General features: G+C 64.4%; 80 protein-coding genes, 1 tRNA gene and 4 pseudogenes (1 of these 85 only partly in view). 45 read left to right on the top strand and 40 right to left on the bottom strand.

Going from position 1 to position 115,343, the window contains the following annotated elements; all coding sequences use genetic code 11:
* The first annotated feature begins 282 nt into the window (after positions 1-282).
* Genes XARJCFBP2528_RS03290 through pgaD form a run of 4 tightly spaced genes read left to right on the top strand, consistent with a single transcriptional unit; the run spans position 283 to position 5,821 of the window.
* Positions 283-2,241, top strand: a complete 1,959-nt coding sequence (locus tag XARJCFBP2528_RS03290) for a tetratricopeptide repeat protein (protein ID WP_047124467.1) — start codon at positions 283-285, stop codon at positions 2,239-2,241.
* Positions 2,223-4,121, top strand: a complete 1,899-nt coding sequence (pgaB, locus tag XARJCFBP2528_RS03285) for a poly-beta-1,6-N-acetyl-D-glucosamine N-deacetylase PgaB (protein WP_026064845.1) — start codon at positions 2,223-2,225, stop codon at positions 4,119-4,121. Before XARJCFBP2528_RS03290 ends, pgaB begins: the two co-directional genes overlap by 19 nt.
* 3 nt (positions 4,122-4,124) lie before the next feature.
* Positions 4,125-5,378, top strand: a complete 1,254-nt coding sequence (gene pgaC, locus XARJCFBP2528_RS03280; RefSeq protein ID WP_016904643.1) for a poly-beta-1,6-N-acetyl-D-glucosamine synthase — start codon at positions 4,125-4,127, stop codon at positions 5,376-5,378.
* Positions 5,375-5,821: a poly-beta-1,6-N-acetyl-D-glucosamine biosynthesis protein PgaD gene (gene pgaD, locus XARJCFBP2528_RS03275; protein ID WP_016904642.1), complete on the top strand. Its 447-nt coding sequence runs from the start codon at positions 5,375-5,377 to the stop codon at positions 5,819-5,821. Before pgaC ends, pgaD begins: the two co-directional genes overlap by 4 nt.
* Positions 5,822-5,897: 76 nt before the next feature.
* Here the strand turns inward: pgaD and XARJCFBP2528_RS23180 are convergent, their stop codons facing one another.
* Together XARJCFBP2528_RS23180 and XARJCFBP2528_RS03265 are read right to left on the bottom strand one after the other, a co-directional pair.
* Positions 5,898-6,122 carry a hypothetical protein gene (locus XARJCFBP2528_RS23180; protein ID WP_126750540.1) on the bottom strand — a complete coding sequence of 75 codons (225 nt, stop codon included), beginning with the start codon at positions 6,120-6,122 and terminating at the stop codon, positions 5,898-5,900.
* Positions 6,123-6,736: 614 nt separating this feature from the next.
* A tRNA-Arg gene (locus XARJCFBP2528_RS03265) sits at positions 6,737-6,813 on the bottom strand.
* 29 nt (positions 6,814-6,842) lie between these two features.
* Here XARJCFBP2528_RS03265 and XARJCFBP2528_RS03260 point away from each other — a divergent pair.
* Complete coding sequence (locus XARJCFBP2528_RS03260; RefSeq protein ID WP_047124309.1) at positions 6,843-8,252, top strand: site-specific integrase; 1,410 nt, start codon at positions 6,843-6,845, stop codon at positions 8,250-8,252.
* A 19-nt stretch (positions 8,253-8,271) separates the two neighbouring features.
* On the opposite strand, the gene XARJCFBP2528_RS03255 is transcribed toward XARJCFBP2528_RS03260, so the two are convergent.
* Complete coding sequence (locus XARJCFBP2528_RS03255) at positions 8,272-13,878, bottom strand: DUF3320 domain-containing protein (protein WP_047124308.1); 5,607 nt, start codon at positions 13,876-13,878, stop codon at positions 8,272-8,274.
* 113 nt (positions 13,879-13,991) lie between these two features.
* Here XARJCFBP2528_RS03255 and XARJCFBP2528_RS03250 point away from each other — a divergent pair, with 113 nt between their 5' ends.
* Positions 13,992-14,762 carry an abortive infection family protein gene (locus XARJCFBP2528_RS03250; RefSeq protein WP_047124307.1) on the top strand — a complete coding sequence of 257 codons (771 nt, stop codon included), beginning with the start codon at positions 13,992-13,994 and terminating at the stop codon, positions 14,760-14,762.
* A gap of 279 nt (positions 14,763-15,041) precedes the next feature.
* Here the strand turns inward: XARJCFBP2528_RS03250 and XARJCFBP2528_RS21980 are convergent, their stop codons facing one another.
* Positions 15,042-16,685: a MobA/MobL family protein gene (locus XARJCFBP2528_RS21980; RefSeq protein ID WP_080959813.1), complete on the bottom strand. Its 1,644-nt coding sequence runs from the start codon at positions 16,683-16,685 to the stop codon at positions 15,042-15,044.
* A gap of 430 nt (positions 16,686-17,115) precedes the next feature.
* Positions 17,116-18,260, bottom strand: a protein-coding gene (locus tag XARJCFBP2528_RS03230; protein ID WP_102596353.1) for an IS3 family transposase whose coding sequence is annotated in 2 segments (ribosomal slippage) — positions 17,116-18,023 and positions 18,023-18,260 — 1,146 coding nt in all. Because the reading frame shifts where the segments join, the coding sequence is not laid out codon by codon here.
* 37 nt (positions 18,261-18,297) lie between these two features.
* Here XARJCFBP2528_RS03230 and XARJCFBP2528_RS03220 point away from each other — a divergent pair.
* The 3 genes from XARJCFBP2528_RS03220 (at position 18,298) to XARJCFBP2528_RS03215 (ending at position 20,737) form a co-directional block, all read left to right on the top strand.
* The gene (locus XARJCFBP2528_RS03220; protein WP_047124304.1) at positions 18,298-19,122 is read left to right on the top strand and encodes an ImmA/IrrE family metallo-endopeptidase; all 825 of its coding nucleotides are present in this window, start codon (positions 18,298-18,300) and stop codon (positions 19,120-19,122) included.
* 6 nt (positions 19,123-19,128) lie between these two features.
* The gene (locus XARJCFBP2528_RS23175) at positions 19,129-19,683 is read left to right on the top strand and encodes a hypothetical protein (protein ID WP_155410687.1); all 555 of its coding nucleotides are present in this window, start codon (positions 19,129-19,131) and stop codon (positions 19,681-19,683) included.
* A 67-nt stretch (positions 19,684-19,750) separates the two neighbouring features.
* Complete coding sequence (locus XARJCFBP2528_RS03215; RefSeq protein ID WP_016903077.1) at positions 19,751-20,737, top strand: hypothetical protein; 987 nt, start codon at positions 19,751-19,753, stop codon at positions 20,735-20,737.
* A gap of 137 nt (positions 20,738-20,874) precedes the next feature.
* Here the strand turns inward: XARJCFBP2528_RS03215 and XARJCFBP2528_RS03210 are convergent.
* The 7 genes and pseudogenes from XARJCFBP2528_RS03210 to XARJCFBP2528_RS03175 all read right to left on the bottom strand — a co-directional run bounded on the left by XARJCFBP2528_RS03210 (position 20,875) and on the right by XARJCFBP2528_RS03175 (position 29,889).
* Positions 20,875-21,977, bottom strand: a protein-coding gene (locus XARJCFBP2528_RS03210; RefSeq protein WP_102596355.1) for an IS3-like element IS1403 family transposase whose coding sequence is annotated in 2 segments (ribosomal slippage) — positions 20,875-21,719 and positions 21,719-21,977 — 1,104 coding nt in all. Because the reading frame shifts where the segments join, the coding sequence is not laid out codon by codon here.
* Between the two features lie 57 nt (positions 21,978-22,034).
* Positions 22,035-22,361: pseudogene (locus XARJCFBP2528_RS24045) on the bottom strand (hypothetical protein); the annotation flags it as partial.
* A gap of 357 nt (positions 22,362-22,718) precedes the next feature.
* The gene (locus tag XARJCFBP2528_RS03195) at positions 22,719-23,981 is read right to left on the bottom strand and encodes a hypothetical protein (RefSeq protein ID WP_047124303.1); all 1,263 of its coding nucleotides are present in this window, start codon (positions 23,979-23,981) and stop codon (positions 22,719-22,721) included.
* A gap of 120 nt (positions 23,982-24,101) precedes the next feature.
* Positions 24,102-24,535: pseudogene (locus XARJCFBP2528_RS03190) on the bottom strand (integrase core domain-containing protein); the annotation flags it as partial.
* Positions 24,536-24,610: 75 nt separating this feature from the next.
* A pseudogene (locus XARJCFBP2528_RS03185) lies at positions 24,611-25,102 on the bottom strand (TonB-dependent receptor domain-containing protein); the annotation flags it as partial.
* Positions 25,103-25,376: 274 nt separating this feature from the next.
* On the bottom strand, positions 25,377-26,288 hold the full coding sequence (locus XARJCFBP2528_RS03180) for a CPBP family intramembrane glutamic endopeptidase (protein WP_016905110.1): 912 nt from the start codon (positions 26,286-26,288) through the stop codon (positions 25,377-25,379).
* A 445-nt stretch (positions 26,289-26,733) separates the two neighbouring features.
* Complete coding sequence (locus tag XARJCFBP2528_RS03175; RefSeq protein ID WP_211257623.1) at positions 26,734-29,889, bottom strand: TonB-dependent receptor; 3,156 nt, start codon at positions 29,887-29,889, stop codon at positions 26,734-26,736.
* Between the two features lie 640 nt (positions 29,890-30,529).
* On the opposite strand from XARJCFBP2528_RS03175, the gene XARJCFBP2528_RS03170 reads away from it, so the two are divergent.
* The 11 genes from XARJCFBP2528_RS03170 to XARJCFBP2528_RS03120 all read left to right on the top strand — a co-directional run bounded on the left by XARJCFBP2528_RS03170 (position 30,530) and on the right by XARJCFBP2528_RS03120 (position 45,915).
* Entirely contained in the window at positions 30,530-31,270 is a 741-nt protein-coding gene (locus XARJCFBP2528_RS03170) for a flagellar motor protein (protein ID WP_024937680.1), read from the top strand.
* 7 nt (positions 31,271-31,277) lie between these two features.
* Entirely contained in the window at positions 31,278-32,252 is a 975-nt protein-coding gene (gene motD / locus XARJCFBP2528_RS03165; RefSeq protein WP_039515497.1) for a flagellar motor protein MotD, read from the top strand.
* A 1-nt stretch (position 32,253) separates the two neighbouring features.
* Positions 32,254-33,036, top strand: a complete 783-nt coding sequence (locus XARJCFBP2528_RS03160; RefSeq protein WP_024937682.1) for a ParA family protein — start codon at positions 32,254-32,256, stop codon at positions 33,034-33,036.
* Positions 33,033-34,298, top strand: coding sequence for a chemotaxis protein CheW (locus XARJCFBP2528_RS03155; RefSeq protein WP_047124301.1), 1,266 nt, complete (start codon positions 33,033-33,035; stop codon positions 34,296-34,298). Before XARJCFBP2528_RS03160 ends, XARJCFBP2528_RS03155 begins: the two co-directional genes overlap by 4 nt.
* 103 nt (positions 34,299-34,401) lie before the next feature.
* Entirely contained in the window at positions 34,402-34,710 is a 309-nt protein-coding gene (locus XARJCFBP2528_RS03150) for an STAS domain-containing protein (protein ID WP_026064926.1), read from the top strand.
* Positions 34,707-35,072: a response regulator gene (locus XARJCFBP2528_RS03145; RefSeq protein WP_002806565.1), complete on the top strand. Its 366-nt coding sequence runs from the start codon at positions 34,707-34,709 to the stop codon at positions 35,070-35,072. The genes XARJCFBP2528_RS03150 and XARJCFBP2528_RS03145 overlap by 4 nt, the downstream gene beginning before the upstream one ends.
* A 32-nt stretch (positions 35,073-35,104) precedes the next feature.
* Positions 35,105-37,108 carry a chemotaxis protein CheA gene (locus XARJCFBP2528_RS03140; RefSeq protein WP_016904976.1) on the top strand — a complete coding sequence of 668 codons (2,004 nt, stop codon included), beginning with the start codon at positions 35,105-35,107 and terminating at the stop codon, positions 37,106-37,108.
* Between the two features lie 453 nt (positions 37,109-37,561).
* A complete protein-coding gene (locus XARJCFBP2528_RS03135; protein ID WP_047124300.1) occupies positions 37,562-38,095 on the top strand; it encodes a hypothetical protein in 534 nt (177 codons plus the stop codon).
* Between the two features lie 337 nt (positions 38,096-38,432).
* Entirely contained in the window at positions 38,433-40,610 is a 2,178-nt protein-coding gene (locus tag XARJCFBP2528_RS03130) for a methyl-accepting chemotaxis protein (RefSeq protein ID WP_047124299.1), read from the top strand.
* Between the two features lie 51 nt (positions 40,611-40,661).
* Positions 40,662-43,448: a methyl-accepting chemotaxis protein gene (locus tag XARJCFBP2528_RS03125; protein WP_047124298.1), complete on the top strand. Its 2,787-nt coding sequence runs from the start codon at positions 40,662-40,664 to the stop codon at positions 43,446-43,448.
* A 211-nt stretch (positions 43,449-43,659) separates the two neighbouring features.
* Entirely contained in the window at positions 43,660-45,915 is a 2,256-nt protein-coding gene (locus XARJCFBP2528_RS03120; protein ID WP_016904873.1) for a methyl-accepting chemotaxis protein, read from the top strand.
* A gap of 210 nt (positions 45,916-46,125) precedes the next feature.
* Here XARJCFBP2528_RS03120 and XARJCFBP2528_RS23165 read toward each other — a convergent pair whose 3' ends face one another.
* Positions 46,126-46,311, bottom strand: coding sequence for a hypothetical protein (locus XARJCFBP2528_RS23165; RefSeq protein ID WP_144422078.1), 186 nt, complete (start codon positions 46,309-46,311; stop codon positions 46,126-46,128).
* On the opposite strand from XARJCFBP2528_RS23165, the gene XARJCFBP2528_RS03115 reads away from it, so the two are divergent.
* The 9 genes and pseudogenes from XARJCFBP2528_RS03115 to XARJCFBP2528_RS03075 all read left to right on the top strand — a co-directional run bounded on the left by XARJCFBP2528_RS03115 (position 46,310) and on the right by XARJCFBP2528_RS03075 (position 63,366).
* Positions 46,310-48,562 (top strand): methyl-accepting chemotaxis protein, encoded by a 2,253-nt coding sequence (locus XARJCFBP2528_RS03115; RefSeq protein WP_047124462.1) that lies wholly within the window; start codon positions 46,310-46,312, stop codon positions 48,560-48,562. The genes XARJCFBP2528_RS23165 and XARJCFBP2528_RS03115 overlap by 2 nt on opposite strands.
* Positions 48,563-48,669: 107 nt before the next feature.
* Complete coding sequence (locus XARJCFBP2528_RS03110) at positions 48,670-51,144, top strand: methyl-accepting chemotaxis protein (RefSeq protein WP_016904919.1); 2,475 nt, start codon at positions 48,670-48,672, stop codon at positions 51,142-51,144.
* A 715-nt stretch (positions 51,145-51,859) separates the two neighbouring features.
* Positions 51,860-54,118, top strand: coding sequence for a methyl-accepting chemotaxis protein (locus tag XARJCFBP2528_RS03105; RefSeq protein ID WP_047124297.1), 2,259 nt, complete (start codon positions 51,860-51,862; stop codon positions 54,116-54,118).
* 507 nt (positions 54,119-54,625) lie between these two features.
* Complete coding sequence (locus tag XARJCFBP2528_RS03100; protein WP_047124296.1) at positions 54,626-56,890, top strand: methyl-accepting chemotaxis protein; 2,265 nt, start codon at positions 54,626-54,628, stop codon at positions 56,888-56,890.
* A 177-nt stretch (positions 56,891-57,067) separates the two neighbouring features.
* A pseudogene (locus tag XARJCFBP2528_RS03095) lies at positions 57,068-57,748 on the top strand (methyl-accepting chemotaxis protein); the annotation flags it as partial.
* Between the two features lie 1,194 nt (positions 57,749-58,942).
* On the top strand, positions 58,943-59,728 hold the full coding sequence (locus XARJCFBP2528_RS03090; RefSeq protein WP_016904901.1) for a flagellar brake protein: 786 nt from the start codon (positions 58,943-58,945) through the stop codon (positions 59,726-59,728).
* A gap of 131 nt (positions 59,729-59,859) precedes the next feature.
* On the top strand, positions 59,860-60,345 hold the full coding sequence (locus tag XARJCFBP2528_RS03085) for a chemotaxis protein CheW (RefSeq protein ID WP_016904902.1): 486 nt from the start codon (positions 59,860-59,862) through the stop codon (positions 60,343-60,345).
* A gap of 171 nt (positions 60,346-60,516) precedes the next feature.
* Positions 60,517-60,900 carry a hypothetical protein gene (locus tag XARJCFBP2528_RS03080; protein WP_003486337.1) on the top strand — a complete coding sequence of 128 codons (384 nt, stop codon included), beginning with the start codon at positions 60,517-60,519 and terminating at the stop codon, positions 60,898-60,900.
* 84 nt (positions 60,901-60,984) lie between these two features.
* A complete protein-coding gene (locus XARJCFBP2528_RS03075; RefSeq protein WP_016904904.1) occupies positions 60,985-63,366 on the top strand; it encodes a methyl-accepting chemotaxis protein in 2,382 nt (793 codons plus the stop codon).
* Positions 63,367-63,411: 45 nt separating this feature from the next.
* Here XARJCFBP2528_RS03075 and XARJCFBP2528_RS03070 read toward each other — a convergent pair whose 3' ends face one another.
* Complete coding sequence (locus XARJCFBP2528_RS03070) at positions 63,412-64,743, bottom strand: IS4 family transposase (RefSeq protein ID WP_016905121.1); 1,332 nt, start codon at positions 64,741-64,743, stop codon at positions 63,412-63,414.
* 250 nt (positions 64,744-64,993) lie between these two features.
* Here XARJCFBP2528_RS03070 and XARJCFBP2528_RS03065 point away from each other — a divergent pair, with 250 nt between their 5' ends.
* Genes XARJCFBP2528_RS03065 through XARJCFBP2528_RS03050 form a run of 4 tightly spaced genes read left to right on the top strand, consistent with a single transcriptional unit; the run spans position 64,994 to position 69,863 of the window.
* On the top strand, positions 64,994-65,863 hold the full coding sequence (locus XARJCFBP2528_RS03065; protein ID WP_043088288.1) for a CheR family methyltransferase: 870 nt from the start codon (positions 64,994-64,996) through the stop codon (positions 65,861-65,863).
* Complete coding sequence (cheD, locus tag XARJCFBP2528_RS03060) at positions 65,860-66,456, top strand: chemoreceptor glutamine deamidase CheD (protein WP_024937701.1); 597 nt, start codon at positions 65,860-65,862, stop codon at positions 66,454-66,456. The genes XARJCFBP2528_RS03065 and cheD overlap by 4 nt, the downstream gene beginning before the upstream one ends.
* A complete protein-coding gene (locus XARJCFBP2528_RS03055; protein ID WP_039510453.1) occupies positions 66,453-67,529 on the top strand; it encodes a protein-glutamate methylesterase/protein-glutamine glutaminase in 1,077 nt (358 codons plus the stop codon). The genes cheD and XARJCFBP2528_RS03055 overlap by 4 nt, the downstream gene beginning before the upstream one ends.
* Before the next feature lie 6 nt (positions 67,530-67,535).
* Positions 67,536-69,863 (top strand): sensor domain-containing protein, encoded by a 2,328-nt coding sequence (locus XARJCFBP2528_RS03050; RefSeq protein WP_016904730.1) that lies wholly within the window; start codon positions 67,536-67,538, stop codon positions 69,861-69,863.
* 905 nt (positions 69,864-70,768) lie between these two features.
* On the opposite strand, the gene XARJCFBP2528_RS03045 is transcribed toward XARJCFBP2528_RS03050, so the two are convergent.
* The 4 genes from XARJCFBP2528_RS03045 to XARJCFBP2528_RS03030 form a co-directional block, all read right to left on the bottom strand.
* Positions 70,769-71,650, bottom strand: coding sequence for an alpha/beta fold hydrolase (locus XARJCFBP2528_RS03045; protein WP_230724079.1), 882 nt, complete (start codon positions 71,648-71,650; stop codon positions 70,769-70,771).
* Positions 71,651-71,846: 196 nt separating this feature from the next.
* Positions 71,847-74,438: a bifunctional aconitate hydratase 2/2-methylisocitrate dehydratase gene (gene acnB / locus XARJCFBP2528_RS03040; protein WP_047124295.1), complete on the bottom strand. Its 2,592-nt coding sequence runs from the start codon at positions 74,436-74,438 to the stop codon at positions 71,847-71,849.
* A 48-nt stretch (positions 74,439-74,486) separates the two neighbouring features.
* The gene (locus XARJCFBP2528_RS03035; protein ID WP_016903181.1) at positions 74,487-74,897 is read right to left on the bottom strand and encodes a type II toxin-antitoxin system VapC family toxin; all 411 of its coding nucleotides are present in this window, start codon (positions 74,895-74,897) and stop codon (positions 74,487-74,489) included.
* On the bottom strand, positions 74,894-75,142 hold the full coding sequence (locus XARJCFBP2528_RS03030) for an AbrB/MazE/SpoVT family DNA-binding domain-containing protein (RefSeq protein ID WP_016903180.1): 249 nt from the start codon (positions 75,140-75,142) through the stop codon (positions 74,894-74,896). Before XARJCFBP2528_RS03030 ends, XARJCFBP2528_RS03035 begins: the two co-directional genes overlap by 4 nt.
* Positions 75,143-75,293: 151 nt before the next feature.
* Here XARJCFBP2528_RS03030 and acnA point away from each other — a divergent pair, with 151 nt between their 5' ends.
* Positions 75,294-78,062 (top strand): aconitate hydratase AcnA, encoded by a 2,769-nt coding sequence (gene acnA, locus XARJCFBP2528_RS03025; RefSeq protein WP_016903179.1) that lies wholly within the window; start codon positions 75,294-75,296, stop codon positions 78,060-78,062.
* A gap of 207 nt (positions 78,063-78,269) precedes the next feature.
* Here the strand turns inward: acnA and XARJCFBP2528_RS03020 are convergent, their stop codons facing one another.
* Positions 78,270-78,719 carry a Cif family virulence factor gene (locus XARJCFBP2528_RS03020; protein WP_016903178.1) on the bottom strand — a complete coding sequence of 150 codons (450 nt, stop codon included), beginning with the start codon at positions 78,717-78,719 and terminating at the stop codon, positions 78,270-78,272.
* Positions 78,720-78,816: 97 nt separating this feature from the next.
* On the opposite strand from XARJCFBP2528_RS03020, the gene rpfB reads away from it, so the two are divergent.
* Together rpfB and XARJCFBP2528_RS03010 are read left to right on the top strand one after the other, a co-directional pair.
* On the top strand, positions 78,817-80,499 hold the full coding sequence (rpfB, locus tag XARJCFBP2528_RS03015; protein WP_026064479.1) for a fatty acyl-CoA ligase RpfB: 1,683 nt from the start codon (positions 78,817-78,819) through the stop codon (positions 80,497-80,499).
* A gap of 474 nt (positions 80,500-80,973) precedes the next feature.
* A complete protein-coding gene (locus tag XARJCFBP2528_RS03010; protein ID WP_016903176.1) occupies positions 80,974-81,843 on the top strand; it encodes a crotonase/enoyl-CoA hydratase family protein in 870 nt (289 codons plus the stop codon).
* Between the two features lie 53 nt (positions 81,844-81,896).
* Here the strand turns inward: XARJCFBP2528_RS03010 and XARJCFBP2528_RS03005 are convergent, their stop codons facing one another.
* The 5 genes from XARJCFBP2528_RS03005 to XARJCFBP2528_RS02985 form a co-directional block, all read right to left on the bottom strand.
* The gene (locus XARJCFBP2528_RS03005; RefSeq protein ID WP_047124294.1) at positions 81,897-84,074 is read right to left on the bottom strand and encodes a response regulator; all 2,178 of its coding nucleotides are present in this window, start codon (positions 84,072-84,074) and stop codon (positions 81,897-81,899) included.
* A 4-nt stretch (positions 84,075-84,078) separates the two neighbouring features.
* The gene (gene rpfG / locus XARJCFBP2528_RS03000; protein WP_026064477.1) at positions 84,079-85,215 is read right to left on the bottom strand and encodes a cyclic di-GMP phosphodiesterase response regulator RpfG; all 1,137 of its coding nucleotides are present in this window, start codon (positions 85,213-85,215) and stop codon (positions 84,079-84,081) included.
* A gap of 140 nt (positions 85,216-85,355) precedes the next feature.
* A complete protein-coding gene (gene lysS, locus XARJCFBP2528_RS02995) occupies positions 85,356-86,873 on the bottom strand; it encodes a lysine--tRNA ligase (protein WP_016903173.1) in 1,518 nt (505 codons plus the stop codon).
* 208 nt (positions 86,874-87,081) lie between these two features.
* A protein-coding gene (gene prfB, locus XARJCFBP2528_RS02990; RefSeq protein ID WP_100224782.1) for a peptide chain release factor 2 occupies positions 87,082-88,207 on the bottom strand; the annotation gives its coding sequence in 2 pieces (ribosomal slippage) (positions 87,082-88,131 and positions 88,133-88,207; 1,125 coding nt in all).
* Between the two features lie 234 nt (positions 88,208-88,441).
* On the bottom strand, positions 88,442-89,362 hold the full coding sequence (locus XARJCFBP2528_RS02985) for a LytTR family DNA-binding domain-containing protein (RefSeq protein ID WP_080591358.1): 921 nt from the start codon (positions 89,360-89,362) through the stop codon (positions 88,442-88,444).
* A gap of 152 nt (positions 89,363-89,514) precedes the next feature.
* Between XARJCFBP2528_RS02985 and XARJCFBP2528_RS02980 the strand changes: the two genes are divergently transcribed.
* Positions 89,515-90,729, top strand: coding sequence for an acyltransferase family protein (locus XARJCFBP2528_RS02980; protein ID WP_016903170.1), 1,215 nt, complete (start codon positions 89,515-89,517; stop codon positions 90,727-90,729).
* A 100-nt stretch (positions 90,730-90,829) separates the two neighbouring features.
* Positions 90,830-91,867: a DUF1176 domain-containing protein gene (locus XARJCFBP2528_RS02975; RefSeq protein ID WP_016903169.1), complete on the top strand. Its 1,038-nt coding sequence runs from the start codon at positions 90,830-90,832 to the stop codon at positions 91,865-91,867.
* An 811-nt stretch (positions 91,868-92,678) separates the two neighbouring features.
* Here XARJCFBP2528_RS02975 and recJ read toward each other — a convergent pair.
* From recJ to dapB, 7 genes are all read right to left on the bottom strand, one after another.
* Positions 92,679-94,418, bottom strand: coding sequence for a single-stranded-DNA-specific exonuclease RecJ (gene recJ / locus XARJCFBP2528_RS02970; RefSeq protein WP_026064475.1), 1,740 nt, complete (start codon positions 94,416-94,418; stop codon positions 92,679-92,681).
* Positions 94,415-95,335, bottom strand: coding sequence for a hypothetical protein (locus XARJCFBP2528_RS02965; RefSeq protein WP_016903167.1), 921 nt, complete (start codon positions 95,333-95,335; stop codon positions 94,415-94,417). Before XARJCFBP2528_RS02965 ends, recJ begins: the two co-directional genes overlap by 4 nt.
* Before the next feature lie 30 nt (positions 95,336-95,365).
* Positions 95,366-95,830, bottom strand: a complete 465-nt coding sequence (gene greA / locus XARJCFBP2528_RS02960; protein ID WP_016903166.1) for a transcription elongation factor GreA — start codon at positions 95,828-95,830, stop codon at positions 95,366-95,368.
* Positions 95,831-95,838: 8 nt separating this feature from the next.
* A complete protein-coding gene (carB, locus tag XARJCFBP2528_RS02955) occupies positions 95,839-99,081 on the bottom strand; it encodes a carbamoyl-phosphate synthase large subunit (RefSeq protein ID WP_016903165.1) in 3,243 nt (1,080 codons plus the stop codon).
* Between the two features lie 114 nt (positions 99,082-99,195).
* Complete coding sequence (locus XARJCFBP2528_RS02950; RefSeq protein WP_232087973.1) at positions 99,196-99,537, bottom strand: hypothetical protein; 342 nt, start codon at positions 99,535-99,537, stop codon at positions 99,196-99,198.
* Between the two features lie 11 nt (positions 99,538-99,548).
* The gene (gene carA, locus XARJCFBP2528_RS02945; protein ID WP_016905104.1) at positions 99,549-100,682 is read right to left on the bottom strand and encodes a glutamine-hydrolyzing carbamoyl-phosphate synthase small subunit; all 1,134 of its coding nucleotides are present in this window, start codon (positions 100,680-100,682) and stop codon (positions 99,549-99,551) included.
* 239 nt (positions 100,683-100,921) lie between these two features.
* On the bottom strand, positions 100,922-101,638 hold the full coding sequence (gene dapB, locus XARJCFBP2528_RS02940; RefSeq protein ID WP_047124292.1) for a 4-hydroxy-tetrahydrodipicolinate reductase: 717 nt from the start codon (positions 101,636-101,638) through the stop codon (positions 100,922-100,924).
* A 300-nt stretch (positions 101,639-101,938) separates the two neighbouring features.
* Here dapB and XARJCFBP2528_RS24400 point away from each other — a divergent pair, with 300 nt between their 5' ends.
* Positions 101,939-102,046, top strand: coding sequence for a flagellar motor protein MotB (locus tag XARJCFBP2528_RS24400; protein WP_115655336.1), 108 nt, complete (start codon positions 101,939-101,941; stop codon positions 102,044-102,046).
* A gap of 42 nt (positions 102,047-102,088) precedes the next feature.
* Here XARJCFBP2528_RS24400 and XARJCFBP2528_RS02935 read toward each other — a convergent pair whose 3' ends face one another.
* The 6 genes from XARJCFBP2528_RS02935 to XARJCFBP2528_RS02910 all read right to left on the bottom strand — a co-directional run bounded on the left by XARJCFBP2528_RS02935 (position 102,089) and on the right by XARJCFBP2528_RS02910 (position 107,277).
* Positions 102,089-102,760, bottom strand: a complete 672-nt coding sequence (locus tag XARJCFBP2528_RS02935) for an MOSC domain-containing protein (RefSeq protein ID WP_016904921.1) — start codon at positions 102,758-102,760, stop codon at positions 102,089-102,091.
* Positions 102,757-103,959, bottom strand: a complete 1,203-nt coding sequence (locus XARJCFBP2528_RS02930) for an aminotransferase-like domain-containing protein (protein WP_047124291.1) — start codon at positions 103,957-103,959, stop codon at positions 102,757-102,759. The genes XARJCFBP2528_RS02935 and XARJCFBP2528_RS02930 overlap by 4 nt, the downstream gene beginning before the upstream one ends.
* Before the next feature lie 399 nt (positions 103,960-104,358).
* Positions 104,359-104,859 (bottom strand): hypothetical protein, encoded by a 501-nt coding sequence (locus XARJCFBP2528_RS02925; protein WP_026064918.1) that lies wholly within the window; start codon positions 104,857-104,859, stop codon positions 104,359-104,361.
* A 57-nt stretch (positions 104,860-104,916) separates the two neighbouring features.
* Positions 104,917-105,171 carry a DUF6587 family protein gene (locus tag XARJCFBP2528_RS02920; protein ID WP_016904924.1) on the bottom strand — a complete coding sequence of 85 codons (255 nt, stop codon included), beginning with the start codon at positions 105,169-105,171 and terminating at the stop codon, positions 104,917-104,919.
* A gap of 1 nt (position 105,172) precedes the next feature.
* Positions 105,173-107,032 (bottom strand): ferrous iron transporter B, encoded by a 1,860-nt coding sequence (gene feoB, locus XARJCFBP2528_RS02915; protein ID WP_047124290.1) that lies wholly within the window; start codon positions 107,030-107,032, stop codon positions 105,173-105,175.
* Positions 107,029-107,277, bottom strand: a complete 249-nt coding sequence (locus XARJCFBP2528_RS02910; protein ID WP_016904358.1) for a FeoA family protein — start codon at positions 107,275-107,277, stop codon at positions 107,029-107,031. Before XARJCFBP2528_RS02910 ends, feoB begins: the two co-directional genes overlap by 4 nt.
* A 116-nt stretch (positions 107,278-107,393) precedes the next feature.
* Between XARJCFBP2528_RS02910 and XARJCFBP2528_RS02905 the strand changes: the two genes are divergently transcribed.
* The 5 genes from XARJCFBP2528_RS02905 (at position 107,394) to XARJCFBP2528_RS02885 (ending at position 111,061) form a co-directional block, all read left to right on the top strand.
* Positions 107,394-108,191, top strand: a complete 798-nt coding sequence (locus XARJCFBP2528_RS02905; RefSeq protein ID WP_047124289.1) for an enoyl-CoA hydratase-related protein — start codon at positions 107,394-107,396, stop codon at positions 108,189-108,191.
* Positions 108,188-109,084 (top strand): hydroxymethylglutaryl-CoA lyase, encoded by an 897-nt coding sequence (locus XARJCFBP2528_RS02900; protein ID WP_016904356.1) that lies wholly within the window; start codon positions 108,188-108,190, stop codon positions 109,082-109,084. The genes XARJCFBP2528_RS02905 and XARJCFBP2528_RS02900 overlap by 4 nt, the downstream gene beginning before the upstream one ends.
* Positions 109,085-109,229: 145 nt before the next feature.
* Positions 109,230-110,000 (top strand): SDR family NAD(P)-dependent oxidoreductase, encoded by a 771-nt coding sequence (locus tag XARJCFBP2528_RS02895; RefSeq protein ID WP_016904355.1) that lies wholly within the window; start codon positions 109,230-109,232, stop codon positions 109,998-110,000.
* Between the two features lie 108 nt (positions 110,001-110,108).
* Positions 110,109-110,675 (top strand): elongation factor P-like protein YeiP, encoded by a 567-nt coding sequence (gene yeiP / locus XARJCFBP2528_RS02890; RefSeq protein WP_016904354.1) that lies wholly within the window; start codon positions 110,109-110,111, stop codon positions 110,673-110,675.
* Complete coding sequence (locus tag XARJCFBP2528_RS02885; protein ID WP_016904353.1) at positions 110,675-111,061, top strand: hypothetical protein; 387 nt, start codon at positions 110,675-110,677, stop codon at positions 111,059-111,061. The genes yeiP and XARJCFBP2528_RS02885 overlap by 1 nt, the downstream gene beginning before the upstream one ends.
* A 298-nt stretch (positions 111,062-111,359) precedes the next feature.
* Here the strand turns inward: XARJCFBP2528_RS02885 and XARJCFBP2528_RS02880 are convergent, their stop codons facing one another.
* From XARJCFBP2528_RS02880 to XARJCFBP2528_RS02870, 3 genes are read right to left on the bottom strand one after another with little or no spacing between them, the layout of a single operon-like run.
* Positions 111,360-113,219, bottom strand: coding sequence for a DUF7844 domain-containing protein (locus XARJCFBP2528_RS02880; RefSeq protein WP_047124288.1), 1,860 nt, complete (start codon positions 113,217-113,219; stop codon positions 111,360-111,362).
* Positions 113,216-113,515: a DUF2388 domain-containing protein gene (locus tag XARJCFBP2528_RS02875; RefSeq protein ID WP_016904351.1), complete on the bottom strand. Its 300-nt coding sequence runs from the start codon at positions 113,513-113,515 to the stop codon at positions 113,216-113,218. Before XARJCFBP2528_RS02875 ends, XARJCFBP2528_RS02880 begins: the two co-directional genes overlap by 4 nt.
* A gap of 34 nt (positions 113,516-113,549) precedes the next feature.
* The gene (locus XARJCFBP2528_RS02870; protein ID WP_016904350.1) at positions 113,550-114,968 is read right to left on the bottom strand and encodes an FAD-binding oxidoreductase; all 1,419 of its coding nucleotides are present in this window, start codon (positions 114,966-114,968) and stop codon (positions 113,550-113,552) included.
* A 208-nt stretch (positions 114,969-115,176) separates the two neighbouring features.
* Between XARJCFBP2528_RS02870 and serA the strand changes: the two genes are divergently transcribed.
* On the top strand, positions 115,177-115,343 hold the beginning of the coding sequence (serA, locus tag XARJCFBP2528_RS02865; RefSeq protein ID WP_016904349.1) for a phosphoglycerate dehydrogenase. The gene runs 1,075 nt beyond the window's last position; only the first 167 of its 1,242 coding nucleotides appear in the window; its start codon is at positions 115,177-115,179; its stop codon lies off the right edge, out of view.

The following is a 115,343-nucleotide window of genomic DNA, read 5'->3' as shown; positions in this document are numbered from 1 at the left end:
CACATTTACAGCGGGCTGATCCGATGAAGGTCGCGTTAAATTTGTGATGACGTGAGCTTTACGTGGGCATACGCAGTATCGCCTGTCGTCATACGCCTGGATCGCCAATGCACCGCCTCCTCCCCCAATTGCCGCAATCACGTGCGTCGCGGCTGTCCTGACCGCAGGGGCGCGGTCACTCCTCTGCTCAGCCTCGCATTGATTGCTGCATGTGTGCCCCAGGCGCATGGCGGCGAAGTGCGGCCGAGCAAGGTGACTGACGCCTCCATCGCCCGCACGCCCATGCAGCAGGCTGAGCAATTGCGCGGTCAGCAACGCTATGCAGATGCCTTGGCCATTTACGAACGCGTACTGCGTGCGAACCCACGTGATCGCGGCGCCTATGCCATGCGTGCGGTCACGCTGAGCGATCTCGGCAGCGCACAGCTTGCGGCAGAGGCCGTATGGCGGCACCCGGACTGGTTCTCGCAGCAGGAGCGCGAGCGCATCGAGAACGATCGCGTCGCCCGCATGATCGGGTGGGCCAGCGCCGAGCCCATCGATGCGGCGCACCGCTATGCGGAGACCGATCAGGCCCTGGTCAATGTCGCCCGCATCGAACGCGACTCACCGCCGACGCTGACATGGGAAGCCACGCGGCTGCGCGTGGACAGCCTGGTCGCACTCAACCAGCGTCAGCGCCATCGCGATGTCGTGGCCAACTATCAGGCGTTGAAGGCGGAAGGTATCGAGGTTCCCGCCTATGTGCTGCCGACGGTCGGCGATTCGCTGATGGGCCTGCGTCGCCCGGCCGAGGCCGAAGCCGTGCTCCGGCAGGCCCTGCAGCACAATCCCGACGACTTCAATACGCAGCTGTTGCTGGGCTATGCCTTGCTCGAGCAGGAACGCTTCGACCTGGCGATGCCGCTGTTCGAAAAACTCGCGGCCACGCAGGCGCCGTGGCCGCGCCGCAACGGCGCCAGCAGCGGCTACGAAAACTGGGATCGCTTCAGCGCAGACATCGCCCTGGCCACCGCACGCTCGGCGGCTAACCACAATCGCGACGCAGACGCCCTGTTGCGCGAACGTGTGGCCATCGGCCCCGACAATGCAGAGCTGCAGGCGGCACTGGCCTCGATCGAATTCCGTCGCGGGCACCCCAGCGCAGCGCTGCAACGCAATGCACTGGCATTGACGCTGGATCCGCATCAGAAACAGGCGCGCAGTGGCGTGGTCGAAGCGCAGCGCGATCTGGATCGCCTGGATCTGGCCGAGGCGACCTTTGCGCCGCTGCACAAGGAATATCCGGATGATGCCGGCCTGCAGCGGCTTGGTGCCTCGCTGGAACGTCAACGCGGCTGGCAGGTACATCTCAGCCATGCGCGCGGCCGCAGCGACAGCGACACCCTGACCAACAGCACCTCGCCGCTCGGCAACGACTTCGGCAGCACGCTGCTGGAAGCCGAATCGCCACTGCTCGGCGAGCGCTGGCGCGTGGGATTGCGTGCACGCGACGACTGGGCCGATTTCCAGGACACGCGCGTGCGTTACCGCAGCTTCTGGCTGGGCACCCACTACCGCTACGACCGCCTGGATGTCAGTGCGTACGGCGGACGGGCGCTCGACGACTTCGATCGCGATGGCACCGCCTGGGCACTGGATGCCGGCTGGCGGTTTTCCGATGCCTGGTACGGCAGCGTCGCCTGGCGCACGCGCGATCCGGAAGCCTCATTGCAGGCACGCCGCTTCGGCATCACCGGCGACAGTATCGGTGCCGCCCTGCGCTGGACACCCAACGACGAAAGCCGTTGGGAACTGCAGGCACGTCAATTGCGTTACAGCGACGGCAATCGGCGCGATCAACTCGATCTTTCGGGCAGCCAACGCCTGTGGGCCAGCCCGCATGTGCTGCTGGATGGCCTGCTCGCCGCTTCGGCCGGACGCGCCGAAGACGAGCGCGCCGTCAATTACTTCAATCCGCGCCGCAGCTCTGCGGTGGCGGCCGGCGTGCGCATCGATCAGATCGGCTGGCGTCGCTACGACTACGCGTTCCGGCAGCGGCTGGAGGTCACGGTCGGGCCGACCTATCAGTCCGGCTTCGGCAGTCAGTGGGTGCCCGGCGCGGCCTACCGGCACCTGTGGTCACTGGGCGACGGCAGTGCGCTCAGCTACGGCGTGAGCTGGTCGCGCCCGGTCTACGACGGCCAGCGCGAACAACAACTTGGATTCGACCTGGATTTCCGATGGGGAGGTACGCCTTGATCCGCCTGCCGCTGCTGCTGGTCGCCTTGCTGCTGATGACGTTCGCGTCGTCGGCGCAGGCGGGCCTGCTGGTGCTCAGCTACCACGATGTTCGCGACGATGTCGCCGCCAAGGGCGATCCCGATCGTTATGCGGTGTCCACCAACAACTTCGCCGCGCATCTGGACTGGCTGCGCTCGCACGCTTATCACCCGGTGAGCGTGCAGCAGGTGCTGGATGCACGTGCCGGCAAGCATGCCCTGCCCTCCAGGCCGGTGTTGCTGACCTTCGACGACGGCTTGCGCAGCGTCTACACGCGCGTGTTCCCGTTATTGCAGGCCTACGGCTATCCCGCGCTGGTTGCGCCGGTGACTAGTTGGGTCGAATTGCCGGCCGGCCAGGTGGTGCCCTATGGCCATCGCGATTTCACCCACGATGATTTCGTCACCTGGGCACAACTGCGCGAGATGCAGGACAGCGGCCTGATCGAAGTCGGCTCGCACAGCGACGATCTGCACAAAGGTATCCCCGGCAATCCATTTGGCAATCAGACCCCGGCAGCGGTCACCCGTCGTTGGGAGGTGGGCAATGGTTACGAGAGCGAAGCGGATTATCGCCAGCGCATCCAGACCGATCTGCGCCATAGCCGCGACGCCATCGTGGCGCATCTGGGCAAACCGCCGCGCGCCATGGTGTGGCCGTATGCCGCCTACAACCGCGCCAGCAACGCCATTGCCGCGCAACTGGGCATGACGCTCAGCTTCGACCTGGAAGGCCGTTCGCACGAAGCCGATATCGGCCAGCAGGGCCGCAACCGCGTGGACGGGCAATCGCTGGCCAGCCTCGGCCGCCTGTTGCTGTTCAACAATCCCGATGTGCGCGACCTGGCCGGCGAACTGCGACGCGATCTGTCGCGCGACGGCCTGCGTGCGATCCAGATCGATCTGGATTACGTCTACGACCCGGACCCGGCGCAGCTGGCACGCAACCTCGACATCCTGGTCCAGCGCATCAAGGACATCGGCCCCAGCCATGTGTTCCTGCAGGCCTTCGCCGACCCGGATGGCGATGGCGCAGCCGATGCGCTGTACTTCCCTAACCGGCATCTGCCGATGCGTGCGGATCTGTTCGGGCGTGTGGCCTGGCAGCTGCGCACCCGTGCCGGCGTGCGCGTGTTTGCTTGGTTGCCGGTGCTGGGCTTCCATCTGCCCGATGCACAGCAACAGGCGGCGCTGCAGATTCGCGGCAAGGACCCGAAGGATGTGCCGCGCCTGGACCCGGGCAATCCGCGCACGCATCAGCTGGTCGCCGACATCTACGAAGACCTGGCCGCCAACACCTACTTCGAAGGCCTGTTGTTTCACGACGATGCCTATCTGCGCGACGACGAGGTGCCTGCCTACGGCAATGGCGATCCTGCCACGCGCACGCAGCAGCTGATCGGCTTCACCCAGGAGCTGAAAGCAGCCGCCGAACGCTGGCGCCCCAAGCTGGTGACCGTGCGCAACCTGTTTGCGCAGCCAGTGCTGCAGCCGCATAGCGAAGCCTGGTTCGCGCAGCGCCTGGACGCGTTTGCTTCGGCCTACGACTACACCGCGCTGATGGCGATGCCGTACATGGAGCAAGCCGACGACCCGCAGCGGTGGCTGCAGCAGCTGGCGCAGCGTGTCGGCCAGAAGCCGCATGGTTTCGAGAACGCCATTTTCGAACTACAGACCGTGGATTGGCGCACCGGCAAGCCCTTGCCGGAGGGCGTGCTGCTCGAACACAGCAAGTTGCTTCTGGCTGCGGGCGTGCGCCACCTGGCGTACTACCCCGACGATTTCATCGGCGGCCACCCGTCTCTTCCCGAAGCGCGCGAGGCCATGTCGGCTCGGCAATTCCCATATATCGAGCGGTAGCCGATGACGACCAGCCTCCTGTTGGGCGCCCTGTTCAACTTCGCGTTTTTCTATCCCATCATCATGGCGTTCTTCTGGATGATCGGAGGCACGTACTACTACCTGCGACGCGAACGCGGCACGCCAGGTCCCTCCTCGCCGCCACCGTTGGCCAGCGAGCCGTTCGTGTCGTTGCTGGTGCCCTGCTACAACGAGGCCAAGCATGTCGGCGAAACCATCGCCGCGATGAGTGCGCAGAACTACCCGGACTTCGAGATCATCGCCATCAACGATGGCAGCAGCGACGACACCGCCCAAGCGCTCGACGACCTCACCCACCAGCATCCGCGCCTGCGCGTGGTGCACCTGGAGCAGAATCACGGCAAGGCCAACGCGCTGCGTGTCGGCACGCTGGCGTCGCGCTCGGACTATCTGGTGTGCGTGGATGCCGACGCCATCCTGGACCCGAATGCCACCCGCTGGATGGTCGGCCACCTGATCTCCGGCCCGCGCGTCGGCGGTGTCACCGGCAACCCCCGGGTGCGTAACCGCACCACGCTGATGGGCCGCATGCAGGTGGGCGAATTCTCCGCCATCGTCGGTTTGATCAAGCGTGCGCAGCGTGTCTACGGGCGGCTGTTCACCGTGTCGGGCGTGATCTGCGCGTTCCGGCGGTCGGCGCTGCATCACGTCGGCTTCTGGTCCGACAACATGGTCACCGAAGACATCGACATTTCCTGGCGCCTGCAGCTCGACGACTGGGATATCCGCTACGAACCCAACGCACTGTGCTGGATCCTGATGCCGGAGACCTTCCGCGGCCTGTGGATGCAGCGCCTGCGCTGGGCGCGCGGCGGTGTGGAAGTGTTGCTGAGCCATGGCCGCCGCGTGCTGTCCTGGCGCAGCCGACGCATGTGGGGCGTGCTGCTGGAATACGCGCTCAGCCTGGCCTGGGCCTACACGATGCTCTTCATCATCGTGCTGTGGCTGCTCGGCAAAGTCATCACGCTGCCGCCTGCGCTGTACGTCGACACCATCCTGCCGCGCTGGCATGGCCTGGTGCTGGCGGTGGTGTGCCTGATGCAGTTCGCCACCAGCCTGGTGATCGAACGCCGCTACGAAAAAGGCCTGGCGCGCCAGTTCTTCTGGGTGATCTGGTATCCGGTCGCCTTCTGGATGATCGGCATGCTCACTGCCGTCATCGCCTTCCCCCGTGCCCTGCTCGCGCGCCGCAGCAAACGCGCCCGCTGGAAAAGCCCCGACCGAGGAATCCAATGACACCGCCCATCATCAACCTGCCGCAACGCCTCGGCCGCTCGCGCCGGCTCGCCTACGGCGCCGCCACCGCCGGCGCCTGGATGGTTTACTTCTATCTGTGGGCACCACTGGCAACGCTCATCGCCTGGTTCTTCGGCCTGCGCAGCGCCTATATGGAGCTGTACCTCAAGCACAACGCGCTGGACCCGTTCGCACTGGGCGCCCTGCCGGTGATCGCGCTGATGAGCGCCATCACCACCGTCGGCTGGGCCGAGTACAACCGCATCCGCTTCGCCAAGGCCGACCAGCGCAAACGCCGCCGCACCGTGCTCGAACCGGAAGTCGATCAACGCCTGGGTGTCCCCGAACAGCTCGGCAGCCTGCTGCGCCACAGCCGCATCTCCTCGGTGGCGATGGATAAGTTTGCAAGGCCGGTGGGGGTGCGGGTTGTGCGGCATGGGTGAGAAAGGTGGCGTTTGCGCAACGACAAACGAACTAGGGCCTGTTTTGCGCGGGCAGGTCTTGGCCCCTAAGCGCTAGTCAGGAAGGTATCGGAACGCCCTCACCGGTGACGCCCCGGATCTTGGTAATAACACGCTCAGCGTGTTCTCTCGCCTCACGTTCATTGCGAAATTTGAAGCCACGCAGCCAAAGCATATGACGTGCCCGGCCTTCGAGGCGCCTGCTCAAAATTCCGGCCACGGGCTTCCCCTTTTCATCCGTCTCCACATGGGCGGAAACTGTCCATCCATCAATTTCGCGCATGGGCATATCCATCTTTCCTTAGACGCAGCGGAGCCTGCTTGCCCGCACCGCAGCAAGTCAAGTAACGAGCGGTGCGCTAACTCGCTCGTTAGCCTCTGCGAGGCGCAAGTGCCTACCTCCGCTGGCACCAGAGCGGCGTACCTCACCGCATCTGCCTCGGCCGCCTCGGCGCTCATGAGGCTGAAGAAATACCAGCAGCGAAAGAAGCTGAGCTGACGCATGGCGTACGCATCCTTGCGCGCCTGCCACTGGTGAGCGTCTACCTTGAGTGGTACGTGGATTGGTACGCGGCCAATCCCCCCGCTACAGCAGGCAAGGCGCGAGGGGAATTGAAGCGCTTCATCGCCAACTTCGGCCACGCGAGCACGCTTGTGGCAACTGTGGCAGTCGGCTGTGGATATGTCTCTAAATCTGGCAAGACCCGAAAAGAAAATCGGCGCTAATTCGTTGATTCATGGTGACCCCGGCCCGATTCGAACGGGCGACCTTCCCCTTAGGAGGGACAACGTCGCTAGACTAAGACCCAAGCGGGACAAGGCTTTGCGTGGAAGTCTAGCCTGACTGTGGCAAGTCTGTGGTAACGACAGGCCTAGTCATGCCGATTGTCAAAAAAGTGGTGACCCCGGCTGGGTTCGAACCAGCAACCTCGTCCTTAGGAGGGACGCGCGCTATCCAATTGTGCCACGGGGCCATCTGTCTAAGGATACAGGGAGACGCTAAGTGAGCAAAGCCAAAACAGCCGCCAAGCCTGGGCGCACCAAGACCTTCAGCGGCACGCTCCCACGCGGCATCAAGGCCTCCCAGGCCGTTAGCTCGGTGGCGGGCGTGACGCTCAGGACGGATGGGCAACTCAGGTGGGAGGCGCGCATCCGAAGGTCCCTCAACGGGCAAGCCTTGAAGTTCCCGCTGGTGCGCTACCCCATCGACCCGAAGGCGTCCCCGAATACCGAGCATCACATTGATGCTGCTCGGCTCATGGCCGAGGCCTATGTCCGCCGAGAACACGCCTCCTTGGAGCTTCGGCAAACGCCCTACGCGCACACGGCAGAGGCCTGGACCTTTGGGGATCTTTTGCGCCGGTTTGTCCAAGAGATCGATGATGGGCTCATCAAGCACGCGTCGGTCAGGACCGACCAATCCAATGCCTATCTCTTCTTGGGAGGTGGCAAAGGCCTTGGGTTGAGCCAGACCGGCCTGCCCCACCTCACCCGCAAGCTGGCCAAGGATTTGACTCAGGATGACTTCTTGGGGCGCCATGCCGGCTCGTTCGTGAACGCCTACATCAAGGTCAAGCGAGACGGCACCACGCTCCCTATGGCCCAGGGCAGCAAAAAGCGAGCCCTGACCACGATCCGAAACCTCTTCCGGATTGCCCACGAAAACTGGCAGATTGATCTGCGCTCGCCGATCAAGAGCTTGAAATCGCTCAATTCGGATGACGCGCGCGACCGGACGCTCACCGAGGAGGAATGGAACGCCATCGTTGCGCAGCTTGATGCTGGGCGGACCGACCCGGCAACGGCCGATGTCATCCGTTTTGCTCGCATGACGGCAGCCCGCCGCTCGGAGTGCGTCAAGCTCGATTGGGCGGACATCAACTTCAAGAAGAAGACCGCGCGACTTCGCGAGACCAAGGCCAAGAATGGCAAATACAACGAGCGCGTGATCCCGTTGACGTCAGAGCCGATGGCCTTGATCGCAGCCCGCTTTGAAGCCAGCGAAACGAAGAAAGGACCCGTCTTTGTGACCTCGCGCGGCAAGCGCATTCGGGCAGACACCGTCACTCAGGCCTGGGATCGCGTCCGTGGGCAGATAGCCGAGAAGCTCGGTGACCCAGAGATCCTGACTGCGCGCATGCACGATCTGCGCCATACGCGCATCACAGAGATGGGACATCACCTCAACCCAGCGGAAGCGGCCAGGATCTCGGGGCATAAGGACTTAAAGACCTTCATGCGCTACTTCAACCCGGATCCTGTCGCGTTGGGCAAGAAGCTCGAACAGCTCGAACGCCAAGGTGGTGCAGGTGCCAACGTAGACGCAGTGGTCACCCAGCTTTTGGAACTAAGCCCCAAGGATATGGCTTCAGCGGTTGCGCTTGCCTTCCAAGCGCGGGCAAAAGCGCAGTGAAAAAAATAGACCATGAGCGCTAGGCCAAGACCACCAACTCGCCTTTGTCAGCCAACCTGCCCGCAAGCCGCAGTGCCTCGATCTGATCCAAAATCAACTGTCTAAGTTGTGTGCTGGTGCTCCGGTAACCGAGCTGACGCGATACGATCAACACCAACTCGTCTCGCTTTGCCCCCAGGTTGTCGGCGACGACTTTGGTGACCGCCACCTTGATCTCTGCGGGTGGCAAAAGCTCTGGCCGGCGCAGGGTCGAGGACTCGACCAATGAACGATCACGCACGTGGACCTCTTTCCCGGGAATGGCCAAGAAGTCCTTATCGACGACCTGCACACCACCCATCGACACCACTGACCCAATCGCCTCTTCAACCGCCTGTTGGATACGCGAGCCAGCACGCTGCAAGCCCCAAAGCGTCCGAGCGCGCATAACGACCTCGCTGCGATGAATGGGGCTTTCCACTTCAACGATCTGCCGCACGATGGTGGCGAGTTGCCCTGTTGGAACCAAATGCAATTCGAACTGGTTGCTTGGCACGGCGAAGGACGCCTCAATGTAAGGTTCAGTGTCCGGCGGACTTTGCGCCTCAATGAGGCCCATCTCAGTGACCTCACCGCGATCGACGGTGAGAATCTCCACCGGCACCGCACGGTGCGAAGAATTGGGACTGGGCTCTAAGGTGCCTGACTCCGACTTCGCTCTTTCAATGGCTACAACAAGTTTTTCAAGCTCTGCCTCAGGACGGTGGAACCAGTCCGAACTCCAAATCCGGTAAACCTGCCAGCCCTTGTCGCGCAGCACGCTTTCACGCAAGCGATCGCGATCGCGCGCGCTTCTGGCATCTCGATATGACTGCCCGTCGCACTCAATGCCTAAAATGTAGCGCCCAGGCTCCTCTGGATTAGACACCGCAATGTCGACGAAGAAGCCAGCAAGGCCCACATCGGTGTGCAGATCGTAGCCTCGCGCGCGAAGTGCTTGGGCCACCTCTTGTTCGAATACGCTGTGCTTAGCGTCTCGCGCCTGGGTGGCGAGGGTAAGGCGGCCCGTCCTTGCGTAGTTCAAGAAGAGCTTTAAAGCAAAGGTGCCCTTACCCTTGGCACGATCGGTGTCGATGTCTTCATCAGTGATCGAGGTAAAGACCTCGCAACGCGATTTGGCACGGCTGATGAGCACATTCAAGCGCCGCTCGCCGCCGTCATTACTCACAGGACCGAAATTCATCGTCATGTGGCGCTGCGCATCACGCCCATAGCCCACAGAGATATAGATGACATCGCGCTCGTCGCCCTGGATGTTTTCGAGGCTCTTGACGAAGAAGGGCTCAGCCGGGTGATCGGCAAAGAACCCTTCTGTTTCCGGGTGCTGTCGGCGCAAGAGTTCCAACTCGTCGAGAATGGCGCGGCGCTGCGCTGTCGAGAAGGTCGCTACACCCAGCGTGAATTGAGGGGTGTTTTGCGCATGCGCCAGCACTGCAAGTGCAACTGCCTTGGCTTCTTTGGGGTTGGTGCGCGTGTTGCCCCGGTCGTAGATGGCTTCTGGCAAATGATGCAGCCGCAAGCCCACACCTGCTTCACTGGTGTAGGGACTGGGGACGATGAAGAGCTTGCCTTCGTAGAACTGTTGATTGGAAACGGCAATGAGCGACTGATGGCGGCTCCGGTAGTGCCAACGGAGCATGCGCTCAGGTAATCCTCTTGCGCGGCAAAGCCCCAGGATGCTTTCTACATCTGACGCCTGTGCCCCACCCTCATCGTCATCCCGGTCACCGCCATCGCCGAGTGCTTTGGAGAAAAAGCGTGTGGGCGGGAGCTGTCGCTCGTCACCCACGATCACCAACTGCTTGACGCGCGCGATCGCACCAAGCGCATCGATCGGCTGCACCTGACTTGCTTCGTCGATGACCAGTATGTCGAAGTCCAGCGCGCCTGCCGGCAAAAATTGCGCGACAGACAATGGACTCATCATGAAGACGGGTTTGAGCGCCTGGATCGCAGGGGCACACCGTTGCATCAATTGACGAATCGGCAGATGACCCTTTTTCCTGGCCATCTCGCCGATAAGAATAGCTGTTGGGCCGGTTGCACCGCCTTGGCGCGGGATCTTGCTGTGATGCGCCTTGACCACTTCATACCGAGCCAGCTGCATACGCTCCTGGTCAAGGCTTGCAAAGCTTGATACCACCTGAGACTGCCGCTGCCCGTCAAAGCTCGCCAACGCACGATCGCGCTGCACCAGCGCTTGAAGCAAAGCTTCGTAGTAAGACAGATCGAACACGCCCAAGGCATCGGCTCTCGCCAGCTTGCCACTGGCAAGACCATCGACTATTGCACCTAAGCCCTTACGCTCGGCCTCCTTGGCAATGGCAAGGTAAGACACCCAACTCCGAAGTCCTTCCGGGTCGGCTTGCCAGCTTGCCAGCTGGAGTTTGAGTGTTGCCAAAGGTGCATGGCTGGGATCACGCGTGATCTCTGCGTTGCCCTCAAACTGCAAGCCAACCAGAAGATCCATCACTTCGCCGGCCAATAGTCCTGCCGAAGAAGAACATCCCTCAGCCCGATCAAGCAATGACTCGGGATCAACAATGCGCACGGCCAACAAGCGAAGCTCTGGATTGTGTTCAATCCAAGACGCGACTTGGCGAAGCTCATGCGCCTTGCTATCTAGTGCTCCCCAGAACGGACCAAAGGCTGAGGTCCCATCAGCGGCCAGAGCGTCGTAAGTGGTAATGGCATTTTGCGCCAGCTGGATTTGTTCAATGACCGCAAGCGCCTGCTCGATCGTGAGTTCCTGCGCATTAGCCAATAGGGCTGATTGCTGGGACGCGGCTTGCCAAAGGGCGGACTTCTCATCCAGTTCCGATAGAGCAACGCGCTTGAGGACGGTCTCCTCGCCCCATGGGTTGCGCTCAGCAGACAACAACGCTTCATGGACAGGCGCCAAATCGCGAACGAGTTCTTCTAAAACTGGCTTTACGCGTTTGGCGATTTCGGTTGCCAATACGCGATCGCTGATGTCGGCCAAACGCTCACGAACTCCGCTCCCCAAGGGTCGGAGCGTTCGCATCCAGGCCACGACGCCTCTGAGGAAGGATGGGTTGGAGCGCTCGCGCTGCCAGTTTGAGCCAGACGCTTCTTGTCCTTGGGCGTCGTGCTCAACAATCTTCTTCTGAGCGCTCTTGGCATCCAGGAGAACATCGAGCGATCCAAGCATGTCCAACGCCGGAAGCTTAGGGTTAGAAAGGAGTGTGCGGATGGTCTGATTGGCGCGACGCCAATCTCCACTTAGGAAGCGGAGCAAGCTCGTGCCGCGCATCGCCAACTGCCCACGCGCCGCTTCAAGCTCCGCGCTGTCTTTGCTCCATGCAGCGTCGCGGAATACAGAGGCCAGGTGGCTCTTCGCCTGCTGGACCGTTTCAACAGCCACAACGACCTCTTCGATTGCATCGACGCCCCGTTCCCAGATTTGGGCGACCAACGCATCGCGGTCAAGTTCCGGAATGGTCGTGGCGCGCTCCGCGATGGCAACCAGCCTAAGCGCCAGATCGAGCGTAAGTGGTGCCTTCTCGGCTAGAAGCTGCGTCAATCGTGTCAGATCAGGCCCGAGCCGAACCAAGGCACTGTGTGCCCCACCCAACGTTGCCAGCTCTTTCCCCAAAACGAAGCTGTTTGGCAGAACACGCAAAGTGGCCTTGGTAGCATCCCAGTCTCGCGCGAGCGCCTCCATCTGGATCTTGGCCTCGACCGCAGCTCTGGCCTTCTGAGCGTTTTCAAGCGTATCGATGACTGTCGAAGCGCGACCAGGTGCATCCCAGACCTTGCTTTGAAGCGCATCGGAGCCAAGTTTTGGCGCTTCAAGCAGAGCCTTAACGCGCTGAACGGCAAGGCCGGCGTCATCAAATCGGAGTGGAGGTGAAAGATCCAGTGCGCTGTGAAGCTCAGTGGTCGACACCTCCCAATCGTTCAATCGCTCGGTCAATCCAGCGACCAAGATGAGCAACCGATCGCGCTCACTCGGCAAGAGGCCATCGTTCTGAACGCCGCTCCAAGCGTGCTCATCTGGAACGCCAATTTCTTCAATTCGCTCGATCAGTTCGCGCAGGAGCGATTCCCTCTCCTCTTTTTGATGGGACGCCCAGGAGGTCGGCGCTTCAAGGGGCAGGCTTTGTGTCGTGTAGCCCAAGCGACGTAGGCGCACCATGTGTCCGAAGACTTGGTATGGCGTCAGTCCAGAGGGCTGGTGAGCTTCGTGGAGCCGCGCAACATGGGCGTTGAGTGTGTCGCGCTTTTCCGTTAGTTGCTCGATGATTGGCGAAGTGCTGGTTCGTTTGGGCTCGCCTAAGTGCAGCGTTTGCCGAAGCTCCTCCAGTAGAGAACGCTTGTTGGCTTTGTTGCTGTGGAGTTCCAAACAGGCCACGCCCACACCGACATGATCCAGTCGGCGCTTCACGACTTCGAGCGCGGCCATCTTCTCGGCCACAAACAACACCCGCTTTCCTTCGGCTACTGCTGCCGAGATGATGTTGGCAATGGTTTGGGACTTCCCCGTTCCAGGCGGACCTTGGACCAAGATGTTGTTGCCTTGAAGCACATCGTGCACAACCAGAGCTTGCGATGAGTCGCAATCAACGACATGGCGCATCCTCTCTGGCGGGATGATAAGGTCGAGTTCGCTATTTTCGTCGGTTAGGCTTGCACCTGGGAAACCGTCTTGAACCACCCCGCGTAGCATCGGGATGGCGTCGAGTCCGCCCAGCGCCTCCCAGCTTTGTGGGTCAAGATCCCGATACATCATGAACTTAGCGAACGAGAACAAGCCTAGGATGGCGTCATCACGAAGCACGCCCCAGGTCTCCTTACCTTCCAGCATGGCTTCCACAGAGGCCAGGTAGGCATCGACATCGAGCGTTTCGAACTCATCAATGCTCGGCAAGCGAAGCCCAAACTCGCGCTGCAAGAACAACTGCAACGACAAGTTCGCTTGAATATCGTCGCCGGTCCATTTGAGGTGAAACTTCTCGCCTGCCGTGCTTCGCTCCAACTGAACCGGGATGAGCACCAAGGGCGCGAAGCGGTCAGTCTGAGGAGTGGAAGTAGCACGCCAACGCAAGTAGCCGACGGCCAAGTAAAGAACATTGACGCCCTGCTCTTCTTGGAGCGTCCGCGCGTCCATGTAGAGATCCAATAAGCGCTTCTGCAGACCTGTCGGCGTTAGGCGTGTTGTGAGATGCGCATCCCAATGCGCTTTGACACGCCCGTTCTCATCCAGCTCAAAATCGGGTTGCGCGATCAGCTCTGGGTCTTCGGGTGCCTCGTCAAGTAGGACCTCATCACTGTCATCGTCATCGCCAGGGCTACCAGTAGTGTTCGCTTGCTTCGGATCCTCCTTGCCAGGAACAAACGTGAAACGCTTTCCTTCGATCACCAAGGTCTGATACATCGCCTTGGCAAGCTCGTAGACCACCTCGACGGTTTTGGCGCGACCACCTCTGGGTGTATGAAGCAACCGATTGCGTGTAGACAGATCTAAGAGCTCCAAACGAGCCTTCTCAACCTTGTCCTTCAACCCGCCAGCTCCCCGGAGCGAAGAAGTCTCCTCGCCAGCCTGCGCCACCGCCGTCTGATCCATCGACACCCCTGAGAGGAAGCGCGACGCGCGGGATGCAGCACCACGCCTTCCTCAAATGCTTTTGCCTATAATGCGCTCAATGTAACGCGTGTTCCAGCCGATCTGGGGGATCTGTGGGCGATTTGCGCGGTAGCGAGATTCACTGGGTGGTTCACAGCTACATTGGGGTGGAGGGCGGCTACCTGGGCGACTTCTCCTACAAGACACACCGAGAGTTCTACCCTGGCTTTTGTGATCTGGAGCTGGATCCAGATGCCTTCACCGGCAACACGACCAAGGAACGTTTTATTTCAATCCTGACAGGGGTCGAAGGACATCAACAAGCAGCGATCCTTCGCGGCATCGCTCGCAAGTATCCCCAAGGCAGTGAGCATCTTCGAACCCAACAGGCTTACCGCCGGCTGTTGGAATTGGCTACGCGCTGTGCTGACGGACTTTCGGTCCAAGACAGCAGCCCATCTATCACCAGCGATGTCTTGAAGCGCGCACTTGCTGATGCCAACACGCTCATCCAAAGCGCAGGACCGACCCATGCGGTGGACCGAATTCACACCGCACTTCATGCATACCTCAAAGCAGTTTGTTACGCGCAAGAAATTCAGGCCCAACCCGGCGCCACGATCACCAATTTATTCAAGCAGCTTCGGGCAGAGCATCCGGGTCTGCGCGACATGGGCAGTCAGCCCGAAACTATGGGCAAGCTGCTGACTTCACTGAGTAATGTCATCGACAGTCTCAATCCAGCTCGCAATCACGGAAGCTTGGCGCATCCAAACGAGGCGTTGTTAGAAAACGATGAGGCAGTCCTCGTTATCAATGCTGCCAGAGCAATTTTCCAGTATTTGGATAAGAAGTTCGCTAAGGACCTATCTCGCCCCCAATGACGGGGTTCCTCAGCAACCACGAAGCCGAGATCTGCCTGTCAGTGTTGCCAATCTCATCCAGATGCATAAAGCGAAAGTCTTGGCCACGAAAAAGAGCCCCGCATGGGGGCTCCTGTGTCGCTGGCGTTGAAGCCTCAGTCTCGGCGCCGGGTGCCAACGGCTGGCGGCGTTGTTCTGATCACTTGGCGGGAACCTTCCGCGACGATCGTAGCTTCCAGCCAAATGCCTAGGCGCACCATCAGTCTGCTGCGCAGTCAACGGTCAGAAATATCTGAGCCATCATAGACTTGGCTTCGGTGGCCGGAACTTCAACTCCCAATGCTCTGCCCCACCCTCGGCCTGCGGTGGATGTGCATCCTCTCCAGATGCCTCAGGCGTCAGCACCTCAATCGGCTGCGGAGAGAAGTTCTTCTCCAAGGCCTCAGCCGTCTCCACCATCGCTTTTCGAGCCCGCTTGATTCGCCCCTGCTGGATCGCTTGGATGCGCGGGGAGACATGCCTCTTCGTTCGCGCCAAGCGCCGCTGTGCTCTGGCCACCACTTTCGTATCGGGATCGTATTTTTGCTCATAGAGCTTGGCTTTCGCATCTAGCACGGCCACACGCGCCTTGTAGGGTCGCACCAGCGCATGGGCATACTTGCTGATTGAGCGAGCAAGCATCTCGGTGTCTTCAAAGAGAAATGGCTTGGTGGCGTAGCTATCCGCTCGCCGGCAAACGAGTGTGGAGTGCGCCCGCTGGAACTCGGCTTCAATCTGGATACCCGGGATCTGCCGCAAGACTTCGAGAGACTGCTGAGCCACCTCTCGCTGGGCTTCGAGCCAATCTTCGATCAGCTGCGCCTGCGCATTGAGCAGCTCAGCGTCTTGTCGGCCCGAGGAACGAGCCAAACGCGTCACGCGACTAAGATGTCGGGTCTGACCGCTGTAAGGCGTGTAGAGACCCGGGCGAGGCGCTGGCGCACGCGCCAAGCGCTCTTTGATCTGCCGCACCCGCTCTGCGCCTGACAATCGTGTCTGCCCAACCGCTGTGCGCCCGTCCAATCCAGAAGCCTGTGCGTTGGCCCGATCCCGAAGTGCTGCCGCATGACTGTGGGACGGTGGCACTTCGTGCACGACGCCCCCGCTTTTCTTCATGTGCTCAGCGACAAGCTTTGAAAGCGCCAGTGCTGCTTCTCGCCCACCTACCCCTCTCACTTCTGCTGTGAACTTCGTTTTGCGCATCACCGCCACTTTGGCTTTGCCCAAGTGCTTGCCTGGCCGGCGCGTGAGTTCGCGGGCGCGTTCAAACTCTCCATTACGCGCGGCTTCGTGTGCCTGTGCTCGGAGACTGCGATGATCTACCCGAGCCGGGGCGCCCGCATTTTTCAAGTGCGCATTGATGACCATTGCAATGTCTTTGCGGATTTGCCGCAGCGCTCGTGTGCCGCCGCCTTGTCGCGCATCAAACTCAGCGCAAGCGCGCTCCCCCAGTCCTCCTGGGTCGACTTGTCGTGCTGACATCAGCAAATGCACATGATGATTGCGCTGATCACCATATTTGCTTGGTGTGTGCACAGCGACCAATACTGCGACCTTGAACCGATTGACCAGCAATTGGCCAAGCGCCAAAGCGAGCACTCTCCGTTGTTGTGGATCGAGTTGGTGCGGAAGCGACACCTCGACTTCTCGGCAAACGCGTGCGTTCTTGCGCGTCTCGGCCGCTTCGTTCGCGTTCCAAAAATACTGCGCATCAAAGCACCACTCGGGCGCTCCTTTCGGCGCAAGCATCTGATGGAAATCGACACCGCCTCGGTGGGAATAATTGTGGCCAAGCCCTGTGCTCGTATCGAGCAGATCAAACCCTGCGCGGTAAGCAGCTGCTGCGACCGAAGAGTCGCCATTGCCTCGGCTGAAAGACTTCATTGTTGCGTGATAAATCGCCATTTGTGAAACTCCTGTTTGTTTGTGGAGCACACAAAGAAGCGACAGAACATTCCCTGTCGAGAGTTAAGCGAACTCGACAGCACAGAGACCTTGATCACGAGGTTTTGAAGTGGCTGTGTTGCCTAGCGGAGCATAGGCAACGAGGTGGCGAAAGCCACCGCACCGACGCACAGCGTTGGCGCACGGTTTCTGCAAAGCAGAAACCATAAGTGCGCTCTTGCTCTTTAATTTTTCTTTGAATTTGTTTTCGCCACAGTTGGATCAACTATGGCTCTTTTTACATATAAATATTAGTTATACCAAAGAATGAATAAGACCTGTATCAATCTGATTACGCCCTCACGCCATGTGTCGTTTTTATGCTGACTGTCCATGCAGAAGTGATGTCCCGTGGCCTCGGGAAATGATACGCCCAGGGTTCCGTAGACACTCAAGACCCTCGTTGCGCGTAGCGCCGTTCAAACTCTACAGGGGACAAGTCGCCAGTTGAACCGTGGCGGCGGTTGGGGTTGTAGAACATCTCGATGTAGTCGAATACCTCGGCGCGAGCGGCGTCCTTGGTGGGATAGGTCCGCCGCCTGATCCGCTCGCGTTTGAGCAGGCCGAAGAAGCTCTCCACGGGTGCGTTGTCGTGGCAGTTGCCACGCCGACTCATGCTGCACACCAAGCCATGGGACGCCAGGAAACTGCGCCAGTCATCGCTGGTGTAGACAGACCCTTGGTCCGAATGAACCAAGCAACCAGCGTTGGGTTTGCGCCGCCACACCGCAGACAACAAGGCCTGCACGACCAACTCGGTGTCGGCCCGATCGCGCATCGCCCAGCCGACGACCTGCCTGGAAAACAGATCGATCACAACAGCCAAATACATCCAGCCTTCATGCGTGCGGATGAAGGTGAAATCACTCGCCCAGGCCGTGTCCGGCTCCGTCACGTCGAACTGTCGGTCAAGCAGGTTGGCAGCCGCCTTGCACTGCATCCCTCCATGGAAGCGCGGTTTGCGACCATAGCCCACCTGGGCACGCAGTCCCTCGGTGCGCATCAGCCGATGCACCCGATGGCGACTACAACGCTCACCTAGATCGCGCAGATCCGTGGTGATCTTGCGATGCCCATAAACACTGCCGCTGGCCAGCCAGTGGTGCTTGATTAGTCCAAGCAAGCGATCATCTTCCTTGGCGCGCTCACTGTCGGGCGAGCGTAACCAGGCGTAATAACCCGCCCGGTTGACCCGCAACACCCGGCACATCACACACACCCTGAATTCCCCGCAGTGGGCTTGCATGAAGGCGTACTTTGCCTTTACCCCTTGGCAAAGTACGCGGCGGCCTTTTTTAGGATGTCGCGCTCCTCGGTCACTCGACGCAACTCTGCCTTTAGCCGCCGAACCTCGGCGCTCTGGTCCACCTCGGCGCGCTGCACTACGCCAGGCTTGCCGAACGTGCGCAGCCAGGCGTACAGGCTGTGCGTGGTGACACCCAGCCGCTCGGCGACTTCTGCCACCTTGAACCCACGATCAGTCACTTGCCGGACCGCCTCGATCTTGAACTCATCCGTATACCGCTTGCTGCTCATAGACACCTCCGAATCGACCATTTTCCATGGCCATGAGATGTCTAGGAAACCCTGGGCGTATCAGTCAGCGGCGCATGGGGACCCCCGCTTTCCGGTTGACGTCGTTGCTCTGGCCAAGGGGACGGCGGAGATCTTCCGATGGGATGACCCCATCACCAATGTCGAATCGGCCGACATCAAATCGTTTGAAGGCGCACTTTTCCCGAATGACACGCGCAGCAAGTGGATGCTGCTTTACAACCAGACATTGAAATCCGCTGGTCGCATCCGATTCACGCAAGCTCACGAGCTTGGCCACTACCTGCTGCATCGACAAGACCGCATCGACGGCTTTCAGTGCGCCACGCAAGACATGGTGAGCCTGACGGAGCAAGAGGCGTCGATGGAAGCCCAGGCCAACGCCTTTGCTGCGACCTTGCTCATGCCGCTGGATGACTTCCGCGAGAAAACCCAAGGTGGCGCCGACTTTGAGGTGCTCGCTCAGTGCGCCGATCGATATGGCGTATCACTGACTGCTGCTGCATTGCGCTGGATCGACCACACTGACCAGTGCGCCGTGCTCATCTCACACACCGATGGCTTCATCAATTGGTCGGTGTCGAGCAAGTCAGCTAGAGCCGGTGGCGCCTTTTTTCGGCCGCGCAGAAGCGTGGTTGCAGTTGGCCCTCAAACTCTAGCGGCCAACGATCAAATCATCCACGAGCGATTAGGTATGGAGCTTCCGGCCAATGCATGGTTCGAGCATGCCGAGGATGGACTTAGTCTCAAAGAGATGAAGATCACTGCCGACCAGTTCGACTACACCCTAACCCTCCTCCTGCTGCCCATGCGCTCACGAGTTTGGGAGCCGTGGAAAGGCTAAACACGCTTGACAAGTCTGATTTTTGGCCTACCAAAGCATACCCACCGGAGGCCTGAAATGTTTTTTCCAAGCTTGCAAGACGCCAATGATGCCATCGAGCCGTTTGGCATGAGTCTGACCCGCGCTGGCGACGGGGTCGTTCTTGAAGGAGACACCAGCTGGCGTGCATGGCGAGCGGGAAGCGAGTCTGCTCGATTTCAGACCTTAGGACACTTCTGGGCCGAGTGGACTTGGTATATCGCGTTTGCGCTCGAAAACGAGCGGAAGAGATCACGCTTCATGGATGTCTTCATGGATGCGGATCTTGCAACTCAAGTTTCATTGCTTGACGCGCTACAAAGCTACGAAGGTCTTGCCGGGAAGAAAGGCGGTTGCGTTCTAAGCTCACTTTTAGCCGGTCCAATCATAACGACAGAATGCATCCCATCTGACTGGTCTGATCGCTTGCTCCGATGCTTTCAAGATGAAGGTGAGGGCGCCGTTTTCGGTGGTGGGAAGCTTCTGCAAGCGATTGGTCGTCGTTACCCCGACGCTTTGCGCATCTATCGAGAGAGCTTGTAGCGTAGCTGGTGATTCGCTCCTGGGACGCGACAATGCTATGTTCGCGCTTTCAGATTGAGGTCTCCCGATGGGGCCGAGCGATGACATCTCTTCTAAAACGACGCCAACCGACCCCATGCACTTGGCGCTCCTTTGGACAATGCAGCGCACCAAGACTATTGCAGGCGTCCAAGACTATGACGAGGAGAGCTACACCTCTACCATCCTAGGCGGAACAGCCATAGCGGCACCATTGCTCGCTGCCTTTGAAGGTCAAACCTCGGGCACCAACGCGGATTTTCGGTTTGGAACATTTCGGAAGAACGGCGGGGCCCAGACGCCATTGAGCGAAACCGCTACAGGGGCCGATTTTTGCCTCGTCATTGGCCATGATGACGAGTGCGCAAAAGTTGCCATTTTTCAGGCCAAGAAACTAGACCCTGCAGAAGATGAGCACCTTTTATCCGTGCGAAGGGGACCGGCGAAATCATCGAATGGCCATTACCAATTCACCATGTTGTTGGCTTTTACTTGCCGTTTAATGGCAAAGGCTGGGATGCCTTCATATAAGATTTTTGACAAAGACCCGGATACACTCACAGCAGCAACACGACTTGTATCTTTGTCGAAAGGGCATATCAACGCACTCGTTGAAGAGATCAGCTGGGTGCACTACATGGTCTATCACAATGGATCCGCAACGACTCTCCCCCTTAACCATCTAGACGAGGCATGCTTTCTGAGCGAGGTCTACAAACATCGTCAGTATTCGCATCGCCTAGGGGGACCGCGTTTAGGGTTCGTAGAGATCGTAAGTGGGGCGTTGCACGGAAGCACTGGGGGGTGGCTATTAGTTCCGCGCATGGTCATTAAAGCGTTTTTGCCAGAGCTTATAGAAATGGGCGCTATTGTTGTTGTGGATGACAAGGGTGGCGTAGGGCTTACGCCGGACTTCGAGTGCATCAACTTAGCCTCTGTCCAGTCTTTTAATAGTATCCAGGCAAAACCGCAGGGCGCTACCGCCGTCAATGCCATGATCAGCAGGCCTCAAAGTGCGCCTAGAAACGGGATGTGATCAGAACCACACAGCGTAAACAGCGTAGATGCCCCGCGCGCGCTCGGACAAATATTCAACCTCCGAAGATGGAAACCAACACGCCAAATAGATTAACTCTGAAGCCGACATCCCCCCGCCCTGAGTAGCGGCTTGGTTTAGAGTCCCGGGTTAATGATATCGGTGTTTGCCAGATGTTGGGCATACGCAGCCGGCGTCATGCCGCCAATTGCTTTCTTGGGTCGGTCCTCGTTGTATTCGCGTCGCCAGCGTTCGATCTCGGTGCGCGCGTGCAGCAACGTCGGGAACCAGTGCTCGTTGAGGCATTCATCGCGTAGCCGGCCGTTGAAGGATTCGACGTAGGCGTTCTGGTTCGGTTTGCCTGGTTGGATCAGCCGCAACTGCACGCCACGGGCATGCGCCCAGGCGACCATTGCCTTACCGCAAAACTCCTTGCCGTTGTCGGTGCGGATCACCTGCGGCAGGCCGCGACTGTGTGCCAACCGATCCAGGACGCGCGCAACCCCGTGCCCAGAGATCGCGCGCTCCACCTCGATGGCGACCGCTTCGTGCGTTGCGTCGTCCACGATCACCAGACACTTGATCACTCGGCCTTCGGCGGAGCGGTCGAACACGAAGTCCATCGACCACACCTGGTTGGCCTGCGCTGGCCGCAGCAGCGGCTGACGCTCGCCTATTGGCACTTTTTTGCGCTTGCGCCGTCGGACCTGTAGCTGCTGTTCGCGGTACAACCGCTCCACGCGTTTGTAGTTCACGATGCGCCCTTCCTGTCGCAGTTTGAGATAGATCATCCCCACGCCATAGCGACGATGGCGATGCGCCAGCGCAAGAATGCGCTCGCGCAGTTCGCCGTTGCGGTCTTGGCGTGGGCAATAGCGCAGCGCGCTGGCGCTCATGCCGATCACTGCCAGCGCACGACGCTCGCTGGCACCACGCCCGATCCACTCGCGCACCAGCATACGACGCGCCGGTGCGCTCACCACTTTTTTCGCAACGCATCCTTGATCAGGTCGTTCTCGAACAACTGCTCGGCCAGCAACTTCTTCAGCCGCGCGTTCTCGGCCTCAAGGTCCTTGAGCCGCTTGGCATCGGGCACGCTCATGCCGCCGAACTTGCTACGCCACAGATAGTACGAGGCCTCGCTGAAGCCATGGCGCCGGCACAGATCCTTGATCGCCACGCCGCCTTCGGCTTCGCGCAGGAAGCCGATGATCTGCTCTTCGGTAAAACGCTTCTTCACGTCCAATCTCCTTGGGGTAGGGAATTGGACTCCAAACTGAGGTGCTACTCAAAATTGGGGGGACGTCGTATGGTCACTCGCCTGCTCAATAGCTGTGCTTGCGTCGAGCCTGCGCAGCACATCGCCCATATCCCACCGCAGGCGGTGAGCGGAAGCTGGCAACAGATCAACCGGCACAAATGCCGGCATGGATGGTGCGGTAGACATGGCAACGCCCTCCTGGAACAACCCAAGAACCGCCACCAACGGCGACGGGATGTCGGGAGGTTCGAAACCGCTCATAGCCGGCGGGCGTATTCCCCTTGCGGGTGTTGTATTAGCCGCCCTCCCGACACAGGCATTGCGTCGGCTTGCACCTGCAGGACGCAGGCACAAAAAACCCACCGGTTTGACGGAGGTGGGTACCGCTATGAGAGGAGTTTCGACGCTCCTTGGGCCTAGATTGCAAGTACGCGGTCTGGCGTGTCAAGACACGCTGGCGGGTCTCGCGTGGCTGTGTGCGCCGCTGGCGCAGTTCCATAAGAGCCACGCAAGCCGAACGACGTCGCCTGATAAGTGCACCTGACCCCATCACGGATACTCAAAGGAGCCAGGCGTGAGGAAGATCTTGGACAAGGCCGCATATGCTAGAGCGAGCGCCAGGGTACGGCTGCACCCATAGTTACGCTAATTCGGAGTACGAAGAACCTTGATACGACCATCCGCAAAGCAAAAATAGCTGGCCATAGGCCAGACCGCTAATTAGCCTCGCCTTAGGTCTTCTGGACGCGATGAATACCACCGAATACATTGCTCCGCGGCGATTCGCGCACACACGACCAAGCTCGAAAGTTGCTCCGGAGGGCATTCTTTTCCTGTGCGGCGATAGTTTGCTTTGGCATGAGCAAACTGATTTCTAGTTGCTGTTAAAGCGGTCGACAGATCAAGCAGGGATGCTTGGCGTTGTGCAAGCGTGCTACTCGGCCCGATCTTGGCCAAAGTCCGAAGAAACACTGGCGCATGCCCCGCCATAGGAATTGGATCGCAACAACGCTCGATAGAGAGCCTTATCGCCTCTGCGTCTTTAGTGAGTGTTCGGTTCTCCTCAAATAGCAACAGCAGACCGTCCATAAATTCTGCGTTGGGCTTAAGAGCGTCTCTTGTCAGCAGCCTTTTGCGAAGGTCCTCGTATTGTTTCTCACGCACCACTGTAGCAGCGACGTACTCGATGCATTTTACGTAAGAAAGTAACGACCAGTCACTTCTATTCGCGCCGTGAGCACTATTGAACTCCGACAAGACCGATAGGAGACCTTGCCCAATAAGCAAGGGACGCAGCCTTCCGGCCTGGCTCACAAGCTCGCCGATATCCTCATCCTCCGGATACTCAATTTCATCATCGAGCGGTCTCGGCCATTCAAAGAACTCAAGACCCAAAGTAGTGTGCAACTCAAACAAATAAGCATGGATCAAAGCATTGCAATCACTAATCGAAGCACCGTGTGGATGCTCGACCTCGATGAATAGCTCATCTCCCGTCAAAGGGGGATTGTATTTGTCGTAAAAATGGTCCCTGGCAACAATGATTGCACCAAAGTGTGCTGAATCATTCTTAATAGAAATAGTGGCAGGCTTCCCGCCAACCTCGCTTATCACCTTAAGCTCGTGACTATGCGCCGCGCTCGCTCGGTCTGCGAACGCATGGGATCGCAGGTCCGTCGAATTCATCCTGATAATCGTTCGTCCGCGGGAGTGATATGTCAGACCATCGAAGCTGGTAGCGCTGTCGGTAACTTCGAACGAAAGATCAACCAGCTCCTTCACCGTCAGTGACACTCCATCCTCCGTTCGGGGAAAATCGAGCGTCAGCTCCGTGTCAGAACTGATCAGCCAATCATCATCCAAATCCAACTCAAAATCGGGCGCCAGCAGATTGCCTTCCAAGTCAATATAGAACGAAGAACCAAGCCTTCTAATAGCCGAGCGAAGAGTGGCTTCCAACTCAAGAGGCTCAAATGTGATCATGGGAAAGGTATCGAGTTATTTGATTTGCAAATGATACAGCCAGCCCCCCGTCTGATCACCGACCCATTTGTCATCGTGCGCGCCTGTACGACGTCCCCCCATCCTGCGTAGCAGTCGGGTTTAAGGTCCGGGATTGATGATATTGTTATTGGCCAACTGCTGGGCATAAGCTGCCAGCGTCATTCCCGCCGATTGCTTTCTTGGGGCGGTGTTCGCTGTATTCGCGGCGCCAGCGTTCGATCTCGGTACGCGCATGCAGCAGCGCTGGGAACCAATGTTCGTTGAGGCATTCGTCGCGTAACCGGCCGTTGAAGGATTCGACGTAGGCATTCTGGTTCGGCTTGCCAGGCTGGATCTGGCGTAGCTGCACACGATTGGCGTGCGACCACGCGACCATGGCCTTGCCGCAGATCCTCGCCGTGGTCCATGCGGATTACCTGCGGCAGGCCGCGACTGTGTACCAACCGATCCAGCACGCGTGCCACCGCCTGGCCGGGGATGGCGCGTTCCACCTCAATGGCGACTGCCTCGTGTGTCGCGCCGTCCACGATAATACAGGTTCCAGATTCACTTCTTTAATCGTCGCACCCATACCGCCACGCGGCAGGCATGGGCGCGACACGTTGGCGCTAGAACTTGTAGGTCAGCCCCAGGTACGCCAGCCGGCCTGCGTAGCCGCCGGTGTAGAAGCGGGCGCGGGTGTCTTCGCCCAGGTGCGAGCGTGACTCCTGCTTGGTCAGGTTCAGCACCGAGGCGGTGAGGCTGAGCGCAGGGGTGATGCTGTACGCCGCGTTCAGATCGACCTGGTAGTACGGCTCCTCGTAGACGTTCAACCCGTTGACCAGGCCTTGCACCAGCTCGCCGCGACGGTTGTACGAGGCACGCAGCAGCAGGCTGTCGGTCTCGTAGAACACGGTGAGGTTGGTCTGGTTCTTGGCGCTGCCCGGCATGGAGGTCTTGCCGACCTCGGTGCCATCCTCCAGCCGCACCGCCGCCTTGCTGGCATCGTTGTAGGTGTAGTTGAACTGCACACCAAGGCCGAACGGCAGCGTGTGCTGCGCGTACAGCTCCACGCTTTGCGAAACTGCGTCCTGGCCGCCGGCCTGGGTGCTGTAGTTCTGAAACCTCAGGGTCAGGTCGACTTCCTTGAGTGAATCTGAGCCCGTTCTTTTGAGTGACCGCTTAGGGTCGGGAGCTGCCCTACCCCCGATAAACATCCCTAATTCTAATATTGGATAGCAGTCCCCCTACCCTACCGAGAAGCCCCGTAGCGGAGCGTCGATCGGCCCACCGAGCGCTAGCAGACGCTCCATTGCGTGGTCGTCGCCGGTACGGCGCGAACCAGCATCCGATCGGCACGGGCCCGGACGGGGCGATGCCGCCCGGGCAGTGGCGTTACCTGCTGGTCGGCGAGAAGTTCTGAGCTCCGCGCGTCTTTCGCCACTGGATCCACGCGATCGCGGCGACGAAGAAGACGCTGCACAGGTAACTGCCTTCCGGCCCTTGAGCGCCACCGGTCAGAGCGTCGAGGCCTTGCGGGCGTAGCGCCACCAGCAGCGCCGGCAAGTGCGCATCGATGCCGGTGACGGGCAGTTCGAAGCCGGTCGCGAGCAACCAGTTCCACCCCGCGTGCCAGCCCATCACGCCCCAGATATTGCCGGTCCGCAGCGCCCAGGCGCAGGCGAACAGCGAGAACAGGAACGTGCCGAGCATGACCCGGGGCGGCTGGTGCGGACTGAAATGCAGGAAGCAGAAAACGAGCGACACCAGCAGCACTGCCACCGCGACATTGCTCTTGCGCGCCACCACCGACAGCATCCAGCCGCGGAAGATGACTTCCTCCACGCTCGCCTGGAACATGAAACTCAATAGCAGCAGACCGATGTGCAGCAGACTGACGGGCGACCGCCAGGCCTGCCCCAAGCCCGCCGCCTGCATGCCGCCAGCCATCCAGATCGCGACTACGACCAGCGCGATCGTGCCGAATCCAACGGCCAGTCCGCGAAGGAAGGTTTTCAGCGGCGCCGGACCGGTCAGCCCGATACTCGCCAGCGAGCGCCCTTCGACGAAGCGTACCCAGACGAGCACGGCCGCCAGCGTCGGCGCGAAGCCGATCCACAGCAGCGCATACAAGCCAGCCAGGCCGATCGGGTCGCCGTGCGGCGTCGACCAATGCTGCGACTGCATCCACCCGTCCAGCGCGATCGCTGGTGCCGCGTTGAACAGGATCATCAGGATCGGCGTCACCCAGGCCCAGGGCAGCCAGCCGCGGGCTGGATAGGGTGAATACAGGGCAACGGGGGTCATGCGGGGGCTCCAGGTCGACGTGATCGCCGCTGCAAGTTGCCATCCGCGCGGGGGCGTGGCAATCCGTTTGCGACCAAGCCACAGAAGCCGCCGATGAATCACCCCGATCGCCGACGAAATGGCGCTGAGTCCTCGCCCGTGGTGTTGAAATAACGGGTCGAAATAACGGGCCCAGGTCCACTTATTTTCAGCAAGGCCCGACTAGATCGCCGCATCGCTCGACGGTTTGACCGCGGTGCGGCAGCCAGCGTCGGCGTGGCCAGCGACGGCACCGGGGACAGGGAGAGCATTCGCACCAGCAAAGACCTCATGCGATGAGATCCTGCGGTGAACGACCGCGCACACGCGACGATGTCGTCGCGGACAGCGAACACTGCAGTCCGGCCGTCACCGAACCATCGCGCCCATACCGCCACGCGGCAGGCATGGGCGCGACACGTTGGCGCTAGAACTTGTAGGTCAGCCCCAGGTACGCCAGCCGGCCTGCGTAGCCGCCGGTGTAGAAGCGGGCGCGGGTGTCCTCGCCCAGGTGCGAGCGGGACTCCTGCTTGGTCAGGTTCAGTACCGAGGCGGTGAGGCTGAGCGCCGGGGTGATGTTGTACGCCGCGTTCAGATCGACCTGGTAGTACGGCTCCTCAAAGACGTTCAACCCGTTGACCAGGCCCTGCACCAGCTCGCCGCGACGGTTGTACGAGGCGCGCAGCAGCAGGCTGTCGGTCTCGTAGAACACGGTGAGGTTGGTCTGGTTTCTGGCGCTGCCCGGCATGGAGGTCTTGCCGGCCTCGGTGCCGTCCTCCAGCCGCACCGCCGCCTTGCTGGCATCGTTGTAGGTGTAGTTGAACTGCACACCAAGACCGAATGGCAGCGTGTGCTGCGCGTAGAGCTCCACACCCTGCGAGACCGCGTCCTGGCCGCCGGCCTGGGTGCTGTAGTTCTGCACGGTGACCGGTTGCCCGTCGACCATCATGTTCACGTCGCTGATCACGTCGACCGCAAAGTTCTCCACGTTCTTGCGGAACAGTCCCACACCTGCCACCGAGCCCGGCTGGAAATACCATTCCAGCCCCAGGTCGAACTGGTTGGCCTTGTACGGCTCCAGGTTCTTGTTGCTGCCCGAGCCGTACCAGCCCTGCTCGCTGGCACCGCCGGTCAGGCGCCGGTCGGCCACGTACTCGGGACTGTAAAACTCCAGGCTGCCAGGCGCGGCGATGTCGTTGTAGCTGGGACGTGCGATCACCTTAGCGGCTGCCGCGCGCAGCAGCAGGTTCTCGGTCAGGTCATAGGCCAGGTTGAAACTCGGCAGCACGTCGGTGTAGTTGCGGTCCAGCCCGCTGACCACGAACGACTCGGTGCGTTGCACGCTGTCGGACAAACGCCAGTAGCCTTCGGTCCCGCAATAGGTGTCGGCCGGGGCGCCGCTGGGCATGGCGGCGCCCTGCTGGCAGGCCAGCGGGTTGCCGTCGGCGCCATCGAAGAAGTAGTCGTTGTAGGCAGTCACCTTGTCGGTGGAATCGGCACGCTGGCCGGTGCGCGCCACCCGCACGCCGACGTTGCCACGCAGCCGCTCGGTGTGGAAGTTGAGTTGCAGGTAGGTGGAATAGATCTCCTCGTCGACGTTGTAGACGAAGTTGTCTTCGCTGCGGGTCTGCATCGCACCGTAGGTCTGGTTCAAGTAGCCGATGTAGCCCGGGAAGTTGATCGCCGGGAACGCGCTGGCGTTGACGCCACCGGCCAGGTTGTCCTGCGCGAACAGCAGGCCCGGCGAGAACTGGGTGGCGATGGCATTGCAGCGGCCGTTCCAGTAGCGGTTGTCGTAGTCGCCCGGATCGGTGCCCGGGCACACCCAGTAGTTGTTGCCGGTACTGCGGTGGATGCCGCCGTCGCGACGCTTGAGGCCGAACTGCAGCGAGTCGACGACCTCACCATCGAAATGCCAGGTGGTATCGATCTGCGCGTACTGCTGCTGATTGGTGTTACGGGTCCAGGACGAGCCGGTCGAGCCCAGGTCGACCTGCAGGATGCCGTCGCGCAGGTTCTGCATCAGCTGCGGCGAGAATGTCATGGACGGCGTGCCGGTCAGGTCCCAGGCGCTGGCGAAGTTGCCGTTGCTCCAGCTGCCGTCGGCGTTCTGCAGGCGCGGCTTGATTGGCAGGGAGAACTGCAGCTCCGGCCCGCCCTTGGCCCAGGTGCGGCCGGCCTTGAACGCCACGTCCACCTGCTCGCCACGCCATTCGCCGCCCAGGTCCACCGTCTGCGACTGCGATTTCTCGATGTTGTAGCTGCCGGTGATCTGCGGGGTCGGCACGGTGCAATCGTCCGAGCCCCAGCCGCCCGGCGGCAGGCCGGCCGCGGCGGCCTGCGCCTCGCTGCAATAGTAGGTCTTGTCCGGACGCAGGCTGTAGGCGGCGCCAGTGACGATGGTGCCGCTGGGATCCAACTGCAGCCGGTCGAGCAGACGGCCGCCGCGCCAGTTGCCGTCGCCGTTGTAACGGGCAATGTTCCACTCGGGAATCTTGATGGTATTGGTCTGCGAGTCCTGCGACAGGTCGAAGCGGAAGTAGTTCGCGGTCAGCGTCAGGTCGTCGGTCGGCTTGAACTGCAAGGTCAGTTGCCCGCCCTTGCGCTCGCGCTCCTCGCGTTTGGCGCCCAGGCTCACCGCCGTCGGCATCATGAAACCGGTGGCGTAATCGCCGTCCTGGTTCCAGAAACCGGTCCCGCCCCACCAGTTGGCATTGAAGTCCGACGGATTACCGTTCACGTCGACCGCCGGGCCGACTTCGTCGCGCCCGTACCACTGCCAGCTCTCGGTGCTGGCATCGAGTGTTCGTGCGGTGCGCTTCTGCTGCGTGTAGCCGACGAAGACGCCGAAGCGGTTGTCCTTGTCGTGCCACGAATACGAACCGGAGAACTGGCCGTCGGTCTTCTTGCTGGTATCGGACCAGGTGCCCTCGGCCGAGACGAAGCCCGAATGTGGCTCCAGTTCCAGCGGGCGCCGCGTCTGCAGGATCACCGTGCCGCCGATGCCGCCTTCGTCGATGCGCGCTTCCGGGGTCTTGTACAGCTCCGCGCTGCCCAGCAGGTTCGACGGCAGCAGCGTGTAGTTGAACGAGCGCGTCGGGTCGCCGTTGGACTCGGCGGTGGCGATGTAGTTGCCATTCAATTCGGTCAGCACCAGCTCCGAGGACAGGCCACGCACGCTGACGTTCTTGCCCTCGCCACCGTCGCGGCTGATGACCACGCCGGGCACGCGCTGCAGCGCATCGGCCACGTTCTTGTCGGGGAACTTGCCCACGTCCTCGGCGGTGATCACATCGACCACGGCGTTGGCGTTGCGCTTCTGCTCCAGGCTTTTTTCGATCGCGTAGCGGTAGCCGGTCACCGTTACCGCATCCAGGTCCGTGGCCTGCAACTCGGCCTGGCCGGTGGACGCCGGCGTGACGTCGGCCTGCTGGGCGACAGCGGTGGTAGAGGCGGCGCTCGCGAACAAGACGATGGCGATACCGGCGGACAGCGTGCTGCGGTTGCGTGCGAATGGCATGCAGTTCATTTCGATCATGCTCTCCCAGTAGTGATCGGCTTCGGCGGATTCCTGTCGATCCAACGATCGGACAAAGGCGCTGCGCGAAGTGACACAAAAATATCCGGCGCCGGTGCGCCCCCCTCCTCTTGCGTCCGCTTCCACGCAGATGCAATTAGATCGTTCTAATACCGTGGAAAGCTAAGTAGCACAGCCCATGCGGCAGCGCATTCTGCCCCGCAACAGGCCCGCGGCATTGCAAGGCATCCACGATGGCCGGCCCGCCCGCCACGCTTGCACGCGGCATGGCACGGCCTGCCGCGTTGCCGGCCGCAGCAGCGTGATCGCTGCAAGCAACACGCCCTTGCCCGCAACCGGACGCAAGCGGTTTGCCGACGCGCCAGCACACCTTATTTGAAACCGAGCTCAGCAACAGACTGGATCGACGTGAGGGCATTGCCTGCCACACGCCGCTTGGCGGCCATCGCCAACGCGGTTGCCACACCGAACATGCGCACGTTTGTTGCCTGCGTACACGCGCAAGCGCGGCGGGGCCTGCTGCGGCATTGATGACACGCCTTGGTCGGAAGCGCATGCGCCGATGACCTGTCAACCCTGCATCGACGCCAGCGTGTAAGCGGCCCATGCCGCAAAACGACAACTTTCTGGCGCATCGACCGAGTGCGCCTATCAAGTCCGCCGCGCTCGCGCCGATATCGCTTCCATGGACAGACTCAGCATCATCGGACTGGTGCTCGCGATCGTGGCGATCGTGGGCGGCAGCGTGTTGAAAGGCGCCGGCATTTCGTCGCTGTGGTCGCCGGCTGCCTTCGTGATCGTGATCGTCGGCACCGTGGCGGCGATCCTGCTGCACACCTCGCCGGCGGTTTTCCGGCGCGCCTTCAAGATCCTGCGCTGGGTGATCCAGCCGCCGGCCAGCGACCGCCCGCAGCTGGTGGCGCGCATCGTGGAATGGAGCAACATCGCCCGCCGCCAGGGCCTGCTGGGCCTGGAAGACCAGCTCCCGCGCCAGGACGATGCGTTCCTGCGCAAGGGCCTGCAGATGCTGGTCGATGGCGTGGAGCCCGAATCCATGCGGCACATGCTCGAGATCGAAATGGACAACCAGGAGCGTCAGGATCTTGCCGCGGCCAAGGTGTTCGAAGGCATGGGCATCTATGCGCCCACGCTGGGCATCATCGGCGCGGTGCTGGGGCTGATGGCGGTGATGAAGAACCTGGCCGACCCGGCCATGCTCGGCCATGGCATCGCCGCGGCGTTCACCGCCACCATCTACGGCATCGCCTCGGCCAATCTGCTGTTCCTGCCGGTTGCCGCCAAGCTCAAGAGCGTCATCCACTGCAGCACCAACGAGCGCGAAATGGCGATCGAAGGCCTGATCGCGATCGCCCAGGGCGAGAACCCGCGCAACATCGAGTCGAAATTGGCCGGATACTTGCATTAGTCCCGTCATGGCCCGCCGTCGCAAACATCACGAAGACCATGGCAACCACGAAGCGTGGGCGATTCCGTATGCCGATCTGATGACGCTGCTGCTGGCGTTCTTCGTGGTGATGTACGCAATCTCCTCGCTCAACGAGGGCAAGTACAAGGTCATGGCGCAGGCGCTGACCACCGCTTTCGGCGGCTCGTCCACTGCCGCCAGCCCGGTGCAGATCGGCAAGACCCAGACCCTGGGCGCCGATTACGACCGCCCCTCGGTGATCAAGGCCGGCGCGCCGATGGCCGCCTCCAGCGGGCCGACCGACCCCACCCTGCTGCCATCGATGGCCGCGCAGATGCGCATGCCGGTATCGCTGCGCAACCAGGCGCAGCTGGCGCGCGCGCAGCGGCAGATGGACGCGGTGGCCCAGCAGCTGAGCAAGACGCTGGCGCCGCTGATCGAGCAGAAACTCATCACCATCCGCCGCAACGACCTGTGGATCGAGGTGGAGATCAACAGCGACATCCTGTTCGGCACCGGCTCGGCCTCGCTGGCCGGCAGCGCCCGCGGCACCTTGTCGGCGCTGGCCGCGGTGCTGCGCGATGCGCCCAATGGCGTGCGCGTGGAGGGGTATACCGACAACCAGCCGATCGCCACCGCACAGTTCCCCTCCAACTGGGAGCTGTCGGCCGCGCGCGCCGCCAGCGTGGTGCACCTGTTTGCCGACGACGGCGTGGCCCCGCAACGATTGGCGATGGTGGGCTATGGAGAATTCCGCGCACGTGCCGATAACAGCACTGAGGCGGGACGGAATGCGAACCGGCGTGTGGTGTTGATCATCCTCGCTGACTCGGCTGGCTCACTCGCACCCGATCCGCCATCGCAGATGCATGCGACCGCCGCCGGGGCGCCCAAGCTTCCCAAGTCTGACGGCGGCCAAACGGCCGTCACCACCGAAAGCGGCACAAGTTCCGTCCCCGCCGTAATTCAAGGAGTGCAGTGAGATGCGTATCTGGGCAATCGCCAACCAGAAGGGCGGCGTCGGCAAGACCACCACGACGCTGGCATTGGGTCGCGGCCTGGCCGCGCTCGGCCATCGGGTATTGTTGATCGACCTCGATCCGCACTCCTCCCTCACCCGTGCGTTCGGTGTGGCGATCGACCCGCCGCCGCGCGGTGTGCTGGACCTGTTCGGCACCCCGCCGAGCGACCTGGCCAGCCTGGCCCATGAAAGCGCCATCCCCGGCCTGTCCTACGTGTGCGCACAAGCCGCACTGGCCACGCTGGAACGCCGCAGCGCCAACCAGCCCGGCCTGGGCCTGGCGCTGCAGAACGCGATGACCCGGCATGCCGGCCAGCACGACTACATCCTGCTCGACTGCCCGCCCACGCTCGGCCTGCTGATGATCAACGCCCTGGCCGCCTGCGACCGCGTGGTGGTGCCGACCCAGGCCGAGCCGCTGGCGCTGCATGGCCTGGCCAGCATGGTGCGGACTGCCGACATGGTGCAGCGCTCGCGTCGCCGCGCGCTGCCGGTGTCGATCCTGCCGACCCTGTTCGACCGTCGCACCCGCGCCGGCACCGAGACGCTCAAGGAGATGCAGGACACCTACGGCGCCGTCGTCTGGGAAGACGCGGTGCCGGTGGATACCCGAATCTGCAATGCCGCCGCACTGACTGTCCCCGCTACCGGCGGCGACTATCAGGGCCGCGGCCTGTCCGCCTATCGCCGCGCGCTGGAATGGGTGCTGGCCGATGACGCGATGCGTATGGAGCAAGCTGCATGAGCAACCACACCGCCAACGGTGAGCTGGACGATTATCTGGAAGGCCTGTTGCACGACGCCGGCGTCGAGATTCCCGCCCCGGCTGCTGCGGCCACTGCCGCCCCTGCTGCCAGCGAAACTCCGGCGCCTGCGGACGCAGACCTCGCGCTGGCCGAGCCGCCGGTGCAGGCTGCCGCGGCTCCCGAAGCCGCCGCTGTCTCCGAAGCGGCCACTTCCAACGCGATCGCCGCGGTGCTCAGCGCCGATGCGATCGCCGCCGATTTCCTTGCCGAAATGGATGCCGACCCGGCCTTCGGCCCCCCAGTGGTCGCCGCGCCCAGCGCCGCGGACATCGCCGCCGATTTCCTCGCCGAAATGGATGCCGATCCGGCCTTCGGCCCGCCGGTGGTCGCCGCGCCCAGCGCCGCAGACATCGCTGCCGATTTCCTCGCCGAAATGGACGCCGACCCGGCGTTCGGCCCGCCGGTGGTCGCCGCGCCCAGCGCTGCAGACATCGCTGCCGATTTCCTCGCCGAAATGGATGCCGACCCGGCGTTCGCCACGGCGGCGCCCAGCCCGTTCATGAGCACCGCCGACCTGATGGCCGAGATGGACGCAGACCCGGCCTTCGCCAGCGCTGCCTCCGGCGCCGACCTGCTGGCCGCCGATCTGCTGTCGGAGATGGATGCCGACCCGGCCTTTGCCGATGCCGCACCCGCCGCGCCGGCACCTGCGCGGCCTGCGCCGGCACCGATGCAGGCACCGCACCGCGCGCCGCCGTCGCCGATCTATCCGCAAGGCCTGCAGGCACTGCTGGCCCCCGGCCAGGCCGAGCACATCCAGGCCGAGCGGCGCGCGGCCGAACGCAGCACGCGCTGGCTGCGCCTGCGCTGCGGCGAACAGACCTATGCGCTGGAATTGCTCAAGGTGCAGGAGGTGGTACTGCCGGTGCCGCTGCTGCCACTGCGCGGCACCGCCAGCGCGATGCTCGGCATCATGAACCTGCGTGGCCAGGTGGTGCCGGTGATCGACCTGGGCATGCACCTGGGCTCGGCGCCGATCAACATGGATCTGCAGACGCGCGTGGTGGTGCTGGAGGAAAACGGCGAGACCATGGGCCTGCGCGTGTCGGCGGTGGAAGACGTCACCAGCCTGACCGATCAGCAGATCGAACCACCGGACAACGCACGCCTGTGCCGCATTTCCAACAACCTGTTCCGCGGCGTCGCGCGGCTGGGCCATCAGCCGATGATCCTGCTCGATGCCAGCCATTTGCTGCATTGATCCGGCATGCAGCTGACGCGCACCTGCACGCGCAACGATTCACCGTTAAAGCTTTCCCGCCGCCCGCCGTTAGTACGCATAGAACCATCCGTTCGGAGCAACAATGAGCACAGTGACATTGGGTGAGGATCTCGGCATCGAGACCAGCGCCGACCTCAAGCAGAAGCTTGCCGCGTTCCTGGCCCAGGACGGCGAGGTGGTGCTCAATGCCGGCGACGTCCGGCGTATCCATACCGCCAGCGTGCAGTTGCTCTGTGCCTTTGTGCAGACCCGCCGCCAGGCGGGGTTGCATACCGAATTCGATGGCTGCAACGACACTTTTAGAGATGCGGCCCGTCTGCTCGGCGTCACCGACGCGCTCGGACTTTCCGCATCCAATGACAACCTGAAATCTGTGGAGAACGCCGCATGAGCGCACGTATCTTGGTGGTGGACGATTCGGCGTCAATGCGCCAGATGGTCTCTTTCGCCCTCACCTCTGCCGGCTTTGCCGTCGAAGAAGCCGAGGACGGCGCCGTGGCGCTGGGCCGCGCGAAGGGCCAACGCTTCAACGCGGTAGTGACCGACGTGAACATGCCCAACATGGACGGCATCTCGCTGATCCGTGAGCTGCGCCAGCTGCCGGACTACAAGTTCACCCCGATGCTGATGCTCACCACCGAGTCGGCGGCCGACAAGAAGTCCGAAGGCAAGGCCGCTGGTGCCACCGGCTGGCTGGTCAAGCCGTTCAACCCGGAACAGCTGATCGCCACCGTCCAGAAAGTTCTGGGTTAATTCCACTTGCCTCACCATCGGATGTCACGCCCATGAGCATGGACCTGCAACGTTTCCACGCCACCTTTTTCGAGGAAAGCCGCGAAGGGCTGGACGCGATGGAGGCCGGGCTGTTGTCCCTTGAAGAGGGCAACCGCGACCCGGAAATCATCAACTCGGTGTTCCGCGCCGCGCACTCGATCAAGGGCGGCGCTGCCACCTTCGGTTTCGAAGCGGTCGCCGGCCTGACCCACGTGCTGGAGACGCTGCTGGACGAGTTGCGCTCCAACAAGCGCCAGCTCGAGCCCAATGCGGTCGATGCCATGCTCGGCTCGGTCGACGTGCTGCGCGCACTGCTGCGCGAAGCCGAACACGGCACCCCGGCCGACCCGGCCGCGGTCAAGGCCGTGCATACCCGTTTGAACGCGGTGCTGGCCGGCGAAGCGCCGACCGCCGCGGCGGTGGCCAAGCCGAAGGAAGAAGAACCCGAAGCCTGGCATATCGGCTTCACCCCGGCGCCGTCGCTGTTCATGAGCGGCAACGACCCGCTGCGCATCATCCGCGAGCTCGAGCACCTGGGCCCGCTGCAGATTGCCGCGCGCCTGGAGCGCATGCCGGGCTTTGAGAACATCGACCCGCTGGAAGCCTACCTGGCCTGGGATCTGGGCCTGATCGGCAAGATTCCGCGCAGCAAGATCGAAGACACCTTCGCCTGGGTGGTGGACGATTGCGAGCTGGACATCCGCCCGATGGCGGTGCCCGGCCCGCCACCGAGCCTGGCCGTCGAAGCCGCCGCTGCGCCTGTCGCCGTCGCTGCGGCACCTGCCGCCGCTGCCGAACCTGCCGCCGCCGCTGCAACGCCGGCCAAGGCCGCCGCGGCCGAAGCGGAAACCTCGATCCGCGTCAGCGTCGACAAGGTCGATGCCCTGATCAATCTGGTCGGCGAGCTGGTCATCACCCAGGCCATGCTCAAGCAGGTCTCCACCGGCCTGGATCCGGCGCATGCCGAACAGCTGTTCGCCGGCCTGGATCTGCTCGAACGCAATACCCGCGACCTGCAGGAAGCGGTCATCGGCGTGCGCATGCTGCCGGTGGACGCGGTGTTCCGCCGCTTCCCGCGCCTGGTCCGCGACCTCTCCAGCCGCCTCGGCAAGCAGGTGCGCCTGCGCACCATCGGCGAAGGCACCGAGCTGGACAAGGGCCTGATCGAAAAGATTGCCGATCCGTTGGTGCACCTGGTGCGCAACTCGATCGACCACGGCCTGGAAATGCCCGATGCGCGTCGCGCCTCCGGCAAGGACGAAACCGGCACGATCACCCTGGCGGCCTCGCACCAGGGCGGCCACATCGTGATCGAAGTCAGCGACGACGGCCGCGGCCTCAATCGCGCCAAGATCCTGGAAAAAGCCGCCGAACGCGGCATCGCCGTGCCGGACAACCCGACCGACGCGCAGGTGTGGGACCTGATCTTCGCACCGGGTTTCTCCACCGCCGATGCGGTGACCGATCTGTCCGGTCGTGGAGTGGGCATGGACGTGGTCCGCCGCAACATCCAGGGCCTGGGTGGCGAAGTGCAGCTGGAAAGCAACGCCGGCAGCGGTACCCGCGTGCTGATCCGCCTGCCGCTGACCCTGGCCATCCTGGACGGCATGACCGTCTCGGTCGCCGGCGAAACCCTGATCCTGCCGCTGGCCTACGTGCTCGAGGCACTGCAGCCGGCGCCGGAAGACATCCGCTCGATGGCGGGCGATGGTCGGGTGCTGCGGGTGCGCGGCGAGTACCTGCCGATCCTGTCGCTTACCGACTACTACGGCTTCGGCGGGCAGCAGTCCTCGCAGGAACCGCTGGTGGTGGTGGTCGAAGGCGACGGCCAGAAGATCGCGCTGGAAGTGGATGAATTGCTCGGCCAGCAACAGGTCGTGGTCAAGAACATCGAGAACAACTACCGCCGTATCCCGGGTGTCTCAGGCGCCACCATCCTGGGCGATGGCCGGGTCTCGCTGATCGTGGACATCGGCGGGCTGGTGCGCTCGCTGCGTGTGCCGCAGGCCGCGTAACACGCCAGGCCACGCAACAAGCGCGGTGTGGCTCCTTCTCCCGCGGGAGAAAAGACCGCAGATTATGTGCGGTCACGACAAAGCCCTGGCAGCGATGCCGGGGCTTTTCATTTCTGCCAGGCACCGCAGTGCCCGGCACAGTCCCGTCAATTGCGCACCTGCCCGCGACGCGTGCCGCACGGCCTGCAGCCGCTGCCCCGGCGTGTCGGAACATGTCCGGCGCAGCGCCTACCCGCGCGCGCAGGGCCAACGACGATGACGCTCAACACGCCCCGATCCTGCCGGGGCGTTCTGCCATCTGGCAGCGACCGACAAACGCACACCCTTCGCAATACCCCTGCGTTTCCCCCGCAAACGTGCCGTCCGTCGAAAGGTGATCAAGCGCGCGCCGCGGCGGCCGATACAGGGAGCAATGAGGGCTGCCTGGCCCGCGCCACGTCGAAGGAAGTCCGCATGCCCACCGTCACCTCACCACGCGCTGTCCGCCACCTGCTGGGCTCGGTGTGCGCCGCCGCGCTGCTGGTTGCCAGCGTCTCGTTGCCGCCGTCCTTCGCAGCACCGGCCGCGCCGGTCTCGGTCCTGCTGGACAACGTGCCGGTGAACGCGCTGCAGTCGCTTGCCATCGACCTGGTGCAGTTGCGCGACGACCAGCGGGCGCAGCTTGCCGCAGCGCACGACCCTGCCCGCATCGAGGCCTATGACGAGCGCCTGGGCAACCTGCGTCAACGCATTGCACGGCATGCGGGCTACGTCCAGGCCAGCGCGCCGCAGGGCGAACAGGCGCGCCAGTTCGCGCTGGTGCAGCAGCAGTTGGGCCAGTACCTGGCGCAACATCGGCAGGCCAATCGCGCCCTGCACGATGGCGACCTGCAGTCTGCGCAGGCCCTGTCGCTGGGCCATGCCGGCGACACGCGCCACCTGCTGTGGACCGAACTGCAGACCCTGCAGCAGTCGGTGGCCAGCGTGGGCAACACGCAACGCAACTGAGCACTGCCCGCCCTGCGAGCCCGGTAGCCGCAGCGGCGTTGCAGCATTCCCGGTTAGCCAGCCCGGCGCTGCGCCAAACCACGCGGCCTGCCGTGCAGGTGCGCGTGCATCCTGCCCTGCCCCGGCTGATCCCGGTGCCGCCTGCCCTGCCCGCGCGGGTGCGCGCAATCGCCGCACGGCCCCGGCAATCGGATGACATGCCCGGCGTACAGCTACCGCCACCTCAAAAACCGCTGAAAAGCCGCCGTCGGACCGGCTGTCGCGCAGTGCTCAACATTTTGGGGATCAGGTCGCTATTCGACTTATCCCGGTCACATTCCTTTGCTGGATACCTGCCATGACCTTCAAGACCACGATTGCAAACACGCTGGCCAACGTTCCGCTCAAGCGCAAGTTCCTGGCGCAGACCGCGCTGGTGGCGCTGGGCATCATCGCGCTGGCGGTGATCGCCGCCCGCATGCAATACGTGGATCTCACCGATACGCGCCGCGATGGGCTCAAGAGCCAGATCGAGATGGCGATTGCGGTGGTCAACGGCTACGCCGAGCGCGCCGAGAAGGGCGAGATGGACGTGGACAGTGCCAAGAAAGCCGCGCTGCATACCTTGTCCACCATGCGCGCACGCGGCGGCGTGGATTACATCTACGTCACCGACCAGACGCCGGTGATGCTGATGCACCCCATCCGCCCGGATCTCAACGGCAAGCCGCTCAACGACGTGCTGAGCCCGGACGGCAAGCGCATTTTCCCGGCCTTCGTCACTGCGGCGCAGGCCGGCGGCGGCTACGTCGATTACGCCTGGGCCAAACCCGGCGAAAAGGAGCCGGTGCAGAAGACCTCGTACGCCGCGCTGTACAAGCCGTGGGGCTGGGTGATCGGCACCGGCGTGTATCTGGACGACACCCAGGCGCAGGCGCTGGCCTTCACCGGCGTCGTCACCCTGGCCGGCGGCGTGCTGGTGCTGCTCAACCTGCTGGTGGGCTGGCTGATCGGCAATTCGATCCTGGAGCCGGTGTCGCGTGCGCTCGCCGCCATCAAGGGCGTGGCGCGTGGCGACCTGAGCGTGCGCACCGCACAGCACGGCAGCGATGAAATCGGCCAGATGCTCAAGGCCACCGACGACATGGTGCACACGCTGGAGCGCTTCTCCGCGCAGACCAAGGTGATGGTGCACATGCACGCCGGCGAAGACGTCGGCCACCGCATGCCCACCGATTTCCCCGGTGTCTACGGCGAGCTGGCCGGCGGCATCAATACGATGATCTTCGAACACCTGGACGCCATCATCGATGCGATCGGCATCCTCAACGAGTACGCGCAAGGCGATCTGTCGCGCGACGCCGCGCGCCTGCCCGGTACCCGGGCGGTGCTGCACGAAGCGATGGATGCGGCCAAGGCCAGCCTGCTGGCGATCAACACCGAGATCAAGCGGCTGGCCCAGGCTGCGGCCAACGGCGACTTCAGCCAGCGCGGCGATGCCACGCGTTTCAGGCACGACTCGGCGCGCATGATCAACGACCTCAACGCGATGATGGACGTCAGCGACCGCAACCTGGGCAAGCTGTCCGAGCTATTGGCCGCGCTGGCCGAGGGCGACCTCACCGCGCGCCTGGACGGTGAGTTCCACGGCGTGTTCGCCCGCATGCGCGATGACGCCAACACCACCGCCACGCAGCTGGCCGGCATCGTCGGGCGCATCCAGCAGGCTGCCGGTGCCATCACCGGGTCGGCCAGCGAGATCGCCGCCGGCAACAACGACCTGTCGCAGCGCACCGAACAACAGGCAGCCAACCTGGAGGAAACCGCCGCCTCGATGGAGGAGCTCACCTCCACGGTCAGGCAGAACGCCGAAAGCGCGCGCCAGGCCAACCAGCTGGCAATCGGCGCCGCATCGGTGGCCTCGCAAGGCGGCCAGGTGGTCAGCCAGGTGGTGGACACCATGTCCGGCATCCAGACCTCGTCGAAGAAGATCGCCGAGATCATCTCGGTCATCGATGGCATCGCCTTCCAGACCAATATCCTGGCCTTGAACGCGGCGGTGGAAGCCGCCCGTGCCGGCGAACAGGGCCGCGGCTTCGCCGTGGTTGCCTCCGAGGTGCGCACGCTGGCGCAGCGCTCGGCCGGCGCGGCAAAGGAGATCAAGCACCTGATCGACGACTCGGTCGGCAAGGTGGCGCAGGGCTCGGCGCTGGTGGATCAGGCCGGCAAGACCATGGCCGAGATCGTGTCCTCGGTGCAGCGCGTGACCGACATCATGAGCGAGATCTCTGCCGCCTCGCAGGAGCAATCGGCCGGCATCGAGCAGGTCAACCTCACCGTCACCCAGATGGACGAGAGCACCCAGCAGAACGCCGCGCTGGTGGAAGAAGCCACCGCCGCCGCCAACGCCATGCAGCAGCAGGCGCAGCAGCTCGACGAGGCGGTGTCCAGCTTCCGGGTGACCGCGGCCTCGCCCGTGCAGCACGGCCCCGGCCGTGGTGCCGCGCGCGCGGAGGCCCTGCGCGTCGCCAGCTGATCGCCACCAGATCGCTCTCCCGTACCACCTCCTCACTTCGAAGCCACGCCCATGCCCTCGCCCCCCACGCAATCCCGCTCCGGCGGCAGTCTGGCGTACCGCCTGATGCTCGGCACCGCGGTCGCTGCATTGCTGTGCTTCGGCCTGACCGCGGCGATCAGCTACTGGCAAAGCAGTCGCGCGTTGATCGCTTCGGCACAGACCACGATGCAGAACGCGGCGCGCTATCAGGCCGAGCAGATCGGCAGCGAGCTGGGACAGGCATTCACCACCGGCCAGTCGCTCGCCAGCGCCCTGCTGGCGCAGCGTGCGCATGGCGGGGTGAGCCGCGAGGCGGCGGCGGCGATCGTGCACGACGCGTTGCAGAACCATCCCGAATGGGTGGGCATGGGCACCTTGTGGGAACCGCAGGCCTTCGACGGCAAGGACGGCGACTATGTCGATGCCCAGGGTCACGACAACACCGGCCGTTTCATGACCTACTGGGCCTACAACGGGCAGTCGCTGATCCGCGAGCCGTTGGTCGGCTACGAAAAGCCCGGCGACGGCGACTGGTACCTCAAACCGCGCGAGCTGGGCCGGCAGATCGTGGCCGGCCCCTACGATTACCAGATCGGCGGCAAGCCGGTGCTGATGACCACCTTGTCCACGCCCATCCTGGACCATGGCAACTATGTGGGCGTGGTGTCGGTGGATTTCGCCCTGGCAGCATTGCAGAAGCGCCTGAGCGCGTTGCGCCCGATGGACGATGGCTATGTCGAGCTGATCTCGCCGGCCGGGGTGATTCTGGCCTCGCGCGACGCTGCGCGGATCGGCAAGCCGGCCGACGGTGCCGACTACCGCGCGATGCTGGAGGCCACCAGGGCCGGCAAGGACTATCTGGACTTCACGCCGGACGCCGCCGGCACGGTCAGCGCCTATGTGCCGTTGCAGATCGGCCACGCGCAGGAGCGTTTTGCGCTGGGCGTGGTGGTGCCGTATGCGGCGATCATGCAGCAGGCACATCGCCTGTTGTGGACCATCCTGGCGGTCGGCCTGGGCTCGGCGCTGGTGCTCAGCGTTGCGCTGTTCGCACTGTTGCGCCGTCAGGTGGTGGGCCCGCTGGATGCCGCTGCAAAGGTGGCAGGTGCCATTGCCTCCGGCAAGCTGGACAACCAGATCGCCGCGCAGCGCCAGGACGAGGTGGGCCGCCTGATGGGCGCCATGCAGCGCATGCAGACCGACCTGCGCCAGCGCATCGAACGCGATGCGCAGATCGCCAACGAGAACCTGCGCATCCGCACCGCGCTGGAACATTCGGAGATGGAAGTGCTGCTGGCCGACGAGCAGCACACGGCGGTGTTCATCACCCAGGCGCTGCACAACTCGTTGAAGCGCAGCGAAGCGGCGTTTCATGCCAAGGGCCAGCAGGGCTTCAGCGCCGATGCGGTGGTCGGCAACCCGCTGGACTATGTGTTCGGCACCGATGCCGACGGCAAGGCACGCATGCAGCGCCTGCAGCAACTGCAGTCCACCACGTTGGAGCGCTACGCCTTCGGGCCGGTGACGCTGGATCTGAGCATGACCCCGCTGTACGCCGCCGATGGTCATCGCAGCGGCAGCATGCTGCTGTGGCGCAATGTCAGCGCCGAGGTCAGCACGCAGGCAGAGGTCGCCGCGCTGGTGCAGTCGGCGCTGATGGGCGACTTCGGCCAACGCCTGGCATTGGACGATAAGCACGGCTTCTATCTGGAATTCGGCCGTCAGCTCAACGGCCTGCTGGAAACCACCTCGCAAGGCCTGGAACGTATTTCCAGCCTGCTCAGCGCGCTGGCCGAGGGCGACCTCACCGTGCGCATGGACGGACAGTTCCAGGGCGTGTTCGCCCGCATGCGCGACGATGCCAACGCCACCGTGGCGCAACTGACCGGCATCGTGGCGGGCATCCAGACCTCGGCCACGCAGATCAACGCGGCCGCCAGCGAGATTGCCGCCGGCAACAGCGACCTGTCGCAACGCACCGAACAACAGGCCGCCAACCTGGAGGAAACCGCCGCCTCGATGGAGGAGCTCACCTCCACCGTCAAGCAGAACGCCGAGCACGCGCGCCAGGCCAACCAGCTGGCGATCGGCGCGGCCGATGTCGCCTCGCATGGCGGCGCGGTGGTGGCGCAGGTGGTCACCACCATGTCCGGCATCGAGATCTCCTCGAAGAAGATTGCCGAGATCATCAGCGTGATCGACGGCATCGCCTTCCAGACCAATATCCTGGCCTTGAACGCGGCGGTGGAAGCGGCGCGTGCCGGCGAACAGGGCCGTGGTTTCGCCGTGGTCGCCACCGAAGTGCGCACGTTGGCGCAGCGCTCGGCCGGCGCGGCCAAGGAGATCAAGCACCTGATCGACGACTCGGTGGGCAAGGTCGCGCAGGGCGCGTCGCTGGTGCAGCAGGCCGGCACCACCATGGCCGAGATCGTGGCCAGCGTGCAGCGCGTGACCGACATCATGGGCGAGATCTCCGCCGCCTCGCAGGAGCAGTCCAGCGGCATCGAGCAGGTCAACCTCACCGTCACCCAGATGGACGAAGCCACCCAGCAGAACGCGGCACTGGTGGAAGAAGCCACCGCCGCGGCACGCGCGATGGAAGAACAGGCCGGCCAGCTGACCGATGCGGTGGCGGTGTTCAAGCTCGGCCACGTTGGCAGGCCGGCGGCGATTGCCGCCGCCACACCCGGCGTCAGCCCGGTTGCGCCCTCCACACGGACACCGGCCGGCAAGCGCGCTGCCATGCCGCCGCGTCCCCCTACCCGCAAGTCGCCCGGCAGTGTCGCCGGCAACGACAGCCAGTGGCAGGATTTCTGAGTGCAGCGGCGCTGCCCTGACCGGGGCGGCTCCCGTGCACCTTCAGCGCCACCGGCGTGCGCACCCTGCCCGCCACGGCCGCGTTGCCGGCGGCTGATCGCCGCACACACCGGCCGGCGGCCCTACCGTTCGTCCTTCAAAAATAAAGAATCATCCCGGGCGGCCGTTAGCGTGCTGGAGAGCGTCCCTGCGCAATGTCCCGGAGTCACTGATGAACAAGTTCAACGATTGGCCGATCCGCCGCAAACTGATGGTTGCCTTCTGCCTGAGCGCCGTGCTCACCGCCTTGCTGGGCGGCCTGGGCTATTCACGCATGCGGCAGATGCAGCAGCAGGCAGTGCTGATCAATGAGGATGTCGTCCCGATCCTGAGCAAACTCTCGGAGCTGCGTGCCTTCGGTGGCGAATTCCGTATCTACGAATCCGGTCAGTTCGTCAATCTCGAGGATCCGGAACGCTATGCCTACTTTCTCACCCGCATGGATGATATCCAGGGCAAGTACGCGCAGACACAAAAGGCGCTGGCAGCGAAGATCGACGCTGCGTCGCCGCTCAAGGCCGCGTACACCAAGCTTGCCGAACAAAGCGCGAGCTACTTTCAAGCCAACAAGACGCTGCGTACGCTCTACAAGCAGCCCGACTATGCGGCGGCAGTGCTTGCAAACAAGCAATCCGGTGACATTCGCAAGGAATTGTTCGAGACGATCGACAAAATGTATGCCGAGCAGTCGACCGCGCTGGCCAACATGGTTGCCGCCAGCAGCGCCTCGTTCAAGCTGACCAGCGCGGTGTTGCTGCTCGGCACGCTGCTGATGGCGGCACTGTCGGTAACCTTTGGCTGGCTGATCGCACGCAGCATCACCAATCCGCTGTCCAAGGCGCTGGGCGCCATCAAGGCGGTCTCGCGCGGCGACCTGAGCGTGCAGGTCCACAAGACCAGCAACGACGAGATCGGCCAGATGCTCGAGGCCACCGGCGGCATGACGCAGATGCTGCGCCGCTTCAGCGACGAGACTGCGCGCATGTCGCACCTGCATGCGGCCGAAGACATCACCCACCGCATGCCGGAGGATTTCCCCGGCGTGTACGGCACGCTGGCCGGCGGCATCAACACGATGATCTTCGAGCATCTGGATGCCATCACCGACGCGGTGCGCATCCTCAACCAGTACGCACAGGGCGACCTGACCCAGGACGCACGCCGCCTGCCGGCCAGCCGCGCGATCCTGCATGAAGCGATGGATGCGGCCAAGGCCAGCCTGTTGTCGATCAATACCGAGATCAAGCAACTGGCGCAGGCCGCAGCCGCCGGCGACTTCAGCGCACGTGGCGATGCGGCGCGCTTCAAGTACGACTTCGCGGTGATGGTGGCGGATCTGAACTCGATGATGGAGGTCAGCGACCGCAATCTGGGCAAGCTGTCGCAGCTGCTCGGCGCAGTGGCCGAAGGCGACCTGACCGCACGCATGGACGGGCAGTTCCACGGCGTGTTCGCGCGCCTGCGTGACGATGCCAATGCCACCACCCAGCGCCTGACCGATATCGTCGGCCGCATCAAGCACTCCACGCTGGCCATCAACACCGCTGCCGGCGAAATCGCCGCCGGCAACAACGACTTGTCGCAGCGCACCGAGCAGCAGGCCGCCAACCTGGAAGAAACCGCCGCCTCGATGGAAGAGCTCACCTCCACGGTGAAGCAGAACGCCGAGCATGCGCGCCAGGCCAACCAGCTCGCCATTGGTGCGGCCGACGTGGCCTCGCACGGCGGCGCCGTGGTCAGCCAGGTGGTGGACACCATGTCCGGCATCCAGACCTCGTCCAGGAAGATCGCCGAGATCATCTCGGTCATCGACGGCATCGCCTTCCAGACCAATATCCTGGCCTTGAACGCGGCGGTGGAAGCGGCGCGTGCCGGCGAACAGGGCCGTGGCTTTGCCGTGGTCGCCTCCGAGGTGCGCACGTTGGCACAGCGTTCGGCCGGCGCCGCCAAGGAAATCAAGAGCCTGATCGACGATTCGGTCAGCAAGGTGGCCGAAGGCTCGGCGCTGGTGAACCAGGCCGGCAGCACCATGAGCGAGATCGTCTCCTCGGTGCAGCGCGTCACCGACATCATGAGCGAGATCTCCGCCGCCTCGCAGGAACAGTCGGCCGGCATCGAGCAGGTCAACCAGACCGTCACCCAGATGGACGAGGCGACCCAGCAGAACGCCGCACTGGTGGAAGAAGCCACCGCCGCCGCACGGTCGATGGAAGAACAGGCGCAACAGCTCACCGAGGCGGTCGCCCTGTTCCGCCTGTCAGCCGAGCTCGAAGCGGTGACCCGCGCCACGCCGGTGGTGCGCCAACTCGCTGCCAAGCGGCCTGCCGCCGCCAGTGCACCGGCGCCTAGGCCGCAGGTCGCCAGGCCGGCGGCACGTGCTGCCGTGGCGTTGGCTCCGTCCAACGAATCGGACTGGGCCGAGTTTTAGGCCTCGCCGCAGCGGCCGCACACTGGCCGCCGTCAAACGCAAGCCGCGCTCTCCAGAGCGCGGCTTTTTTTATGCCGCGCCACGCTTTTTAAAAGGCGCATCAACCCGATAAAGAATAAAACAGCATTCGAATAACTTTTTATTTATGTAGCAATACGATTATTGTCGAGTTCGGCGTCATCCCCCGCCGATAACGATTACACAAACCGATCAATTCCATTCTCGCGATTTATTATTTTTCACAAGCCTGACCGCGTTATATATTTTTTTGATATCGAGGTATTCAGCGATGCTGTCGTGCGCCGTTACTGCGAATAGCGACATGTGACGCAGACACTGTTCGGCGTCACCTGATCGCTCCCATCCATTGCGCACCGCCTGCCGGGAATTGATCATGACTGCATTTCTTCAACGCTATAACGTCGGCCCCCGACTGGCGGCGGCATTTGCCGTGCTGATCGTTCTCTCCGCCCTCATTGCCATTATCGGCTATCGCGGGCTGAGCTCGGCACGCACCCTGGTCGACGATCTGGTGCACCAGAACATGGTGAAGATTCGCCTGTCCAACGACATGATGAATGCCAACTACATTATTGCGATGCAGATCCGCAATGTGGTTTTGCCAACCAGCAGCGAAGATAATCTCAAGTTTATCGAGACCATCCAGGCTGCGCGCGCCGACTACTCCAAGGCACGCGAAGCGCTGTATACGATTCCACCGTCTGACCAGGGCCGGGAGATCCGCGCAGAAATCGATCGCCGCCGCGCCGTGGTCAAGGCATTGAACGACCAGGTCATGGACCTGGTCCAGACCGGCCATAGCGATGAGGCCCTGCCCTTGCTGCTGACCAAGGCCGCACCGGCGATGCAGCAGTGGCAGGACAAGATCGCCGAGAACATCGCGCTGCAGAACACGCTGTCGGCCGAGGCCTCCGCCGTTGCGCTGCAATCCATGGACGACTCGCGCAAGCTGCTGATCGCCGGCTCCCTGCTGGTGGTGCTGCTGAGCGGCGTGCTGGGCCTGCTGATCACCCGCAGCCTGACCCAGCCGCTGAGCCGGGCCACCCGCGCGGCCGAATCGATTGCCGGCGGCAAGCTGGACAACGACGTCGACACCCAGTTCAACGACGAAAGCGGCCGCCTGCTCAAGGCGATGAGCAAGATGCAGCTGCAGTTGCGCAACCTGCTCGCCGCCCAGACCGACATGGCCAAGCGCCACGACGATGGCCAGATCAGCTTCCGTATCGATGCCGACGCCTTCCCCGGCGAGTACGGCCGCATGGCGCATGACACCAATACGTTGGTGGGCTCGCACATCGCGGTGAAGCTGCGTCTGGCGCAGATCATGGGCCGCTACGCGATCGGCGACCTGTCCGAGGACATGGAGAAACTGCCCGGCGAAAAGGCCGTGCTCAGCGAGACCATGGCCCAGGTCAAGGTCAATCTCGGCGCGATGAATACCGAGATCAAGCATCTGGCCGTGTCGGCGGCCAACGGCGACTTCAGTGCCCGCGGCGATGCCGAGCGCTTCCAGTACGACTTCCGCCTGATGGTGGAAAGCCTCAACAACCTGATGTCCACCGCCGACGGCAATCTGCAGTCGCTGTCCAGCCTGCTGCAGTCCATCGCCGCCGGCGACCTCACCGCGCGCATGAGCGGCGATTTCCGCGGCGTGTTCGCGCAGATGCGCGACGATGCCAACGCCACGGCCACGCAGCTGGCCGAGATCGTCAGCGGCATCAAGGCCTCGGCGGTGTCGATCAAGGGCGCCGCCAGCGAGATCGCGGCCGGCAACCAGGATCTGTCGCAGCGCACCGAACAGCAGGCCGCCAACCTGGAGGAAACCGCTGCCTCGATGGAAGAGCTCACCTCCACCGTCAAGCAGAACGCCGAGAGCGCACGTCAGGCCAACCAGCTCGCCATCGGCGCGGCTGGTGTGGCCTCGCAGGGCGGCGAGATCGTCAGCAGGGTGGTCGAGACCATGAGCGGGATCGAAGCCTCCTCCAAGAAGATCGCCGACATCATCTCGGTCATCGACGGCATCTCGTTCCAGACCAACATCCTGGCCTTGAACGCGGCGGTGGAAGCGGCGCGTGCCGGCGAACAGGGCCGCGGCTTTGCCGTGGTTGCCTCGGAAGTGCGGACGCTCGCGCAACGCTCGTCGGCGGCCGCCAGGGAGATCAAGGGGCTGATCGACGACTCGGTGCAGCGTGTCTCCGAGGGGTCGGTGCTGGTGCACAGCGCCGGCAAGACCATGGGCGAGATCGTGTCCAGCGTGCAGCGGGTCACCGACATCATGGGCGAGATCTCCGCCGCCTCGCAGGAGCAATCCTCGGGCATCGAGCAGGTCAACCAGACCGTCACCCAGATGGACGAGACCACCCAGCAGAACGCCGCGCTGGTGGAAGAAGCCACTGCCGCCGCACGGGCGCTGGAAGACCAGGCCACCCAGCTCACCGACGCCGTTGCGGTGTTCAAGACCGATGCCCATGCCTATGCCAAGGCACCGGTGCGCACCGTGCCGCCGCGCCCGGTGGTGACTCCCGCGCTGAAGGCCAAGGTGGCAGCGGCCGGACGCACCGCCGCGGCCAGGCCGCGCATGGTCGCCACCGCGCCCAGCAACGACACCAGCTGGCAGGAGTTCTGAGCCAAGCGGGCACAACAGTCTGAATGGAGCCGGCCGGCGCGACACCGGCCGGCTCAAGGCACAACGGTGATCGGCCGATAGGCTGCGTACGCCTATGAGACGCATCCATGATCACCTCGCCCGTGCCGTCGCCACCGACCGCCCCACGTTCTGCGCATCGCTGGAGCAGCCGCTGGGATGATCTGGCAATCGCCAGGAAGCTTGGTGTGATCGGGATGCTGGCGCTGGCCGGCCTGGTCATTCCGGTGCTGCTGTACAGCGGCAAGCTCAATGAAAGTGTGGCCATCAGCAGCAACGAGTTGCGCAGCTATGCGCCGCTCGAACAGATGCTGGGGCTGATCACCGATCTGCACGCGGCCCACGTGGACAGCGGCAGCACCGCCCGCGCCGCGGCCGAGCGCGCCGAGCGCGATCTGCAGCGCCTGCTGGCCACCACGGCAACCATGCCGGGCTTCGAACGCAGCCAGAAGGCCCTGCTGGGCCTGCAGCAACGCCACGTCGCCGCTGCCGCTGCAAACGGCTACGCCGCCGTCAGCGAACAGGCGTTTGCCGCACTCGATGCCCTGCGCGACGACAGCCAGCTGGTCTACACCCCGTATATCGAGAGCTACCACCTGGTGGTGGCCACGCTGATCTACAGCCCCGATGCCACCGAGTCGCTGACCCGCCTGGATGCGGCCAGCGACCCGTCGCAGGCGACCGGCAGCCGCGCCATGCTGCGCGAACAGCTCAACCAGCTGGCGCGCAGCCACCGGCGTTTCCGCCACGAGCTGGACAAGGCGATCGGCCTGCTGGAACAGCCCGACCCCGCGCTGGCCGATGCCGCCAAGGCCGAAACCGCGCGTGCGAACGCGGCGCTGGCCGCACTCGGCACCGCGCTGGACGGCAACGACGCCAGCGCCGATCTCCAGTGGAACGCTGCGCTGGACGCGCTCGGCCAGGCCATGCAAGCGCTCGGCAGCGTCTCGCTGCAGGCCTTGCAGCGCCAGTCCGAACGTCACCTGGCCGATGCCCGCAACGCGATGTGGCAGGCCATTGCCGGACTGTCGCTGCTGGCCGCGCTGATCGCGGCGCTGGGCTGGTCCACCCTGTCCAGGCTGACCCGCAATGTGCGCCGCGCCGCTGCGGTGGCGGCCAATATCGCCCAAGGCCAGCTCGGCGAGCCTATCGCCGCGCCCAGCCGCGATGAAACCGGCCAGCTGCTCGACAACATGCGCCGGATGCAGGAGCAGCTGCAGCGCGTGCTGGCCGCGCAGAGCGAGATGGCGCAACGCCACGATGCCGGCCAGATCAGTTACCGCATGGACGCCGATGCCTTTCCGGGCGCCTACGCCAGCATGGTGCACGACACCAACGCCCTGGTCGGCTCGCATATCGCAGTGAAGATGAAACTCGCCCAGATCATGTCGCGCTATGCGATCGGCGACCTGAGCCAGGACATGGACCGACTGCCCGGCGAGAAAGCCGTGTTCAGCGACACCATGGATGCGGTCAAGGCCAACCTATCGGCAATGAACAACGAGATCAGGCTGCTGGCGCAGGCCGCCGCCAACGGCGATTTCAGCGTGCGTGGCGATACGCAGCGCTTCCAGCACGACTTCCTGGCCATGGTCGACAGCCTCAACCAGCTGATGGCCACCGCAGACGGCAATCTGGGGGCGTTGTCCGGCGTGCTGCAGGCCATCGCGGCAGGCGACCTCACCACCCGCATGCAGGGCGACTTCCACGGCGTGTTCGCGCAGATGCGTGACGATGCCAATGCCACCGTGGCGCAGCTGGCCGATATCGTCGGACGCATCCAGCGCTCCACCGATGCCATCAACGCTGCCGCCAGCGAGATCGCCTCCGGCAACCAGGAGCTGTCGCAGCGCACCGAGCAGCAGGCCGCCAACCTGGAGGAAACCGCCGCCGCGATGGAAGAGCTCACCTCCACCGTGCGCAGCAACGCCGCGCACGCGCGGCGCGCCAGCGAGCTGGTGACCGGCGCCGCCGCGGTGGCTTCGCAAGGTGGCACGGTGGTGGGCGACGTGGTCGGCACCATGGCCGGCATCCAGGCCGCGTCCAAGAAGATCGCCGACATCATCTCGGTCATCGACGGCATCGCGTTCCAGACCAATATCCTGGCCTTGAACGCGGCAGTGGAAGCGGCCCGCGCCGGCGAACAGGGGCGCGGCTTTGCGGTGGTCGCCTCGGAAGTGCGCACGCTGGCGCAGCGCTCGGCCGGCGCGGCCAAGCAGATCAAGCAGCTGATCGACGATTCGGTGTGCCGGGTCGAGCAAGGCAATGTGCTGGTCAGCCAGGCCGGTCGCACCATGCAGGACATCGTCGACTCGGTGCGCAGCGTCACCGAGATCATGCACGAGATCAGCGACGCCTCGCAGCAGCAGTCGCAGGGCATCGAACAGGTCGGCCAGACCGTCGCACAGATGGACCAGGCCACCCAGCAGAACGCCGCGCTGGTGGAAGAAGCCAGCGCCGCTGCACGGGCGATGGAACAGCAGGCGCAGCAGTTGCGCGATGCGGTGTCGGTGTTCCAGCTGCACGCTGCCGTGGTGCCGGCCCGACGCGTGCGTGCCGCCTGACGCCCCTGTGTGCGGAGTTGGGTACGCGCGCGGTGGGCGACGCCGCGCGCATGGGGGCAGTCACACCGTGCACTCGTGCTGCGCGGTCACTGGCCGCGGTGTCTGCTACGCGGCCGCCGGCCGCGGTATCTCGACCGAGACTGGCTGACCCACCCCGCCTACCCTGCGATCTCGCACTGCATCCGGGTCGCAACCGAGGCAGTGGCGCCACCCCGCCGTTGCGGACTCGCTTCAACTGCCTAGCGCAGGTTAGATGCCTGCCGCAGGCAATACTGCCGCAGCCAATAGCCCCGCCTGCGCATACGGCGCCAGGGTCACCAGGCTGCTGCATCGCTCCAGCAGCCGGTGCCGTCCGCCCGTCTGTCCTTGCAACCGCAACGTCTCATCCACGCTCGAACGAGTGAGCCAGATGTGAATCCGCTGGTCGATGCAGATGCGGGGATGGCAAGCACATCGACGTTTCCGGTCCATTTCTGCACATGCGCGTCACTTCGGTGACGGCCGCCCATACGCAGCGCGGCTGACCAGTTCAGTCGCCCAACCACTGGCCGTTACCTTCCACGGCACGCTTACCAGCCTTGTCATCGCCGGGGTCTCCCGCTGTTGCCCGCGCGATGGATTGGCTGGATGCCTGCCTTGCCGTACCTGCATCAGACCCACGCGTCCGCGCCGACGCGTTTTGTCCTTTCTTGCCCCACTGCCTCGAGACCCCCAAATGATCGCTCTTCTTCAACGGTACAACGTCGGCAAGCGCCTGAGCTTCGCCTTCGGCACGCTGATCCTGTTGTCGTGCGCACTGGTCGCTGCCGGCCTCTACACGCTGGCGCAGGCCCGCGACCGCATGGACACGGTGGTCAACCGCAACATCACGATCATGCAATACGCGCAGGACATGACCAACGCCACCTCGGTCATCGCCGTGCAGCTGCGCAATATCGTGTTGCCCACCTCGCAAGAAGACAATCTGCGTTTCTACGCCGTCATCAAGGACCAGCTGAAGGACTACGAGGAGACTCGCCGCAAGCTGTACGCGTTTTCTGCCTCGCCCCAGGCCACCCAGATCCGCGACCGCATCGACCTGGCCAGCGACCAGGCCCGCAAGACCAACGACGCGGTCGCGCAGCTGGGCCTGACGGGCAAGCCTGACGAAGCACTCAAACTGCTGCTGGAGAAGGCCGCACCGGGTACGCAGCATTGGCAGAACGCATTGACGGAGTATTCGGACCTGCAGCGCCAGCGCACCCGCGAAGCCTATGTCGCCACCACGGAGGAAATGGCACGTGGCCGTGCGATGTTGATCGGCGGCGGGCTGGCGGTGGTGCTGTTCAGCGCCCTGCTCGGCTTCCTGATCACCCGCAGCCTGGTGCGCCCGCTGACACAGGCCACCCGCGCCGCCGAAGCGATCGCCAACGGCAATCTCGACAACGACGTGCGCACGCAGTCCAACGACGAAACCGGCCGTCTGTTGCAGGCCATGGATCGCATGCAGGGCCAGGTACGCAACCTCATCACCGCCCAGCTGGACATGGCCAAGCGCCACGACGAGGGCCAGATCAGCTTCCGCATGGATGCCGGTGCCTTCCCCGGCGACTTCGGCCGCATGGCCAAGGACACCAATGCCCTGGTCGGCTCGCATCTGGCGGTGAAGATGCGCCTGGCGCATATCATGGGCCGCTATGCGATCGGCGACCTGTCCGAGGACATGGAAAAGCTGCCCGGCGAAAAGGCCTTGCTCAGCGACACCATGGCGCAGGTCAAGGTCAATCTGAGGGCAATGAATACCGAGATCAAGCACCTGGCGGTGTCGGCGGCCAACGGCGACTTCAGCGCCCGCGGCGATGCCGAGCGCTTCCAGTACGACTTCCGCGTGATGGTGGAAAGCCTCAACAACCTGATGGCGACCGCCGACGGCAATCTGCAGTCGCTGTCCGGCCTGTTGCAGTCGATCGCCGCCGGCGACCTCACCGCACGCATGAGCGGCCAGTACCAGGGTGTGTTTGCGCAGATGCGCGACGACGCCAACGCCACCGCCGCACAGCTGGCCGGCATCGTGGGCCGCATCCAGAGCGCTGCCGACGCGATCGGCCTGGCATCGGGCGAAATCGCCTCCGGCAACCAGGACCTGTCGCAGCGCACCGAGCAGCAGGCCGCCAATCTGGAGGAAACCGCCGCCTCGATGGAAGAGCTCACCTCCACCGTCAAGCAGAATGCCGAGCACGCCAGCCAGGCCAACCAGCTCGCCATCGGCGCGGCGGCCGTGGCGTCGCAAGGCGGCGACGTGGTGGCCAAGGTGGTCACCACGATGTCCGACATCCAGGGCTCGTCGAAGAAGATCGCCGAGATCATCAGCGTCATCGACGGCATCGCCTTCCAGACCAATATCCTGGCACTGAACGCAGCGGTGGAAGCGGCGCGCGCCGGTGAGCAAGGCCGTGGCTTCGCGGTGGTTGCCTCGGAGGTACGCACCCTGGCGCAGCGTTCGGCCAGTGCGGCGAAGGAAATCAAGCAGCTGATCGACGACTCGGTCGACAAGGTCACCCAGGGTGCCACCCTGGTCGATCAGGCCGGCACCACCATGGCCGAGATCGTGGCCAGCGTGCAGCGCGTCACCAACATCATGGGCGAGATTTCCTCCGCGTCGCAGGAGCAGTACTCCGGCATCGAGCAGGTCAACCAGACCATCACCCAGATGGACGAAACCACCCAGCAGAACGCCGCGCTGGTGGAAGAAGCCACCGCCGCCGCACGTGCGATGGAAGAACAGGCCCAGCAGCTCACCGAAGCGGTCGCCGTGTTCAAGGTTGCAGAGCACGCACCGGTGGCGCGCCAGTTGTCGGCCATTGCCAATGCGCCCGCCAATGCCCGCGGCACACCGCGTCCGATCGCCCGCACCAGCAGTGCCGCGCCGTTGCGGCGCAGCGCCGCAGGCGCATCCGCGACGACAACCGACGTGGGCGACTGGCAGGAGTTCTAAGCGGCACTGACCGCTGTCGGCACGTCCGCAGGGCGTGCATGCCGGCTCTGCAACGCGCGTGTCTGTGCGCGAGGAGCACACCACGCCCAGGCACGCGGCCATGTAATCCGCATCAGCAGCATCTTTATCACGGCACCGCACACGCGGTGCCGTTTTGCGTTGTGCACGACCAGGCAGCTGTCCGCAAGCCGCTATGCACCGTGGGCAGCGTGAAATCGCACTTCACATCGTCCGGGCCGGCCTGCGCCGGCGCACCTCCAAAACCGCATTCAAGCGGGGTTTTCTAGGGATATTCCCCACACACCCCCACCGATCCCCTACCCCGCATACACATGGCAGTCACGTGCCTGAGACCCGGCTTTACCGACCGGTCCAGCCTGCCTCAATGCAGCAGCGCTAACGCCGTTATCTGACCGACGCATCACACAAGGGATGACGTGCAACGCACTGCTCCAGCACTGCGCTGCATGCCACTCCATCCAACGGCACATTCGCTCAGGTCACTCCATGAACTCCTTCCTGCACCGCTTCAACGTCGGCAAGCGCCTTTCCCTGGCCTTCGGCGTCTTGATCCTTCTCTCCTGCGCGCTGGTGGCCGCCGGTCTGTACACGCTCAGCCAGGCGCGCGAACGCCTGGACACCATCGTCAACCGCAACATGGCGATGATCCAGTACGCCACCGACATGCTGGACGCCAATGCCACCATCTCGTTGAATCTGCGCAACATCGTGCTGCCGACCACTGCCGAGCAGAATCGCCAGTTCGGCGAAGTGATCGACGCCCAGCGCATTCGCTACAAGGAGCTGCGCGACAAGCTCTACGCATTTCCCGCCGACGCGCACGACCAGGAACTGCGCAACGCGCTGGATTCGACCCGCGAGCAGGCACTGGCGCATAACCAGCAGGTGCGCGAACTGGGCACCGCCGGCAAGGTCGACCAGGCCATGCCGATCCTGCTTGAACGCGCCGCGCCGGCCACCCAGCGCTGGCAGGATGCGATCCGTACCTACTCGGACGCGCAGCGCAAGAGCAGCCAGCTGGCCTACGACCAGGCCAATGCCTCGATGGCGCGTGGCCGCAGCATGCTGATCGGCGGCGGCCTTGCGGTGGTGCTGCTGAGCGCCCTGCTGGCCTGGACGATCACCCGCAGCCTCACCGGCCCGTTGAACCGCGCCACCCGTGCTGCCGAGGCGATCGCCGACGGCAAGCTCGATAACGCCGTGCACAGCGAGGCCAGCGACGAGACCGGTCGTCTGCTGCAGGCGATGGACAAGATGCAGTCGCAGGTGCGCAACCTGATCACCGCGCAGCTGGACATGGCCAAGCGCCACGACAGCGGCCAGATCAGCTTCCGCATGGATGCCGAGGCGTTCCCGGGCGACTACGGCCGCATGGCCGGCGACACCAACGCGCTGGTCGACAGCCACGTCCAGGTCACGCTGCGTCTGGCACAGATCATGGGCCGCTACGCGATCGGCGACCTCAGCGAGGACATGGACGCGCTGCCGGGCGAAAAGGCCAGGCTGACCGACACCATGGCGCAGGTGAAGACCAACCTGTCCTCGATGAATCAGCAGATCAAGCAACTGGCCCAGTCCGCCGCCGACGGCGACTTCGGTGCACGCGGCGATGCGGCGCAGTTCCAGTTCGATTTCCGCGTCATGGTCGAGAGCCTCAACCAGTTGATGGCCACCGCCGACGGCAGCCTGCAGTCGCTGTCGGGCATCCTGCGCGCGATTGCGGCGGGCGACCTGACTGCGCGCATGGACGGCGAGTTCAAGGGCGTGTTCGCACAGATGCGCGACGACGCCAACGCCACGGCGACCCAGTTGGCCGGCATCGTCGGACACATCCAGCATTCGGCCACCTCGATCAGTGCCGCTGCCAGCGAGATCGCCGCCGGCAATCAGGATCTGTCGCAGCGCACCGAGCAGCAGGCCGCCAACCTGGAGGAAACCGCTGCCTCGATGGAAGAACTCACCTCCACCGTGCGCCAGAACGCCGAAAGCGCACGCCAGGCCAATCAACTCGCCATCGGTGCCGCCGGCGTGGCCTCGCAAGGCGGCGAGATCGCCAGCAAGGTGGTCGAGACCATGAGCGGGATCGAAGCCTCGTCCAAGAAGATCGCCGACATCATCTCGGTCATCGACGGCATCTCGTTCCAGACCAACATCCTGGCCTTGAATGCCGCCGTGGAAGCGGCGCGTGCCGGCGACCAGGGCCGCGGCTTTGCGGTGGTCGCCTCCGAGGTGCGCACCCTGGCACAGCGTTCGTCGGCAGCGGCCAAGGAGATCAAGAGCCTGATCGACGACTCGGTGCAGCGTGTTGCCGACGGTTCGCAGCTAGTGGACCAGGCCGGCAAGACCATGGCCGAGATCGTCGCCAGCGTGCAGCGCGTCACCAACATCATGGGCGAGATCTCCGCGGCCTCGCAGGAACAGTCGGCCGGCATCGAACAGGTCAACCAGACCGTCACCCACATGGACGAAGCCACCCAGCAGAATGCCGCGCTGGTGGAAGAAGCCACCGCCGCTGCCCGCGCGATGGAAGAACAGGCCCAGCAGCTTACCGAGGCGGTGGCCGTGTTCAAGATCGTCGAGCAGGGCCCGGCCGCGCGTCAGCCCGCATCGATGGTCGCTGCGCCGGTCAATGCACGCTTTGCCGCCCGCCCGGCCGCACGTGCCGGCAGCAACGCAGCGCCACGCCGCAGCACCGCGGGCACGGCGACAGCGGCAGCCACGGCAGGCCCCAGCGACTGGCAGGAGTTCTGAGCCCCATCGCAACGCGTCACACCCGCAATCTCCAGAAACACCATTCGAGCGTAGCTTGATTCGGTGACGAATCTTGAGGGTCGCTTCCTAGCGAGGGAAGCGGCCCTTTTCTTGTTCCGAGAATCTGTCGACATCCGCCGGCGGACGTCAGACCGAGCATCAGACGACGCGTCATAGGAAGAGCTCACCGCCACCGTCAAGCAGAATGCCGACAACGCCGACCAGGCCAATCGGCTGGTGCTGGACGCCGCCGGCGGGGCGGCCCAGGGCGGCGATGTGGTCGGCCGCGTGGTCACCACCATGGCCGACATCGATACCTCGTCCCAGAAGATCGCCGAGATCATCGGCGTCATCGACGGCATCGCCTTCCAGACCAATATCCTGGCCTTGAACGCAGCAGTGGAAGCCGCGCGCGCCGGCGAACAGGGACCCGGCTTCGCCGTGGTCGCCTCGGAAGTACGTACGCTGGCACAGCGTTCGGCCGGCGCAGCCAAGGAGATCAAGCACCTGATCCAGGACTCGGTCACCCGCATCGGCAACGGCGCCGCACTGGCGTCCGAAGCCGGCAGCACCATGCAGCAGGTGGTCAGCTCGGTGCAGCGCGTCACCGACATCATGAGCGAGATCACCAGCGCCTCGCGCGAGCAGGCCGCCGGCATCACCCAGGTCAACCAGACCATCACCCAGATGGACGAAACCACCCAGCAGAACGCCGCGCTGGTGGAAGAAGCCACCGCGGCTGCACGCGCGATGGAAGACCAGGCCACGCAACTGGTGGATGCAGTGGCCGTGTTCCGCCTGGAACAGCAGGACCAACTGAACACCTTGCTGGCCAACGCACGCCACGCCTACACCTGATGCGACAGACGACGACGCGCCCATCGAATATGTAAGTCGAGGGCGCGATGTCCTCGCCGCTTGCGGGAAAGGCCGTGAATCCATCAGCGAAGACTGCGTCGCGTCGTTTAGGCGCGATCCGCTGATTGAATCAAAAGCCCATTGAGTCGAGTGCGCGGTGCCCTCGCCGCTCGCGGGACACGCCGTGGATCCGTCCATGGAGGCTCCTTGGCGGCGTCCATGCCGCCAAGGGTCCCGCAACCGGCAAGGACACCGCGCCAGACAGTTGGTCGGCCGCTTTCTTGAAAGCTTGTTGCGCGGCTTGCGATAAAAAGATTTTCGAACGCACGACGATCCGAACAAGGCGCATCAAGCACTGCCCTTACCGTGCACACCAACCATCTCCACTGGTCCTTGCCCGCTCACCGTCGCGGGACCTTACGCGGCAGGGATGCCGCGTAAGAGCCTACAAGGACGTACTTGCGGCGTGTCCTGCGACGGTGGGCGGGCAAGGGCCCTGCAGCAAAGTCACAGATCACCCGCTCTGCGACTGATGTATCCGCACGGTCCGAGCCCATCGAAACACAGCGCCCGAAAAAAAACGAGACCCTGGAATCGTTGCCACGTTCAGGCACGACCAGATGCTCAGATCAAAAGCTCGGTGAGTCGAGCGCGCGGTGTCCTCACCGCTTGAGGGACACGCCGTGAATCCGTCCATGGAGGCTCCTTGGCGGCATCCATGCCGCCAAGGGTCCCGCAACCGGCAAGGACACCGCGCCAGACAGTTGGTCGGCCGCTTTCTTGAAAGCTTGTTGCGCGGCTTGCGATGGGAAGATTTTCGGACGCGAGATCAGAACAACGCGCATCAAGCACTGCTCTTGCCGTGCACACCGACCATCTCGACTGGTCCTTGCCCGCCCACCGTCGCGGGACCTTACGCGGCATGGATGCCGCGTAAGAGCCTACATGGACGTACTTGCGGCGTGTCCTGCGATGGTGGGCGCGCAAGGACCCTGCAGCCGAGCGGCAGGACCACGCGCTCTACACTTGATCCATGTGCACTATCCAGCCACTGGGAACACAACGCCCAAAGCAACAAGGCTTCATGCAATAGTTTTTGTCAGCTCCTCTTAAAGATTTCGCTTTGCCGCCGATATCAAGGCGACGCCGGGACAACCGTTCCGGCGTCTTCCCGCATCCACAGTGCCTGTGCCCATGTCCCAAGGCGATACCTCAGAGCTGGACCACGACGCCGACCACCTTGCCGAAGGTGACGAGCGCTATCTGCTGCGCAACAAACGGCAGATCCGTGGCCTGCTGCGCCAGTTGCTCGACCAGCGCGCAATCGTGACCATGCATGTGGCCGGGCGCGACATGGCCGTGCCCACCGCCGTGCTCGAGGTGGACGAAGACGACGACTGCGTGATTCTGGACGGCAGCCATAACGAAGCCTCCAACCGCGCCATCCAGGACGCCAAGTACCTGCTGTGCTATGCGCAGCTGGAACGGGTCAATATCCGCTTCCGCCTGGAAACGCCCGAGCGGCTGGAGCGCGACATCCACGTTGCCTTCCGCGCCGAGCTGCCCGAGGCGATGTATCACCTGCAGCGTCGCGAGTCATACCGGCTGGAAACGCCGATCACCGACTCGCCCGTCTGCATCATTCGCCAGGATGAAGCACAGGGCGGCAATCTCAACCTGCAGCTGCGCGTGATCGATATCAGCAGCGGTGGCCTGGCCGTCTCGCTCACCGATGGCATGCCCCTGCTCGAACCGCAGCGCACTTACCGCAACTGCACGCTGCAGTTGCCCGACACCGCGCCGATCACCCTGCCGCTGACGGTGTGCAGCCAGTACAAGCAAACCCTGCCCAACGGCAGCGAGGGTTTCCGTGTCGGCATGCAGTTCAGCGACCTGCCACGCGGCGCCGACGAGACCATCCAGCGCTATATCTTCCGGGTCGACCGCCAGCGCAATGCGCGCAAGAGCGGCGTGTTCTGAACCCACCCGCACCAGCCACGGCGCGCGGCTAAAGTTGCCCTGCGCTGCGCCGATGTTGATAGGGCAATCCTCATCCGCATGCTTTTCTTATAGCTGCAATCCGACACTCAGCCGCAACGCCCGGAGTTTCCATGAACGACAAAAGCACGACCACCGGCACCGGTGGTGAATTCCTCAGCTTCGCCTTGGGCGAAGAACACTACGGCGTGGACATCCTGAAGGTGCAGGAAATCCGCGGCTACGATTCGGTCACCCGCCTGCCCGACGCACCGGATTACATCAAAGGTGTGATCAACCTGCGCGGCACCATCGTGCCGGTGATCGACCTGCGCCTGAAGCTGCGCCTGAAAGAAGCGCGCTACGACGCCTTCACCGTGATGATCGTGCTCAACGTCGAAGACCGTGTGGTCGGCATCGTGGTGGACAGCGTCTCGGACGTGATTCCGCTCAACGACGACCAGATCCGCCCCACCCCCGAATTCGGCGCCTCGGTCGACACCCGCTTCATCTCGGGCATCGGCACCCAGGACGATCGCATGCTGATCCTGCTGGATATCGAGACCCTGCTGGACAGCACCGAGCTCGGTCAGCAGCAACTGGCCGAAGAAGCGGCCTGATTCAGACCATCTGGTGTCGGGAGCTTCCCGACACGAGACGCACAACGAAGTTGAAGTGTGATAGAAATCACGTTTTTCGGATTCAAGTTGAACGGCGGCTAGCCGATAGCTGAATAGAAGCCCGCGTACACAAACGGGTCACCGTTCGACTTTTGATTCTGGAGAATCCAAATGAAGTTCCTGCTCTCGCTCCTCCCCGTCGCTGCTCTCGTGATCGTTGCTCCCACGCTGTCGGCTCAGTCGCAGGAAATGATTCCGCCGGAAATGGCGACCCGTTTCGTCGGCAAGGACGGCATGGTGTGCGGCAAGGTCGAAAAGGCCAAGTACGCCCAGAGCTCGGAGGGTGAACCCACCTTCCTGTACATGGGCGGCATGTTCCCGCGTCACACCTTCTCGGCCCGCATCGACGGCGCCAACCGCGGCAAGTTCAGTTTTGCCCCGGAAACCCTGGAAGGCAAGGACGTCTGTGTGCTCGGCAAGATCCAGCGCGACAGCTCGCGTGCCGAAATCGAAGTCAGCTCGCCGGCCAGCCTGAAGCTGGCCACCATCAAGTAATCGCCCACAGATCGCCACGCCCTCGCGCGTGGCGATCTGCTGTTTGCGGTTATGCGCACTGACTTCTATCGGGGAATCGTGTCAATGCAATGGATCAACAATCTGAAATTGATGCCCAAGCTGATGCTGGCGTTCGGCATCGTGCTGCTGATCATGCTGGTGCAGGGCATCATCGCCTATGCCGGCCTGGCGTCGCTCAATAACGTCACCCGCGATCTGGCCGGCAATACCATGTCCAGCGTGCGCGAAGCAGGCGACCTGCGCGGCATGCTCGGCGAATATCGAAATGCGTCTTATCAGAATCTGGTGCGCGCCAGCGACTCGGTCAAGCAGGACGCCAAGGTCCGCGCCAAGCGGCTCCATGGCGAAATCGAAGCCACGATCAAGGGCTATCCCCGGCTGATCGAGAGTCCGCAGCAGAAGAAGCTATTCGCCACCTTCGTTGCGGATTGGAAGAAGGCCTCGACATCTTACGAAAGCGTCGATGAAATGCTGGAACTGAACCTGCCTGACGACGCCGTTGACACCTTCGTCGGCGAAACGAGCGCACTGCATGCCAAGGCACAGGCATCGCTGGCCGCGTTGATCGTCGAAGACAACAAGTTGGCGCAGGCTGCCAAGAGCAAGGCCGAAAAAGTCCACGCCACCTCGGTCTCGCTGACCGTGATGGTGCTGTTGATCGGCATCGCCGGCGGCCTGGGCCTGGCGTTCCTGTTCGCACGTTCCATCGTCAAGAGCATGCGCGGCGCGGTATCCACTGCCACCGAAATCGCCAGCGGCAAGCTCGATGGCCAGATCAATGTGCAGGGCCAGGACGAAGTGGGCGAACTGATGCGCTCCATGCACCGCATGCAGCGCGACCTGAAGGAACGCATCGAACGCGATCAGAAGATCGCCGACGAAAACCTGCGCATCCGTACCGCGCTGGATAAATCGTCCACCAGCACCTTCATCACCAACGCCGATCGGGTCATGATCTACGCCAACGAGGCGTTCATGAAGCTGGTCACGCATTACGAAGGCAGCATTCGTCTGTCCTCGCCCGATTTTGAAGCCAGCAAGATCATCGGCCAGCACATCAGCTATCTCGGCCTGCCCGAATCGACCGTGCGCAAGGCCATCGCAGCACTGGAACGCGACGGTATCACCAGCTTCGAAGAGCGCTATGGCGAGTTCGTGGTGACCCAGACCGTCACCTCGATCAAGAACGAGCACGGCGAAAGCACCGGTGAGGTCTGCGAGTGGCGCGACCGCACCATCGAAGTCCAGGTCGAAGAAGAAGTCGCCCGCATCGTGCGTGCCGCCGCCAGCGGCGACATGAGCGGCCGGGTGGAAACCGACGGCAAGCAGGGCTTCTTCCTGCAGCTGGCCCAGCAGCTCAACGGCCTGCTGGATGCCAATGCCGGCAGCCTGGAGCAGATCTCCGCCCTGCTGTCGGCGCTGTCGCGCGGCGACCTGACCGTGCGCATGCACGGCGAATTCAGCGGCGTGTTCGCGCAGATGCGCGACGATGCCAATGCCACCGCCGAGCAGCTGGCCGACATCGTCGGGCGCATCAAGGTCTCGTCCACCGCGATCAACTCGGCGGCCGGCGAGATCGCCTCCGGCAACAGCGATCTGTCGCATCGTACCGAGCAGCAGGCCGCCAATCTGGAAGAAACCGCCGCCTCGATGGAGGAGCTCACCTCCACCGTCCGGCAGAACGCCGAAAGCGCCCGCCAGGCCAACCAGCTGGCCATCGGCGCCACCGGCGTGGCCTCGCAGGGCGGCGAGGTGGTCTCGCAGGTGGTCACCACCATGTCGGGCATCGAAGCCTCGTCCAAGAAGATCGCCGACATCATCTCGGTGATCGACGGCATCGCGTTCCAGACCAACATCCTGGCCCTGAACGCGGCGGTGGAAGCCGCCCGTGCCGGCGAACAGGGTCGCGGCTTTGCCGTGGTCGCCTCGGAAGTGCGTACGCTGGCACAGCGTTCGGCCGGTGCGGCCAAGGAGATCAAGGGCTTGATCGACGACTCCGTGCACAAGGTGGCCGAGGGTTCGGCACTGGTGCGCAAGGCCGGTGCGACCATGGCCGAGATCGTGGCCAGCGTGCAGCGCGTGACCGACATCATGGGCGAGATCTCTGCGGCCTCGCAGGAACAGTCGGCCGGCATCGAGCAGGTCAACCAGACCATCACCCAGATGGACGAAACCACCCAGCAGAACGCCGCGCTGGTGGAAGAAGCCACTGCAGCCGCACGCTCGATGGAAGAGCAGGCCGGCCACCTGGCCGAAGCGGTGTCGGTGTTCAAGCTGGACGAGCCGGCCTCCCAGGCCTCCCAGGCCGCCAGCGTGCGCGCGGTCGCCTCGCGCCCGGTGGCGGTGAAGTCCGCAGCCAAACCGGCTGCGCGCGCAGCGGCCACCTCGTCACGGCCGGCCAAGCCGCAGGCCGCGTTGGCCGACGGTAACTGGCAGGAGTTCTGATCCACCGCTGTCCCCCACAAAGCCCCGGCACTGCCGTAATGCTGTTCACTTAGGCGGAGCAGCCTTCCGATCTACCGGATAGCGGGTCTTCGAGATCTTCACCGTCCTTGGCCGGGTAGGCCTTGGACGGTGATCGAGGAACAGGCTCGCGATGCCTGAGCGAAGCTGGGATAAGCGTCTTCCTGTGGCGGAAGCTGGATTGGCTGCGGCCATCACGATGAGTTGCACTGCGATGTACTGGCAAACCGGTTTGAATCGGATGTCCGAAGGCGTTTTGCCAAACGCCTCCGCTGCCTGACCGGCTTCACGTCGAATGATGTTGTAAGCCAGCAGCAACCCCCAGACCTCCTGGTACACCAAGTCGATCTTCTTGCTACGTAAGGTCGTCGCGTTGTGCTGCATCGAGCTTTTGATGTCGCGCAAACTCAGTTCGATTTCCCATCGCTCCTGGTAAAGCAGTGCGACAGACTTGGTGCTGTAAGTGGTGACAGGCAACGAGGTCAGCACCGACTTTCTCTTCCCCTGATGCAGATAGCTCACTTCACGTACGTCCCAGTGCGTGGGAAGCGCTGGATTGCGTTTTCTGGCCTGCGGCGAGACACGCATGCGCAGTAACCGATCATCAGTGCCATAACGCGTGATTTCCTCAGCCACCAGGCCTTTGCGTGCTGGTGTCAGCCAGTGGCGTGCAGTGCCAGTGTTGGCTAGCGAAAGCAACAGATCAGCGCTCCAGAATCCTTTGTCGAACAAGGTGACCGAATGGTCGGGAATGGAGTGTAGAAACGGCTCGCTCAAGCGAATTTCGCTGCGCCGGTACGGACTGAGCTGGGCATTGAGCAAGACATGCGAGCGTACGTTCATCAGTGCAACCAATCGCAGCATGGGAAATGGTGTCTGACGGTCCGTGCTGGTATTACCGGAACCAAAATGTTCGCGCAGTTCTTCAGTGTCTGGCGTCCGCAGCAGCGCGCCATCCACGGCAAAGACCTGCAATCCCTGCCATTCATCGCCTTTGTAGCGTTCGCATCCCCACTGCGCCCCAGTCGTTGCAAACAGGTGGTGGACCGGGTCGGCGCCCAGTCGCGCGCGCGCCTGACTGACACCGCTGCGAGCCAACAGATCTTCTGAGGCCAGCCCTTGTGCGCAGATGTTCAAACGACGTGCGACCTCGTGCACCGGTTCGTCACGGAACAACGCCATGCCCAGGACAAGCCACAACACCTGATCACTGGGAAGACGCCGACGCCGGATGCTGGCCTTGGAAGACAGTTCCAGCGCGCTGGCCACCCACTCCACCGGAATATTCTGCGTAAACGTGCTCAGGTCGGAGAAGTTGAACAGATCGCCAAGGTCGAACAGCTGCTGTTGAAGGGACACAAAAAATCCGATACCAGAGGTCTGATACCAGATTTTCGGTAACTCAATTGCTTAAGTGAACAGCATTACGGCACTGCCGGGGCTTTGTGTATCTGCGCTCGGCGCAGCGCGCACTGCCCCGCCGCCGGGTGCGATCGCACCACCCACGCCGCGCCGGGCACCGTCAGCAGACCCGACTGTCTGCAATACGTGATTGGTGCTTCAGTTGCATGACCACGTGGCCGATATCCAGTCATAGCTAACGACGCGCATGGATATGACGACCACCTCGACTTCCGCTTCAGACACACGCGAATTTGATTTTGGCGACCGCGATTTCAAGCGCGTCTGCGACCTGATCTATCAGCGTGTCGGCATCGCCCTGGCTCCGGCCAAGCGCGACATGGTGTATGGCCGGTTGTCGCGTCGTCTTCGCGTGCTCGGCCTGCGCTCCTTCCGCGACTACCTGGACCAGATGGAAGCAGGCAACGACGAGGAGGAATGGCAGGCGTTCACCAACGCGCTGACCACCAATCTGACCTCGTTCTTCCGCGAGCCGCACCACTTCGACAAGCTGCGCGAAGAACTGCAAAAGCGCGCCTCGCAGGCGCCGTTGAAGATCTGGTCCTGCGCGGCCTCCACCGGTGAGGAGCCCTACTCCATCGCCATCACCGCCTGCGAAGCCTTCGGCACCTTGACCCCGCCGGTCAGCATCGTCGCCACCGACGTCGACACCCAGGTGCTGGAAACCGCCTCGCGCGGCGTCTACGCCATCGACCGCGTCGCCTCGCTGGATGCATCGATCAAGCGCAAGTACTTCCAGCGCGGCAGCGGCCCCAACGAGGGCAAGTGCCGGGTCATCCCGGCGTTGCGCCAGCTCATCGAATACCGCCAGCTGAACCTGCTGGCACCGCGTTACGACGTCGGCGGCCCGTACGCGGCGCTGTTCTGCCGCAACGTGATGATCTATTTCGACAAGCCGACCCAGCGCGGCATCCTGTCGCGGTTGGTCAGCCATATGGGCGACGACGGTCTGCTCTACACCGGGCATTCGGAGAACTACCTGCACGCGGCCGATCTGATCCAGCCGTGCGGGCGCACGCTGTATCGGCGCAGCCCGCGCGCGGGAGCGTCTGCATGAGTACTGCCGTGCAGGTCGACGATGTCATGCGCTACCGCGATTCGCGGTTCCAGACCATCACCGCCAAGCTGCTGCCCACCCAGTACCTGGTGGTCGACGACGACACCGCGTTGACGACCACCTTGGGATCGTGCGTTGCCGCCTGCCTGCGCGACCCGGTCCTGAAGATCGGCGGCATGAATCACTTCCTGTTGCCGGAGGGCCAGGTCGGCGATGGCGCACCCGCGCGTTACGGCAGTTATGCGATGGAGTTGCTGATCAACGACATGCTCAAGCGCGGCGCGCATCGCAAACGCATCGAAGCCAAGGTCTTCGGTGGCGCCAACGTGCTCAAGGGCTTCACCAGCAACCCGGTCGGCACCCGCAACGCCGAGTTCGTGCGCCAGTACCTGCAGGCCGAACACATTCCCATCATTGCCGAAGATCTGTGCGGCATCCATCCGCGCAAGGTGTGGTTCTTCCCGACGACCGGACGCGTGGTCGTGCAGCGTTTGCCGCATGCCCACGAAGCCGAAGTCGCCGCCGCCGAATCGGCCGTGCGCGCCCGTCTGTCCAAAGCACCGGTTACCGGTGGAGTGGAGTTGTTCGAATGACGCTGGAAACTCCTGTGCGTGTATTGATCGTCGACGACTCGGCGGTCGTACGCCAGATGCTGACCGAAATCCTCTCGCGCGATGCCGGTATCGAGGTGATCGGCTCGGCCGCCGACCCGATCCTGGCGCGCGAAAAGATCAAACGCCTCAATCCAGACGTGATCACGCTGGATGTGGAAATGCCGCGTATGGACGGCCTGGTGTTTCTGGAAAACCTGATGCGCCTGCGCCCCACCCCGGTGGTGATGATTTCATCGCTGACCGAACGTGGCGCCGACACCACCTTGCAGGCCCTGTCGCTGGGTGCGGTGGATTTCGTTTCCAAGCCCAAGATCGACGTCGCACGCGGGCTGGAAGGCTATGCCGAGGAGATCGTCAGCAAGGTCAAGATGGCCTCCAAGGCCAGGGTCAGCGCGCTCAATCGTCCCAGCGCACCCAAGGTCACCCTGGACATGCAGTCCGCGCCGGTACCTGGCAGCGCGTTGCGCTTCCGCACCACCGACCGCCTGATCGCCATCGGCGCCTCGGCCGGCGGCACCGAAGCCCTGCGCGTGGTGCTCGAGCACATGCCCGCCGATGCACCGGCGGTGGTGATGACCCAGCATCTTCCGGCCAGCTTCAGCACCGCCTTTGCCGAACGCCTCAATCGCCACTCGGCGATGTCGGTCCGCGAGGCCAGCGATGGCGAGGCGATCCTGCCGGGCCACGCCTACCTGCCGCCGGGCGGCCAGCACCTGCGCATCATCCGCGACGGTGCGCGCTGGCGCTGCCGCATCGACGACGGCCCGCCGGTCAATCGCCACAAACCGGCGGTGGACGTGCTGTTCCGCTCCGTGGCCGCCAACGCCGGCCCGAATGCGGTCGGCGCCATCCTCACCGGCATGGGTGACGACGGTGCACGCGGCCTGCTGGAAATGCTGCAGGCCGGCGCGCCCACGCTGGTGCAGGACGAAGCCAGCAGCGTGGTGTGGGGCATGCCCGGCGCCGCCTACAAGCTCGGTGCCGCGCAGGAAGTGGTGCCGCTGAGCCGCGTTGCCGAGCGCCTGATCGCGCTGTCGGCACAGGCACGCTGATCCGGCATGATGGCCCGTCTCCCGCATCCGACCGAACAGGCGGCGGCTCCCGGCATTACGGGAACCGCGTCGCTGGCGACGGCGGATGCGCCGGCAGATCACGCGCCCGCTCCCGGGACGATCAAGCCCGGCCCGCTCACCGCTGGCATAACCAGGCCCGACGAACATCCCGACGCCACGCGCTCACGCCTGCTGGCCGAAGCGCTGGACGGCAGCAGCAGTGCGATCCTGATCTGCGATCTGCAATCGCGCCTGCTCTACGCAAATGAGGGCTTCCAGCGCATGTTCGGCTATACCGAAGCCGAACTGGTAGGCAAGCGTCCGTCGGACGTGCTCACCCGCGCGCAAAGCGACCAGGAAGAAGTGGCGCGCGTCCGCGACCGCGCCGACGCGTTGCAGCAGACCCAGGCCGACCTGCTGGTGTACCGAAAGGACGGCACGCCGCTGTGGATCTCGCTCAACTTCAATCCGATCTACGACGCCAGGCATCTGCCATCGCATTACGTGGCGGTGCTGACCGACATCACCGACACCAAGATGCATGAGGTGCTGCAGCACCGCGTACTCGAGGCGCTGGTGCAGGAGCGGCCGCTGATCGAGGTGATGACACTGATCTGCACCGAGGTCGAGCGCATCGCACCGGACGTGCTGGCCACGGTCATGAGCGCGGACAATCAGGGCTGCCTGCACTCGCTGGCTGCCCCCAGCCTGCCGCCGGAATATGCCGATGCGGTCAACGGCTTGAAGATCGCGCCGGGTGCAGGCGCCTGCGGCACGGCCGCCTGGCGCGGCCGCCCGGTGATGGTGGAAGACATCGCCACCGACCCGCTGTTTGCGCAATTCCGCGAACTCTTGCTGCCGATGGGCTTGCGCGCGTGCTGGAGCACGCCAATCCGCTCCAACAGCGCACGCGTGCTCGGTACCTTCGCGCTGTACTACCGCAAGGCGCAGCGTGCCGATGCCTGGCACGTACGCCTCACCGATCTGTGCCAGCAACTGTGCACGCTGGCGCTGGAACGCGAACAGATCCGCCAGCGCGTGCATCAACTGGCGTTCTACGATGCGCTGACCGGCCTGCCCAACCGCATCATGTTCAGCGCACGCGCCGAGCAAGCCCTGACGCAGGCCGAATACGCCGGCGAACCGGCCACGTTGATGTTCATCAACATCGACCGCTTCAAGTTGATCAACGACAGCCAGGGCCATGCCGCCGGCGACGGGTTGTTGCGCGACATCGCCTTGCGCATTGGCGAACAGCTGACCGCCACCGCCATGCTGGCGCGCCTGGCCGGCGACGAATTCGCACTCGCGCTGCCGCAATGCAGCGCCGAGCAGGCCAGTGCCGCCGCAGAACGCGTGCTAGGCACCATTGCCAGGCCGCTGCCGGTCGGGCACATGACCGTGCATCCGTCGGCCAGTATCGGCGTGGCGATGTTTCCGGAAGATGGCCGCGACATCAACATCCTGCTGCGGCATGCCGATCTGGCCATGAATCGCGCCAAGCAGGAAGGCGGCGGACGGTTCCGCTTCTTCAGTTCCGACATGAACCGCATGGCGCAGGAGCGCGTTGCGCTGGAAGCGGAGCTGCGCCAGGCCATCGGCCGCGATCAGCTGCAACTGCACTACCAACCGCAGTTGCATAGCGCCGCACCGCACGCGCTGTACGGCGTGGAAGCGCTGTTGCGCTGGAATCATCCGCAGATGGGCGCCATATCGCCGGCGCGGTTCCTGCCGGTGGCAGAAGAACAAGGCATGATGCCGCAGCTCAACGACTGGGTGCTGCGCAGCGCCTGCCGGCAGATCGCCGATTGGCGCAAGCGTGGCGTGCCGGTGTCGCGCGTGTCGGTGAACCTGTCGGCAAGCAGCTTCGAAAGCCCGCGCATGCTCAGCGACCTGCTGCGCCTGATCGCCGACATGGGCGCGCAGCCCTCCGACCTCACGCTGGAAATGACCGAGAGCGTGATGCTCTCCGGGCAACCCGGCGTCCTGGAAAACCTGCACGCCATCCGCGAAGCCGGCATCTCGTTGTCGCTGGACGACTTCGGCACCGGCTATTCCAGCCTGAGCCACCTGCATCGCCTGCCCATCGACGAACTCAAGCTGGACATGAGCTTCGTGCGCGACATCGAACACAGCGAAGACGCCCGCGCCCTTACCACCTCGGTGCTGCGCATCGGCGAGCATCTGCGCAAGCACGTGGTTGCCGAAGGCGTGGAAAACGAAGCCCAACGCCTGTTCCTCGCCGACCTCGGTTGCGAAGTGCTGCAGGGCTATCTGTTTTCGCGGCCATTGCCGGCGGCGGCACTGGAAGCCTGGTTGGGTGCGCAGCCTTAGGGCGGCTCACGACAACTATGTCGTGGTTTGGCAGGCTGTTCTCATAGCGTTTTACGCTCGCATCAGCAGATCGAAGCAAACTGCCAGAAGGCAAAGCATCTGATCTGGTGCTTCTGTGCAGGGCCCTTGCCGCCCACCCTCGCAGGACACGCCGCAGGTACGTCCTTGTAGGCGCTTACGCGGCATCCATGCCGCGTAAGGTCCCGCGACGGTGGGCGGGCAAGGACCAGTCGTGATGGTCGGTGTGCATGGCAACAGCAGTAGCCGCGGCCTGTGGATCAGACACAGCGGTGGTTCCATGGTCCTTGTGATCTGGCCGACGTGGTCTGAATTCCAAAAATTTCCGTCGAAGGCGGGCCGCAAGTTGCTTGGGTTTGCTCCTACCGCTAAATAGCCATGCACCCATGCATGCAGGCGACAAAGCCGTTGCGTTAAATGGCCTCGCTTAGGTCATCTCGCTTTTGCGGTTGCATCAGTGCACGACCGACTTAGGAGGCGTGATGTCCTTACCGGTTCCGGGACCCTTGGCGGCATGAATGCCGCCAAGGAGCCTCCATGGACGGATTCACGGCGTGTCCCGGAAGTGGTGAGGGCATCGCGCCCTCGACCAACCGGCTTTGCTGGTTTGAAACGGCAGACAGAGCTCAAACGCAGGTTGTCCTGAGCTCAGGCTGCACGATATGGAAGAAGCGAACACAAAGCACCTGATCTGGCGCTTCGATGCAGGGCCCTTGCCCGCACACCATCGCAGGACACGCCGCAAGTACGTCCTTGTAGGCTCTTACGCGGCATCCATGCCGCGTAAGGTCCGGCGACGGTGGGCTGGCGAGGACCAGGTGAGGTGGCCGGTGCTCATGCTTGCAAGCAATGCATGGTGTCGTTCTGATCGCCAGATCAGCAGCACATTAATAGAGCGGTGCCTGTGCCTGAACGCTGCCTTCAAGCGCGCGCCTTTGCATCCGCGTCGAATCCGATGCCACGGTGCGCTTCAACCAACCCAGCAACTGCGCAGTGACGAACGCCGGATTCTCCAGCGATGCGATGTGCCCGGCATCGGGGATCAGCTCGTAGTCGCAACCGATCACCTCGGCCATCAGCCACAGCTCTTCGGGCGGGCGCGGAATATCGTCTGCGCCGCCGAGCAGGAAGGTGCTGGCCGGATTCAGCGCGGACATCGCCTCCAAACGATCCGCGCGCCCGAAGATCAGCCGGCCCAGCGGCACGATCGAGGTGCGCAACTGCTCGGCCGACAGCGCGGCCAGACGCTGCGCAAACGCAGCCGGCAGCGCGGAATTCAGATCGATGCCGGGGCGGAAAAAGATCGGCACGATCGCCTCGATCAACGCAGGCGTCACCTGCCCGGCCGCTTCGATCGCATCGAGCAAAGCGAAGTAACGCGCTTGCGTGGCCTGCGGCTCGGCACCCAGGAAGGTATCCATCAGCACCAGGCTGCGCACGCGCTCCGGTGCCAGCAGCGCCAGCTCGGCGCCCCACATGCCGCCGACCGACAGGCCGACCACCGCGCATTGCGGCAGTTCCAGCGCATCCAGCAACAGCAGCATCTGCTTGGCAAGATCGCCAACCGTCTGCGTGCCCGCTGGCAGCGCTGCCGATTGCCCGTGCCCCCACAACTCGGGAACGATGACCCGATAGTGCTGCGAAAGCGCCTGGACCTGCGGCTCCCACATGGCCGCGTCCCAGAGATAACTGTGGCCAAGCAACACCGGAAACCCTTGACCGTATTGTGCGTAGTGCAGCGTTTGACCAGCGATCGTGCAAGTGGGCATTGGAGATCAATCAGAGCGATGGGAGCGGCGCCACTCTAGACCTCCCGACTTCAGATTTTTGTTGCAATGCGACAGCCGAGTTAACTGCGATTGCCTTAACTCCCGGCATTGCGCAGCTAAAACGAAGTCGTCGCCCGAATAACGAAAAACGCCCGGCATTGCCGGGCGTTTTCGAACACGTGATCAACCAGCTGGATCAGGCAGCGACGGTGTCGGCCACGTCCTGATATTCCTGGATCTGATCGAAGTTCATGTAGCGGTAGATCTGATCGCCACTGGTCTTGATCACGCCCACATCGGCCATGTATTCGTCCTTGGTCGGGATGCGGCCCAGACGCGAGCAGATCGCCGCCAGTTCCGCCGAACCCAGGTAGACGTTGGTGTTGCGGCCCAGACGATTCGGGAAGTTACGCGTGGAGGTGGAGAACACCGTGGCGCCCTCGCGTGCCTGCGCCTGGTTACCCATGCACAGCGAGCAGCCCGGCATTTCCATACGCGCGCCGGCAGCGCCGAAGGTGCCGTAATGGCCTTCCTTGGTCAGCTCGGAGGCGTCCATCTTGGTCGGCGGCGCCACCCACAGACGGGTCGGGATATCGCGCTTGCCTTCCAGCAACTTGGCGGCGGCACGGAAGTGACCGATGTTGGTCATGCACGAACCGATGAACACCTCGTCGATCGCCGCACCGGCCACGTCGGACAGCGTCTTGACGTCGTCCGGGTCGTTCGGGCACGCCACGATCGGCTCGTGGATGTCGGCCAGGTCGATCTCGATGACGGCGGCGTACTCGGCGTCGGCATCGGGCTGCAGCAGCTGCGGATCGGCCAGCCACTCTTCCATCTTCTTGATGCGGCGGCCCAGCGTGCGCGCATCGGCATAGCCTTCGGCAATCATCCAGCGCAGCAGGGTGATGTTGCTGGTCAGGTATTCGATGATCGGTGCCTTGTCCAGGTGCACGGTGCAACCGGCCGCCGAACGCTCGGCCGAGGCGTCGGACAGCTCGAACGCCTGTTCCACCTTCAGGTTCGGCAGGCCTTCGATTTCCAGGATGCGGCCGGAGAAGATGTTCTTCTTGCCCTGCTTGGCCACGGTCAGCAGACCGTCCTTGATCGCATACAGCGGGATCGCATTGACCAGGTCACGCAAGGTCACGCCCGGCTGCATCTCACCCTTGAAGCGCACCAGCACGCTCTCGGGCATGTCCAGCGGCATCACGCCGGTGGCGGCGGCGAAGGCCACCAGGCCGGAGCCGGCCGGGAACGAAATGCCGATCGGGAAACGCGTGTGCGAGTCGCCACCGGTACCGACGGTGTCGGGCAGCAGCATGCGATTGAGCCAGCTGTGGATCACGCCATCGCCCGGACGCAGCGACACGCCGCCTCGGGTGGAGATGAACTCCGGCAAGGTATGGTGGGTCTTGACGTCGACCGGCTTCGGATAGGCCGCGGTGTGGCAGAACGACTGCATCACCAGGTCGGCCGAGAAGCCCAGGCAAGCCAGGTCCTTCAACTCGTCGCGGGTCATCGGGCCGGTGGTGTCCTGCGAGCCCACCGAGGTCATCTTCGGCTCGCAATAGGTGCCCGGGCGCATGCCCTGGCCTTCCGGCAAGCCGCAGGCGCGGCCGACCATCTTCTGCGCCAGCGAGAAGCCCTTGCCGGTGTCCGGCGGGTCCATCGGCAGGCGGAACAGGTCAGAAGCCGGCAGGCCCAGGAACTCGCGCGCCTTGGCGGTCAGGCCGCGGCCGACGATCAACGGAATGCGGCCACCGGCGCGCACTTCGTCGAACAGCACGTCCGACTTCATCGCGAACTCGGCGATCACCTGCCCGTTCTTCAGCGCCTTGCCGTCATACGGACGCAGCTCGACCACATCGCCGTGCTCCATCTGCGACACGTCCAGCTCAATCGGCAACGCGCCGGCGTCTTCCATCGTGTTGTAGAAGATCGGGGCGATCTTCGAACCAAGGCACACGCCGCCGAAGCGCTTGTTCGGAATGAACGGAATGTCCTCGCCGGTCCACCACAGCACCGAGTTGGTCGCCGACTTGCGCGAGGAACCGGTACCGACCACATCGCCCACGTAGGCGACCAGATGGCCCTTGTCCTTGAGATCGGCGATGGCCTGAATCGGGCCGCGCTTACCGTCTTCTTCCGGCTCGAAGGCCGCGCCGTCGCGCTTGTTCTTCAGCATCGCCAGCGCGTGCAGCGGGATGTCCGGGCGCGTGGTGGCATCCGGGGCCGGCGACAGGTCGTCGGTGTTGGTCTCGCCCGGCACCTTGAACACAGTGACGGTCATGCTCTGCGGCACTTCCGGCTTGCTGGTGAACCACTCGGCATCGGCCCAGCTCTGCAGCACGGCCTTGGCATGCGCATTACCGGCTTCGGCCTTTTCCTGCACGTCGTGGAAGGCGTCGAACACCAGCAAGGTGTGCTTGAGCGCCTCGGCGGAGGTGGCGCCCAGCTCGGCGTTGTCGAGCAGATCGATCAGCGGCTGGATGTTGTAGCCACCCAGCATGGTGCCGAGCAGCTCGGTCGCACGCGTGGGGCTGATCAGCGCGGTTTTTTCGGTGCCGAAGGCCACCGCGGCCAGGTACGAGGCCTTGACCTTGGCAGCGTCGTCGACGCCGGCCGGCACGCGCTGGCTGAGCAGCTCGACCAGGAATGCTTCTTCGCCCGCCGGCGGAGCCTTCAGCAGCTCGATGACCTCGGCGGTCTGCTGCGCGGTCAGCGGCAGCGGCGGGATACCGAGCGCGGCGCGCTCTGCAACGTGGTGGCGATAGGCTTCCAACATGCGGATTCTCCGAAAGACAACAGTGAATGTGTAAACGCGAAACGTGGATCAGCGTGCGGGTTTGGGGACAACGATCTTCAAACCCTTGAAGTAGTCGCGGAAAAAGCCCTCGTCGCGGGTGATCAACCCGTCGCACTGGAGCATCGCGTGGGCGCCGATCAGGAAATCGGCCACCACCCGCTCGCGCTTGCCGCCGCGCGCGCGGAAGCGCTTGTTCATATGGCCGGCGCGCACTGCCGCCGCTTCCTGGGTGGCTTCGTAACGCACCCCGATCGAGGCCAGGGTCTCCATCAGGTCGACCTGGGTATCGAGCATGGCCAGCACCTCGGCCACCACCGCATCGCAGACCACCACCTCGTCGCGCGCCAGCGCATCGCCGATGCAGATCTCCGACACCTCGCCGTAGACCGCATCGCCGACCAGGATGTCGAGCAGCACCGAGGAATCCAGGGCGATCATGGGTCGAACGGATCCCCGGGGGCGCGGCCACGGATGGCGCGCATGGCCTCGTCGGTACTGGTCAGCCCGTCGACCAGCTTGAACTTGCCGCGCACCTTGCGCAGCGCCTCGCTGACGTCCTTGCGCAGGATGATGCGCCCGCCGTCGAGCTCGATCTTGAGCGTGGTGCCCTTGGTCAGTCCCAGGGCATCGCGCACGGCCTTGGGCAGCGTGATCTGCCCGCGTTCGGCAACTGTGGCTTCCATGGAGGTGGCCCCGGCAGAAAGTATGCGCCGATTTTACATACTTGACTTGTCGTACTCAAGGCCACATACCCTGTCCTGCAACCGAACGTACACACTGAATTGGTCACACTGTTCCAAACAGACCTACAGCCTGCAGCCATAGGAGTGATGCATGAGCGATTCCTTTTCCACCCGCACCTCGCTTGAGGTCCACGGCAAGCGCTACGCGTACTACAGCCTGCCGAAGCTGGGCGAGCGCTTCGATATCGGCCACCTGCCCTATTCGATGAAGATCCTGCTGGAGAACCTGCTCCGGCACGAGGACGGCGGTGTCACCGTCGGCAAGGACCACATCGAAGCGGTCGCCAAGTGGGACCCCACCGCCGAGCCCGATATCGAAATCGCCTTCATGCCCGCCCGCGTGGTGCTGCAGGACTTCACCGGCGTGCCGTGCGTGGTCGACCTGGCCGCGATGCGCGATGCCGTGGTCAAGCTCGGCGGCAACGCCGACCAGATCAACCCGCAGATCCCCTCCGAGCTGGTCATCGACCACTCGGTGCAGGTGGACGTATTCGGCTCGGCCGATGCGCTCGACCTCAACGGCAAGATCGAATTCCAGCGTAACCAGGAACGCTACGGCTTCCTGCGCTGGGGCCAGAAGGCGTTCGAAAACTTCAAGGTGGTACCACCCAACACCGGCATCGTCCACCAGGTGAACCTGGAGAATCTGGCGCGTGTGGTGATGAGCGCGGACAAGGACGGGACACAGATCGCGTACCCGGACACCGTGTTCGGCACCGACAGCCACACCACCATGATCAACGGCATCGGCGTGCTGGGCTGGGGCGTGGGCGGCATCGAGGCCGAAGCCGCAATGCTGGGGCAGCCCTCGTCCATGCTGATTCCGCAGGTGGTTGGCTTCAAGCTCAGCGGCAAGCTGCCCGAAGGCGCCACCGCCACCGATCTGGTGCTCACCGTCACCCAGATGCTGCGCAAGGCCGGTGTGGTCGGCAAGTTCGTCGAGTTCTACGGCGAAGGCCTGCAGCATCTGCCGCTGGCCGACCGCGCCACCATTGGCAACATGGCACCGGAGTACGGCGCCACCTGCGGCATCTTCCCGGTCGACGACGAATCGCTGACCTATCTGCGCCTGTCCGGCCGCAGCGAGGAGCAGATCGCGCTGGTCGAGGCCTATGCCAAGGCGCAGGGCCTGTGGCACGACGCCAACACCCCGCCGGCGCAGTACAGCGCCACGCTGGAGCTGGACATGGGCGAGGTCAAGCCGTCGCTGGCCGGCCCCAAGCGCCCGCAGGACCGCGTGCTGCTGGAAGACATGCAGTCCAACTTCCGCGAGAGCCTCAAGCCGTTCGTGGATGCGCGCAGCAAGCGCCTGACCGACATCAAGCAGGAAGACCGGCTGAAGAACGAAGGCGGCGGCGGCACTGCGGTCGGCGCCAAGGCAGCGCAGGCCGAGAGTTCCACCGACAGCGGCGCCGGCTGGCAGCTGCGCGACGGCTCGGTGGTGATCGCCGCGATCACTTCCTGCACCAACACCTCCAACCCGGCAGTGATGCTGGGCGCCGGCCTGCTCGCGCGTAACGCGGCGGCCAAGGGGCTGAAGGCGCAGCCGTGGGTGAAGACCTCGCTCGGGCCGGGCTCGCGCGTGGTCACCGATTACCTGAGCAAGGCCGGCGTGCTCGCCGATCTTGAAACGCTCGGTTTCTACGTGGTCGGCTACGGCTGCACCACCTGCATCGGCAACTCCGGCCCGCTGCCGGACGATGTGTCTGCGGCGATCGCCAAGGACGACCTGGTGGTGTCTTCGGTGTTGTCGGGCAACCGCAACTTCGAAGGCCGCGTACATCCCGAAGTGAAGATGAACTACCTCGCCTCGCCGCCGCTGGTGGTGGCGTACGCGATCGCCGGTACCACCGACATCAACCTCACCACCGATCCGCTGGGCACCGGTAGCGACGGGCAGCCGGTGTATCTGCGCGACATCTGGCCGAGCAACAAGGAAATCGGCGACACCATCGCCGCCACCGTCGGCCCGGAAATGTTCAAGCAGAACTACGCCGACGTGTTCAAGGGCGATAGCCGCTGGAACACCATCGCCTCCCCGGACGGTGCGCTGTACGAATGGGACGCGGCCTCGACCTACATCAAGAACCCGCCCTACTTCGACGGCATGACCATGCAGGTCGGCCACGTCGAGGACGTGCACGGCGCGCGCATCATGGGCCTGTTCGGCGACTCGATCACCACCGACCACATCTCGCCGGCCGGCAACATCAAGAAGGATTCGCCGGCGGGCCGCTTCCTGCAGGAGCGTGGCGTGCAACCGGCCGACTTCAACAGCTACGGCAGCCGTCGCGGCAATGACGACGTGATGGTGCGCGGTACCTTCGCCAACATCCGCATCAAGAACCTGATGTTCGGCGGCGAAGAAGGCGGCAACACGCTGTACTACGGAAAGGATGGCGCGGCGCCGGAAAAACTGGCGATCTACGATGCGGCAGTGAAGTACAAGGCCGACGGCGTGCCGCTGGTGGTACTGGCCGGCAAGGAATACGGCACCGGCTCCTCGCGTGACTGGGCGGCCAAGGGCACCAACCTGCTCGGCGTCAAGGCGGTGATCGCCGAGAGCTTCGAGCGTATCCACCGCTCCAACCTGGTCGGCATGGGGGTGCTGCCGCTGCAGTTCCTGGAGAACGAAAACGCCCAGACCCTGGGCCTGGATGGTTCGGAGGTGCTGGACATCACCGGCCTGCAGGACGGCGCCAGCCGTCGTGCCACGGTGGATGCGAAGAAGTCCGACGGCAGCGTCAAGCAGTTCCAGGTCAAGGTGCTGCTGCTGACGCCCAAGGAAGTGGAGTACTTCAAGCACGGTGGCCTGCTGCAGTACGTGCTGCGTCAACTGGCTGCCCGCAAGGCGGCCTGATCGCAGCGCGCTGCCCTGTAAGCATGACCCCACTCCCGCCGCCCGGCGGGAGTGGGGTTTTGGGCAATCAGAACCTCGTATTGCCGGACAGGTGAGCAGTCATCGGAGGCGGACGGGCGCTGCACGCGAATGCAGCGCAGCGGGGAAATACCTTGCCATCCAATACCCACCGCGCCCACCGGCGATGCGCGCTCCAGAATCGCGGCATCAGTGCCCGGTCGGCTCCCACTGCGCGTGATACAGCTGCCAGTCGCCGTCCTGCAAGCGCCAGCCGGTGGTCACCTGGTAGGTCTGTGCCTGCTCGGGCAGCCAGCGCCCGCTGCCGCCGGTCAGCAGCGCGGTGAAACGCACGCGTGCGGTGTCATCGTGCAGTTGCACATCCACCGGCCCCAGGGTCACGCCGATGCGGCGATTGCCCAGCATCTGCAGCTGCATCAATCGCCGTAGGCCGGCTGCGTCCAGTCCTTGGTCGCCGACAAGATCCTCGGCCACCGGCGCCATCGCCTCGCCGATGTCGCGCGCTTCGATCGCCTGGTGCATCGTCTCCAGCGTTGCGCGCAGCCGTTGTTCCGGTGCGGCACGCGTGCAACCGACCAGACCCACGATGCAAATCGCAACCAACCCGACCCGCCACCGCGCTTGAATGCTGCCCTGCATCACGCTTCGCCTTTTCCATCCATGACGGTATGCTGCCAGCTGTTGTAGCGCCGTGGAACACACCGCGTCACGTAGCGAACACCCTGGAGGGGGGCAGATGAATCAGGCACGTCCTTGGTTGCAAAGTTATCCGGCCGGCGTTGCCGCCGAGATCGATCTGGAGCAGTTCCGGACCGTGGCCGAGGTGTTCGCCACCTCGGTCAAACGGTTCGCCGACCGCCCCGCGTATCACAGCTTCGGCAAGACCCTCACCTATCGGCAAGCCGATCAACTGGTCGAGCAGTTCGCCGCCTATCTGCTTGGCGAATTGCAGTTGAAGAAAGGCGACCGCGTCGCCCTGATGATGCCCAACTGCCTGCAGTATCCGGTGGCCACCTTCGGCATCCTGCGTGCCGGCCTGACCGTGGTCAACGTCAATCCGCTCTACACCCCGCGCGAGCTGAAGCATCAGCTGATCGACGCCGGCGCCAGCGTGCTGGTGGTGATCGACAACTTCGGCACCACCGTGCAGCAGGTCATCGCCGACACCCCGGTCAAGCAGGTGATCACCACCGGCCTGGGCGACATGCTCGGCTTCCCGAAAGCGGCGCTGGTCAACTTCGTCGTCAAGTACGTCAAGAAGCTGGTGCCCGATTACCGCATCAAGGGCGCGATCCGGTTTCGCGACGCACTGGCGCTGGGCCGCAAGCACAGCGTGCCGACGCTGCAGATCGAGCCCGATGACATCGCCTTCCTGCAGTACACCGGCGGCACCACCGGCGTGGCCAAGGGCGCGATGCTCACCCACCGCAATCTGGTGGCCAACATGCAGCAGGCCCACCAGTGGCTTGCCGGCACCGGCAAGCTGGAAGAAGGCGCCGAGGTGGTGATCACCGCGCTGCCGCTGTACCACATCTTTGCATTGACGGCCAACGGCCTGGTCTTCATGAAGATCGGCGGCTGCAATCACCTGATCAGCAATCCGCGCGACATGCCCGGCTTCGTCAAGGAATTGAAGAAGACCCGCTTCACCGCCTTCACCGGCGTCAATACGCTGTTCAACGGCCTGCTCAATACGCCCGGCTTCGACCAGGTGGATTTCTCCACGTTGAAGATGACCCTTGGCGGCGGCATGGCGGTGCAACGGTCGGTCGCCGAACGCTGGAAAAAGGTCACCGGCCTGACCCTGGTCGAGGCCTACGGCCTGACCGAAACCTCGCCTGCCGCCTGCATCAACCCGATGGACCTGAAGGACTACAACGGTTCGATCGGCCTGCCGATTCCGTCCACCGATGCCTGCATCAAGGACGACGCCGGCGCGATGCTGCCGCTGGGCGAGATCGGCGAGCTGTGCATCAAGGGCCCGCAGGTGATGAAGGGCTACTGGAAGAAGCCGGAAGAAACCGCCAAGGTCATGGATGCCGACGGCTGGCTGCACACCGGCGATATCGCACGGATGGACGAGCAGGGTTTCGTCTACATCGTCGACCGCAAGAAGGACATGATTCTGGTGTCCGGCTTCAACGTCTACCCGAACGAGATCGAGGACGTGATCGCCGAAATGCCCGGGGTGCTGGAAGTGGCCGCTGTCGGCGTACCGGACGAGAAGTCCGGCGAGATCGTCAAGGCCGTCATCGTGAAGAAGGACCCTGCGCTGACCGCCGATGCGGTCAAGGCGCACTGCCGCGCCAACCTGACCGGCTACAAGCAGCCGCGCGTGATCGAGTTCCGCAAGGAACTGCCGAAAACCAATGTCGGCAAGATCCTGCGCCGCGAACTGCGGGATGCGCCCAAGGGATAATCCCCCGGCGCCACCGCAGATCGACGGCCACCCGGCTGCCATCCCACGCCCGCACTGCCTCCAGGCCTTGCGGGCGTCTGCTTTTGCACGCTTCGGACGGTTCACGCGTCTCAGACGAGTGGTATGCGACCACGGGCATGCCGGAATGATGGCCGGTTTGCACCTGGTTATATCCGCATTTTTGACACCCGCAAATGCAGGCACGCACTTTGCGGTTGATAACACCGGCCAGGGAAGCCCTGCAGGAAACCACAGGCCAATGACCAGACAGATAATTTCAGCACTGGGTAATCCACAATAAACTGCATTTGTTTGCAGACATTCGCTGAAAGATTCAGCACACAGGGCTCACCGGGTAGAAAGGAAGCCCTCAGCGTTCATGGAGATAGTGCCGGTGTAGCATCGATTCGGAGTGGATCGCGCGCGCCCGCCGGCGTCCACTCTCCCATCGCGGGCTTTTCCAGGATCACGCCCATGAATACCGTTGAAAAGATTTCGATCGGCCGCCCCCACTCCACCATTCGGGTCGATGCGTCGGCCGCCGATGGCACCCACTGGTTGTTCATGCATGCCAATGCGCGTTTTGGCATCCGTCCCTGCTGCAGTCCCGAATTGCTGGACGACATATGGGATGTCATGGGATCCATCACCCGCGCCCCGCATGAGCGGCGCAGTGGTGAACTACGCCACTTCGTGCTTGCATCCGACTCCACCGCCTTCAATTTAGGCGGCGATCTGGACCTGTTTGCACGCCTGATCCGCGACCAAAACCGCGAGCAGTTGATGCGCTATGCCACCCGCTGCGTGGAAGGCGTCCATCACCTGCATGTCGGCTTTGGCGGGGACGTGCGCAGCATTGCGCTGCTGCAAGGCGATGCATTGGGAGGTGGATTGGAGATGGCCCTGGCCTGCCACACCATCGTGGCCGAAGAAGGCATCGGGATGGGACTGCCCGAGGTCTTGTTCGGTCTGTTTCCGGGCATGGGCGCGTATTCGTTCCTGTGCCGTCGCGTGTCGCCCCAACTGGCAGAAAAAATCATTCTCGACGGACGCATCTACAGCAGCGAGGAAATGCATGCGATGGGAATCGTGGACGTGCTCGTCCCCAAGGGCCAGGGAGTCGTTGCCACCGAAACGCTGATTCGCCAGCAAAAGCGCATCTCCCACGCCTATCTGGCGATGAACGCCGCACGCAACCTCGCGCAGGCGGTGCCTTACGACGAATTGCTGCGCATTACCGAGGTCTGGGTCGACACTGCCCTGGCACTGAGCGAGAAATCACTGCGCACGATGGACCGTTTGGTCAAGGCACAGAATCGCCGCGCTGGCGCAAGTGCCGCCTGATTTGGTGGATCCAGTACTGGGGGAATCAGGCCCGGCCTATCGCCGGGCTTCACTTAGCCGCGGTCGCCATTCCCGCTGACTCCGCCGTCGGACTTGTTCTGTGCGCGTTGAGCAAGCGCCTCACGCCCGAGTGTCAACCCCGTCTTCAGCTGCTCCAGCCTCTGGCTCCATTCTGCGCGCAGCTGCGCTTCCGGCAGGCGCATCAACTCACCTCCCTGTTCGGCCAGCGCCACCAGCCCGAGATTGCTGGAAACGCCCTTGACCGCATGAGCATGCTCGCGCAGACGTGCCCAGTCCTGGTCCGCCGCCGCCTTGCCGAGCTGGACAACGCAAGCTGCGGCATCGCTGAGACATTGTTGAATGAACTCGCGTTCGAACTCATTCCCCATCCCCAGTTCCGCCAGCTCGTCGAGCACGGCAGGGTCGAGGACGGCGCCACTCGGCGCCGGGCTGCGGGTAGCGATGGCCGGGTCGGCCTGACGCAGTTTCTGGTTGACGGCGATGTCGGCCAGCGTATCCAGCAGCTTGATCGCCGCCACCGGCTTGGCCAGGAAGGCATAGGCGCCCGCCTGCTCGCAGCTGCGGATCGACTCGGGGGTGACATCGGCGCTCAACACCACGACCGGGGTGCCCGGCATACCGCCCGCCTGCATCACCCTGAGCTGCTTCAACATGTCCAGACCGCTGACACCGGGCATGTGCAAGTCGACGATGGCCGCGTCGAAGTCTGCCTCGGCCAATGCATCCAGTACGGCCTCGCCGCCGTCAACGCAGGTCACGCGATGGCCTGCTTTCTGCAGCAGCCGCTGCAGAACCAGGCGATTTGCCAGATGATCGTCCGCCACCAGGATATGCATGCTGCGCACGCGGGCACGGTGACGTAGAAACGGATCGGCAAACGCAATCACGTTGCCCGGTATCGTGGACTCCGCCTCATGCAGCACAGGCGATGGCGTTGCTACGGGCTTGGCGGCCGCCAGGCCAAACGGCAGTTCAAACCAGAACAAGCTGCCGCCCGCGGGATTTTCCTCGAACCCGATCGCGCGCCCCATCGACTGGACCAGTCCCCTGGCGATCGTGGTTCCCAGGCCACTGCCTTCGAACCGGCGCGCCAGTCCGGTATCTGCCTGTTCAAACGCCTCGAACAAACGCGGACGCATATCGACCGGCACACCGATGCCGGTATCGAGCACCTCAAAACGGAGCAGCAAACCGCCACGGCCGCTGGCCTCGGTGGCCGCCACCTTCAACTGGACACTGCCGTGGTCGGTGAACTTGACCGCGTTGCCGACCAGGTTGAGCAGGATTTGCCGCAGATGTCCCGCGTCCCCGTGCACACGCGAAGGCACGTCGGCAGCCACGGCTGTCTGGTAATGCAGCCCCTTGGCCCTGGCCTGTGGCTCCAGGATCAGACCGATTGCCTGCAGGATGTCCTGCAACGCAAAGTCGGACGTGTTGATCCGCAGCTTGCCGGCTTCGATGGCCGAGATGTCCAGCACCTCCTCTACCAGCGCCAGCAGGCTGCGTGTCGATGCCTGAATGGTCTTCAGGCATTCGCGCTGCTCGCTATCCAGACGCGTCGTTGCCAATACCTCGGTCATGCCGGACAGGCCATTGAGCGGTGTCCGAAACTCGTGACTCATGTTGGCCAGGAAGCGGCTCTTGGCCTCACTGGCACGGCGCGCCTCGGCGGTGGCGCGGGTCAACTGCCGCAGAAGGCTGGAGAAATACAACGGAACGGCGGCCAGACCAACGGCAAGCCCGATACCGAGCCGCTGGTTGCGTTGCCAGTAGTCGGTCATCCACAGCGTCGTGGAAAAGCTCACTACCGCCATTCCCACCGCAAGGTACAGATAGCGGTTGCCGTAGCGCAGGCCGTTGCCGACGGTGACCCACATCACCACGACATAGACCCAGGCTAGCGGCTCGCCCATCTGGATCATGCCGGCCGCCATCAAGCCGTAATCGGCCAACATGCCCAGGATGCGACGCGCATCCGAGCGCCCGGGCCGCCACAGCAGCCACCCGAACAACGCAAGTCCGAGACTCAGGCCCGTCAGCACAATGACCAGAACGCCGGTGTGCTGGTGCGGCGGCAGGCTGTGCCGGACACCCGGCAGCAGGACATACGCCAGGATCAGGCTGATCAGCACGATGCGGACGATCGCCTGACCATGTTCGCTGTCGGGTCGATGCATCAACCGCTGCCGGATCCTTCCGAACGGATTCATTGCCTCACACCCCGGGTCGTGCCGATGCGGTCGAGAATTCGCCGCAGATCTGGTCCAGCTGCGCGCGACCGCGTAGCAGCGCATCCACGCAGCGCGGGTCGAACAGGCGACCGCGTTGTGCATACAGATAGGCCAGCGCGGCGTCCATGGTCCATGCCTCCTTGTACGGGCGCGGCGACAGCAGCGCGTCGAAGACGTCGGCCACCGCCACGATGCGCGCTTCCAGCGGAATCGCTTCGCCAACCAGCCCATCCGGGTAGCCGGTGCCGTCGTAACGCTCGTGGTGACGCAACGCGATCAAGGCGCCGACCTGGATGAAACGGTTCTGGCTGCCGCTGAGCAGCTCGTAGCCGATGCGCGGATGCCGCTTCATGATGCTCATCTCGTCGTCGGTGAGCTTGCCCGGCTTGAGCAGCACCGCATCGGGAATGGCGATCTTGCCCATGTCGTGCAGCGGCGCGGCCATCTCGATGATGCGCACTTCTTCCTCGGACAATCCGAGCTGCTCGGCGATCAGGCCGGCCACGTGCGACATGCGCTCCAGGAAGGCGCTGGTGCCCGAGTCGCGGTACTCGATGGCGCGCGCCAGCCGCGACAACGTCTCGCGTTCGCGCTCTTCGACCTCGTTCATGCTGGCCAGCAGACGCTGCTCCAGCGACAGCGCGCGTTGCTTGACGCTTTCGCTCTGCTGACGCAGCTGCAGCAAATTGGCGCAGCGTGCGCGCAGTTCGCGCGGACGGATCGGCTTGACCAGGAAGTCGATCACGCCCGCCTCCAGCGCGGCCTGGCGGATCGGCTCGTCGCCGACGATGGTGATCAGGATGATCGGGATATCGCGATGGCTGGGCAGCCGGCGCAGACGCCGGGCGAACTCCAGGCCATCCATGCCCGGCATGCGATAGTCGAGCAGCAACAGATCCACCCGTCCGGCCTCGCACCACGCCAACGCGTCGAGCGGATCACCGAAATCGTAGACCTTCAATTCCGGTGCGATGTCCTCGATGACGTGGCGCAACATCGTCCGCGCAGACATCTGGTCATCGACAATGACGATGTTCAATCCCAGATCCGCCTTTTCCGACCAGCTTCCCGATGTATCCGCCGACGACACGCCGGCAAGATTACCCAAAACATCCTGCATAGCCGTTGCTCCTCTTTCCTGAGAACGGAAAAGCGATGACGCCGGCCGCCGGGCCGACTCCCCCGACGATACGCCATTCGGGGCTCCGCTCTAGCATATGCAGTATCTGTGCCGTCGGCACGCCGACGGCACAAAAAAGATCAGGCTTCCGGACGCATATATGGGAACAGCAGCACATCGCGGATCGAGGTGCTGCCGGTCAGCAGCATCACCAGGCGGTCGATGCCGATACCCAGGCCGCCGGTCGGCGCCATGCCGTACTCCAACGCACGGATGTAGTCGGCGTCGTAATGCATCGCTTCGTCGTCGCCACCGTCCTTGGCCTGCACCTGCGCCTGGAACCGCGCGGCCTGGTCTTCCGGGTCATTGAGCTCGGAGAAGCCGTTGGCCAGCTCCTTGCCGTTGATGAACAGCTCGAAGCGGTCGGTATATCCCGGCTCGGTGTCGCTGGAACGCGCCAGCGGCGACACCTCGACCGGGTGGTCGGTGATGAAGGTCGGCTGCACCAGCGTGTGTTCCACGGTGGCCTCGAAGATTTCCAGCAACAGCTTGCCCCAGCCGTAGGACGGCTTGACCTTGATCTTCAGCCGCTCGCAGTGCGCCAGCAGCGCGTCGCGATCAGTGCAATCGGCCGCGCTGATCTGAGGATTGTGGTGACGGACGGCCTCATCCATGCGCCAGCGCCGGAAAGCCGGCGCCAGATCGATGGCGGCGCCGTCCCAGTTCACCTGCGTGGTGCCCAGCACCGACTGCGCGGTGTCGCGGATCACCTGTTCGGTCAGGTCCATGATCTGGTGGTACGTGGCATAGGCCTCGTAGAGCTCGAGCATGGTGAACTCGGGGTTGTGCCGGGTCGACACGCCCTCGTTGCGGAAGTTGCGGTTGATCTCGTAGACGCGCTCCAGGCCACCGACCACCAGCCGCTTGAGGTACAGCTCCGGCGCCACGCGCAGGTACAGGTCCAGGTCCAGCGCGTTGTGGTGGGTGGTGAACGGCTTGGCGGTAGCGCCACCGGGGATGTAATGCATCATCGGCGTTTCCACTTCCAGGAAGCGGCGCGCGTCCAGCCAGGCGCGGATCGCGCGGATGATCCTGGAGCGCTTGATGAAGACCTCGCGCGCTTCCGGGGTGACGATCAGGTCGACATAGCGCTGGCGATAGCGCTGCTCCACGTCCGACAAGCCATGCCACTTGTCCGGCAACGGACGCAACGACTTGGTCAGCAGGCGTAGCGCGCTGGCCTTGACCGACAGCTCGCCGGTCTTGGTACGGGTCAGCCCGCCCTCCACTGCCACGATGTCGCCGACATCCCAGCCCTTGAACGCGGTATAGGCATCGCCGAGCACATTGCCCTGCAGGAACAGCTGCACGCGCCCGGACTCGTCCTGGATCTGCGCAAAGCTGGCCTTGCCCATCACCCGCTTGGCCATCAGGCGCCCAGCCATCCTGACCGTGCGTCCGGTCGCTTCCAGCGCCTCGGGGGTCCAGGTGTGGGCATCGGCGAATTCGGCCTGCAGATCGCCGGCGAAATGTTCGCGCACGAAATCGTTGGGATAGGCGATGCCCTGGCCGCGCAACGCGCCCAGTTTCGCGCGACGCTCGGCGATGAGGCTGTTCTCGTCGGCGGGGATCTGCGGCGCGGGGGTCTGCTCGGTCATGGCGGAATCGGTCTGCTGTGGATCGGGCGCGTGCCCGGTGGAGAATGCGGAACCGGGCTGGCCGGTTCCTGCGTTTTACGGTGTATCGGTGCCAACTGCACGGCGCAACGGGACTGCGTGGCGATGCGTCGCGCTGCATTGCGCTGCACGCGTGGCGGCAAGCGCGGAGACGTCGATGCGCGGCAGGCGCAGCGACGTCTCCGCGCGATCAGGCATCCAGGCGCTTGGAGCCTGCCGCCAGACCGGCCTTGAGGCTGGCCTCGACGAATTCGTCCAGATCGCCGTCGAGCACTTTCTGCGTATCGCTGCGTTCGATGCCGGTACGCAGATCCTTGATGCGGCTCTGATCGAGCACGTAATTGCGGATCTGACTGCCCCAGCCGATGTCGGACTTGGTGGCTTCCAGCGCGTCTCGCTCGACATTGCGCTTTTGCACCTCCAACTCGTACAACTTGGCGGCCAGCATCTTCATCGCGTTGTCGCGGTTCTGGTGCTGGCTGCGGCCGGTCTGGCAGGCGACCACGGTGTTGGTCGGGATATGCGTGATACGCACCGCCGATTCGGTCTTGTTGACGTGCTGACCACCGGCACCCGAGGAGCGATACACGTCGGTACGCAGATCGGCCGGATTGATGTCGATCTCGATGTTGTCGTCCACTTCCGGCGACACGAACACCGAGGTGAAGCTGGTATGCCGGCGGTTGTCCGAATCGAACGGCGACTTGCGCACCAGCCGGTGCACGCCGATCTCGGTCTTCAGCCAGCCATAGGCGTACTCGCCCTCGATGCGGATCGTGGCCGACTTGATGCCTGCCACTTCGCCGCCGGACACTTCCATCAGCTCGGTCTTCCAGCCGCGCGACTCGGCCCAGCGCAGGTACATACGCAGCAGGATCTCCGCCCAGTCCTGCGCCTCGGTGCCGCCGGCGCCGGCCTGGATGTCGACAAACGCGTTGGCGCCGTCCATCTGGCCGGAGAACATGCGCTGGAATTCCAGCTTTTCGACATGGGTCTGGTACTTGTCCAGATCGGCGATTACCGCCACCGCGGTGTCTTCGTCCTGCTCGCTTTCGGCCAATTCCAGCAGATCGCCGGCATCGCTCAGGCCGGCCAGCACATCGGCGATGCCGATGACGGTTTTTTCCAGCAGCGAGCGCTCGCGACCCAGGGCCTGCGCACGCTCGGCGTCGTTCCACACGTCGGGGCTCTCAAGCTCCCGGCTGACTTCTTCTAGACGCTCTTTCTTGACGTCGTAGTCAAAGATACCCCCTGAGCGAGAGCACGCGATCGCTGAGATCGGTGATGCGCTGGCGGATCGGATTGGTTTCGATCATGACGGATTTCCGGCAAACAAGCCCGGTAGTTTAGCAAGCGGGCGGCGGCGGCGGAACGCGGTGGCGATCGTGACGGGCCGCAGGTTCGTGCCGGCCATGGACGTCATGGCGACCACTGCAAGCTCAGACCGGAGCAAGGCAGCCAGCAGGCGGTCCAGATGACGAGCGTCTGGGCTCATCTGCCACTGCGAGGCTGGCGCTCGCTCCGGTCGCAAGGCTGACCGCCTGGAACGGTCAGCCCGGCGCGGCCTCGACACGCTGCGGTGTGGGCGCCTGCCCCGCCAACGCCCGTAATGCAGCCAGGTAACGGCGACTGCACGGCAGCACGCCGGCGTCGGCCAGGTGTACGCGGGCGTCGCCGGATTCCAGCGGCTCGATCGCCTGCACGCGTGCCAGCTTCACCAGATAGCTGCGATGGATGCGCACGAACGCGGCCGGGTCGAGCCTGGCCTCGATCGCGGCCATCGTGCTGCGCAGCGGGTAATCGTGGCCGCGTACATGCAGGTTGACGTAGTTGCCCGACGCCTGGATCCACTCGATGTCGGCGGTGGCGACCAGGAAGTCGCGCCCCAGCTTGCGCACCAGAAAGCGTTCCGGACGGTCCAGTGGCTCGACCGGCGGGCCTTCGTCCGGCGCGGCCAGCAGATGCGCCTCGCCCTGCCGACGCCGGCCATACCAGGCCAGCGTGTGGCGTAGCGCCACCAGCAGGGCAAAGGTGCGCAGATCCTTGGACAGCTCGTAAATCCACTGCAACCGCAAGGCGCCGAAATCGTAGTGCGCACCGACCGCCAGATAGACCAGCTTGCGCAGCAGCACCATGCCGCTCACGTGCAGCAGCCACCAGGCAAGTGCGGCCGCAATATAGACAGGAACGCGCCGCCGCCAGACATCGGCATGCAATGGCCAACGCGTGCAGAGCCAGATCAGCGGCGGCAAGAGCAGCAGTGAGACGGTCGCGCTGCTCAACTCCCAGGTCAGCACCTGCCACAGCAGCAGCGGCTGGCCGTCGCGCCGTGCCGCCAGCCATGTGCTGGCGGTGTTGCCCAGCGCGCTGCCATAGAAAACCAGCAGCCAGATCAACGCCACCCAGCGCCTGCCCGCATTGGCATCGCTGTCGGTCTCGCGTTCGATCGCCCCGGACACAGGTGAATTCATCCGCGCATTCTATGCAAACCGCCCGCTGGCCGCCCCCGGTTCGTCCCTGCAGGACCGCAACTGGTCACTCCGGGACGGCATTGCCACCCTTGGCGCAGCTGCCTGGGGCCGGCGTTGCCGAGGATGCGGGCATGTCTCCTACCGACACGACCATGACCGAGCGCCGCCACGATATCGACGCCTTGCGCGTCTTCGCCTTCGCACTGCTGATCCTCTACCACGCGGGCATGGCCTACGTGGCCGACTGGGAGTTCCACCTCAAGAGCGTGCACACCGCGCAGTGGCTGCAATGGCCGATGATCGTGCTCAACCGCTGGCGGATGCCCTTGCTGTTCATGATCTCCGGCATCGCCATCGGGCTGTCGCGGCCGCAGGCCACGCCCTGGCGCTTTGCCTTGCGGCGCTGCGGGCGATTGCTGCCACCGTTGTTGTTCGGCATGTTCGTGGTGGTGGCGGTGCAGGCCTATTGCCAGGGCGTGAGCAACGGCAAGGTCAGCCCGGGCTTGGGCAACTTCCTGTTGCGCTACTGGCAGGTGCGGCCGTGGCCGGCCGGCAGTTTCGATGGCTGGCAGCATGGCATCACCTGGAACCACCTGTGGTATCTGGCCTATCTGCTGCCCTATACCGTCGCATTGATGGCGCTGGTATCGCTGACACGCCCGCTGCGGCTGAGTGCGTTACCGGGCCTGCCCACTGCGCTGGCGGTGCCGGCCCTGCTGCTGTTGCCGATCCTGTGGGAAGCGTTCTGCGTGCTGTGGGTGATGCCGCGCCACCCGCCCACCCACGCGCTGTTTGGCGACTGGTTCGTGCACGCCGAGTCGTTCCCGTTGTTCGTCCTGGGATACCTGCTGGCGCGCAGCGAGCGCTTCTGGCAGTGGGCCGTGCAGCTGCGCTGGCTCACGCTAGGCACCGCGCTTACGGCAATCGGCACCGAACTGGCCATTCGCTATGCCAGCATCCATTGGCAGACTGCGCAACCGGGTGCAGCGCTGGCCGCGCTGCCGTGGGCGGTGATCGAGCACAGCGCACGTGCCGCCTACACCTGGCTGGCGCTGCTGACGATTCTTGGCTGGGCCAGGCACCGATTGAACCGCCCGTTCCGCTGGCTGCCGTACTGCACGGAGGCGGTGTTCCCGTGGTACATCCTGCACCAGAGCCTGATCATCGTGACGCTGTACTGGCTGATGCCGTTGCATCTGAATGCCTGGCTGGAGCCGACGCTGGTGATCGCCGCCACCGTGATCGGCTGCCTGGCGTTGCATGAGTTTGCGATCCGCCGGGTGCGCTGGTTGCGTCCCTTGTTCGGATTGCGCGCACGCACGCCGCGTTCGGCGAGGAAGGCCGACGTCATGCCGATGACCTCATGAACACCAGGCGCAGGGGTGGCGCTGTTTCGCCTGCCACGCACTGGACGGCCCGTCGGCAGCAACGCAAGATGCGCGCCGGACACGCTCTTTCGAAGACACCATGCGCCCTACCCTGCTTGCCGCCACCTTGTTGCTCGCGCCTGTCGCCGCCCTTGCCGATGCGCCGGTGGGCATCGCCTTCGACCACCAGGACTGGACCATCGCCTGCGACAACACCCGCACCTGCCGCGCTGCCGGCTATCAGCCGGATGAAGACGACAGCACGCCGGTGTCGGTGCTGCTGACGCGCAAGGCCGGTGCCGGACAAGCGGTCACCGCCGAGTTGATGCTGGGCCAGTACGACGAGGTCAAGATGCCGGCCTCGCTCAGCTTGCGCATCGACCAGCGCGACCTGGGCAAGCTGGCATTGAATCGCGACAGCGGCACCGCGCCGCTGACCAGCGCGCAGGTGACCGCACTGCTGGCCGCACTGACCCGCAGCAGCAAGATCGTGGCAGTGGGCAACGATGGCCGCCGCTGGCAGCTGTCCGATCGTGGGGCGGCGGCGGTGTTGCTGAAGATGGACGAGTTCCAGGGCCGGCTAGGCACGCGCGGCGCACTGGTGCGCAAGGGCGATCGCGACGAAGCCACGGTGCTGCCGGCCGTGCCGGCACCGCAGGTGCGCGCGGTCAAACTGGCAGCACCGCAAGCGGCCGATGCGCGCCTGGGCACGCTGCCTGCGCTCTATCAAGCACTGCGTGCCAGCTTGCCGGCCGATGAGGAATGCAAGGGACTGCAGGCCGACGATACGGCCGAGCCGCTGTCGATCACCCGGCTCAGCAGCGACAAACTGCTGGTGTCGACCGACTGCTGGATGGGCGCCTACAACGTCGGCACCGGTTTCTGGGTGATCAATGCACGCGCGCCCTTCGCGCCGACGTTGGTGACCACGCACGCCAGCGATATCGACGGTTCCACCATCCTTGAATCGCAGAAGGGCCGTGGCCTGGGCGATTGCTACAGCGAGGCCAGCTGGACCTGGGACGGCCGCCGTTTCGTGCCGACCTCCGAATCCACCTCCGGCCTGTGCAGATTGGTCGCCGCTGGCGGCGCGTGGGAATTGCCGACCTTGGTGACCGAAGTCAAGAAGGCGCCCTGATCGGGGCGAGGACAGTGCGAGCGAGTGCGAGCGCCAATGTGCGCTTGCACGGTCTTGCAGGACGCTTCGAACTGCAAACCAGACTGCTTTGCGGCCGTCAGGCATGCGGCTCTTCGAGCGTGTACTCCCGCATAAATGCCGCCTGTGGTGCGAAGTTCAGTGCAGAGCACGTGCAGAGCGGCTGAGCTGCAGCCTGGCTGCAAGGCCCTTGCCCGCCCACCATCGCAGGACACGCCGCAAGTACGTCCATGCAGGCTCTGGCGCGGCATCCATGCCGCTCAAGGTCCCGCGACGGTGGGCAGGCAAGGACCTGTCAGACGGTCGGTGTGCGTGGTTGCAGGCGGAGCACGACGCGTGTGGCTTGGATCACGGCGCGTCCGATCGGCTCCCCGGCACACGCCGAACAACACAGGCCTTCAAGAAAACACCTGCAGCGTCGTCATCGCGAAGCTTGCAAACAAGATGGTGAAGCGGCCTGCCTTGACCAGGTCGCGGAAACGACATGCCGAGGCGGCAGCGTGGCCGGGGATTGGCGGAGAGCGGCACTCAGGATGTGCCGCGGCGGCGAGTCAGACAGGATGTCTGACCGAACCGAGGAGCCGATCCCCGGCCGCGCTGCCGCCCCTTACCGAAGCCAGCGACTGGCAGCCGCGCGCCTGAGAACCCGACGCTCAGCTCCCTTCACGGACGGATTCACGGCGCATCCGGCGAGCGGCGAGGACACCACGCGCCCTCGACCAACGCGGTCTGGACCATCCAGATGACGTCAGGTGCAGCCTACAAAAGGTAGAGAGAACGCTGAGCCCGCAGCTCAGCCAGTGACTGTCGCCGGCTCGCAATGTTCGACGATCAACTGCACCGCGGTGCCGCCGCGATAATCGTCGCTGACCAGGCGGTACGCCAGCCGCACCATGCGTGCCGGCTCGCTGCCGCGCCAGCCATTGAAGTGGATGGCGTTGAGCGGTTCGGCGCGGCCGGCACAGCGCAGCGTGAGCTTGAGATGGCGCTCCTTGAGCAGGCGCCATTGCAGCACTTCGAATCGGCCATCGAACAGCGGCTCGGGAAAGCCCTGCCCCCACGGCCCGGCCACGCGCAGTGCCTCGGCATGCAGGTGATCGAGCTCGTGCGCGGCCAGTTCGCCGTCGCTGTGCAATTCGGCATGCAGCAACGAGGCGTCCACCATTGTCTGCACCTGGCGCCGGAATGCCTGCTCGAAGGTCGCCAGCGCGGCCTGCTCCAGGCTCAATCCGGCCGCCATCGCATGCCCGCCGAACTTCTGGATCAGGCCCGGGTGGCGCGCGTCCACGGCAGCCAGCACATCGCGGATATGCAGGCCGGGAATCGAACGCGCCGAGCCACGCAGCTGGCTGCTGCCCGGCTCGGCCGGCGCCAATGCAATCACCGGGCGATGCAGCCGGTCCTTGAGCTTGGAGGCGACCAGGCCGATGACACCGGGGTGCCAGTCGGCGTCGAACAGGCACGCGGCGATCGGCAATTCGCCATCGGCATCCAGCACCACCTTGGTGACCGCCTGCTCGGCATCGTCGGTCATCAACTGCTGCACCGCGCGACGCTCGGCGTTGATCTCTTCCAGGGTGCCGGCGATCTCGCGCGCCCGGCTCCAGTCTTCGCTGAGCAGCAGTTCGATGCCCAGGGCCATGTCTTCCAGCCGGCCGGCGGCGTTGAGACGTGGCCCCAATGCAAAGCCGATATCGCTGGCGCTCAGGCGCGCCACGTCGCGGCCGCTGGCATCGATCAGGGCGCGCAGGCCGATGCACCCCTTGCCCTCGCGCAGGCGGCGCAGGCCGGCCGACACCAGCGCACGGTTGTTGGTGTCCAGTGGCACCAGATCGGCGACCGTGCCGACCGCCACCAGGTCCAGCAATACCGACAGATCCGGCTCGGCGCGTTCGGCAAAGGCGCCGCGCGCGCGCAGCACGCCGCGCAAGGCCATCAGCACGTAGAAGATCACCCCGACCCCGGCCAGGGATTTGCTCGGGAAGCGGTCGTTGGCCAGGTTCGGATCGACGATCGCATCGGCCGGCGGCAACACCTCACCAGGCAGGTGATGATCGGTGACCAGCACCGTCCAGCCACGCGCCTTGGCCGCGGCCACGCCGGCGTGGCAGGCGATGCCGTGATCGACGGTGACCAGCAGATCCGGCTGCAATGCAGCCAGCTCGTCCACCAGCGCAGGCGACAGACCATAGCCATGCACCATGCGATTGGGCACCGCGTGGTGGACATCCAGCGCGCCGAGCATGCGCAAGCCACGCACGCCGACCGCACAGGCGGTGGCGCCATCGCAGTCGAAATCGCCCACCACCAAGATGCGACGCTGCTGTGCGATCGCATCGGCCAGCAGCTCGGCCGCGACGTCGCTGTTGTGCAACAACTGCGGTGACAGCAACTGCCCCAGACGCGGCTGCGCGCCCTGCGTATCGGTCACGCCGCGCGCGGCATAGATGCGGCGCAACAGCGGCAACATGGCATCGGGCCAACTGCCGGCCTGCCCGGGTGGGCGCCGGACGATCCGCGGGGTGGAGGTCATTGCGCCAGCTGTACCCGCGGCTTGCGCCAGAAACGCCAGCGTTGCGCATGCGTCAGCGACACGGTTTCGCCGTCCTGGAAATCCAGCACCAGCCGATCCAGTTCGCCACGCGCCATCGCCGCCAGCAACGGCGCCACCGCGTCGTCGCTGAACTGCTGCAGCGAGCGCAGATGGCGCAGGTCCACCAATGCATCCACGCGTTGTTCGCCCTGCGCATCGGCACCGGCCGACAGCGCCAGCGCACGCAGCAGCGATTCGCGGCTGCGTACCTGACGGTGCGGCGAGCTCACCGCATGCGGCAGCACGCCACCGCCCCAGAACCACAGCGAATTGATCGCCGGCTTGCCGCTGGCCACGCGGCCCTCGTTCCAGGGATGCTGATGCAGCAGCACCTGCGCCTCGGTCAGCAAGGCGCGCCAGCGCCGGCCGATCTCGCCGGCCGGCAGATGCTCGAACAGGTCATCGCCGATCGCCAGATCCGGTGGCGCAAATTCCGGCAATTTGGCATCCGGCGACAACCGCAGGTACCAGCGCGCAGGCGTGGGCGCATCCAGCAGGAAGCCGGCATCGCCGAACATCGGCTTGAGGATGGGCAGCAACACCGCCAGGTCCTCGGCCGTGGGGCCGAGCGCCTCGCCGTAGCCCATCAAGCGCGCGCCCTGCATATCCGGCACCACATAGGCCGGATCGGCACGCACCCAGGTCGCACCGGCCGCATCGCCGGCATCGAGCTGGCGGGTCAACGCGGCCACCGGCCAGTGCGCAGGCGTCAGTGCGAAGTGGCGCTGCAGCTGCGCCACTTCGCCGGGCTCGGCACCTTGCTGATCGGCACGCGCCAGCGCACGCGCCACCGGCGTGTCGCCCAGTTCACCGGGCAGACGGCGTTTTTCCGGCAGCAGCAGCGTGGCAGTGGTCATCGGGCGGTGGCGTTCTTCAATCCCGACCCGTCAGTCCAGATAGGCAACGCTGACCACTTCGTACTCGCGCTGGCCGGCCGGCGCATCGATGGTGACCGAGTCGCCTTCCAGCTTGCCGATCAACGCACGCGCCAGCGGCGAGGAGATCGCGATCATGCCCAGCTTGATGTCCGCTTCCAGATCGCCAACGATCTGGTAGCGCTTCTCTTCGTCGGTCTCGGTGTCGGCCAGCGTCACCGTGGCGCCGAACACGATCTTGTTGCCGGCCGACAGCTTGGTGATGTCGATGATCTCGGCATGCGAGAGCTCGCCTTCCAGCTGCTTGATGCGGCCTTCGATGAAGCTCTGCTGCTCGCGCGCGGCGTGGTACTCGGCGTTTTCCTTCAGATCGCCGTGCGCGCGCGCTTCGGCGATCGCATTGATCACCGCCGGACGCTTGACCGACTTCAGCTGGTCCAGCTCTTCGCGCAGACGCTGCGCGCCCTTTGCCGTCATGGGTGCTCTCATGCTTCCAGCTCCTTGTGCAGTTCCTGCAGCGACCACACAGGGCCGGTGCCGCGGAATTCCAGCGAATGCACCAGCGCCTTGGCGCCGGCAACGGTGGTCGAATAGGTCACGCGATGCTGCAACGCTTCACGCCGGATCGAGAACGAGTCGGAGATGGCGGCGCGACCTTCGGTGGTGTTGACGATATACACGATCTCGCCGTTCTTGATCGAATCGACGATATGCGGGCGCCCTTCGGCGACCTTGTTGACGATTTCGCAGCTCAGCCCGTTCTGCTGCAGCCAGGCTCCGGTGCCACGCGTGGCGACCAGCGTATAGCCACGCTCCACCAGCGCCTGCGCCACCGGCAACACGCGCTGCTTGTCCGGATCGCGCACCGACACGAACGCCTTGCCCACCGGCGGGGCCTTGATGCCGCCGGCCTCCTGCGCGCGCGCAAACGCGGCGCTGAAGCTGCGGCCCACGCCCATCACCTCCCCGGTGGAGCGCATCTCCGGCCCGAGGATCGGGTCCACGCCCTGGAACTTGGCGAACGGGAAGATCGCCTCCTTCACCGAGTAATAGCCCGGCACGATTTCCTTGGTGGCGCCCTGCTCGGCCAGCGTCTTGCCGGCCATGCAGCGCGCGGCGATCTTGGCCAGCGGCATGCCGATCGCCTTGGACACGAACGGCACGGTACGCGAGGCACGCGGGTTCACTTCCAGCAGGAACACCACATCGTCGCCGGCCTCGTTCACCTGCACCGCAAACTGTGTGTTCATCAGGCCGACCACGTTCAGGCCTTCGGCCAGCATCACCACCTGACGGCGCAGCTCGGCCTGGGTCTTGGGCGAGAGCGAATACGGCGGCAGCGAGCAGGACGAATCGCCCGAATGCACGCCGGCTTCTTCGATGTGTTCCATCAGCCCGCCGATCAGCACGTTGCCGTCCTTGTCGGCAATGATGTCCACGTCCACTTCCACCGCGTTGTCGAGGAAGCGGTCCAGCAGCACCGGCGAATCGTTGGAGACCTTGACCGCGTCACGCACATAGCGCGCCAGGTCGGATTCGCCGTAGACGATTTCCATCGCGCGGCCGCCCAGCACGTAGCTCGGGCGCACCACCAGCGGATAGCCGATTTCGCGCGCCAGCACCAGGGCTTCCTCGGCATTGCGGGCAATGCGGTTCGGCGGCTGCTTCAGGCCCAGCTTGTCGACCAGCTGCTGGAAACGCTCGCGGTCTTCGGCCAGATCGATCGAATCGGGCGAGGTGCCGATCACCGGCACGCCGTTGGCTTCCAGCGCGCGCGCCAGCTTCAGCGGGGTCTGGCCGCCGTACTGCACGATCACGCCCTTGGGTTTTTCCAGCTCGACGATTTCCAGCACGTCTTCCAGCGTCAGCGGCTCGAAGTACAGACGGTCGGAGGTGTCATAGTCGGTGGACACGGTCTCCGGGTTGCAGTTGACCATGATGGTTTCAAAGCCGTCATCGCGCAGCGCCAGCGCCGCATGCACGCAGCAGTAGTCGAACTCGATGCCCTGGCCGATGCGGTTGGGGCCACCGCCCAGGATCATGATCTTGTCGCGGTCGGTCGGCAGCGCCTCGCACTCGTCCTCGTAGGTCGAATACAGATACGCGGTGCTGGTGGCGAATTCGGCGGCGCAGGAATCCACGCGCTTGTAGACCGGGCGCACCTTGAGCGCGCGACGTAGCGTGCGCACCGATTCCTCGTTGGTGCCGGTCAACTCGGCCAGCCGCGCGTCGGAGAAACCGGCGCGCTTGAGCGTGCGCAGACGCGCCGCATCCAGTGCCTGCATGCCGTCGTCGGCCAGTTGCTGCTCGTGGCTGATCAGTTCCTCGATCTGATCCAGGAACCAGGGGTCGATGAACGACAGCGCATAGACATCGGCCACGCTCATGCCGGCGCGGAAGGCATCGGCGACATAGAACAGGCGCTCCGGACCCGGCGCCTTGAGCTCGCGCTTGAGCGAGGCGATATCGTCTTCGCTGCTCAGGTCCAGCCCGGTCGGATCCAGCCCGATCTTGCCGGTTTCCAGCCCACGCAGCGCCTTCTGCAGCGATTCCTGGAAGGTACGGCCCATCGCCATCACCTCGCCCACCGACTTCATCTGGGTGGTCAGGCGCGCATCGGCCTGCGGGAATTTCTCGAACGCAAAGCGCGGGATCTTGGTGACCACGTAGTCGATCGACGGCTCGAACGAGGCCGGGGTCAGGCCACCGGTGATCTCGTTCTTCAATTCGTCCAGCGTATAGCCTACCGCCAGCTTGGCGGCGACCTTGGCGATCGGAAAGCCGGTGGCCTTGGACGCCAGCGCCGAGGAACGCGACACGCGCGGATTCATCTCGATCACCACCACGCGGCCGGTTGTCGGGCTGATGCCGAACTGCACGTTGGAACCGCCGGTATCCACACCGATCTTGCGCAGCACCGCGATCGAGGCATCGCGCAGGCGCTGGTATTCCTTGTCGGTGAGCGTCTGCGCCGGTGCCACGGTGATCGAGTCGCCGGTATGCACGCCCATCGGGTCGAGGTTCTCGATCGCGCAGACGATGATGCAGTTGTCCGCGGTGTCGCGGACCACTTCCATCTCGAACTCCTTCCAGCCCAGCACCGACTCTTCCACCAGCACTTCGGTGGTCGGCGACAGTTCCAGGCCACGGCCGACGATCTCGATCAGCTCTTCGCGGTTGTAGGCGATGCCGCCGCCGCTGCCACCCAGGGTGAAGCTGGGGCGGATGATGGTCGGGTAGCCGACGCGGGTCTGGATATCCAGCGCCTCTTCCAGCGTGTGCGCCACTTCGGCCCGGGGGCAATCCAGGCCGATCTCGCCCATCGCCACGCGGAACAGCTCGCGGTCTTCGGCCATGCGGATGGCTTCGCGCTTGGCGCCGATCAGCTCGACGTTGTACTTCTCCAGCACGCCGTGGTCGGCCAGATCCAGCGCGCAGTTCAGCGCGGTCTGCCCGCCCATGGTCGGCAGCAGGGCATCAGGCTTTTCCTTGGCGATGATCTTCTCGACCGTCTGCCAGTTGATCGGCTCGATGTACACCGCATCGGCCATGTCCGGGTCGGTCATGATGGTGGCAGGATTGCTGTTGACCAGCACCACGCGATACCCCTCGTCGCGCAGCGCCTTGCACGCCTGCGCGCCGGAGTAATCGAACTCGCAGGCCTGGCCGATGACGATCGGGCCGGCGCCGATGATCAGGATGGTTTTTAGGTCGGTGCGCTTTGGCATTTCTTTACTCGATTAGGAACATGCGGCAAGCCGCAGGTGCGGAAGAGTGGCCGCGGCGATCGCATCGCGACGCGGCATGATGTTGCATCGACTCCACGGAGCCGAAAGCCGGGGTCATCCGGCGTATCCATAGCCCAGGGCGCGCAGGGTGTTCTGCATCCACTGATGCAGCGCGAACGCGGCGGCGAAGCTGACCAGGAGCAACAGCCAGCCGGTCCCGGAGGTCTTGCCCCAGCGACGCACCTTGTCCGGGTCGGTGTTCTGCATGCGCTGGTGAAAGGATCCTCCTCCAACCACATAGCCGATGCCGAAGACGACACACATCGGCACCAGCAAGGCCAGTTTGATGCCTCCGGGCAGCGTGATCGACGCCACGCCCGCCTGCGCCTGCTGCAGCGGCATCCAGACGCCCCAATAGGCCACGGCGGCGCCCACCAGCAGGATCAGCACACCCATCAACCGAGCGCTCATGCGCGCTTGGCATCCTTGGCCATCAACTCCACAAACCGGTCGAACAGCGGCCCCACATCGCGCGGCCCCGGCGAGGCCTCCGGGTGGCCCTGGAACGAGAACGCCGGCGCGTCGGTCAGCGCGATGCCCTGGTTGGTGCCATCGAACAGCGAACGATGGGTCACCCGCACATTGGCCGGCAGCGTGCTTTCATCCACCGCAAAGCCATGGTTCTGCGAGGTGATCATCACCCGCCCGCCGTCCAGATCCTGCACCGGATGGTTGGCGCCGTGATGGCCGGTGGTCATCTTGACCGTGCTGGCGCCGGCGGCCAGCGCCAGCAGCTGATGCCCAAGACAGATGCCGAAGGTCGGTACCTTCTGCGCGACCAGTTCCCTGATCGCGGCGATCGCGTAATCGCAGGGCTCCGGGTCGCCCGGGCCATTGGACAGGAACACGCCATCGGGCTGCATCGCCAGCACCTCGGCCACCGGCGTGCGTGCCGGCACCACGGTGACGTCGCAACCACGGTCGGCCAGCATGCGCAGGATGTTGAGCTTGACGCCGTAATCGTAAGCAACAACTTTGTGCTTCAGCTCGGCCCGCACGAACGTGTCCGAATTCAGATCCAGCGAGCCTTCCTGCCAGCCGTAGCTGGTCTCGGTGGAAACCACCTTGGCCAAGTCCATGCCCTTCAGGCCGGGGAAGCTGCGCGCGGCTTCCAGCGCCTTGTCGACATCGATCTCGCCGGCCATCAGCGCGCCGTTCTGGGCGCCCTTCTGCCGCAGCAGGCGGGTCAGCTTGCGGGTATCGATGCCGGAAATGGCCACCACACCGCGGGCCTGCAGCCACTCCGGCAGTGCGACTTCGCTGCGCCAGCTGCTGGGGCGACGCGGCACGTCGCGCACGATCAGGCCGGCAGCCCAGATCTTCCTGGCCTCGTCATCCTGATCGGTAAAGCCGGTATTGCCGATATGCGGATAGGTCAGCGTGACCATCTGGCGGGCGTAGGAGGGATCGGTCAGGACTTCCTGGTAACCGGTCATGGCGGTGTTGAACACCACTTCGCCGACGGAAAGCCCGTTGGCGCCTACGGATTCGCCCTCGAACACGGTGCCGTCTTCGAGGACAAGGATTGCGGGTTGGGTCACGTGGGGGTCTCGCTCTGGCTGCCTGGGACTCCGATGCGCTTCCGGCCAAATTCCGGTTGCAGCAAAGCGCGGACGCGGTGCTGGGGACCGGTCCGACGCTGGTTCGGGCAAGCGAGAATTGTAAAGGCAAGTGCCCCGGCATGCCAGCCTGAAGAACACCGGCTGCCGTGCCGGCATCGCAATGGCGGGATGAATGCGCCACTGCGATCATTCGCCATTCATGCGCGGCGACGCAGCGCTTACAGCACCAGATCGCGCACGCGATAGCTGCCGGGCGGCTTGCCGAGCAGCCGCTTGGCCGCATGCAGGGCACCACGCGCGAAGATGTCGCGGTTGGTCGCGCGGTGCACCAGTTCCACCCGCTCGCCCAGCCCGGTGAACTGCACCGTGTGCTCGCCGACGATGTCGCCGGCGCGCAGGCTGGCAAAGCGCGGCTGCGCGCCACTGCCGGTGGCCGCCTCCCCCAGCGTCAGCGCGGTCCCGGAGGGTGCGTCCTGCTTGTGCACGTGGTGGGCTTCGACGATGTCGCAATCCCAGCCCGGCAGGCTGCCGGCGGCACGCTCCACCAGTTCGGTCAGCACCGCAACGCCCAGGCTGAAGTTGGACGCCCACACCAGTGGAATCTGCTGCGCGGACTCCAGCAACGCGGCGCGCTGCGCCTCATCCAGACCGGTGGTGCCGGACACCAGCGGTTTGCCGCGCTGCGCGCACAACGCCAGGATCGGCGCGAAGCCCTGCGGCAGGCTGAAGTCGATCGCCACGTCGAAGCTCGGCGCACCGCCGAGCTCGCTGGCGGCGAAATACGGCACGCCGTCCACCACGCGCTGCGAGGGCGCACGCCCCACCACCGCGCCGACGACATGCAAGGCCTCGTCTTCGGCAGCCAGACGCAGCAATGCCTTGCCCATCCGCCCGGAGGCGCCGTGGATCAGAACTTTCACAGGAGACGTTGTCATGGCGGCAGGCCTAGCTGGGCGATGGGGTTGTACAAGATAGCTGGGAATCGGGAATCGGGAATCGGGAATCGTAAAAGCTGGAATTGGGGGGTCGGGATTGGGGAGTCGTTAAAGCCGGGAATCGGGAATCGGGATCAGGGACTCGTGAGAGCGGGTGCGGGTGTGCGCGTTTTATGTGCTGTGGCGCTTTGGCTTGGTGGCGTCCGTGGGGTGCGCGTGGTGGTTGGCACACAACGGCGCGAGCGGCCATGGGTCGGTGAGGGCTGCGCCGCTGTACGTTGGTAAGGACGATGAAGACGCATGGCACACGGCCATCATGGCGGCGCCTGGAAGGTGGCGTTTGCCGACTTCGTGACCGCGATTCCCCAATCCCGACTCCCGAATCCCAAATCTCAGCCCTGCAGCTAGCGCGGCTGCGGGCTTTGATTGCGTGCGAGGTGCTGGCGGCTCTCAGTCGCTTGCGCCATGCAGGCGCTTGCTCCAGCTCTCTATTTCGCGGCGTTGCAGGCGGCGTTCGAATAGCGCCCGCCATGACGGCACCAGCGGCAGCTGCAACACTGCGGTGATGGCGGCGGCATCGACATCGCGCGCGTACAACACCTGTTGCAGGCGCGACAGCGTCCATTGCGGATGCGGCCGCTGCTGCAGCGTCAGCATGTCGCCGGCTGCCACGTCGCCGGGGTGCAGCACGCGGTAATACCAGCCGGTGCGGCCGCTGTCCTGCACGCGGCGCGCCATGTCGCGCAGGCCGAAGCGGTCGGACAGCTTCCAGCACGGCTGACGCAGTTGCGACACTTCCACCACCGCCGTACCCAATGCAAAGCGATCGCCCAGACAGACCTCGGCCTCGGTAAGGCCGACGCTGCTCAGGTTCTCGCCGAACGCGCCGGCCGTCTCCAGCAACGCGTGCGCGCCGAGGTCGGCCTGCCAGGCAGCGTAGTGATCGCGCGGATAGTGATGGATCGCCTTGTCCGGCCCGACGCGCACAGGACCGTCCACCGCACGCTTGTCGATCGCGCTGCGGCTACCGGGGCGGGTGAAATCGCGTGCGACCCCGATCGCCACGCGGTCGATGCTGACCGCGAGCGCCGGCGCCTGCACGCCACTGGTCTGCGTGGTCACGCGCCCTGCCCGGGCAACTCGGCCAGCGCCTCGCGCAACACCTCTCCCAGGACCTGGATGCCGGCATCGATCCTGTCGCCGGGCACGGTGACGAACGACAGCCGCAAGGTATTGACCTGCGGCAAGGTGGCGTAGAACGGCGCGCCCGGCACGAACGCGACATTGCGCGCGATCGCACGCGCCAGCAGCGCGGTGCCGTCCAGCCCGGGCGGCAGGCTCACCCACAGGAACATGCCGCCTTCGGGGCGATTCCATTGCACCTGGGGCGGGAAATGCCGATCCAGGGCCTCCAGCATCAGGCTGCATTGGCGCGCATACAGCGCGCGGATCTGCGGGATATGCGTGTCCAGGAAATCGTCCTGCAGCGTCTGGTGGACCACGCGCTGGGTGAACGACGGCGTATGCAGATCGGCCGCCTGCTTGGCCTGGATCAGCTTGCCCAGCACCGCCTCGGGCGCAACCACATAGCCCAGCCGCAAGCCGGGCGCGAGCACCTTGGAGAACGAGCCCATGTAGATCACGCCCTCCGGATTGAGCGACAACAGGCTCGGCAGCGGCCGGCCGCTGTAATACAGCTCGCCATACGGATCGTCTTCGACGATCGGCACGCCCGCTGCTGCTGCGCGCTCCACCAGGGCCTGGCGCCGCGCCAGCGGCAACCGGCGACCGGTGGGGTTCTGGAAATTCGGCAGGCAGTACAGAAAGCGCGCATCGGCCAGCAATGCAGGGTCCAACGCGTCCACCACCACCCCGTCCTCGTCCGAGGGCATGCCGACGAAGCTAGGCTGGAACAGCGAAAACGCCTGCAACGCACCCAGGTAGCTCGGCGTTTCCACCAGCACCTTGCTGCCCTCATCGATGAAGACCTTGCCGAGCAGGTCCAGCCCCTGCTGCGAGCCGGTGGTGATCAACACCTGGCTGGGCCGGACGCTGGCGCCGTCGCGGCTCAGGCGTGCGGCCACCCAGTCGCGCAGCGGCGCATAGCCTTCGGTGGGACCGTATTGCAGTGCGGCCTGCGGCGCATCGCGCAGCACCTGATCGCTGGCCGCGCGCATGCGCTCCACCGGAAAGGTGGCCGGCGACGGCAGCCCGCCGGCGAAGGAAATCACCTCCGGCCGCTCGGTCACCTTGAGGATTTCGCGAATCGCCGAACTGGTCAGCGCCTGCGCACGTCGGGAGATCTGGAAGGAGGTCGTCATGGCCCAAGCATAGCGAAGGCGTATGGCCGGCGCGCTGTGCACTGCAGCGTCGGATGCGCACCGCTGTGCACTGCAGCGTCGGATGCGCACCTCGGCCAATGACGGGGGGTAGTGCCGCACCGACCATCGCCACGCGTGGCGACCTGCCTTCCTGCGTTGCGCTGGCGCTACCGACATTGCCGTGCAGTACGGTCGACATACTCGCGTTGGCGTCTGCCAGCAAGGCGATCGCCGCGCGTGCATCGCCATGCACGGAATGTCACCTGTTTCTGCCGACGCAGGCTGCGTGCGCAGGTCGGCTGGGCAGCGAGCCAGATCGGCGCGTGCCGATGACCGGCATCGCGTCGGCGCATCGATGGCACCGCCTTGGCAATGCGGCAGCGATAGTGCCGGCGGCGCCTACTCGTACGCCGGGCCGACCCAGGCCGTGCCTTCGCTGCGTTCGATCAAGGTCTTCCAGCGCTTTCGGATCAGCTTGTCGCGCGAGCGGAAGGTCATGCGCACCCCCGGCAAGCCGAGCGTGGCACGTGTCTCGACCATGGCCGAGGCTTCATCGGCGGCGATCTCGATCCTGGTGATCGACTGCTTGTAGTCGATCACCTCTTCCGGGTTGGCCACATGACGCATCTGACGCAGCACCTGCGCCCACTCGCCATTGGATTTGCAGTACTGCTCGCGTGTGGTGGTCTGCCGCTGCTGATGCGAATCCATGCGGTACAGCACCACCATTTCGAACGCCGGCGCGGTCATCGCACACAGCGCTTCGCCGTCCTGACCACGCATTGCCTTGTCGTGCGCGGCGTAGAAATCGCGCACCTGCGCTTCGTCCAGCGCGTTACCGCCATAGTTGTAAACACCGGCGACTGCCGCCAGGACCGCCAACAACACCAACAACCGCATCTGCGCCCCCTGCACCACCGCGTCCTGCGGCCGCGCAAGTGTAAGGGATGCAGTGCGTCAGTGACGACGGGGCGGCGTCGGCCCGCAGCTGTCGCAGCCACCACAGGCCGCGGCGTTCTGCGCGGCCGGCGGTGCGACGCGGCGGCCCAGCGCCCGCATCCATGCAGGCCGCCCATCGCGCAACAGGCCGATCGCCACTGCGCCACGCAGGCGCCGCAGCGTGCCGGGAAATTGCTTCTTCATCACTACCCATAGGCTGAGCAACACCGCCAGGGCGATGACCACGTATTGCAAGGTGAGCGACAGATCCACCTCAGCCGGCTCCCAGCAGCACGGCCAGCTGGTAGGTCACCAGCGAGGCCAGGTAGGCCAGCGCGAACAGGTACACCGCGCTGATGGTCATCTGCTTCCACGAGTTGGTTTCGCGCTTGATCGTGGCCAGCGTGGAGATGCACATCGGTGCATAGATGTACCAGACCAGCAGCGACAGCGCGGTGGCCAGCGACCAGCCATCGCTGATCAGCGGCGACAGGGCCTGCGCGGCGGCATCGTCGTCGGCAGCCGACAGCGCGTACACCGTCGCCAGCGAGGCAACCGCCACTTCGCGCGCGGCCAGGCCGGGAATCAGCGCGATGCAGATCTGCCAGTTGAAGCCCAGCGGCGCGAAGAAGATCGCCATCGCATGGCCGATGCGCCCGGCGAAGCTGTAATCGATCGCCGGCAAGGTGGCGTCGGCCGGCGCGGCCGGAAACGACAGCAGGAACCACAGCAGGATGGTCAGGGCCAGAATGATGCCGCCGACGCGCTTGAGGAAGATCAGCGCACGCTCCCACAGCCCCAGCGCCAGGTCGGGCAGATGCGGCAGGCGGTACGACGGCAGCTCCAGCATCAGCGGGTGCTCGCTCTTGTCGCGGCGCCACTTCTTCATTGTCCACGACACCAGCAGCGCACTGACGATGGCCGCGGCATACAGCCCGAACAGGATCAGGCCCTGCTGGTTGAAGATGCCCCACACGGTCTTCTGCGGGATGAAGGCGCCAATCAGCAAGGCATACACCGGCAGGCGCGCCGAACACGTCATCAATGGCGCGACCATGATGGTGGCGAGCCGGTCGCGCGGATCCTGGATGCTGCGGGTGGACATGATGCCCGGCACCGCACAGGCAAAGCTCGACAGCAACGGGATGAACGAGCGCCCGGACAAGCCGGCGGCAGACATCATGCGGTCCAGCAGGAAGGCCGCGCGCGGCAGGTAGCCGGACTCCTCCAGCGCCAGGATGAAAGCGAACAGAATCAGGATCTGCGGCAGGAATTTGATCACCCCGCCCAGGCCGGTGATGATGCCGTCCTTGAGCAGGCTGTTGAGCGGGCCCTCCGGCAGCGTGGTGCCTGCCCACTCGCCCAGCATCGCGGTGCCGGCATCGATCAGGTCCATCACTGGGTTGGCCCAGGCATACACCGCCTGGAAGATCAGGAACATCACCACCGCCAGCGTGACCAGGCCCCAGAGCGGGTGCAGCAGCCAGCGGTCCAGCGCATCGTCCACCCGCGAGGTCCGCGTCGGCATGGTCACCGCCGCACTCAGGATCTGTCGCACCTGCGCATGGTAGTTGCCGTCGGCAGGCGGCGTGGCGCTCGGTGCCGCCAGGCGCGCGGCCTGCGCGTCGATGCGCTCGACCAGCGCCTTGGCACCGCCGCGGCGTACCGCCACCGTTTCCACCACCGGTACCCCGAGCGCCTGTTCCAGCGCCGGCAGGTCGATGACGATGCCGCGTCGTTGCGCGGCGTCGACCATGTTCAAGGCCACGATCATCGGCCGGCCCAGCTCGCGCAGCTCCAGCGCAAAGCGCAGGTGCAGGCGCAGGTTGGTCGCATCCATCACGCAGACCAGCACGTCCGGTGCCGGTTCGCCGGGATAGAAGCCACGGCACAGGTCGCGGGTGATCGCCTCGTCCAGGCTGGCCGGCTGCAGGCTATAGGCGCCGGGCAGATCCAGCACCGCGAAGTCGCGCCCGGATGGCGCACGGAACTGCCCCTCCTTGCGCTCGACGGTGACGCCGGTGTAGTTGGCGACCTTCTGCCGGCTGCCGGTCAGCTGATTGAACAGCGCGGTCTTGCCGCTGTTGGGATTGCCCACCAGCGCCAGCCGCAACGGAACGCTCGCCGCGCTCATGCCTGTGCTCCATCGACGCGTACCTGCACGCGTGCGGCCTCGCTACGGCGCAGGGCGAACCGGGTGTAACCGACCTGCACCAGCAGCGGTTCGCGCCCGACCGGCCCGGTCGCCAGCACCGTGACCTCTTCGCCGGCGACAAAACCCAGTTCGCGCAGACGCCGGGCGATCGTGTCGTTGGGGAGGCGATCCTCCACGGAATCCACGATGGCGGCGCGATGCAAGGGCATGTCGGACAGCGTCACAAAGACGGCCTGATTGTTAGGAATGGTTCTCAATTCTAGCATCGACGCACCGCGTCATGGCTCAGACGACCCGTGCCGCTATCATGGTTCGCATCCCATTCATGGACGTTGACGCAATGCAGGACACCGGCTTGATCGTGGAGGACCAGGGAGCGGTCCGCACGTTGCGACTGCACCGCCCGGCGGTGCACAACGCCTTCGATGCGACCTTGATTGGCGCGCTCACCGACGCCTTGCAGCAGGCCGGCCGGGCAGCGCAGATCCGCGTCGTCGTGATCACCGGTGCCGGCGCTGCGTTCTCTGCAGGAGCGGACCTGAACTGGATGCGCGGCATGGCCGGCGCCAGCGAGGCCGACAACGCGGCCGATGCGCTCGCCCTGGCGCGCCTGATGCGCACGCTGGACGAACTGCCCAAGCCGACCATCGCGCGCGTCAACGGCGCAGCGTTTGGCGGCGGCGTGGGCCTGGTGGCGTGCTGCGATATCGCCATCGGCTGCACCGAGGCGCGCTTCGGGCTGACCGAGAGCAAGCTCGGCCTGCTGCCGGCGGTGATTTCGCCGTATGTGATTGCAGCGATCGGCGCGCGCCAGGCACGGCGATGGTTCGCCACTGCCGAGATCTTCGACGCCGCCACCGCGCAGCTGCTGGGCCTGTTGCATCAACTGGTTGCCGCCGACCAACTGGATATCGCGGTGGAGCGCCAGGTCCGCCTGTTGCTGGCGGCCGCGCCATTGGCCGCGGCCAGCGCCAAGGCGCTGGTGCGCGCGGTGCTGCCACCGATCGACCGCGACGCCATCGACGCTGCCAATGCCGCGTGGATCGCGCGCCTGCGCGTTTCCCCGGAAGGTCAGGAAGGCCTGGGCACCTTCCTCGACAAGCGCAGCCCGGCCTGGGTGCCGGAGGGCGCGGCGTGAGCGACTTCGTCCGCATTGTCGAGGTCGGCCCGCGCGATGGCCTGCAGAACGAAGCCACACCGATCGCCACCGCCGACAAGATCGCGCTGATCGACCGACTCTCCGCGACCGGGCTGCGCAGCATCGAGGCGACCAGCTTCGTCAGCCCGCGCTGGGTGCCGCAACTGGCCGACGCGGCCGAGGTGTTCGCCGGCATCACCCAGGCGCCGGGCATCGCCTATCCGGTGCTGGTGCCCAACCTGCAGGGCTATGCGCGCGCACGCGCCGCCGGTGCTCGGGAAGTGGCGGTGTTCACCGCGGCGTCGGAGGCCTTCAATCGCACCAATACCAACGCCGGCATCGACGAATCGATCGAACGCTTTCGCCCGATCCTGGAACAGGCGGCCCTCGACGGCGTGCGCGTGCGCGGTTACGTCTCCACCGTGCTGGGTTGCCCGTACCAGGGCGAGGTGCCGGTGGCCGACGTGGTCGATGTCGCGCAACGGCTGTACACGCTGGGCTGCTACGAGATTTCGCTGGGCGACACCATCGGCGTGGGCACACCGGGCAAGGCACGCCAGATGCTGGCCGCCGTGGCGCAGGCGGTGCCGATGCCGGCATTGGCGGTGCACTTCCACGACACCTACGGCCAGGCGCTGGCCAATATTGCCGCCTGCCTGGAGCAAGGCGTGCGCGTGGTCGATGCGGCGGTGTCCGGGGCCGGCGGCTGCCCCTACGCCAAGGGCGCCAGCGGCAATGTCGCCAGCGAAGACGTGGTGTACCTGCTGCACGGGCTGGGCATGCCGACCGGCATCGACCTGCCTGCCCTCGCCGACACCGGCCGCTGGCTGGCGCAGTTGCTCGGCCGCCAGACCGGCAGCAAGGTCGGCAAGGCCCTGGCGGCCGCCGACTGAGGCGCCAGGCCCGCACGCCCCCATCGCCGCTCCCGCTCCGTTCCAGGATCGGTCGCGCTAACGCTTCGGCTAGAATCGCCGGCTGCGTCGTCACCCGTTCGCCGGCCGGCATCACCGGCCTCCAGGATCTCCGAGGAACCACCGCATGCAGCCTTCTTCTGTTCTAGCCATCGTCACCGGCGGCGTCTCCGGCCTGGGCCTGGCCGTGGCGCAGCGCATCGTGGCCGATGGCGGCAAGGTCGCGCTGTTCGACGTCAACGCCGACAAGGCCGACGCGGCGCTGGCGCTGCTCGGTGCGGGCAACGCACTGTACGTCGCCACCGATGTCACCGACGAGGCGCAGGTTGCCACCAACGTGGCGCAGGCCGCGCAGGCGCTGGGCGGGCTCAACCTGGTGGTGAATTGCGCCGGCATCCTGGGCTCGGGCCGGGTGCTCGGCAAGGAAGCGCCGATGCCGCTGGCGACCTTCCGCACCACCGTGCTGGTCAACCTGGTCGGCAGCTTCAACGTGGCCAAGGCCGCGGCCGACGTGATGCAACACAACCATGCCGGCGACGACGGCGAGCGCGGCGTGATCATCAACACCGCCTCGGTGGCCGCCTACGAAGGCCAGATCGGCCAGGCCGCCTATGCCGCCAGCAAGGGCGGCGTGGTCGGCATGACCTTGCCGATGGCACGCGAACTGGCGCGCTTCGGCATCCGCGTGATGACGATCGCTCCGGGCGTGTTCTGGACCCCGATGGTGGACGGCATGCCCGAGGCGGTGCAGCAATCGCTGGCCGCGGCGATCCCGTTCCCCTCGCGCCTGGGCCAACCCGACGAATATGCCGACACCGTCGCCTTCATCCTGCGCAATCGCTATCTCAATGGCGAGGTGATTCGCCTGGACGGCGGCGTGCGCCTGGCACCCAAGTAGCCGGGATTGGTGAGTCGGGATTGGGGATTCGCAACGGCAACCGCCGCCTGCAACCCAGCCGCACTTGCCAATCCCAAATCCCCAATCCCCAATCTCCGACTTACATCCATGAAAGCCAACGACATCAAGAAAGGCAACGTCGTCGAATACAACGGCGGCATTTACCAGATCCGCGACATCGAGCGCAGCTCGCCGCAGGGCCGCGGTGGCAACGTGCGCTTCCGCTTCATCATGTACAGCGTGCCCGGTGGCGCCAAGCTGGACGCCAGCTTCGACGCCGACGACAACCTGCCGGAAGTGGAATTGCTGCGTCGCCTGTCGACGTTTTCGTACAAGGATGGCGAGGCGTTCGTGTTCATGGACGACGAGGACTTCACTCCCTACACGCTGGATGCGGACGTGATCGGCACCGATGCCGGTTACATCATCGACGGGCTGACCGGCATCTACGTGCAGGTGATCGACGACCAGCCGGTGGCCGTGCAACTGCCGCAGACGGTGACGCTGGAAGTGGTCGAAACCCCGCCCGAACTCAAGGGCGGCACCGCCACCAAGCGGCCCAAGCCGGCCAAGCTCAACACCGGCCTGGAAATCATGGTGCCCGAGTACATCACCAACGGTGAGCGCGTGCTGGTCAACACCACCACCGGCGAATTCGCGGGCCGCGCCGACTGATGCGCAAGCTGGTCGTTGTGGTGACGCTGGGGCTGCTGGGCGCCTGCACGGCGCAACCAGCCCCGGCGCCGACGCACGCACCTGCGCCGGTGGCCTGCACCGATGCCAAGGTGGATGAGGAGTGGCTGCAACATCCGCCCGGCCTGTGCGGCATGCCGGAGGATGTGCGCACGCTGGTGGAGGATTACGACACCTGCGAGCACTTCGCGGGCGAGGACCCGTACGACGCCGATCGTCGCCACGAGATCGAAGTGGCGATCGCGCAATTCTGCACGCCGGCACCGGCACGGCTTGCAAAGCTACTGAAGCAGTACCGCAACAACGCGCAGGTCAGCGACTGGCTGCGCAAGTATTCGGTGCAGGCGGATCTGCAACCGGCTGGCTGAGGTGCGCCGGCTGGTGTGACAGGTGCCAGCTGGTGCAATGCGTCGTCCCTGGCCGGAGCACCGGGAACCGGGACTTACCGCTGCAGGCCACAGCGCCTACCTTCTCCCATCGGGAAAAGGTGGCGCAAAGCGCCGGATAAGGGTACGGGCGAAGCCTCGTGCAGTTGGACCTCTACGGGAGCTTCGCCCCGTCCCTTGACCCCAATCCCCGCTCCGCGCGCCAGTGGCGTGCACGCCGCGCCTTCTCGCCCCGCAGGGAGAGGGGCCGGTACCGCCCTCCCCCGCGTGGTCCGAACCGTTATTGCGCCTGCGGAAGTATCCCCATCCCTGACCGCAGCTTGTCGGTAGCCGCATCACCCCGCGCTAGCCCGCGCAGGCGCGCGCGCAGGCGTTGCACATTTGCCTCGCCCTGCTCCAATCCAGTGCGGACCTCGGCCGGCAGTTGCTGCCGCCCCAGTGCCTGCAGCTGTTTCCAGCCGTCGACCAGTACGCCGGTTTCCTGCGCCACGCGCGCGCTCAGGTCCAGCTGCTCGTCTGCTTGCGGCAGTCCGTAGCCGGCGCTGCCCAACAACGTGGCCGGGTGACTGAGCTGGGCCTGCCGCGCAAATAGCGATTGCAGTTGACCCTGCACCGAGTCACGCCCGGCTGCGCCGGGTGTCAGCAGGCGCTTGAGCGCATCGCGTGCCAGCAACTCCTGGCGGCGCAACGCGGCCTGTTCCAGCAACAACGCTGCAGCCGTCTCGCGCAGACCGCCGCGCTCGAACCATTGCGCACGTGCGTCCGGCCGCGCGTCCAGCCATTGCTCCACGCTGGTCTGCGGCAGCGGCAGGCCGCGCCGGATCACCTCGAACATGGCCTGGTAATGCGCCGCCGCCGACTCGAAGTAATAGCCTTGGCGAGTCGCCTGCGCACGGTCGTCCAGCACCTGCAGGTCGGCGATGCCGGCACGGTGCAGCCGCTGGCGCACGCCGCGCGGGGTGATCGACGACAGCCCGGCCGCGGCCAGCCGCGGCACGCCGTCGTGCAGGAGCTTGAAAGTCTCCACCGCGCAATTGTTGCCGATGAAGTAGTAGCGCCCGTCGTAACTCCAGTGCACCTGCGCGGCGCGTGCGAGCAGCGCGGCGATCTCCCCGGGCGTGAGCTTCAGCGGCACCGACGACAGGGCACGCAACTCCACCTTGGTGTATTCGTCGACCACCTGATTCAAGGGCAATACGAACAGCCGCGAAGGATACGCGCCGGTCAGCCCGCGCCAGCTGGAAATCTGCACATCGCCGACGAAGGCGCGGAACGACAGCACGCGGTGATACTGCAGATCCAGACGGCAATCGGGGCCGGGCGCACGGCCAGGGGCGCAGATCACCAGGCGCAGCATGCTGTGGCCCCAGCGGCTCATCGGCTGCGCATTGCCCTCGGCCAGCAGGTAATCCACCGAATACACCCGCGATGGATCCAGTGCCAGCAATGACATTGCGCCGGCATCGTTGTCGGCCTGCAGATACGGCAGCGCCGCCTCGCAGCGCGTTGCATCGGGCATGGCGCCAACCTGCTCGGCAAACCAGGCGGCCAGCGCCGGACGCCGGCAGTGGTAATCGGCATCGAGCACGTAGTGTTCGAGATTCACCGCGACGAATTCGGCCGGGCTGCGGCGTTCGTAATCGTCGGGGCTGCGATCGCTGAACCGGTTTGCGCCACGCCCGATCCGCCAGGGACGCACCTGCCAGCCAGCCAGGTCGCGCAGCCGCGGGTCGCGCGACAGGCCGCCGTGCGCACCGCGGTCCAGCACGTGCGCCAGTTCGTGCACCACCGCCGCCATCGCCGCGCGCGTGGCCGGTGCACCGGGGTCGGCCTGCGCAGCTGACGCCTGCGCGCTCCACGCATCCAGCAGCGCACGATCGAGCAGGATGCGCCGGCCGATCGCGCGGCCATGCACGTGTGCCGGCAAATCCGTACGCCACTGCAGCTGGATCGGTGCGTCGATACGTTGCATCCAGGCCGGCGGCAGGCGCTGCGCAACCTGCTGCACCAAGGCATGCGAGGCCTCGATCTGCACTGCCGACAGGCCCTGCGGATCGACATCGACGCGTGGCTCGGCCTGCACCGCCGGTGCGATCGCTGCGGCCAGCCACAGCCACCAGCACCGGCGTGGAGACCTCACTGGGCCAGGATGGACTGCGCCAGTTCCAGGTCGCTGGACAACCGCGCCGCATCGCTACGACTACGCAGCTGCAGCAGCGCCGCTTCCAGACGCACGCCGCGGATCGCGCCATTGCTGGCGACGAAGCCGGCCGCATCTTCGCGTGCATCGGCCACCACCTTGTCGTCGCCGGAACTGCTGCCGGAGGAATTGGACGAACCGGCCGACGATGCGCCGGCCGAGGTCCCGGCCAGGCTGGAGGCAACGGCTGCCAGCGGCAGCAGCGTCAGGGCGCAAAACACGAGGGAGCGCATCATTGGCGTATCGATTCCATGTGAAGGTGCTGAAAGACTAACCGGCACGCGCGGCGGCAGGCGCGTCGTCGATCTCGAACAGCTTGCCGGGATTCAGCAAAAGATGAGGATCGAGCACATGCTTGATCCCGCGCATCAAGGCGATCTCCTCGGCCGAGCGCGTGCTCCACAGGTAGGCCTTCTTGACCAGGCCGATGCCGTGTTCGGCAGAGATGCTGCCGCCGAAACGCTGCAAGGCCTGCGCCAGCAACTTGGTCACCTGGTCGCAGGCCGCCACGAAATCGGCCTGGCTGGTGCCATCGGGCTTGAGCACGTTGATATGCAGGTTGCCATCGCCGATATGGCCGAACCACACCACATCGAAATGCGGATACGCATCGTGCAGCAGCGCCTGGGTTTCGGCCAGGAATGCCGGCATCACCGAGATGCGCACCGACACGTCGTTCTTGTAGGGCGTGTAGCGCGCCAGCGCCTCGGTGATGCCTTCGCGCAGTCGCCACAGTTGCGCGGCCTGCGCATCGCTCTGGCTGATCACCCCGTCGCTGACCCAGCCCTGCTCCATGCAGGTCTCGAATGCCGCCATCGCCGCGGCTTCCTGCGCCGCGTCGCCGGCGGCGAATTCGGTGACCACGTAGTACGGATGCACCTGCGCAAACGGCGCCTGCGCGCCGTGGGCCAGCACGTGCTCCAGTGCGCGGTCGGTGAAGAATTCGAACGCCTCCAGCCGCAGCTGCGCGCGGAAGGCGGCGAACACCTGCATCAGCACCTCGAACGAGGGCAGCGCCAGCAGCATCACGTTGCTGGGCGGCGGCGGGTCGGTCAATCGCAGCGTCGCTTCGACCACCACGCCGAGCGTGCCTTCGGAGCCGATCAGCAGATGGCGGAAATCGTAGCCGCTGGAATTCTTCACCAGCGCATTGTTGAGTTCGAGCAGCTCGCCGGCACCGGTGACCACCTTCAGGCCGGCCACCCATTCGCGGGTGTTGCCATAGCGGATCACGCGGATGCCGCCGGCATTGGTGGCGATGTTGCCGCCGATCGAGCACGAGCCGCGCGCGGCAAAGTCCACCGGATACACCAGCCCGTGCTCGCGCGCGGCGTTGTGCACCGCCTCCAGCGGCATGCCGGCCTGGACGGTGAGCGTGCGATCCACCGCGTTGAACTCCAGCGGCTTGTTCAGGCGCTCCAGGCTCAGCACCAGCTCACCGTTGGCGGCCACCGCGCCGCCGGACAGGCCGGTGCGCCCGCCCGAAGGCACTACCGCCACCGCATGCGCATTTGCCCAGCGCAGCACCGCCTGCACCTCGTCCACCGAGCCGGGCAAGGCGATCGCGAGCGGGTTGGGCGTCCAGCGCCGCGTCCAGTCGCGGCCGTAGTGTTCCAGGTCGGCCGGCTCGGTCTTCAAACGCAACGCGGGCACGGCCTGTTGCAACGAAAGGATGCGGGGATCGGTCATGGCACACGGCGCTGCGGTAGGAACCGCACAGCGTGCCAGTGCACGCCAGCCCCGTCCAGCTGCACGGCGTGCGGCCGAGGCGGTGTTGGATTCAGCTGAAACCGTTGCACCGCAAGGACTTTGCCTGCGCAAACACTGCGTTGCGACCGCCCCATCGCGCAGCCCATCTGGCATAGTTGCCGACCCGATTGCTGCATTGCGCTCCCCCATGTCGCCGAAGAGAACCTCGTTTCCCAAGCAGGACATCCGCGTCCTGTTGCTGGAAGGCATCAGCCAGACTGCCGTGGATGTGTTCCGCGCCGCCGGTTATTCGCAGATCGAGCTGCACGCCAAATCGTTGCCGGAAGACGAGTTGATCGCCCGCATCGCCGAGGC

This window comes from Xanthomonas arboricola pv. juglandis (assembly GCF_001013475.1).
GTDB classification, from domain to species: Bacteria; Pseudomonadota; Gammaproteobacteria; order Xanthomonadales; family Xanthomonadaceae; genus Xanthomonas; species Xanthomonas arboricola.
Note: the sequence above shows the minus strand (reverse complement) of the source record. Positions and strands in the feature narration are given on the sequence as shown.

Bases quoted from the DNA above. Each gene is read 5' to 3' on its own strand.
- lysS (WP_016903173.1), bottom strand. From the start codon at position 86,873: ATGACCGAGCAGACCCCCGCGCCGCAGATCCCCGCCGACGAGAACAGC.
- XARJCFBP2528_RS03100 (WP_047124296.1), top strand. From the start codon at position 54,626: ATGAACTCCTTCCTGCACCGCTTCAACGTCGGCAAGCGCCTTTCCCTG.
- XARJCFBP2528_RS03115 (WP_047124462.1), top strand. From the start codon at position 46,310: ATGACTGCATTTCTTCAACGCTATAACGTCGGCCCCCGACTGGCGGCG.
- XARJCFBP2528_RS02930 (WP_047124291.1), bottom strand. From the start codon at position 103,959: ATGACGACCTCCTTCCAGATCTCCCGACGTGCGCAGGCGCTGACCAGT.
- XARJCFBP2528_RS03080 (WP_003486337.1), top strand. From the start codon at position 60,517: ATGAAGTTCCTGCTCTCGCTCCTCCCCGTCGCTGCTCTCGTGATCGTT.
- XARJCFBP2528_RS03090 (WP_016904901.1), top strand. From the start codon at position 58,943: ATGTCCCAAGGCGATACCTCAGAGCTGGACCACGACGCCGACCACCTT.
- XARJCFBP2528_RS24400 (WP_115655336.1), top strand. From the start codon at position 101,939: ATGGCACACGGCCATCATGGCGGCGCCTGGAAGGTGGCGTTTGCCGAC.
- XARJCFBP2528_RS03030 (WP_016903180.1), bottom strand. From the start codon at position 75,142: ATGGAAGCCACAGTTGCCGAACGCGGGCAGATCACGCTGCCCAAGGCC.
- XARJCFBP2528_RS03120 (WP_016904873.1), top strand. From the start codon at position 43,660: ATGAACAAGTTCAACGATTGGCCGATCCGCCGCAAACTGATGGTTGCC.
- XARJCFBP2528_RS03010 (WP_016903176.1), top strand. From the start codon at position 80,974: ATGAATACCGTTGAAAAGATTTCGATCGGCCGCCCCCACTCCACCATT.
- XARJCFBP2528_RS02895 (WP_016904355.1), top strand. From the start codon at position 109,230: ATGCAGCCTTCTTCTGTTCTAGCCATCGTCACCGGCGGCGTCTCCGGC.
- XARJCFBP2528_RS03105 (WP_047124297.1), top strand. From the start codon at position 51,860: ATGATCGCTCTTCTTCAACGGTACAACGTCGGCAAGCGCCTGAGCTTC.
- dapB (WP_047124292.1), bottom strand. From the start codon at position 101,638: ATGACAACGTCTCCTGTGAAAGTTCTGATCCACGGCGCCTCCGGGCGG.
- XARJCFBP2528_RS03255 (WP_047124308.1), bottom strand. From the start codon at position 13,878: ATGGATCAGACGGCGGTGGCGCAGGCTGGCGAGGAGACTTCTTCGCTC.
- XARJCFBP2528_RS03290 (WP_047124467.1), top strand. From the start codon at position 283: ATGCAGCAGGCTGAGCAATTGCGCGGTCAGCAACGCTATGCAGATGCC.
- XARJCFBP2528_RS02985 (WP_080591358.1), bottom strand. From the start codon at position 89,362: ATGAATTCACCTGTGTCCGGGGCGATCGAACGCGAGACCGACAGCGAT.
- pgaB (WP_026064845.1), top strand. From the start codon at position 2,223: ATGGGGAGGTACGCCTTGATCCGCCTGCCGCTGCTGCTGGTCGCCTTG.
- XARJCFBP2528_RS03155 (WP_047124301.1), top strand. From the start codon at position 33,033: ATGAGCAACCACACCGCCAACGGTGAGCTGGACGATTATCTGGAAGGC.
- XARJCFBP2528_RS03055 (WP_039510453.1), top strand. From the start codon at position 66,453: ATGACGCTGGAAACTCCTGTGCGTGTATTGATCGTCGACGACTCGGCG.
- XARJCFBP2528_RS02875 (WP_016904351.1), bottom strand. From the start codon at position 113,515: ATGATGCGCTCCCTCGTGTTTTGCGCCCTGACGCTGCTGCCGCTGGCA.
- XARJCFBP2528_RS03170 (WP_024937680.1), top strand. From the start codon at position 30,530: ATGGACAGACTCAGCATCATCGGACTGGTGCTCGCGATCGTGGCGATC.
- XARJCFBP2528_RS03130 (WP_047124299.1), top strand. From the start codon at position 38,433: ATGACCTTCAAGACCACGATTGCAAACACGCTGGCCAACGTTCCGCTC.
- XARJCFBP2528_RS02980 (WP_016903170.1), top strand. From the start codon at position 89,515: ATGACCGAGCGCCGCCACGATATCGACGCCTTGCGCGTCTTCGCCTTC.
- XARJCFBP2528_RS03160 (WP_024937682.1), top strand. From the start codon at position 32,254: ATGCGTATCTGGGCAATCGCCAACCAGAAGGGCGGCGTCGGCAAGACC.
- greA (WP_016903166.1), bottom strand. From the start codon at position 95,830: ATGACGGCAAAGGGCGCGCAGCGTCTGCGCGAAGAGCTGGACCAGCTG.
- carB (WP_016903165.1), bottom strand. From the start codon at position 99,081: ATGCCAAAGCGCACCGACCTAAAAACCATCCTGATCATCGGCGCCGGC.
- XARJCFBP2528_RS02925 (WP_026064918.1), bottom strand. From the start codon at position 104,859: ATGCGGTTGTTGGTGTTGTTGGCGGTCCTGGCGGCAGTCGCCGGTGTT.
- XARJCFBP2528_RS03050 (WP_016904730.1), top strand. From the start codon at position 67,536: ATGATGGCCCGTCTCCCGCATCCGACCGAACAGGCGGCGGCTCCCGGC.
- XARJCFBP2528_RS03075 (WP_016904904.1), top strand. From the start codon at position 60,985: ATGCAATGGATCAACAATCTGAAATTGATGCCCAAGCTGATGCTGGCG.
- XARJCFBP2528_RS03180 (WP_016905110.1), bottom strand. From the start codon at position 26,288: ATGACCCCCGTTGCCCTGTATTCACCCTATCCAGCCCGCGGCTGGCTG.
- rpfB (WP_026064479.1), top strand. From the start codon at position 78,817: ATGAATCAGGCACGTCCTTGGTTGCAAAGTTATCCGGCCGGCGTTGCC.
- pgaD (WP_016904642.1), top strand. From the start codon at position 5,375: ATGACACCGCCCATCATCAACCTGCCGCAACGCCTCGGCCGCTCGCGC.
- rpfG (WP_026064477.1), bottom strand. From the start codon at position 85,215: ATGCAGGATGTTTTGGGTAATCTTGCCGGCGTGTCGTCGGCGGATACA.
- XARJCFBP2528_RS03195 (WP_047124303.1), bottom strand. From the start codon at position 23,981: ATGATCACATTTGAGCCTCTTGAGTTGGAAGCCACTCTTCGCTCGGCT.
- XARJCFBP2528_RS02905 (WP_047124289.1), top strand. From the start codon at position 107,394: ATGCAGGACACCGGCTTGATCGTGGAGGACCAGGGAGCGGTCCGCACG.
- XARJCFBP2528_RS21980 (WP_080959813.1), bottom strand. From the start codon at position 16,685: ATGGCGATTTATCACGCAACAATGAAGTCTTTCAGCCGAGGCAATGGC.
- XARJCFBP2528_RS03110 (WP_016904919.1), top strand. From the start codon at position 48,670: ATGATCACCTCGCCCGTGCCGTCGCCACCGACCGCCCCACGTTCTGCG.
- XARJCFBP2528_RS03125 (WP_047124298.1), top strand. From the start codon at position 40,662: ATGCCCTCGCCCCCCACGCAATCCCGCTCCGGCGGCAGTCTGGCGTAC.
- XARJCFBP2528_RS03145 (WP_002806565.1), top strand. From the start codon at position 34,707: ATGAGCGCACGTATCTTGGTGGTGGACGATTCGGCGTCAATGCGCCAG.
- XARJCFBP2528_RS03065 (WP_043088288.1), top strand. From the start codon at position 64,994: ATGGATATGACGACCACCTCGACTTCCGCTTCAGACACACGCGAATTT.
- XARJCFBP2528_RS03045 (WP_230724079.1), bottom strand. From the start codon at position 71,650: ATGCCCACTTGCACGATCGCTGGTCAAACGCTGCACTACGCACAATAC.
- XARJCFBP2528_RS02885 (WP_016904353.1), top strand. From the start codon at position 110,675: ATGCGCAAGCTGGTCGTTGTGGTGACGCTGGGGCTGCTGGGCGCCTGC.
- XARJCFBP2528_RS03005 (WP_047124294.1), bottom strand. From the start codon at position 84,074: ATGAATCCGTTCGGAAGGATCCGGCAGCGGTTGATGCATCGACCCGAC.
- XARJCFBP2528_RS02975 (WP_016903169.1), top strand. From the start codon at position 90,830: ATGCGCCCTACCCTGCTTGCCGCCACCTTGTTGCTCGCGCCTGTCGCC.
- XARJCFBP2528_RS03085 (WP_016904902.1), top strand. From the start codon at position 59,860: ATGAACGACAAAAGCACGACCACCGGCACCGGTGGTGAATTCCTCAGC.
- XARJCFBP2528_RS02870 (WP_016904350.1), bottom strand. From the start codon at position 114,968: ATGACCGATCCCCGCATCCTTTCGTTGCAACAGGCCGTGCCCGCGTTG.
- feoB (WP_047124290.1), bottom strand. From the start codon at position 107,032: ATGAGCGCGGCGAGCGTTCCGTTGCGGCTGGCGCTGGTGGGCAATCCC.
- XARJCFBP2528_RS03020 (WP_016903178.1), bottom strand. From the start codon at position 78,719: ATGCAGGGCAGCATTCAAGCGCGGTGGCGGGTCGGGTTGGTTGCGATT.
- recJ (WP_026064475.1), bottom strand. From the start codon at position 94,418: ATGACCTCCACCCCGCGGATCGTCCGGCGCCCACCCGGGCAGGCCGGC.
- pgaC (WP_016904643.1), top strand. From the start codon at position 4,125: ATGACGACCAGCCTCCTGTTGGGCGCCCTGTTCAACTTCGCGTTTTTC.
- cheD (WP_024937701.1), top strand. From the start codon at position 65,860: ATGAGTACTGCCGTGCAGGTCGACGATGTCATGCGCTACCGCGATTCG.
- XARJCFBP2528_RS23180 (WP_126750540.1), bottom strand. From the start codon at position 6,122: ATGCGCGAAATTGATGGATGGACAGTTTCCGCCCATGTGGAGACGGAT.
- XARJCFBP2528_RS03150 (WP_026064926.1), top strand. From the start codon at position 34,402: ATGAGCACAGTGACATTGGGTGAGGATCTCGGCATCGAGACCAGCGCC.
- XARJCFBP2528_RS23165 (WP_144422078.1), bottom strand. From the start codon at position 46,311: ATGATCAATTCCCGGCAGGCGGTGCGCAATGGATGGGAGCGATCAGGT.
- XARJCFBP2528_RS03220 (WP_047124304.1), top strand. From the start codon at position 18,298: ATGTCTAGGAAACCCTGGGCGTATCAGTCAGCGGCGCATGGGGACCCC.
- XARJCFBP2528_RS03035 (WP_016903181.1), bottom strand. From the start codon at position 74,897: ATGATCGCCCTGGATTCCTCGGTGCTGCTCGACATCCTGGTCGGCGAT.
- acnB (WP_047124295.1), bottom strand. From the start codon at position 74,438: ATGTTGGAAGCCTATCGCCACCACGTTGCAGAGCGCGCCGCGCTCGGT.
- XARJCFBP2528_RS03135 (WP_047124300.1), top strand. From the start codon at position 37,562: ATGCCCACCGTCACCTCACCACGCGCTGTCCGCCACCTGCTGGGCTCG.
- acnA (WP_016903179.1), top strand. From the start codon at position 75,294: ATGAGCGATTCCTTTTCCACCCGCACCTCGCTTGAGGTCCACGGCAAG.
- yeiP (WP_016904354.1), top strand. From the start codon at position 110,109: ATGAAAGCCAACGACATCAAGAAAGGCAACGTCGTCGAATACAACGGC.
- XARJCFBP2528_RS03140 (WP_016904976.1), top strand. From the start codon at position 35,105: ATGAGCATGGACCTGCAACGTTTCCACGCCACCTTTTTCGAGGAAAGC.
- XARJCFBP2528_RS02950 (WP_232087973.1), bottom strand. From the start codon at position 99,537: ATGGGTGTGCTGATCCTGCTGGTGGGCGCCGCCGTGGCCTATTGGGGC.
- XARJCFBP2528_RS02965 (WP_016903167.1), bottom strand. From the start codon at position 95,335: ATGACCACTGCCACGCTGCTGCTGCCGGAAAAACGCCGTCTGCCCGGT.
- motD (WP_039515497.1), top strand. From the start codon at position 31,278: ATGGCCCGCCGTCGCAAACATCACGAAGACCATGGCAACCACGAAGCG.
- XARJCFBP2528_RS03215 (WP_016903077.1), top strand. From the start codon at position 19,751: ATGGGGCCGAGCGATGACATCTCTTCTAAAACGACGCCAACCGACCCC.